The organism is Dyadobacter diqingensis (assembly GCF_024220585.1).
Taxonomy (GTDB): domain Bacteria; phylum Bacteroidota; class Bacteroidia; order Cytophagales; family Spirosomataceae; genus Dyadobacter; species Dyadobacter diqingensis.
The window spans coordinates 1-115,343 of sequence record NZ_JAMXKF010000013.1 but is presented as its reverse complement, the minus strand read 5'-3'; the positions used below and the strand labels follow the sequence as shown (position 1 = coordinate 115,343).

The following is a 115,343-nucleotide window of genomic DNA, read 5'->3' as shown; positions in this document are numbered from 1 at the left end:
TTTTTATATGCACCCGGAAAACGTTTCGGATTTTTCCCGGGTGTATCTGCCGGATGGCGTATTTCTGAGGAAGATTTCTTCAAAGGAAAACTGGAAAATGTTTTCAGTAACTTAAAAATCAGAGCTTCTTATGGCCGCACCGGTAGCGACCGCCTGACGCACCTGCCTAACGATCCTTTTGTTGTCGACCCGTTCAGTTATTTGTCTGGATATAATTTCTTACAGGGAAGCGCGATTTTTAACGGAACCTACAACATTGGTGTTCGTCCACGTGGATTACCCGTTACAACGTTATCCTGGATCACAAACGTTTCGACTAACATCGGTATTGATTTCGGCTTAATTGGCGGAAAACTTACCGGACAGGTCGATCTTTTCCAACGTAAACGCGAGGGACTGCCTGCCGCCCGTTATGACGTTTTACTTCCTTCCGAGGTGGGTTATTCCTTACCTAACGAAAACCTGAACTCGGATGTGAACAAAGGTATCGAAGCCGTATTGACTTATAAAAGCTCGGTTGGTCAGGTTGATTACACTTTCAGCGCCAACGCTACTTTATCACGTCGTAAGGATCTTGATTTTTACAAACCGCGTTTCGGAAACTCTTACAACGAATACCGCGATTCCTTTGTTGACCGTTGGGGAAATATCAACTGGGGATATCAGGTTGAAGGCCAGTTCCAGTCGCAGCAACAAATTGAAAACCATAAAATCGATAACGACGGACAAGGTAACAGAACACAATTGCCTGGTGACTTTATTTACAAGGATATCAACGGTGACGGAGTTATCAACAATTTGGATGAAAGACCGATCGGTTTTGCAGAAGGTGCAAACCCTTATATGAGTTTTGCCTTCAACGGAAGTTTGGCTTACAAAGGCTTTTCGCTGTTTTTCGATTTTGCAGGCGCTTCATTGCAGAGTTTCCAGCGTAACTGGGAGTTGAAAATCCCATATCAGAACAACGGAACCTCACCACACTTTATGTTGGAAGACCGCTGGCATCGTGAAGATCCGTTCGATCCGAACAGCAAATGGATTTCCGGAACTTACCCTGCTCTGAGAAAAGATAACACGAGCCACGTCAATTTCCGTAAAAGTGATTTCTGGATCACCAACGTACGTTATATCCGTCTTCGTAACATCGAACTTGGCTACAATTTTGATCCGAAACTTTCCAAAAAAATCGGATTGTCAGCGCTTCGGGTTTATGTGAATGCGACCAATTTGTTCTCCATCGACAACGTGAAGAAATATGAAATCGACCCGGAAATTTCCTCGGGAAATGCTTTGGTATACCCACAGCAGCGCCTGTTGAATATCGGTTTCAATCTTACCTTTTAATCTGAATTCCTATGCAACGATTATCAAAACATATCCTTTTTGTTCTTGTGCTGTTATTCCTTTCGGGATGTGCAGAGAACTGGCTGGACAGACAGCCGCAGAACCTAATTCTGGAAGAACAGGTCTGGAACGATCCGAAAATGATCACGGGTTTGCTCGCAAACTATTACGATCGCTTACCGGCCCACACTTCCCTGACAACCGGTTGGGCTGACTTTGCCAACTACGATGAAGCCATGTGGTCGAATAATGATGACGCGAGAAACAACATTGTCTCATACCAGTTCTCTCTCTGGCAGTACTGGGATTATGGCCTGGTCCGTGACATAAACCTTGCGATCGAAAATATTGAGAAATTTGGCACATCGCTATCTGCTACGCAAAAAAGCCAGTTTTCAGCCGAACTTCGTTTTGTGAGAGCATTTGTCTACTTCGATCTTGTGAAAAGAATGGGCGGTGTACCAATCGTGACCAAACAATTGATCTATGATTTTAACGGAGATCCGTCGTATTTACAGCAGCCACGCAACAAGGAAGAAGAAGTATATGACTTCATCGGCGCTGAATTGGATGCAGTCAAAGAACTATTGGGAAATGCAGGAAGCAACACCCGCGCCAATAAATTTACGGCGATGGCACTGAAAAGCCGTGCGATGCTTTATGCTGCATCTATCGCAAAATACAACGGAAAAATGGCTTCACCGATCTCAACACCGGGTGGCGAAGTTGGAATTCCAGCGGCACGCGCGAACGACTACTATGCAAAAGCCCTGGCCGCATCGGAAGAAGTTATCAACAGCGGCAACTACCGGCTTTATAAAACAAACCCAAATCTGGGTGAAAACTTCTATGACGCGATCACGAAAAAATCGGCGAATCAGGAAATCATTCTTGCGCAGGATTTCCTCGTAAGCAAGGACAAAAGACACGGTTTTACCTATGATAATATTGCCCGGAACGTGCGAGAAGATAACCTTTCGTCGTCGTCTATCACGCCTTCTTTAAATCTGGTAGAAGATTATGAATATCTGGACGGAACTTCCGGCGAACTTCGTACAAAAAATACTGGTGGTTCTGATTACGTTTATTATGACAACCCACAGGATATTTTTGCGAACAAAGACGCCCGTCTTTACGGCACCATTATTTATCCGGGAACATCATTCAGAGGAACGCCTGTGCAAATTCAGGCTGGTGTGAAATTATGGAATGCAACCACCAACAGTTTCCAGAATGTTGAATCCAATACCCTTGGCTCAACTTATGACGACGGTGGTTTGTTAACCGGTTCATCCGGCCCTCAGCGTTCTCAGACGGAAGTAACCAACTCTGGTTTTTATCTAAGAAAATACGTCGATCAGACTGCTATGTCCAGTACGCGTGGTATCCGCAGTGATATGTGGTGGGTACGCTTCCGTTTGGGTGAAATTTATTTGAACGCCAGTGAAGCAGCCCTGGAACTTGGAAAAACGGCCGATGCGATAAAATACGTGAATGTTGTACGTGAAAGAGCAGGTTTCGGTGTAAGCAGCCTGAAAACCCTCACGCTGGAAAAACTTCAGAACGAACGCCGTGTTGAGCTGGCTTTTGAAGATCACCGCGTTTGGGATTTGAAAAGATGGAGAATCGCCCATGAAGTATGGAATGGAAACGCATCAAATCCTGATGCGATGATTTACGCATTATATCCATACCGCGTCGTGCGTCCCGGACATGCAACGCATGGCAAATATGTTTTTGACAAGATCGTCGCACCGCGTTTCCGCGCACCACGGTTCTTCCAGATGGGAAATTATTATTCTGCCATCGCCCAGTCCGTTATCGACAACAATCCAAAAATCGTCCGTAATCCATTCCATTGATACGATATGAAAACTAAAATATTAGCTTTTTTAGTACTGGCCAGCTGGGTCATGCTAACCGGCTGCGAAAAAGACAACTATCAGCAGCCCAAATCCGTTTTGAAAGGTCGAATTGTCCACGACGGGCAGATTATCGGACTAAGATCCAATGGTGTACAGCTGGAATTGTGGCAGCATGGTTATCAGTTATTTACCAAAATCCCGGTTTACATTCAACAGGACGGTACTTTTTCTGCAAGTCTTTTTGACGGAAATTACAAACTGGTAAGACTCAGAGGAAACGGGCCATGGATCGACAATTCCGACTCAATCGATATCCAGCTTAAAGGATCCATGGAACTGGACGTCCCTGTAACCCCCTATTTTGTTTTCAAAAATGATACCTATCAAAAAGGAGAAAAGGCAGTTTCGGCTACCTTCAATTTGCAGCAGGTGAATACTTCCCGCCAGATTGAACGGGTAAATTTATATGTAGGCACCACCACCATTGTTGACGCAAACAACAATGCAGGAAATGTGCAAAAGATAGCAGCAGACCTGACGGACCTGACGAAACCTGTTACACTCACTGCTCCGCTTTCAGCAGCCCTCGCGAGCCGGGAATATGTCTTTGTCAGACTGGGTGTAAAAACGGCCGGTGTAGGAGAGATGCTTTTCGGAGCACCGCAAAAAATCCAATTGAAATAAAATATGAAAAAGCATATCGCTTTTTTCTTCATGCTGATCCTGAGCGCCGGTATTTGCGGTGCTCAGGATTCCTTGCAACAGGACATTCCTGTACATGATCCCGTCATGACACGGCAAGACGGGATTTACTACCTTTTTGCCACCGGAAATGGAATCAGTTGCTGGTCTTCCAAAGACATGAAAAACTGGAAAAAGGAAAAACCGGTATTCAGTGCTCCGCCCGCTTGGGCGGTTCAGGCTGTTCCGGGATTTAAGGGGCACATCTGGGCTCCCGATATTTTCTATTTTAACGGGTTATACCATCTCTATTATTCAATTTCAACGTTTGGAAAAAACCGGTCCTGTATCGGACTGGCGACCAATAAGACCTTACACCCCGCAAGTCCTGATTATCAATGGACAGATCATGGCAAAATTATTGAATCCGTGCCGGGAAGAGATGAATGGAATGCCATTGACCCAAACCTGGTCCTGGATGAAAATCAGCAGCCCTGGCTCACTTTCGGTTCGTTCTGGAATGGACTGAAACTGGTAAAATTATCGGATAACGCACAGGAAATTGCTCAGTATCCGCAGCGCTGGTACACCATCGCCAGTGCTCCCCAGCATCAGCCGGGCGATGAACCAGCCGCTACGAACAAAGCCATTGAAGCACCCTTTATCTTCAAAAAAGGAAATTACTATTACCTTTTCGCATCGTATGATTATTGTTGTAAAGCAGAAAAAAGTACTTACAAAATGCGTGTGGGACGTTCGGAACAACTCACCGGCCCCTATCTGGACAAGGATCAGAAACCCATGACAAAAGGTGGCGGTTCGCTGATTTTGGAAGGTGATACCCAATGGTATGGGGTTGGACATAACGCTGTCTGCACTTTTGACGGGAAAGATTTTTTGATTTTCCACGGATACGATGCCAGCGACAAGGGACGTTCTAAACTACGGATTGAGGAGCTGACCTGGGACACAAGTAACTGGCCAAGTGTAAAAAGTAAGTAGTATCCCAACCATCAGAAATGGCATATCAGCCTTAATTGAAATAAAACATTTTGTGACAGGACATTTCATTGCTTCTCACATAAAAAACCTGTCTTTAAGAAAACCATGTCCGACCATTTGCTAAATTTACCTTCGACACCGAGATAATCCCACCTGCATGAAAGTAGTACAGTTCACCATTCCCGTTGCAAAAGAAAGTACCATTGTGGTTCAGGATAATATTATTCCACATTTTTACAATCACCTGCACAGGCACCCTGAAATTCAGATTACCTGGATCAAGGAAGGTGAAGGTATGCTCATTGCTGGGAATTACATGCAGCGTTTCAAAGCGGGGGATGTTTACATTATCGGCGCAAACCAATCACATGTTTTTAAAAGTGACGAGGTTTATTACGATCCGGAGCAGAATAAGGACGTTCACGAAATTTCTTTTTTCTTTAATCCTGACCACCTTTTTCAGAACATCTTACGGCTGCCAGAAATGGGTGTTATCCGAAAATTTGTCGAGGGAGTACATAACGGTTTGCAGCTTCCTGAAAGCTCTTATGACATGATCAAAAAGATTATGACGGAGATCATGAGCAGTGCGGATAGCTTACGGATTGCTTCATTTATCCATTTACTGCATTCGTTTTCAACACTTAAAAACGTCAAACCCTTATCTACAAATAATAACGAACAGATTATTTCTGATGTGGAAGGGATCCGGATGGACCAGATTTTCCAGTACGTTGTGGGCAATTACAAAAATCACATCACATTAACGGAAATCGCCTCGGTAGCCAATCTGACGCCACAGGCTTTTTGCCGCTATTTTAAAAAACATACTGATAAAACGTTTGTCAGTTTCCTCAATGAAGTCCGCGTAAATGAAGCCTGCAAGATTGTCGTTTCAGGTAAGTTCGACAGCTTTTCTGATGTGTCTTATCAGACAGGATTTGATAATGTTACCAATTTTAATCGTGTCTTCAAGAAAACCATTGGCAAATCGCCCCGTGAATACCACCGCGATTTTTTCAAGAAGCTGCTTTAATCTCCTTGTTTTATTATAAATATCTTTACCGATATTCCTGTTTTATACTTTGTCCAAAAGGTCACATCACCGCTAAAAGCCTGTGTTTGTGGCCTTTTTCTTTTCTTACAGAATACACAATCTGAGACATTTAATGAGTAAACGTTAAACTATGTATTATAATTTGCCATTTTATTAAATATTCCATATAATTCACTACATAATACATACATCACAAAATAAACACCAACACCAAGTTAATATCGGTAAATAATTTGGCAATTAACAAGAAGAATTTGCAAACTGCGAGGGGTAATTTTACGATCATTTTTACCTAACGCAACCTAAATGAAACAACCTAACTTAATTTTACCCATGCGCGTCTGTTTAGTTGCGCTCATTGCATTTTTTTGCCTGCCGGCAGATATAGTCAGAGCAGCACCGGTAAAGCAATTTTCAAAAACTGCTGACATTGAAATTTCCGGTACGATTACCTCCAAGGATGATGGCAGTGCGCTGCCGGGTGCTTCTATTTTAGTAAAAGGGAGCTCCAACAATGGTACGACCACTGATGCCGAAGGTAAGTTTCGTCTCAGCGTTCCTGAAAACAGCGTATTGGTCGTAAGTTTTATCGGTTTTACTTCGCAGGAAGTACCGGTAAACGGACGCAAGCTTCTGGACATTACTTTGGTCTCGGATTTGAAACAGCTTAACGAAGTTGTCGTGACGGCCCTGGGTATGACAAGACAGAAAAAATCATTGGGTTATTCCATCCAGGAAGTGAAGGGGAATGACCTGGTTCAGAGCAATGAGCAAAACGTATTGAACTCACTTTCCGGAAAAGTAGCGGGTGTGCAGATCACCTCTGCGAGTGGTGCCGTAGGATCGGGTTCACGTATAGTACTGAGAGGTAATAACTCGTTTGGCAATAATCAGCCTCTGTTCGTTGTAGACGGTGTTCCTGTCAGCAATTTCTCCACAGATGTTGGCTCAGGTGGTTCAGTCGATTATGGTAGTGCCATCTCGGAGATTGACCCGAACAACATCGCCTCGATGTCGGTTTTGAAAGGGGCAAATGCGGCGGCTTTGTACGGTTATCAGGCTGCAAACGGGGTTATTTTGATTACAACAAAAAACGGTAAGGGCTCTGGAAACAAAATGTCCATTTCCTATTCCGGTGGTTTTTCAACTGAAAAACCTTATATCCTGCCTAAATATCAGAACTCATACGGCCAGGGAAAATACGGCGAAGAATACATGTGGAAACAATATCAATCGGGGGCGATCAGCCTGAGCGATATCGGCGCCGATGAATCTTTGAAGCCGGGCAGTTATCAGGACTGGGCACAGCAGATTGGTTTTTCTTACAAAGACGGACTTGGAAACGGTGTCAACGACGGTGTGGACGAAAGCTGGGGACCACGTTTGGACGCCGGCCTGAACATCCCACAATACAACAGCCCGCTTGATGCCAATGGAAACCGCATCGCGACACCATGGGTATCACATCCAAATAACGTAAAAGACTTTTTCAGAACGGGTTATACCATCGATAACTCCATTGCAGTTACCAACGCGACCGATCATGGCGATACACGTCTGTCTTTCAGCAATCAGAAACAGGTTGGGACTATACCAAACACGGATCAGAAAAGATATACCATCCAGTTAAACACGACGCAGCAATTAACAAAACGACTAAAAACCAACGCGTTGATCAACTACGTTCGTACAGAAAATGACAACCTGGTTGGACAAGGTTATAACAGCAATAACCCGATGCAGTCGATCGGTGGCTGGTTTGGCCGTCAGGTTGATATGAACGATCTGAAAGCAAACTATGAAAAAACATTTGCGAACGGGATGCCTTACAACTGGAACAACAACTTCCACGACAACCCGTTTTTTAACGTAAACAAGAGTACGCACTCCCGTAAAAAAGACAGGATGTATGGCAATGTAAGCGCGACTTACAAGTTCCATGACTGGCTGACAGCGATGGTACGTGTTGGGCAGGATTGGTCCAGCGAGCGTCGTAAGGAGTTAACGTACAACAAATCGAATTCGACACTTACCAGCATGGCCGACAAAACCTGGGGTGGTGGAAAATTCAAGGAATGGCAATACAGTCTGAGCGAATTTAACGCCGACCTTATTTTAACCGGTGGCGGTAACCTGACCAAAGACCTGTCTTTACACTATACAGCCGGTGCCAACTATCGCAACAACCAACAGATTAACAGCTCTCTGGGCGCCGACCAGCTTACCGTGCCGAATCTTTTCACAATCAGCAACACCAAAGGTTCTATCGTTTCGAGTATGAAAACGACGGAATTACGCTCAAACAGTATCTTCGGACAAGCTTCACTTGGCTACAAAGAATCACTTTTCCTAGATCTGACCGCACGTAACGACTGGAATTCAACATTACCGAGCGACAACTGGTCTTACTTCTATCCATCCGCCAGTGCGAGCTGGGTATTCACCAACATGCTTGACATCAACCCGTCGATCCTGCGTTTTGGTAAATTGAGAGCAAGCTGGGCAAGTGTAGGAAATGGCGGAAGCCCGTATTTGTTACAAGCTCCCTATGTAGCCAACGCTTCCGGATTTAACGGAACAACACTATACAGTATTTCAAGCACATTACCTCCGCTGAACCTGAAACCTGAAAAGGCAAACAGCACGGAAATCGGAACGGAATTGCAGTTCTTAAACGGCCGTCTTGGATTGGATGCGACTTATTACAAAAAAGTAACGACCAACCAGATTATGCAGGTTAACATTTCGAACTCAACAGGATTTGAAAAATTGCAACTGAACGCCGGTGAAATTGAAAACAAAGGTGTGGAGATTCAGCTGAACCTGGGCATCATCCGCAAGCCTGAAGGCTTCAACTGGGATATGAACGTGAACTGGGCAAAAAACAGCAGCAAGGTTAATAAACTATACGAAGATCCGGTTACGAAGCAAAAACTGGAAGCCTACAACATCACAAGTGCATGGAGCTTAACTGTGGATGCTATTCCCGGACAGGCTTATGGCGTAATGCGTGGCAATGCGTTTTTACGTGACGAAGCCACCAATGCGATCATCATCGGAAGTGACGGTTTGCCAAAATATACCTCAGCACCGAAAGTGGTTGGCAATGTAATGCCTGACTGGGTTGGTGGTATTACCAACAGTTTTTCTTACAAAAACGTAAGACTAAGCTTCTTGCTCGACATGCGTAAAGGTGGTGATGTTTTCAGTGTGACACAGTGGTTCGGCCTCCAGTCGGGTGTATTGGAACCAACGGTGGCAGGTGGCATTCGTGAAAACGGACTTGTCGTTGGACAGGATGTTTTGAAAGGTGAGAAAGTAATGCTTGAAAATGGCGAGCCTAACAACATTCGTGTTGGCGCAAGAGATTATTTCCAGAGCCTTTGGGGCGGTAAAGAAACTGGTATCATCGACGGGAGCTTCATTAAACTCCGCCAGATTGAACTTGGTTACACGTTGCCTTCATCATTGACAAACAAAGTGACCTGGTTAAAAGGAGCAGGTGTTTCGTTTTTCGCACATAACGTGGCTTTGCTTTACACCCACAAAAGTAATGTGGCTCACATTGATCCTGAAACAGGGTTCGGTGTTGGTAATGATGGATTGGGTATTGAACAATATCAGATTCCTTCCAACAGAAGCATCGGTGTAAAACTTAATGTTAAATTCTAATAGCGACATGAAAAAAATAACATCCTATATATTGTGCATCGGACTTTTGGGTTTTTCTGCCCAGTCGTGCACCAACGAGTTTGAGGATATCAATACAAACCCAAACAGCCCTGTTGAAGCACCGATCACCAACGTATTGGCGTATGTTCTTCAGGATTTTGCAGCGAATTATTTTGATGCATGGGGCAACATGAACGAACCCGAAACATACAGCGGTCATCTTGGAAAAATTCAATATGTGGACGAAGCCAGATACATGTATCGCAGCGGCACCATCAGCGACCTTTGGAAAAAAGCATATCGTGACCTGAAAAATGCACAGGCTATTATTGCTCAGGCCGACAAAACACAGGCGACCAATATGAAGGCGACCGCCATGACGATCCAGGCTTACATTGGACAGATCGCAACGGATCGCTGGAGAGATATGCCTTACTCGGAAGCGATCAAAGGTGATGAAGGATTTATCACACCAAAATATGACAAGCAGGAAGATATTTATCCTTTGCTGATCAACCAGTTGAAAACAGCGGCTGATCTTTTCGCCGCAGGCGGGACCGATCCGCTTGGAGAAGGTGATTTGTTGTATGCCGGAAAAGTGGCGAAATGGCAAAAATTCTGTAATTCATTACGTCTTCGGGTGGCTATCCGTATCTCTGGTGTCAATCCGGCTTTGTCGAAATCGATTATCGAAGAAATTGCAGCGAATCCGGCAAAATATCCTGTTTTCAGCAGCAATGAAGATAATGCGTTTTTCAACTGGGTTGGCACAAGTCCCTACATCGAACCATGGAACAGCGACTTCCGCTCACGTGACGACCACGGACCAAGTGCACCGTTAGTTAATACTTTGACACAGTTGAATGACCCACGTTTGCCTGTTTATGCTAAACCTGCTCCAAGCGACGGTGTATACAGAGGTGTTGAAATTGGCCCGATAAGTTCACCAACGATTTCTCAGTTTTCAAGAATCGGTGTAAGGTTCCGTGAAAACGCGGCAGGATTTTCTCCGTTCATGCGTTATTCAGAAGTTCTTTTCATCCTGTCCGAAGCAGCCTTAAAAGGCTGGAATGTAGGTAGCCTAACTGCCGAAAAACTTTATGAAAATGCAATCACTGCCTCGTTGCAGGAAAATGGGATCACCGACGCCGCCGTAATTACCAAATATCTGAGCGGCACTGGTGTAAAATGGGATGGCGCAACGACAAAGTTGTACACACAAAAATGGCTTTCCTTGTTTAAAGATGGTCATGAAGCCTGGGCCGAGTCGAGAAGAACGGACGTTCCTTTACTTCCGGCGGCGAGTGGTTCTCCTTTCCCTGGCCACACGCGCCCACCGTTCCGTTACCCATATCCGGCGGAAGAAACTACTCTTAACGGTGCAAACAGCGCCGCTTCCATAGCCGATGTAAAAGACAATTTGTGGGGCAAGAAAATGTGGTGGGATACGAGAACGGGAGTTAATTAATTGTTAAGGCCGGGTCGCCGGTGCGATTAATTATTGAGACAAAAAAGGCGCGTGCATCGGATCGATGCACGCGCTTTTTTTGTCAGCTTGTCAATTACTAACTTTTTATCTGCCCCAGTCTTTCAGGATTGCTGCCTGTAATTTATCCGGGTTAGCCACCGGTTTTATGTCAAACGACCTTTCCGATTTCGTTCCCAGCACAACGGGAATGGATATTTTCGTATCATTTTTGATGAGATTCAAGTGCAATTTATCGCCGGCTTTCTTTTCTGCAAACAGGTAGGAAATATTTTGGTTACTCGCCGTTACCCCGTCAACATCCAGCACAACATTTCCTCTGCGAACGCCCGCCTTCCAGGCCGGCGAGTCCCAGTCAACACTGGTAACAATCAAACTGTCATTTTGCAGCTTTGTCTTTACGCCCAGATAAGCTCCCGAAACCTGTTTTGGTTTCACATCAATATCAAGTCCGGCGTAGTTAAAATATTTTACATAATCCAATTCCTTAGTAGTATATACGTAATGAAAAATTTCATCCAGTGAAGTCCCTGCTATTTTTTCACAAACCTTCCGAAACTCCGCTTCGGTAAATCCGCGCTGCTGCTTTTGATAAAACTCCTCGTATAACGTCCGCATGACATCATCCAGCGATTTCTTGTTTTTCGTTTCATGCCTGATCTTAAAATCAAGGAACAAACCCACAATTGGACCTTTAATGTAGTAAGAAATCGTTTTATTAAATTCGTCATTAACCCTTCCGCTCGGTCCGTCTGACCAGGTTTCCGCACTGGCCTGTGCCAGAGACTGGTACAATCTGCCGGGCTGCGTTTCCAAAGATAAAATGAGAGATTTAAAAGCGGTCAGCATTTCCGCCTCCGTCATAAGTCCTGCACGATCCAGAATCGGATATTCATAATAAACTGTCAAACCCTCTGATACCCAAAGCAAATTGGTTTTACTCCCACGGTCATAATTAAAAGGTCCGAGCTCAACCGGACGGATCCGTTTCACATTATAATGATGAAAATATTCATGGGTCAAAAAACTTAACAGTCTGATTTTACCCGCCGGATCTCCCAGTTCAGCGCCTCCAAAACTTACCGCTGTTGAGTTAAGATGTTCAATACCACCTCTCCCCGGCCCTATCGCCAGAAATGTATAATGTTTGTAAGGAATGTCACCGATAACAGCAGAAGCTTCTTCCACCATTTTTTTCAGATCCTGCATGAACCCAACCCGGTCAAAATCGCCCATTTTATAACCAATGAAACGATGTGGAATCCCCTTCACTTCAAAAGCAGGCAATTCTTCCAGATTCCCGATCAGTATGGGGCTGTCGTACAGAATATCAAAATCCGGGGCGGTATACGTAAAATCTTTCCCCGGAATCAAATCAAGACCTGTTGCCACATTTTTCCAATTATCAATTGGTTTTATCGCGATTTCTGCCGGTCTTTTAATCTCATTTTCAGGGTAAAGGCACACACTCGCCGGAATAATATAACCATGTTCCGCATCCAGAAAACTGGTTCCCACAAATTCACGGGAGGTTATTACATCATATGCTACTTTCACAACCTTGGCCTTACCTTTTTCGATCTGCCAGGCATTTTTACCTTTTTTCTTAAATTCAAGTGTTTTTCCTTCCTCATCTTTGGCAACGAAATTGGCAACACCGTCTGCAAAATCCATGATCTGGTAATATCCCGGCGACCATGCCGGCATTTTCAATATAGATGTTTCATGTGGCCCGGTTTTATATTCCATGACAACATGAAAGGTGTGATTCCCGGGATTGGCCATCGTCACAGAAAATCTGACAGGATCCTGGGTTTGTCCAAAACTTACGACCGATTTAAATAAAAGGATAGCAATGAAAAGCCAGTAAAAAGGAGCGTTTCTCTTCATGATTGTAGTAAAAGGGTGATAATAAATTCAACGGCGAAAAGCGAAAAAATACAATTGTTAAGATAGCAATAAAAAACAAAAAGCTCCGTAAGGAGCCTTGATTTTTTCAGGTGTGTATAAAATAATTTTACTTTAAAGTCTTCTGCACATCAAGCACAAAATTCTCTTTAACATTTGCGAAGTTGGCTATTTCCGCAACAGTAAATCTTTCGGCAGAAAGCAGGTTTTTAACAACCTCTATTTTACCTTGTTCCAATCCTTCCTTTCTAGCCAAATCAAGTACCAATTCTCTGATCCCCATACTCTTTCGTTTCTCGGTTAATTTTTCAATTTCCTTATCAAATTTAAGATTATATCTATTCCCTTGAATGGTTTTATGCAAAATACCGTGTAATTTGGTAATCATTATTTTGCGCTAAACCAATCATTTTGAATACTTCAAAAACGCCAGTCTGGAAAATCAGTATTGATACCGGCGGTACATTTACCGACTGCCTTGCCATTAGCCCGGCAGGAACAAAAACCAGAATTAAAGTTCTAAGTTCCTCTCGTTTAAGAGGCAGAATCAATCGAAAAGTCACTGACAACACGTATAAATTTTCGTCTCCGTGGGAATATGCTGCGCACTTACTCGAAGGTTATACACTCAGGATTGGCAATACAGAAAAAACAGGCCGGGTTGTTTCCTTAAATCATACAGCCCGAACACTTCTGCTGGATACCGATCTGTCAATACCCGACAATACGGATTTTGAATTATTCAGTGGCGAGGAGGCTCCCATTCTGGCAGCCCGGTTACTTACAGAAACCGCTTTAAAAGACCCGTTACCTCCTATTGACATGCGGCTGGGAACAACCAGAGGCACCAATGCGCTATTGGAAAGAAAGGGGGCAAAAACACTACTTGTCGTCACCAAAGGCTTTAAAGATTTGCTCTACATCGGCAATCAGCAGCGTCCGTCTCTTTTTCAGCTTAACATTCCCGAACCTGATTTACTGTATTCGGATGTGATTGAGCTGCATGAACGGATCGATGCGGAAGGCAATATAATCAAGGAGTTGAACAGTACCGATTTTAGCCTTTTTCCGGGAATGCATTTTGAATCTATCGCCATTTCTCTGCTCCATTCTTATCAAAATGACGAGCATGAAAAGGCCATAACTGCGGCTTTTGAACAGAACGGCGCAAATTACGTTTCGGCATCATCGGCACTTTTCCCTTTTTCACATTACCTGAGACGCACCCAGACGGCCGTCGTCAATGCATACCTTGCTCCCGTTCTGGATCAGTATCTTTCCAGTATTAAAAACGCCCTCAACGAAGGAAGTCTGAAAATCATGACCAGTACCGGCAGCCTTTCCGAACTGAACGGTTTCCGGGCTAAGGACAGTTTGTTGAGCGGCCCCGCGGGCGGTATGGTCGCTGCTACCAACGCAGCCCAACAAATGGGTTTCCCCAAAGTGCTGACATTTGATATGGGTGGTACCAGCACGGATGTCGCAAGGATTGACGGACTTCCCGAACTAAAATATATCACAGAAATTGACGGAATCGAGTTCCATAATCCTACGCTGGCGATTGAGACCGTTGCGGCGGGTGGCGGTTCTGTGTGCTGGTTTGACGGTTTCACATTGCAGGTCGGCCCGGAAAGTGCAGGCGCTTCCCCAGGTCCGGCATGTTATGGAGCAGGCGGACCGCTAACAATCACGGACGTAAATTTACTCCTGGGAAAACTCGATCCTGCCAAATTCGGAATTCCAATCAGGCAGGAAGCGGCGCGGGCTGCTATTGATAAGCTGCGTGAAACTATTTTTGAACGGAATGGAAATACGCTTTCCAATGCGGAAATTTTAACCGGACTGGAACGTATTGCCAACGAAAAAATGGCTGATGCAATCCGGAAAATTTCCGTTGAAAAAGGTATCAGTCCCGCAGATTATGCGCTGATGACCTTTGGCGGCGCGGGCGGACTGCATAGCTGCCAATTGGCCGATCTTTTGGAAATTGAAAACGTTATTATCCCATATGATGCCGGACTTTTCAGCGCAGTCGGGATTGGCGAAGCCCTGATCAGCACCATCGTTTCAAAACAGATACTACTACCCTGGGAAACGGCCGAAGCAAAAATCGATTTCTGGAAAAACGAGCTTTTGAGCAAAGCGGGGATTGAGTTAAAAGTACAGGGAGTAAATGCTTTCGATGTATCTTTCTGTTCGGTTTTTCTCCGTTTCGCCGGACAGGAAAATACGATTGAAGTTCCACTGGACGACCATAACACGATTGACAATTTTCAAAAAATATACATCGCGCAATTTGGCTATTATCCCGAAAACATCACGGTTGAACTCGAAAGTATCAAACTGAAAGTGCAGGAAAAAACCGAGCCTGCCGTAGCCAAAACCGTTCAAAAAGATGGTAAATACGCGGCTCCTTTACGGGAAGTTTCTTCATTATTTAACACACAAAACACATTTACCGGTCTTTACGAATGGGATTTACTAAAAGCAGGTGATGAAATTTCAGGTCCTGCGATTCTGCTCAATCGTACTTCGACAGCCTATATTCCCAAAAGCTGGAAACTGGTCATTCAGGAAAATAAAGATGCGGTTGCCTTCAAAACGGCTGGCGAAAATATTACGTCGGAGGCTCATAGTGAAGAAGTTGCCTTGCAGCTTTTTACCAACCGTTTCAAAGCCATCGCCGAAGAAATGGGGGTCCAGCTTCAACGTACAGCATTTTCAGTAAATGTTAAAGAACGGCTGGATTTCTCTTGTGCCCTTCTTGATCCCGATGGCGATCTACTTGTTAATGCCCAACATATTCCCGTGCATCTGGGCAGTATGGGAATTTGCGGCAGGCTGGTAAGGGATGCGGTAAAAATTGGCCCCGGCGATGTGATTATTACCAATCATCCCCGATACGGCGGCTCACATTTGCCTGATATCACGTTGTTAGCCGGCGTCTTTACAGATGCCGGAGAGTGTCTAGGTTATGTGATCAACCGGGCACACCATGCCGAGATCGGTGGAAAAACACCTGGTTCTATGCCTCCTGATGCCACCTGTCTCATGGAAGAAGGTGTCGTTATTTTCCCTCAATATCTGGTAAAGAATGGTGTATTTCAATGGGATACCATACATGAACTTTTCACAGCCTGCGAGTATCCGACACGCAATTTCCTGTCTAACGAAGCTGATATTGCCGCTGCTTTGTCAGCCCTTCGAAAAGGAAGTCAGCAACTGCTTAAACTGGTTGAAATCCACGGTGTTGCAACGGTCAGGAAATACATGAATTTGCTGAAAGAAAGTGCCATTTTGCAATTAAAAAATGCCTTACAGCCTCTTGAAGGCAATACATTTGTAGCCACAGAATATCTCGATGACGACCATCGCATCCAGGTTTCCGTTTCAATATCAGCAGAAAAACAAATTTTTGACTTCACGGGTACTTCTGACGTACATCCAAACAATCTGAACGCCAATATCTCTATTCTTTACAGCGCGATTCTGTACGTTTTAAGGTTGCTGGTCAACAAAGAAATTCCTTTGAATGATGGTTTGATGAAAAATGTTGACATCATTTTACCTGAAAACAGCTTCCTCAATCCTGACTTTTCCGATGATCCTTTCCAGTGTCCAGCGGTTGTTGGAGGCAACACGGAGGTAAGCCAGCGGTTGGTTGATACGTTGTTGAAAGCATTTGGTCTTGCCGCGTGCAGCCAGGGTACGATGAACAACTTTTTATTCGGAAACGAAAAATTCGGGTACTATGAAACCATCGGCGGCGGCGTTGGAGCCGGTCCGGGATTTAAGGGGAGAGCAGCTGTGCATCAGCACATGACCAATACCCGGATCACCGATCCTGAGCAACTCGAAAGGAAATACCCTGTCCGTCTACTCGAATTTGGCATTCGTAAAAATTCCGGCGGCGACGGGAAATTTGATGGCGGCGACGGCATTGTCAGGAAGGTCGAATTCCTTGAATCCTTGCAGGTTACCATACTCGGGCAGCACCGTAAGTATGCACCGTATGGATTAAATGGCGGCCAGGATGGAAAACCCGGCGAACATACCTTAACCACGGCCAGTCATGTTGTCACCAAATTACCCGGAATATGTAGTTTCGAAGTTCATAAAGGTGATATATTGACCATCGAAACCCCTGGCGGCGGCGGATATGGCGTCATGGAGTAATTTGATTTGTTTAAATTACATAGAGGTTCACAGAGCGGACGCCGCGCTGTGGTTCTCTGTGCAACCTTCTTTTTCACGCCAATAAATTAGAAATAAATGGCTTCGAATAAATCGTCCAAAGCACTGCTTGGTGCTGCATTTTTAATGGCAACATCAGCCGTCGGCCCCGGTTTTTTGACCCAGACCACGGTTTTTACGCAGCAGCTCGCCACCAGCTTTGGCTTTATCATTTTAATCTCGGTTGTCATAGATCTTTGCGTTCAGTTTAACATCTGGCAGATCGTAACTGTTTCCGGGAAACATGCACAGGATCTCGCCAATGAGCTTTTTCCAGGACTGGGTTATTTGCTGGCATTGCTGATCGTCATTGGCGGACTTGCATTTAACATTGGAAACGTGGCAGGTGCAGGATTGGGTATCGAAGCCATGACGGGTATTCCGGTGGCAACCGGTGCCGTAATCAGTGCAGCGATGGCGATTGGCATTTTCCTTTTTAAAGAAGCCGGAAAAGCCATGGACAGTTTTTCTAAAATACTGGGATTGATTATGATCGGGCTGATACTCTACATCGCCTTCACATCTAATCCACCGTTTGCAGAGGCAATTCACCATACTTTTATTCCTGAAAAGTTCGATCCGGTTTCAACCCTGACGCTCGTTGGCGGGACTGTTGGCGGCTATATTTCATTTGCGGGTGCACACCGTCTGCTCGATTCCGGATTTAAAGGAGAAACTGCCTTACCACAGGTCAACCGTGGTGCTGCCACGGGTATTTTGTTAACGGCAGTTATCCGTTATTTTTTATTCCTGGCCACTTTAGGAATCATTCTGACAGGCGCACAAATCAATCCTGAAAACCCCACGGCATCGGTTTTCGAAAACGCAGGCGGGCAACTCGGCCGGCAAATGTTTGGACTGATGATCTGGTCGGCGGCAATAACTTCGGTCGTCGGAGCAGCTTACACATCGATATCATTCCTAAAATCTTTTCATCCGTTGCTGGAAAAATATCAGACCTATCTCACCATTCTGTTCATTCTCATATCAACAAGTATTTTCCTGCTCGTCGGCAAGCCTGTAAAAGTGCTGATTTTTGTCGGGACTTTAAACGGATTTGTTTTACCGGTTGCGTTAATCATTTTATTAATCGCAAGCCGGAAATCCCGCTTAATGGGGAGTTATAAACATCCGCTTTTACTGCAAATTGCAGGCTGGCTGGTCGTGCTGGTTTTATTCGGATTGAGCGTGAAGTTATTTTGAAAAACCGGCTTAAAACAACTTCCGCTCACAACTCGTTTTTTTCAGTTTAACAAGATAAAATAACGGAGCGTGGTAAATGGCCTCAATGTTGTCAGCAGGAACAAACCCTTTCAACAACTCAGGATCATCACCCAGAATATAATCGTAGCAGAAATCTTTTTGGGCATTTTTCAGCACCATAAATTCCTTCTTGTAATAGATATATTCCATCATGCCCGGATTTTTTTTACGGGTCGCGAGCGCACTCCAGTAATTATAAAAACCGAGTTCCTTTCTGAACAAAATTCCCACATTCTTGCCCTCTCCTTCGACATGATCCAGCAGAGGTTTAACACTATAATAGTTATCCAGATGACTTAAAAAGTATCCTTTTTCACGATCGGTTGTAAATACTGTGGACGATTTATCATCGTCGTAATAACCCAGATTTTCCAAAACCCCGAAAATTTCAGCCCGTTGTCCGTAAGCAGGCCAGTTTTTTATCGGATGGCAACGGTCCTTGCCCGGAAATACATAATACGCCGACAGTGCCTTTTTAAAAACTTCTTCCTGCACGCTGTCTGCCGCACAAATGGCAACAGGAATATGCCCCAATGCCTTTTTGGTAAAATATCCCAGCGGAATTAACGACTTATTGGGGTTACCATACACAAAAACGGAAGAAACCAGCAACAGCGGGATGATCAGGTAAGGGATTTTCCACCTCAAAACCTCGCAATAAATGTAAGCGACCAATATTCCTCCCATCGCGAAAAACGGCATATGCGTCCTTGAACTCCATAACTGGAACTTCATCATGGTACAAAAAAGGATAAAACCCGTCAAAGCACAAATCCAGAGCCACTTCACTTTCCATCGGTTTTTAAGGAAAAACAAAGGCAAACAGGCCAGTGCGATCAGCCACAGGTGTATTGTATTGGGCATCATATCTTCATGTACCGAATACCGGACAGAAAACGGATCCAGCCTTAACCTGAGGTCGTTCACGTCAACACCGAGCCAGTCATGGAAATTCCGGATTTTAGTATCAAGAAACTGATTAAATCCATTGTTCGGAAGTCCAAGATGCAATCCAACATTTTTGACAATGCCAGATGCCGCAAAGGCAAGGGAATGTTCATCAATGGGTATTTTTTCAGAGAAAAAACGGGAGTCCTGAGGCGGGCTCATCACTTTGCCAAATAATTCATAGTTCCGGTAAAAAAACGGCCCGAAAGTTACGACCATAAATACCAGCGCCAGTGTCAAAACTTTTGCGGAATAAACAATGCCATACTGCGCCAGAATGCGAACGGCGAAGTAAATCGTAAAAGGAATGCCGAAAATAAAGACTGTATACTTTGAAGATCCGCCAAAGGAAAGCGATAACAAAAATGCTACCAGCGTAACGGCCGATCTTTCCCCAAGCAGTTCAAAACCGAAATACACGTAAGAAATAAAGAAAAAGCAGGCAACATAATCAACCTGGGCACTCGTACTTTCAAAAATCCCGATGGGCAAAGTCAGGAGAAAAGCAGCGGCTAATAACTGCCCGTCAGCCCTCATACCGACTTTTTTTGCCAGTAAACTGATCCCGGCCAGAGAGCCGATAAATGCACCAAACTGCACCAATCCCGCGTAGGCATCAGAGCCCGATAACAGTACGCTATGCAGCACAAGGTATTCGGCGAATACATTCAGATAAAGCTGCTGAATATGCTGGGTAGGAAAATGATCCAGATTACCGTTGCTTACCCAAAAGAGAATTCTGTTGAGGTGATAACTGTGGGCATCGAAATTGTTAGGAGGCGGATAAACAGCCAAAAATAAAAGCGGTAAGACAAAAAATATCAAAGCAATAAAGATCATCGTTTTATTGCTTTTGCTCAGACCTTTGAGTTGAACGACATCTGTTAAGTCGTTATTCAGCCTCACAAACGAAATTCTTCCGGTTGTGTTCCAATACACCAACAAGCCTGATAAACCGATCACTTCCACCAGCCAAAATAGCAAAGCAGATGTTGAATTAATCGCGTTGAAGTAAGAAAACGACTCGTTATAAATAAACACCACAATACCGTTGGCAATGAGCGAAAGTATAAATGATGTACGAATGTCAGAGAATAAACCTTTCCGTGGGGAGGTAAGAAAAAAGAGAACAAAAAATAAAAAAACAGAAATCAGGGGTAGAAAAAAGTTCATGAATTACCGGTTGTATCTGTTGGTTTTAATTACGCTTTTTCAAGTTCGGTGTGTGAAAGTTACCTAAAAAACGTACAAATCTTACAAAAAAAGCACATTCGGTATATATATCAGTCAGGTCAGTACCCGGTTTTTATCGTAAAGTTATTTTCCGGCAAGATTTGAGACACAAGAATTTATTCTATTACATTCAAGATTTTCAACCCGTTATCACAAAAAAAGACAGGATTGACGATAGCGAGGCTTTTGCTATTGTCAATCCTGTCAGGATCTTCCTTGTTAACTAAATTAGTTATCCGCAGTTACAATTTCCTTTTTCGCGATCAGGTAGTAAACCGGAATACCCAATAACACGATGATCAGTCCGGGCCAGGTATATTCAGGTTTAAAAATGATGAGCAACACGCAAAACGCGATTCCCATAACGATGTAAATAATCGGTAAAAATGGATAACCGAAGGCTTTGTAAGGTCTGTCTGCATCGGGTCTCTTTTTGCGTAATATAAAAATTCCGATGATCGTGAGCATATAAAACACTACGACAACAAACGAAATCATATCCAGAAGATTTCCATATTTCCCGCTCAAACTCCAAAGCGAGGCAATGATACACTGGATCCAAAGACCAAATTCCGGTACAGAATTTTTGTTGAGCTGTCCCACTTTTTTGAAGAACAAACCATCCTTGGCCATGGAATAATAAACACGGGCACCGGACATAATCAACCCATTGTTGCAGCCAAAGGTCGAAACCATGATCATAATGGCGATGATGATTGTTCCTGAATTTCCAAAAATTACGTGAGATGCTGCTACCGCCACACGGTCTTTATCGGCTGATGCAATTTCAGGTAATGACAAAACACCTGTATACATCACGTTTGTCATCACATAGATGACCGTAACAATGATTGTTCCCAACGCCAGACTTAATCCGATATTACGCTGTGGATTTTTAATTTCCCCTGCGATAAAAGTTACATTATTCCAGGAATCACTGCTAAAAATCGAACCCACCATCGAAGCGGCAATCGCACCGAACGCAGCAAATGTTGTGTAAGATTCTATACTTCCGTCGATACTAAGTTTATGCAAATCCCACATCGACGCAGCATCCCAATTGACGCTCCATATTTCCGGCTTCATGAAAAGCAAGCCAAAAACGATAAGTCCAAGCAAACTTAACAGTTTTGCAAGTGTGAAAGTCGTCTGAATGATTTTACCACTATTGACACCACGTGTATTGATAAACGTCAGAAAAACAATGATGACAATAGAGAGCAACTGCGCCGGCGTTATCTGAAGAAATCCGAGGTCAATCGCGACAAGATCTTCACTGAAAACAGGCAACAGATAGGCCGTAAACTTCGCAAACGCCACGGCAACTGCCGCAATGGTGGCTGTCTGAATTACCGTAAAAAAGCTCCATCCGTATAAAAAGCTGATCAGTGGGTTATAAGCCTCTTTCAGATAAACATATTGTCCGCCTGCCTTTGGAAACATCGCACTGAGCTCACCATAACTTAATGCAGCCGTCAGGGTCATGAACCCTGTAATAAGCCATACAAACATCAGCCAGCCCACACTTCCGGTGTTTCGGGTTATGTCCGCGCTGACAATAAAAATCCCTGAGCCGATCATACTACCAGCTACTAACATGGTGGCATCTACAAGGCCCAGGGAAGGTTTAAAAGAAGTATTTTCCGACGTACTTTCTTGTGACATATAAGGGTTAGATTTACTTAGGCATGTTTAACAGGTGAAAGCTACAATATTATTTCAGAACTTTAAAACTTCAATTTCTTTTAAAAAGCGCCACGACCGGTATTAATAAAATTCTAACTATTAATTTTTATCAGAATAATGTTTCAATTAACACCCATTTCATGAAACTTTCCGCAAGTATCTTTCTATTGTACAATAAGTAACCCTAAAAGACAAATGAGTTATTAACACACTTTTAGAGTTACCCTATTGCCGTTAGTTATAACGCTGCGGATCATAAATCGAGATGTCCACCGAAGTGTTGCTTCGGTCAGCCAGCTCCGCGACAATTTTACCTGTGGCAGGCCCAAGACTTACGCCCATCATACCATGTCCACCAGCCACGATCAGGTTTTTTAGTTTTTGGCTGTAACCCAGATAAGGCAGTCCATCCGGCGAGCAGGGCCTGAACCCGTACCAGATATCCTTCACTTTTGGCAGCGCAGTTTTTAAATCAGAATAATATTCAGGTATTGAATTTACAATCCCCTCCACACGGTTCATGTTAACTTTGTCATTTACCGGCGCAATCTCCATGGTTCCGCCAAAGCGCACCTGCCCGTTCATTGGCGTTACGGCCACCCTTGCCTCAATCAGCAGGGAAGGATGGATGATTTTATGTGTATCGTTCGGCTCCATAAATGAATAACCTTTTCCGGGCATCACCGGAATGGTCAGCCCGGCCAGCTTCGCAAGCTCAGGAAGCCAGGTTCCCCCGGTCATTACCACAAGATCGCCTTGTACATCACCGGTTGATGTTTTAACGGCCTTAACCTCCCCGTTCTGGATATCAAAACCGGTTACGCCGCTATTGGTTTTAATCTCACCGCCATTTTTTTGGATATATCTGATCAGCTGCGGGATCAATGCATTAGGATATAAATGTGCATCACAACGATAATGTACCGCTCCGATCACATCAAGATTCGCATGCGGTTCCAGTGCCTGAACTTGTTCCTTATCAAGAATATCGACATCCAGCCCCAATTTCTGCGCATCACGTCCCACATGGATTTCTTCTTCTCCGGCTTTTTCCGTTTTGTAAAGCATCAGGATCCCTTTGGTTTCCAGGCCAAAATCAAAACCAGGATCTTGCGCCAGATCCTGGTACAGCTGCCGGCTGAACAAATGATAGTCGCGAAGGTATGGGGCCGAGTGTTCCACATGACTGGCAGTGGCACTTTTCATGAATTTCAAACCCCAGGAAATCAACGAGAAATCCAGTGAGGGTTTTACATAAAACGGGCTGCGGCTGTTGAACATCCATTTGATTCCTTTCGAAATCATACCCGGAGCCGCCAGGGGAATAAAGTGACTGGGAACAATCATTCCGGCGTTTCCGTAAGAACAGTTGTTTGTCATATCACCCTTATCCAAAACCGTCACTTTCCACCCGCTCTTCAAAAGATAATAGGCGGAGGCCAATCCCATAATACCTCCACCGATGATTACAACTTTTCCTTTTTGTTTGTCCATAGCGTTTAGCTAATAGCCGTTAGCATCACGCTTTGGCTACCGGTTTAATTGTTAATGGTTGGTTGTTAATTATTAATTGTACAGTTATTGTTGTAAAGTGAATCGGATGATTACGAAAGCTAAAACCCAACAACTAACAGCCAAAAAGCTTCCTAAATTACCTGGAAGCCGTACGCATACGGATCCTCGTCATCGATGATGATGGTGTTATATCCTGTCACCATCGCCCAGCCTTCAATGCCCGGGATAATTGCCGGCTTATCGCCAATCGAAACTTCGTCTTCGACCGTGCCGATAAACTTGGATCCGATGATACTTTCGTGAATAAACTGATCGCCTTTTTTGAGCTTACCTTGGGCATGCCATTGCGCCATCCGCGCCGAAGTTCCTGTTCCGCATGGTGAACGGTCAATCGCCTTATCACCATAAAAAACGGCATTTCTGGCGGTGGATGTTGGATCTAACACAGCGCCGGCCCATAAGAAATGGCTTAATCCGTTGATATGCTCGTTTTCAGGATGAACAAAAGTGTATTGCTCATTCATACGTTTCCGGCAAACACGGCTCCAACTGATCAGCTGGTCTGCGGTGTAATGTTCCAGCCCTTTGAAGTTTTCCTGTGGATCCACAATCGCATAGAAATTTCCACCGTAAGATACATCCACCGTCAAGGTTCCCAAGTCAGGACATTCAACCGTCAGTTTTTCAGCAGCTAAAAATGATTTTATATTAACCAGTTTTACCGATTTTACCTTTTTGCCTTCCTGCACATATTCGACCAGCACCAATCCTGCCGGTGTTTCCAGCCTCAGTTTTCCGGGAATTTTCGGTGTAACCAGCCCTTCTTCGATGGCAATGGTTACGGTTCCAATCGTTCCATGTCCGCACATCGGAAGGCAGCCGCTTGTTTCGATGTACAAAACGCCGATGTCATTTTCCGGATCAACGGGTGGATAAAGGATACTCCCGCTCATCATGTCATGTCCGCGTGGTTCGAACATGAGCCCTTTTCTGATCCAGTCAAATTCCTTTAAAAAATGAAGCCTGCGCTCCATCATACTGTTACCTTGCAATAACGGCCCGCCTCCGGCAACCACTCTGACCGGGTTGCCGCATGTATGGGCATCTATACAGAAAAAAGTCTTACGCATATAGTATTGGCTTTCGGCCGTCGGCAATCAGCTGTCGGCTTGGTGCCTCCGGCTTTAATATTTTTAAATACTTTAAAATGCTGGTGAAAAACACGTGAACCGATGGCCTAGAGCTGATCACCGACGGCCCCCTTCGTTTTTTCGTTATTCACCGTCCGCCAGATATTTAACGGATTGGCATTTTTCAATTCATCTGGTAAAAACGCATCAGGCCAGTTCTGAAAACTCAGCGGTCTTACAAAACGCTTGATAGCATCCGCACCAACAGAAGTATAAGCTCCATTGCTGGATGACGGGAACGGGCCTCCATGATGCATGGATTTGGCAACTTCAACGCCAGTCGGGAAATTGTTAAATAATATCCTTCCACATTTGGTTTGTACCAGTGAAACGATTTCTTCGTGCGCAGCGAGATCTTCGTTTGTTGCAAAAAGTGAAATCGTCAGCTGTCCTTCCAGTTTTTCAGTCACGGCCAGCACTTCGGACGCATCCTTGCATTGAACGATCAACGCAAACGGTCCGAATACCTCATGCAATAACGCCGGATTAACAAGCAATTCGACACCTGCTACCGAAGCAACAGTTGGCAAACCCTGCCCCTGACCAGCCTCCGTCGCAGAAACTGCCAACACTTCCACGCCCGACTGCCCGATTACTTTTTCACGGCTTTCCGCATAACCTGCTGCAATTTTTTCATTCAGCATGGAGCCGGGAGCGATTTTAACAATCTCTTCTTTTAAAGCTTCAATGAACTTATTCAGTTCATCGCCGGCAATACCGATGACCAATCCCGGATTAGTACAAAACTGTCCAACACCCAGGGTCAGGGATCCTGCATATTGTTTGGCCAGTTCCTGAGGGGCGCTGACCAGCTTTTTTGGCAACAAGAACAACGGATTCACACTACCCATTTCAGCAAATACCGGTATCGGTTCTGCACGTTCATTGGCCAGATCAACCAGCGCTTTTCCACCGCGGTAAGAGCCCGTAAAACCAACCGCTTTCACCAATGGATGACTGACAAGCTGCTGTCCGGTTTCATAACCCGAACTATATACGTGTGCGAAGGTGCCCTCTGGCATACCGCTTTTCACCACGGCACGACTTATTGCGTCCGCCATAATTCCCGAGGTTTTCGGATGGCCTTCGTGTGCCTTTACAATAACCGGACAACCCGCAGCAATGGCACTGGCCGTGTCACCACCGGCTGTTGAAAATGCAAAAGGGAAATTGCTCGCCCCAAAAACGGCAACCGGCCCCAGGGGAACGGATGTTTTTCTCAAATCAGGTTTGGGAGGAGTGCGCTCTGCATTGGCTGTATCAATGCTGGCATCCAGCGAATCGCCTCGCTCAACAGCATCGGCATAACTTCTCCATTGGAAAATCGTTCTGCCTTTTTCCCCGATCAAACGGGCTTCAGGTAAATGAGATTCCGCCTGGCCCGTTTCGATCAGTTCCGGACCAAGCGCCTCAATTTCGTCAGCAACGGTTCGCATGAAAGCGATTCGTCTGGCAAGCGGTAAATTTTTAATGATCAAAAAAGCCTCCTGTGCTTTCTCTACCAGATTATCTAATTCTTCTTTTGAAACATTCATATTTTGCAGCTTTTAGTGGTTAGCTATCAGCAATTAAAGAATTATTTTTCAGTCTGTTTATTCTAAATTTCATTAAGGCCGTTCCCAGCCTTCTGTTTACAGAAAATCACAACGTTAAATTTCACGTTCGACTCCACCAATATCTCCCAGAAAGGGATACTTTGATGGAGTCAGAAATTCACTTTTGGCCTGTTACTCATGAACAGGTTTTATCTGTAGTGATTCAACGGGTTATGCAACCGACGAATCAACGATAAGATTCAAATAATCAGGCAAAACAGGCTGTGTTTCGATTGCTTTGTTGATAACGGCCAAAACGCTTTCTCTTTCTGCACCTTCCAGTAGCAAACGTGGCGCTCTTACAAACTCCGACCCGATGCCCATCAGCGTGGCGGCAAGTTTAATGTTCTGGACCAGTTTCGGATGAATATCCAGTTCCAGAAGCGGCAGATACCACCTGTAAATAGCCAGTGCTTCCTGATAACGTCCTGCATTAACCAGGTTAAAAATAGCAACCGTTTCTTTCGGGAAAGCATCCACCAAGCCGCCAACTACACCGTCAGCACCCAGCATAACCTCTTCCATGATCAACGTATCTACTCCGCAGAAAACCTTGAAGCGATCTCCAAAGCGGTTGAAAATACGTGTCACATTGCTGACATCCCGTGTCGATTCCTTGATCGCCTGAATGTTCGGATATGCCGACAATTGCTCGAACATGTCAAGCGTTACTTCAATTTTATAATCAACCGGATTGTTATAAATCATCAGCGGCAACGAGGTATTCTTGGCGATCGTTGAAAAATAAACAACCGTTTCGTTGTCGTCAGCTTTGTAACGCATCGGAGGTAATACCATCAATCCGTCCGCACCGATCGACTCGGCCTCTTTTGCGATGCTAACCGCTTCCGCAGTAGATTGCTCGGCAATACACAAAACAACAGGAAGACTTTTATCCAATGTTTTTCTTGCGAATTTTACCAGTTCATTTTTCTCAGCTCTTGTCAAAGTACTTGCTTCGCCAAGTGAACCTGCTACAATAACCCCTGTGATCCCGGCTTCCACCTGAGCCAGCAGGTTCTTTTCAAAAAGATCAAAGTCGATTGTATCGTCCGCAGTAAATGGTGTTACGAGCGCAGGAAATATACCCTGCCATGATGCCTTGTCCATAATATATGTATTGATAAAATAAATGAATCTGATTTTCAACAAAGGTAAATGCTGAATTCCCCCGAAACATTTCAGGTATTAATCAATAATAAACAGATTTTAACATAAATGCAGCTGACCCACCATCCGAAAACAATGAATCAACTGCAAAAGCTCTTTTCGGTAAATATATATTCGTTTTTTTTAACCAAATACAATAAATGATTCCGGTTAAATCCGGATTCTTATCACAACAGCGGTCTACATTTTGTTTTCAACAAAAACAACCTGCGCACGGTCAGCCTTTCTGATCTTTTTGACAAAATCGATCCATTTCGGATAGTCGGCTGCGGGGAAGCGACCGCCTTTCATTGATAATTTTCGGGTGTAAAAAAGGGTGTTGTTTTCGTAAACCGTTTTTACACTGTAAGAACCAAAAACGGATTCCACCTGAAAGGACGGAAGAGATGATTCCTGCTTCATTTCCTTGGGAATGTCAAAAGTTACACTGTCGGAATCTGTCAGGTTAAAATTTGTAAGCGGTAAATAAAAATCCTCTTTTCTTTCCTCTGTGTTGGTGGGAAGCTCAATCGATCGGGTCAATAAATTCGGCTTAACAAACAGTCTGGTACCTGTTCGTGTTGCACAGTTACGAACCTTCAAATCAATCTTTTCCGAAATTACCGGGACATTATCTTTCCCTTTTTCATATTCAAACTTTTCCAGTTCCATATCCGGCAATTCAAGATGGCTCAACAGCCATTTCCGCTGTTCCTCATGGTTGTAGTTATGCAAAAGGTTTTCGCGGGTTTCCTGCTGCAAGCCTCCATAAACCGTTTTGACCTGCAAATACCCATTTCCACTGGCCTCCATTTTCACTTTAATGTTACGATTCCGGATATTCTGAGGCGAATCATAATAATGGGTTTTTACCAATTTTCCACCTTCCGGCATAACAAGTAACGCTTGCCGATTACCGGTGAAAGAGCCCATAAAATTGGCCGCAGTCGTCTGACTTGTGCATTCAAGCCACATGGTATCTTTTTGAAGCACCACACAAGCTATCACGTGGTTGAACTGACTGCTCGGAAAGTCAAGATTCATTTCAGGTTCGTCCCCGGCCCTGATCAATGCTGCATGAGCTGTTATCCCCGCCTGTTTCAGAGACGCGATCATAAAATTGGTGAGTGCTTTGCAATCGCCATAACCTTTATTCGCTACGGTGGTTGCGTCAATGGTCTGCCATCCGCCAATACCAAGCTGAATACTCACATAACGGCTTCTTGACTGCATCCATTTATAGAGCAATAATACTTTTTCACGATCTGACTTCGCGTCCTTGATAATTGATTTGATCTCGGCAATCGTGGCGGCCGGTAAAGCATCGCGGTCCTTGTTCAGGGTGTAATAAAACTTACTCAAATCTTCCCACCGGTTAAAATTCCCGGTATATTCCTGAATCTCAAAATCGGAAGGAGCCGTCAGAACCATGGGTAAAAATTCATTATCCGGCAACGGGTAAGACACAGCTGAAACAACAGGTTGGTTTTTAAGCGTCCACTGGTATATCGGTGAGCCATCCGTATCAGCCGACTTCACAACTGTTGGCACTCCGTTGTATTCTTTGTATCTAAAAGTAAAACCGACCGGCGTCTTGATTTTGTACGAGGAGTACTCAACGGAGGCATTTTCCTTCGCCCGGGGTTTCCATTTCGGGTAAAACATCATATTCCGGTCGCGGATATCATAACTGAACTCGATGGTGTACGGATATGCGTAACTTTTCTTGCCAAAATTTGCGATCTTGATCCGTGCATCAGAAATATCGTCACCAGCCGCACCATACCCGAAATCCTGAATATCCGATCCTTTCAACTTTTTCACCTGCTTGCCTGAAGCGTCATAAATCGCACCGGACATATCGGTTATTTTCGTGAATTTGTCATAACCCACATACATTTCATTGTGCTCGTCCTCCCCTTTTTCATTAAGGATCGTAACCACAAAATGGTGATGCGACTTGGCTTCACTTTTCGAAAGGATTTCAAAATAATCCTCATCAACCCTGATCACCACATTGGCGTCTGTTAAAAGCACAGGGTTAATCCTGCCAAAACTGAAATCATTTTGCGCGCGTACCTGACTGGCAAAAATGGAAAATAACAAAAACGGACAAACCAACCGTTTTAAAACACTACTGATCATAATTAATTCGATTATTTCTTTTTCTTAATCACCAGTGTCTGCGTATGTTTCTGCACAATCCGGTCATAAAATTCACGAAGAATATCATACTCTTCGGCAGCAAATTTTGCTCTGTTGACCATGATCATACTGTTGACTTTAATTTCATTGTCAACCTGTTTTACCTGATAGGTAAATTTCCCGGCTTTTTCCGGTAAGGTAATAATTTCAATTTTAGGCACTTCTTCCAGATAATAACCCTCAGGTAGTTTATAATTTCCGATAAAGGATGTTGAATACCCGCTTGTAAAATCAATCGGATAAATGCGGGTGATGGCTTTAAAAGGATTTTCACCTACTCTTCCCACCAGCAAGGGGTTGAAGTAAAGAATATCAGGAGAAGAACTTTCGTTGTCAACTTCGAACGCACAATGCACTTCAACAGCCTCGCGTAATTTTTCCTTTTTGTTCACAATCTTCACACCGTTAATTTCCCACTCCGAAAATTGCTTTTTCAATTGATCCGGATAGGCATTTTCAGCTTCTGAAAGGTATTTCTCACGCCATCTCAGCGCCTCATACCCCGCCAAAGAAATCATGTAGCTACCTTTCAGTGTACCATCTGCGGGCGACAGCTCTGCATCGATCATTTCCAGTCTTGAAAGCGTCGTTTTTGTGCTCAGGTCCACGAAATATCCATTTCCTTTGTCGGGTACAACACGGCCTATTCCATTCAGTGCATGCTCTGGCAATATTCCCGGATAGCCATACCGCTGCGTCGCATCCAGCAAATATGCCTTCTCTCCGATTTTCGCTTGGCAAACAACATAGTTAAAACCTTCCAGCAAAGGTATAGCCTCATTAATCTGGCCATGAGAACGTGTGCTTAACGCCACCGGATCGCAGTCCAGGTCAAGCTCTCTCAGCAGACAGGTCAGCATCAGATTTATATCGCTTGCATTTCCTTTTTTATTTTCAAAAGCCTTTTTTACACCGTCCTTTGATACCACACCTCCATTTTCGTCCCATTTTATGTTTTGCTGGATATAAGCATAAGCCATTTCCAGTTTTTCGGCAGGATCAGAAGTCTTCCTGCTGATTTCTTCCTTGATCTCTTTTATAAAAGAATATCTTTTTAACTGTCCGCCAAAACCAGAACTCATCAAAAGAGTTTTATCGACATCTTCCCATTTGTGAGAATAAGTTTGGACAATTTCTCCGGGTATGCGCACGCTCGATAACTCGAAACTGATCTTCGACAGATAATCCGAAGGTGTTGTTATAAACGATTCACGGGAGAACGCGGGCGCATCCTTCATCACAAAACGATACGACATTCCATGGCCATCCAGTTTAGACAGTCCCATACTTACCGCCACTTCTTCCTTATCGGTGATGTAAAGCGGCACATAACCATTCATCGTAATTTTGTAGTACAGCGAATAAGGAATCGTGATTTTATACTCGCTCCACTTAAAAGGAATACTTCCCTGAAAACTCCAGGCATCCGGTTTGTCCTGATATTTAAGCGGCGTTGTTTTGGTGTAACAATACTCGATGATGGAGCCTTTCCTGACGTTCTGAAGATTAAATTTGTAGTTCCAGACTTTATCAGAAACCTTTTCTCTGACTACCGATTTTCTAGGCAGCTGAATCGTCTCGATATTGTTGCCAACCAGATTGTAGGTATATCCTGAAATGTCGGTGATGGATTCCTCAACATCATAACTGCCGCCGTCACCACATGGAATGGAAACAGAGGCACGGCTCAGTGCCGATTCTTTAAGGATTTTTATCCGGGTCCAGTATTTCATGGTCATTACAAGACCAACACGTTCCGAATAACTGAAATGTACTTCGCCGTAATCATAAAGCGAGACCGCCTCGGCAGTACTATCGCCCGAGTCAGCCGTCATATCCAGTGCAGCACGTTCAACGACACCAAGTTTGGGCTTAAAATCGACCCGGCCAGTCGCAGCAGCTTTCTGAGCGTGGACCCTGGTACCGCTAAAAAAAAAGTTTTGTACTAGAAAAATGCATAAGAGCACCTTAGCTCCCATGGTAATGGGAAAAATCAACTTCTTACTATAATAAAACATCTGAAAGAGGGAGTAATTTTGATGCAGTATGCAACCTTTAGTTCATTTAAAAAAACGTTTAGTCTAATTTTTCTATACTTTATTCACAAACCCAACAAAACACACTCACTTGTCTGAATCAGCATTTTTTCCCTAAACGGATTTAAATCGCTAATTTTGGCGTTCATATTCCTAATCAACCCAATTCCATTAAACATTAACATTTCGTATGTCTGCTTCAGTTAATGAAAATCCATTGCGCGTCCTTGTTGTCGGCTGTGGTAATATGGGTGCATCCCATGCAATTGCTTACCAGTTATCCGACGGTTTCGAAATTTGCGGTATCGTCTCAACAGGAAAAAGTAAAGAAGTTTTAAATGAAAAACTTGGTGGCGGTTATGCACTTTTCAGTGATTACGAAACTGCATTGAAAGAAACAAAACCTGATGCTGTCTGCATTTCCACTTATCCGGATACGCACGAAACATTTGCCATTCAGGCTTTGCAGCAGGGCGCCCATGTATTCATAGAAAAACCATTGGCGGCTTCGGTTGAGGGTGCCAGACGAGTTGTGGCTGCTGCCAAAGAGGCTGGCAAAAAAGTGGTAGTGGGTTATATTCTTCGCCATCATCCATCGTGGGAACGTTTTGTGCAGGAAGCGCAAAATATCGGAAAACCTCTCGTGATGCGTATGAACCTGAACCAGCAAAGCCACGGCTACATGTGGACGGTTCACCGTAACCTCATGAAAAGCCTTAGCCCGATTGTGGACTGCGGCGTACATTATATTGATGTCATGTGCCAGATGACGCGTTCGAAACCAATCCGTGTTAATGCGATTGGTGCGCGCCTGACCGACGCTATCCCGGCTGATAACTATAACTACGGACAGCTTCAGATCTGGTTTGAAGATGGGTCTGTGGGCTGGTACGAAGCTGGCTGGGGACCGATGATCAGTGAAACTGCATTTTTTGTAAAAGATGTGATCGGACCGAAAGGCTCCGTTTCCATTGTTGCGAAAGATGCTGGTGGAGCCGGAAAATCGTCTTCTGTGGAAGCACATACCAAAACAGAATCAATTCGTGTGCACCATGCGGCTTTGAATGAAAACGACGAGTTTGTTCAGGAAGATTCATGGATTAACCTGGAAGATGAGCCAGACCATCAGGAACTTTGCAACCGCGAGCAGGCCTATTTCCTGAAAGCGGTTAAAGAGGATATCGATCTTACCGATCACCTTCAGGATGCTGTAACGAGTTTACAAATTGCTTTTGCCTGTGACGAATCTGTTCGCAGCGGCGGAAGAGTAATTGACCTTGACTAAGAAATCTCCGGATGATTTTCCGGTATAAACTTTAAAAGGAACAAAAAACGGGTGTTCAGTAATGAGCACCCGTTTTTTGTTTACTAGTTATTGACCACAATTTTGTGCGTTATTATCTCTCCGTCCGCTTTGGTTACTTTCACGGCGTAAAGTCCGTTTTGAAATTTGTTCACCAAAATCGGATCGTCAGACTTCAATTCAGAATAATATACATTCTGACCATTGGCATTTACAATCTGAATATTTTTGATTTGTTCTCCGCCTTTGGTTTTGATCGTCAGTTGCCCCATTACCGGATTAGGATAAAAAGATATATCCGAATTGCCGGCAAACCGCACATTACGAATCCCGCTGAAAGCATAGGTCTGATCCTTATCAATCATTTTCAGGCGGTAATAATTGTTGCCTGAAAGCGGTTTTTCATCCTGAAAAGAATAGTCACGAACGCTGCTGCTTTCACCCGAGGCTGCGATCTGCCCGATTTTAGTCCAGTCTTTGGCATTCTGACTGCGCTGTATTTCAAAAAAACTGCTATTGATCTCAGAAGTTGTTTTCCATTTCAGCGCGACCAGGTTTTCCGTATTTTCAGCTGCAAAACTGATCAATGTTACTGGTAATGTGGATAATGTTTTGAAAGACTGTTCTGTCGAAAAAGGAGAACCTGAAAATCCCGGATCAATAGCCTGTACGCTCCAATAATAAGTTTTGTCGGGCGTCAATCCTGTCAAATCTGCTACAAGGGTTTGCTCTGCACCCGCTTTGACAATCTTTCTGAAGCCGTTGCTCTGGTCAGCCATCGGCCCGACGACATTCTGCCCGCCAGGTGTATCACTTACATACAAGTTATAGCTTAATCCTGATATCGTCTGGGTATCGAATGCCAGTTGCCAGTTTAATTTGGCACTTACATCAGTCACAGTAGCGAATAAGCCAGTCGGAGCGTCAGGAGGAGTATTTGCCAATAGACTCTGATTATTGTAAAGCTTGCTGTCCTGCCCTAAACTGCCTAAACCACCTGCCGTAAATAAATCCAGTTTCCCGTCGTTGTCAAAGTCAACCCAGGACGGTATAAAATCGGTTAATGTTGCCAAATAGGAAGGTAGTTCCGGTTTGCTAACAAAACCTGTGATTTCGTTACCGTATAAGGTGCTCACAGATGTGCTCGATCCAACCAGTAAAAGATCGCTGCGACCATCGTTATTATAGTCTCCCCAAAGTGCTTTGGTATAAGCCTGCCCGGTTACGTTCGGGATTAATTCGTTTGTCACATCAACAAAACCGGCAGTTGTATTGTGATAAAGCGCCGTAAAACCTTCTGCATTCTCGTTCTGCCCGGTGGCAATAAGATCCAGCCTGCCGTCATTATCATAATCTCCCCAGGCCACCGATGCTACATTAAGTCCGGGAAGGCCGGGTAACAGACTGGTGACTTCGACAAATCCAGCATCGCCATTTTGAAAAAGTTTGCTAAAAGGCCCTGTCGTATTTGTGTTACCGGTTATGATTAGGTCCTGACGACCGTCATTATCAAAATCACCCCAGGCTGTTGCGGTATATTGCAATGCTGTAAGAGTTGGAAGTTTACTAAATTCATCTACAAAACCTGTCGGGGTATTGCGGTATAATTTATTGACCTGCAAAGGAAGTCCAAAACCTGTCAGCATCAGATCCAGCCGTCCGTCGTTATCATAATCTACCCAGTCGATCGTGCCAAATGCCAATCCCGGCAAATCCGGCAAGATTGCCGACTCATCAACAAAGCCCCCGGGTGTGTTCCGATACAGCTTGCTTACAAACCCTGAAACATCGGCTCCGGTAAGCATCAGATCGAGCAGACCATCATTATCATAATCTCCCCAGGCCACCGAACCAAATTGTACATTCGGTAAATTGGTGAATAAGGTCGACTGATCAACAAAACCTTCCGGTGTATTGCGGTAAAGGATACTTTTCGTTCCCAAATCAGTACTTCCGGTCACCATCAGATCCAGCCGGCCATCGTTGTCATAATCACCCCAGGCCGTTGCGTTGAAAGTGAAACCCGGCAAATTTTCAAACCGGTCAGCTGTCACGTCCGTGAAACCCTGACCGTAACTCTTTCCCGCAATCAGCACAATTGCAGCCAGCAGAAATATCGAACAGGAATTTTTAAAATTTAAGAAGAGCCTACGTTTAACATGAGTAACAGAATCGACAACACGTTTCATAAATGAGGGTTAAAGTTGATAAATCATAAGTTGAGTTTTAGATCTGCACCAATCTGTTTTGATACCAAACCGGCTGATTCAAAAAAATAATTACAAAACCTGTAAAAATAAATACGACCGTTTTTCTCCTTTTTTAGTCAGAATGAAAAACAGCATTTAAAGCAGTATCAGCATTTTGTAGCCGATAACAAACATACGGTATAATTCATTAAAATTTTCTTTCCCAAAAAGCTTACCTTTTGAATATCAATAATATAATATTCAGGTATCTTATCCAAAGTTACAGAAGAGATTACTATGTGTTTTTGAGTTACTTACAAAAACAAAATCAGATAACGGTTACTAAAAGGCTGGCTGATTTTTTTTGCAAACGTTTGCATTGCCGTTTTAATCTTAAAATTAAAATACTATTTAAATATTCTATTTATTTATTATAATATTGCCATGCGGAATAAAACTTGGACGCCCGCGTGTTAAAGTTTTGTTGCCCTATCCTGACTAACAACTGTAAAATCTATGAGCACAAATAGGATTCAGTTTATGGAATTTAATGACGAGGAATTGTTCTCCGAAATTAAACTGGATAACCACCTTGCCTTCGAAGAACTGTACCGCCGGTATTTTTACAGGGTTCTTAATGATGCCTACAAAAGACTTCGTGACCGTGATCAATCGGAAGAATTAGTGCAGGAGCTTTTTGTGGCTATATGGCTAAAAAGACATCAAATTACAGTTGCTAAAACGTTTGATGCGTACATTCACACGTCTTTGCGCAATGCCGTGATCTCGTTTTTCCGCAAGAATAATAAGGTGGCCGAATATCCGGCAGACTATGCTGAAAAAGAAGCCGGCCATGCGACTTACGAAGAGATTGCTTACAACGACCTGAAAACTGCTTATGAGCAGAGCGTATCTGACCTGCCTGAGAAATGCCGGAACGTTTATGAGTTATTCGAAAGCGGATTATCCATCCAGCAAATTGCCAATGAAACCAACGTTTCGCCCAAGACGATCGAAAGTCATCTTTTAAAAGCACGGAATACGATCCGTCACCAGCTTCGCGATTATTCTATTTCCTGTATTTCCTTTTTTCTGACAGCCTTCGAGGAATATATTGACCTGATTTAACGGACCCAATATTATCAAATAAAAAAATTTAATCTTTTTTTATAATTCAACTAAGGTGTTGACCCCTCTCGCACGTCCTTGTACAAAAGCCCATATTTTGTACTAAATCAATTTATTATTATCCAAAACAAATTCATCTATGAAAAGAACTTCTATTTCATCTGACGTATTGGATAAATATCTGAATGGCACCTGCACACCGGAGGAGCGTGAGGAAGTTGAAAAATGGTACCAGTCATTTGAGAATACCCCAGATCTTGATACGGTTTTCCCCGAAACAAAAACGGGAAATTATTCGCGCTCAGTTTTTGAAAAGATCAAGTCCCAGATAAAACTGAGTGAAAGCGAAAGCAAGCGAAGCTGGAACATCAATATCTTCCGCCAGTGGCATTGGTACGTGGCAGCAACGGTAATGCTGGGCCTCGGAATCTCTTTTTTCTTTCGTAATAACCCATTATCAGAAAAACCTCAGCAAGCACCACTTGCCGAAAACACGACAAAATATCTCGAAAATAAAACAGACCAGATTTTGCTCCGGCGGCTACCCGACAGCAGCAAAGTATGGCTAAATCCGGGATCCCGGGTTTCTTACACCATCAGCTACGGCGAGAAGATCCGCGAAATAGTCCTCGACGGGGAAGCTTTTTTCGACGTTACCAGAAATACTGCCAAACCTTTTATAATCCACACAGGAAAAATGACGACAGAAGTTTTGGGAACAAGCTTCAACGTTCAGGCAAAAAAAGGCAGCAAACACTTCGAAGTATCAGTTGTCAGTGGAACTGTTGCCGTGAGCGGACCGGAAGAGAAACGGATTATCAAAGCAAAACAACAGGTTGAGTTTGATTGTCTGTCAGGAAAGTTAAATGAATTCAAACGCGCTTCAACTGCTCCATTCCAGATTTGGGAACCCGTTACAATCAATTTCGACTGGGCCTCTGTCAAGCAGGTTACGAGCACACTCGAAGAAATGTTTGCCATTCAGGTCGAATTCGAGAATGAAGCCATGCAAAACTGCTTCCTCCGCGCAGATTTCACCAACCTGAGATTACCCGTCATCATGGATCTTTTGTGCCAATCTACTGGTGCAACCTATACCATCAGCAATGGAACCATCCGCCTTTCCGGAGCAGGCTGTGAATAAAAAGCTTACCCTATAACTAATTACCGTCTTTTATTAACCTCTAAATCTAACGTATGACCAAAATCCCTACCTGTACTATTTGCTCCTGCCACAAGCAGGTTTTCGCCCTGGCTCATCTCCACTAATTAATGTGCATTGGATTGAGTAACAACATTTTCATAATTAAAGCAACCAACCGTATGAAAAGTAACAATACCAGAAAAAGCACGTCTCCGATCGGAACGATGCAAAAAACCTTACTAATGCTTCTAGCGTTATTGTGTTCCTTTGGAACCTACGCCAAGGACAGCCTTGAACAAAATCTGTTAAGTCAGAAAACAGAACTTGCACTTAAAGACGCAACGTTGAGAAGTGCATTGTTGCAACTGGAAACAACCACAAAAGTGCGTTTCATTTTCAGCAGCAAAGTGGTAAAGAACGAAATGAAAGTGACTATTAATGCCAAAGCAAAAGCGTTGTCAGAAGTTTTGGACGAAATGCTTGCGCCGCACGGCATTCTGTACAAAGTGATGGAAAACCAGGTTGTGTTATATCAGGGCAACAAAGTTGGTATGAACACAATTTTGGCAGAAAAGATAAACATTAATGCGCTGGCAGCCAGAAATGCTGACAGAACCGTAAAAGGAAAAGTTACAGACAAGGAAAAAGGTGAAGGCCTTCCTGGTGTAAACGTGGTTGTGAAAGGAACAAGCACTGGTACTACAACTGACGGAAGCGGTAACTACACCCTGTCTGTACCTGAAAGCGGAGCTGTTCTTGTATTCAGCTTTGTGGGATACGTTAGTCAGGAAATGGCGGTAGGAAACCGTTCAGTACTTGATATTTCCATCGAATCTGATACAAAAGCATTGAGCGAAGTGGTTGTTATCGGTTACGGTACTGCCAAGAAATCAGATTTAACAGGTTCAGTTGGTTCTGTAAAAGAAGAGCAATTGAAAGAACGCCCTTCTCCATCGCTTAACCAGGCATTATCAGGAAAAGTATCAGGGGTTCAGGTAAACGTGAACTCAGGTCGTCCGGGTGGTAGAAGTAATGTACGTATCCGTGGTTTCAGTTCTATCAACTCTTCAAACAACCCATTGTATGTTGTTGACGGAGTTATGCTACCACAAGGAACACAAAACCAGTACAGCTCTGCAATTGACTACATCAACCCAAACGATATCGTATCGGTTGAAGTTTTGAAAGATGCATCGTCAACTGCAATTTATGGAGCAAGAGGTGCTAACGGTGTAATTTTGGTTACAACGAAAAAAGGAAGATCAGGAGAAGGCATCGTGACCTATAACGTAGATATCAGTATTCCTACGATTGGTCCAAAAAGACCTCACGTTTTAAACGCGAAAGAATATCTTGCTGTTGAAGATCTTGCCTATAAGAACATTGCAAAATACGATCCTGCCGGATGGGCTGCTGGTAAATACACCAACCTTAACCCTGTAACCCGCAGAACAAAACTAAGAAATGAGCATCCGGATGTTTTTGATGCAAACTTAAACCCGATGTATGACACAGACTGGTTTAAAGAGGCAACTCAAAACAAAATCTCTCAAAACCATCAGTTAGGTTTCAGCGGTGGTAATAATAAAACAACCTACTCGCTTTCTCTTAATTATCGTGACGATTTAGGTTTGATCCAGAAATCATTCCTGAAACGTTATGCAACACGTTTCAGCATAGACGATCAGGTGAAAAGCTGGCTAAAAGTTGGTGCAACACTTAGCTACAACAACCAGGCTGAAAACATCGTAGATATCAACGATGCTGTGGCACGCCAGATGGTAGAGGATTTCCCTTTCCTGCCTGTTAAATACCCTGACGGAAAATTCGCTAACAACCGTGACTACGATCAGGCTGAAGGTTCTTTTAGCTCAATTCACAGATTGAACGGTCGCAGATACAACGTTAACACACAAACTACACTTGGAAGTTTGTACGGTAACCTTACACTTGCAAAAGGACTTGAATTGCGTTCTATTCTGGGTATCAACATCGTTAACCAGGAAGTTAATCAGTCGCAGACACGTACACTGGCTATTTCAGAATCAGGTACTGCAAGCAAGGATAACAGAAAAGAAACTTTCTGGTCATGGGAAAACTACCTGACTTACAACAAAACGTTTAACGGTATCCATGCAATTAACGCACTTGCCGGTATTTCATGGCAGGAAACGAACGTAAACACTTCAGGTGCAAGTGTTCGTAATTTTGCAACGGATTATTTCAGTTATGAAAACCTTGGTGCTGGCGCAACTTTACCAGGTGTTGGATCTGGCGCATCACGTTTTGCATTTAACTCGTACTTCGGTCGTGTTAACTATACATTGAAAGAAAAATACCTGTTTACCGTAACAGGACGTGCGGATGGTTCTTCTAAATTCGGGAAAAACCACAAGTTTGCATTCTTCCCATCAGCTGCCTTGGCTTGGAAAGTATCTGACGAAGAATTCCTGAAAGCGAATCCGATCATTTCTAACCTGAAAATCCGTACCAGTTATGGTTTGACAGGTAACTCGGAAATCCCGCCATATTCTTCTCTTTCGCTGCTAAGCTCTACTTATGCTACTGTTTACAACGATGCAAAGGTGAGTGGAACGGGTATCAACAGATTGGCTAACCCTGATTTGAAATGGGAAAAAACAGCCCAAACCGATGCAGGTGTTGAAATCAGCTTCCTGAAAGGCAGAATTTCTGTTGAAGCAGATTATTATTACAGAAAAACAACCGACATGCTTTTGGATGCACCAGTACCTCGTACCAGTGGTTACGCTGTAATCAGAAAGAACATTGGTTCTATGCAAAACAAAGGGTTTGAATTCACTCTTAATACAACCAACATTGAGAGAAATGACTTCACATGGACAACCAGCTTCAATATTTCTTTAAACAGAAATAAAGTGCTTTCTTTGGCAACACCATCGGATATCTTCGGAGTAGGTGGTCCTAACTTTACAAACCAGACAGGTATCATCCGTATCGGACAGCCGGTAGGTTCTTTCTGGGGATTGACACGTTTGGGTACATGGAGCGAAGCGGAAAGAGATCAGGCTGCTAAATTTACCAGCTATCGTAACAACCTTACCATGCTTCCTGGTGATATCAAATACAAAGATGTTAACGGAGACGGCGCCATTACAGATGCTGACCGGAGCATTATCGGAAATGGTAGTCCAAAAGGATGGGGTTCATTCTCGAACACAGTTCGTTTCAAAAGCTTTGATTTGACTGTTGACCTTGCTTACTCTTACGGAAACGATGTATTGGATATGACGCTTCACCCAAGTGAAGACCGCGTTTCTATCGCAAATAGTTATACAACCGTATTGAACGCCTGGACACCAACAAACCAAAATACACCGGTTGCTGAAATTCGTGAAACAAGAGCAGGTTATGTTACAAACGTAGATTCGCACTGGGTTTTTGACGGATCATTCCTAAGAGGTAGAAACCTTCTTTTGGGCTACAATTTCCCATCAGATGTGATTAGCAAATTGAAACTTAGCAAACTTAGACTTTATCTTTCTGCTCAGAACTTCTTCTTGCTGACAAAATACCCACACGGCGATCCTGAGGTTACTCCAACAAACGGTGACCAAAACAGTAACGTGTTTTCACAAGGTATGATCTGGCATGGCTATCCAAAACCAACTACTTACATGGCTGGTTTGCAGATTGCATTTTAACAAGCGGATTAATTTATTAAATCAAAACAACATTGATTATGAAGTTATATAATTTAAAAAATGTAGCCAAGATACTTCTTTGTGGATCCATTTTGCTTGGCCCTACGAGTTGCTCTGACTTCCTTGACGAATCCGATCCGTCAAACTTAACGCCGGAAAGTTTCTACACGATTCCTGATCACGCAGAGGCGGCAGTTGCTTCAATCTATGCAGGGATGCGTTTCTATGGTGACGGAGCTGGTATTTTCTCGGCTAACTGGCAGATGCTGGAAGCTGTTACAGGAACAGCTACGACGGAAACAGGACAGAATTCAGATTTGAATAACCTGTATTCATTGACGTACGATGGAAACACGGCACATATCGTAAACTGGTGGAACGGATTGTACAGAATGATCGCCAATGCAAACCTTGCCTTGGAAAAAATCCCAACCATCCCGTTCCTTGCTCCGGCTACGGATGCACAGAAAACAAAACTTATCGGCGAAGCTCGTTTCTTACGTGCGTGGGCTTATTTTAATGCGGTAAGACTTTGGGGTGATGTTCCTTTGGTAACAAAACCTCAGACTGCAACCTCAGAAGATTTCAGCCCAACACGTACATCTCAGGAAGAAGTTTACAAACTGATTGTTGAAGATTTGCTTGCAGCAGAAGCTGCCGGTTTGCCTCTTAATGAAACAAGCGGACGCGCTACCCAAATTGCAGTGAAATCTTTGTTGTCAAAAGTATACCTGACAATGGCTGGTTTCCCGCTTAAAAAAGGAGCAACGCATTACAAGCTTGCTGCCGATAAAGCACAGGAAGTTATCACTTACGCGACTGCCAATCCAACGCTTGTAAATCTGTTTACAACATACAAGCAAGTGCATCAGGAAAACCTGAAAAACCGCATGGAGCATATCTTCCAGATCCAGTACAATATCGCAGTAGCTGGTAACCCGCTGGGAGATTACTATCCGAACTTTAAACCTGTTACTTTCTCAGGACCAGGTGGAACGGGCAGCACGGTACCAACGCGCACATTTTATGATTCTTATGAAACAGGTGACTTGCGTGCAAAAGATCAGGAAGGATATTTCTACACGTCTTACTTTACAAACGGAGATGGTGCTCCTTTCCAACTTGGCGCTCCTTACGTTTTCAAACATTTCAACCAGACTGCAAATGGCTCACAAGGCGTGCCAGGTACTAAAAACAATAACCTGAACGTGCCTTTGATTCGTTACGCAGAGGTGTTACTTATTTTTGCAGAAGCTCAGAACGAATTAGGCGCACCAACGCAGGCTGCTTACGATGCTTACAAAAAGGTACGTGACAGATCTACTTTGACAACACCTGGTTTGGGAACATTTACCCAGGCTTCATTCCGCGATGCGGTATTGAGAGAACGCTGGTACGAATTCTGCTATGAAGGAATCACCTGGTTTGACATGGTTCGCTTACGCAAAGTGTTCAATGAAAAAACAAAAGGATTTGATGATTTCGTAGGTCACCTTAACCTGAACGTAGGATCCGGTGTGGCTTTGAAAGAAAAACACTTGTTATTCCCTCTTGGAATCCAGGAGATGCTTAATAACCCGAACCTGAAACCTCAGAACCCTGGTTATTAATATTTAAATCAAAAACACCGGTAGGAGTCAGCTCCTGCCGGTTACGTAAAAAGAGCTGCTCCGAATCAAATCAGAGCAGCTCTTTTGCTTATATCAGTGGTGATGTTAGATCAACCCTACTGGCCTTCAAACAAACTTCCCAGACCGCCGATGACCGAACCGCTTTCTTTTCGTGAGTTAGGTCCGCCCACAGCCAGTCGCTGAATCAATTTAGAGATCGGCATGGATTGTATCCACACACGTCCGGTTCCGCGAAGCGTTGCCAAAAACATACCTTCACCACCAAAAACCATCGATTTCAGACTACCTGAACGTTGGATATCGAAACTCAGCGACTGTTCAAACGCAACGACACAACCCGTATCCACGCGAAGTGTTTCATTGTTAAGCTGACGCTCAATAACCACACCGCCAGCGTGAACGAAAGCCATCCCATCGCCTTTGAGTTTTTGAAGAATAAATCCTTCACCACCAAAAAGACCCGAGCCAAAACGCTGGTTAAAGTGAATCTTCATGCTTGTGCCCAATGCTGCACACAAAAATCCGTCTTTTTGCACGATCAGTTCATTACCATAAATTTTAGAAAGATCAATCGGCATGACCGTTCCCGGATATGGCGCTGAGAAAGCAACCTTTTTCTTGCCTACACCACGGTTCGTAAAATGCGTCATGAAAAGAGATTCACCGGTAAGAACGCGGGTTCCTGCCTGAAAAATCTTACCCATAATACTTTGATTGGCCTCAGATCCATCCCCCATCTTGGTTTCAAACTGAATACCATCTTCCATAAAAAGCATCGCACCGGCTTCGGCGATCACGGTTTCATTTGGATCGAGTTCTATTTCCACGATTTGGATATCGTCGCCGATAATCTTGTAATCAATTTCGTGTGAGATCATTTAGCTTTAAAAGTTTATATGTTGTAAGTAAATCACGCAGGTATGCCGTAAACAACCATTACTTCCCTATTCCTCTTCTTCCTCCTCCTCGGTTTTCTTAGCCTTGGATTTTTTCGTTTTCCTTCCCGGAATATCCTCCCGGTCACGAAGTTTCTTATCATCCACATTTTTATTCAAAAACTGGTTGATACGATCCATATCGAAACTGGTCGTGATCTCACCAAATGAATTGATTTGGATATCGAAACCGTCCAGATCTTTGTGCACGCGAGGTTTCTCGTTTGCAGGCTTCGCAGCGTCAGGTTGTTTCTTTTTGGCCATAATTTTTATTGGCTATCGGCCCTTCCTTTCGGTTTCAGGGCCAGTAAAATAAATTACTGTTACGAAATTATATCACCGCATATCGATTGCCAAAGCAAATTGATCGAACGGTTATTTTACAGTTATGCCAGGCGAATTTGGGCAGGCAAACGGTCTAGTGCCTGGGTTAGCCTGCCTATAACTTCCTCTTTGCCCAAAATCTCCATGATCACCATCAGATCAGGGCCAGCCCCTGCACCGGTTACGGCAAGGCGCAACGCCTGCATGATTTTCCCCATCTTAATCCCTGATGCCTCCATTTTATCGGCAAGCACATGTTTGATATGATCTGCAAGAAAATCACCTTCAAATCCTTCAAGAGCATCTTTGAAACCGGAAATTGCGTTAACAGCTTCCTCATTCCATTTTTTCACAGCTACATCCTGATCATAAACTTCCGGTGCACTGAAAAGGAACACCGATTCTGCCACAATCTCTTTGGTAAAATGTACGCGGTCTTTCAGCAAATGCACAATCTGAAGCACCTGCTCATCACTCACAGCAATACCCTTTGCAGCATAAAGCGGTTTGATTTCAGCAACAATCGAAGCATCGTCTTTTTGTTTCAGATATTGCTGGTTAAACCAGTTTGCTTTCTGGATATCAAATCTTGCACCCGCCTTGTGAACACGCTCAAAACTAAAAGATTTGATCAGTTCATCCATACTGAAAATTTCCTGTTCAGTTCCAGCATTCCAGCCCAAGAGCGCAAGGAAATTGGCGGTTGCCTCAGGTGAATACCCCTCTTCACGGAATCCTTTCGCGATATCACCCGTTACCGGATCCGTCCATTGCAATGGAAAAATCGGGAAACCGCCAAGATCTGCATCACGTTTTGAAAGTTTTCCATTTCCGTCAGGTTTCAATAGCAACGGCAAGTGTGCAAACTGCGGCATCGTACTTTCCCAGCCCAAATATCTGTAAAGCAAAACGTGCAGGGGAGCAGACGGAAGCCATTCTTCCCCGCGGATTACATGCGTGATTCCCATCAGATGGTCATCGACAATATTGGCCAGGTGATACGTCGGCATCCCATCCGATTTAAGCAACACCTTATCATCAATCTGCGACGAATGAACCACAACCCAACCACGGATCAGGTCATTGAAACGGATATCTTCCTTTGGCATGATCTTCATCCGGATCACGTAAGGATCACCGCTTTCAAGACGTGCCTTCGTTTCTTCCGGAGAAAGCGTCAGAGAATTTTTCATTTCCAGACGCGTAATTGCATTGTACTGGATCGCCGCCACTTTCGCTTCTTCCAGGCGCTTGCGCATGGCGTCAAGTTCTTCGGGGGTATCAAATGCATAATAAGCCTTGCCGTCAGCAATCAGCTTTTCTGCATATTCAAGGTACATTGGTTTTCTTTCCGACTGGCGGTAAGGTGCATGCGGCCCTCCTGTCTGAGGTCCTTCATCAATCTCGATGCCAAGCCATGCGAGTGCCTCCAAAATATATGCTTCCGCACCCGGCACATAACGGGTTTGGTCTGTATCTTCAATACGAAGCAACATCTGACCACCTTGCTGGCGGGCAAACAGATAATTATATAATGCCGTGCGGACACCTCCGGCGTGGAGCGGGCCTGTTGGGCTTGGGGCGAATCTCACCCGAACTGGTAACTTAGTCATTATTTCAACATTAACTTAAAAATATATCGGTCGTGAACTGGTCATTCATTGCCATTCGTCGTCATTTATTGTCAGCAAAACCTGACAAACCTTAACTACTCCTGACTACCTTTTTGATAATTCCCCGACCACAATTGATTACAACTCTACTGCAATCACCGAGATTTCAACATTCACATCTTTTGGCAAACGTGCAACCTGAACTGTTTCGCGGGCAGGAGGATCACTGGTAAAAAACTGGCCGTATACTTCGTTCACTACCGTAAAGTCGTTCATATCTTTTAAAAAGATATTCGATTTCACAACGTTCTCGTAACCAAAGCCGGCTGCTTTAAGAATGTGTCCGATGTTTTCCATCACTTTCCCCGTTTCTACTTTGATACTTCCCGACTGAGAAGCTTCAAAAGCGATTTGTCCTGAAACATATAAAGTGTTGTTCACTTTTACAGCCTGGCTGTACGGGCCGATTGGAGCCGGAGCTTTGTCCGAAAAAATAATCTCTTTTGCCATATTATGATAAAGAATGAGAGCTTTTTGAAAAATAATTCTCTTTTAAGCGCTTTGTAAAGTCGCAGCTGATACCCGGACTTTTTACCAACAACTGCCGGTTGCTTAAGATTTGGCAAAATTACCAAAAAAAGATCGGTTATGGCTTTTCTTCCCCTAATTCAAATAATGCTTTTAGCTCGGTAGCATCGGCGGGCTTCATACGACCTGCCAAAACAAGCCTCAACTGGCGGCGACGCAAAGCACTGACGAACAATTCTTCATCTTCCTTAGACTCCGGCAAAAGCGGCGGCACTTCGATCGGCCGGCCGTTTTGATCAACCGCAACAAATGTGTAAAAGGCGCGGTTTGTACTCACACGTAGCCCGGCAGGGATATCTTCCGCCCACACTTCCAGATACACTTCCATCGAAGAGTTAAAAGCGCGGGTAACACGGGCGTGCATCGTCACAATATTCCCTAAACGAATGGGTTCCGTAAACGAAACATTGTCCACAGAAGCCGTTACCACGATACGGTTTGAATGTTTTTGAGCCGAGATGGCCGCACAAATATCCATCCAGTGAAGCAAGCGCCCTCCCATCAGATTATTGAGCGTATTGGTATCGTTGGGAAGAACCATTTCTGTCATGGTTACCTCCGATTGCTGAGGGGTCTTGGCTTTTAACATCAGATTTATTTTCAAAAATACATTTTATTTAAGTCGTGGCGTACGGACATTCCTGCGCTCGTGGGCCTCCTTTTTTGTGCCAATCAGATAATTGACGCGAAGCTGTAAAAACAAATATTTATCATTGTTACCCGGATTGCCGCGATGCCATCCTGCTTCCTGCCTGGGCGCTCCAATTTCCGAAGAACGGTCCGAAAGTCGTCGTGCGATATCACTTGACAAAGTTGCCGGATCTGGATAAACTGTGCTGACATCATCCAGATAATCAGAATTTACGAAATTGTTACACAACTCTCCTCCGATACTCCACCGGTCCGCAACCTGCATGGAAATCCCTATTCCGGCCATAAAAACCAGTGGTAACCGGTTATATTTTACGCCCTCTGTACGCAAAGGGGCAAGACTTCCTCTTCGGCCATCAAGCTTGGCTGTCGGTGTCATGTAGGTAACACCTACGCCTCCAAAAAGATAAGGATTGATCTTCGCGTGCTGGTTATACTCAAACAGGTCTGCCTGAAATCCTATATTCAAATCAGGGTTAGTGGCTTTGAACGAAAGATTTTGCTGGTATTTGGGTGTATATTTCTGGTCGGCAGAAACCTGGTAAAACCTAAGCTCTCCCCGGGCGCTGAAATGTTCGGTTAATCTGTATAAGGCTCCGATCGAAACAGACGGCCCCAGTCCCAAATGCCGGTTGATCTTACCGCCTCGTAAATCGCCCATGTAATATGCAATACCAGCTCCGCCAGTCACGCTGAAAACGCCAAATGGCGGCATATAACGTTTAACGGATTGCGCCTTGACTGACCCGGCAAAAAACAAGGGAAGAAAAATCAAACAAAGTAACGCACGTCTCATCGAATATAGATAACTCATCATCAAAGTTAAAAATTGTGAAATGCCTGGATGTAAAACATCAGGCGGACAATTTTTCTAAATATTTTAAATCAGGCTGCTAAGTTAAGCATGTCCATAAATATATTCCTATCAATTTGTTGCTCCTGATTTTCATTAAGGCTATAAAACAGAATAAGCCGGACGAGGCCGGCTTATTCTGTTTACTTGACAACAAATATTTTTCTCAATCCCTCTTCACAGAACTGGCTCCTGAGGTATTGGAATGAATATCCTTCACACTTCCGCCATAACGGATTCTGCTGGCACCGCTTGCATCGGCATGGATGGATGAATTTGCCATTACATAGGCACTGCTCGCTCCCGAAGCATCGATATTAACTTCTTTGGCAGGGAAATTTTCTCCTTTGAAAGAAGAAGCGCCTGAAACTTCGCCGTTTAAAATATCAGTCTTACCAACAATCGTCAGTGAAGATGCACCCGACAATTCGAAAGAGACCTTTGGAGCAGAAAAATTCATGTTTACACTTGACGCTCCGGAAACTTCAATCGCCATAGTCTTCGAATCCGGGAAATTCCCTACCTGCGCTTTTGAAGCGCCAGAAAAATCGACCGCTTCAAGCGTTGGCATCGTGATATTGATGTTGACTGTTTTACGGTTTTTGTTCCAGTTATTTCCGCGATATCCAATTTTCAGAACACCCGAAACAACTTTTGCTTCCAGCTCTTTTACATCATCGCTTTGTCCGGAGGCGGTTACGCTAAACTGATTCCCCTGTTTTACATCGATTTTAAATGAGCTTCCCATGGCCAGTTTATTAAAACCGGAAAGATTGAAAGTCCGGTTTTCCTGGGCAAAAGCTATTGCTGTTGATAATAAACATGCGATTCCAAACAAAAATAATTTTTTCATGACCTCTATTCGTTTATGTTTTGGTTAATGTGAATGAATGATGCTAAATCTGTTTCAGAGGTTGCATCCATCGTTACATTATTGCTGAACATTCACTTCACTTGCACCGCTAAGATCTTTTTTGATATTAGCCACCCTTCCAAAATCTGCCTTTGAAGCTCCCGAGGCATGTATATCCACATTCTGAATGTTCATGCCCGTACCCTCAACCTTGCAGGCACCTGATAAATCTGCCTCTACTGACTTTGCGGTTCCCTTTAAAGTGGCTTTGGATGCTCCTGAAAGTCCCAGTGTCAACTCATTCGTTTCAACATCAATCTCAGTTTTGGAAGCACCGGAAACATCCACATCAAGTTTCGAAAGTCCTGTAAAACCTGATATCCGCGTTTTATTGGCCCCCGACAAGGAAACTCCTTCAATGGTTGGCATGGTGATCACGATTCCTATTCTTTTCCAGTCGTTGTTGAAAAGGCGGAAGGGAGAACTGCGTTTTACTCTTAAAACACCACCTTCTTCATAAATTTTCAGATCGTCCACATCTTTTTCTTCACCATCGGCTGACACATTAAACTCCGCGCCCTGCTTCACAATGACCGAATAAGCACCGCCAATGTCTATTTTCTTGAAATCTTTAACCGGGAATTGTTTGATATAAGTACCACGCTCGCCAAGATCCAGATCGCTGTTCTCATCATCGTAAGAATAGGAATTGTTGTTATTATTCTCGTCTTCCTTGCGTATATATTTTTCAGGAATATTGATACAAACCAATCCCGAATCACGTTTGATCGTCCAACGCAGCTGATCCCAGTTCACATTATCGTCATTGAAATCATATTTATCCAAATGATGGTTGTTGCCATACCAGTGCGAAATAGAATACCATAAACCACGGGTGATGATAAACTGCTTGCCGTACGGAATATTCAGGGTCAGATCAATTTGCTGATCACGGAACGGGCCATCTTTGGTTATAGACGGGCCTTCATGGAAAAGCACCACCGAATCTTTAATCGTCAGGTCATAATTGATCTCCGACGCAAGCTGCCGCGCAATTTCCTTTGTCCGGCCTCTCGACATCATCTTTTTGTCAAGCTTCAGGCTATCGGCACCGTTATAACCGGCCAGTCTGATGTCTATATCGATATTTTCATCTTCGTCGTAATCCGTTTCGTCCAGTGTAAGTGTCCCGGCTGGCATTGCGTAATAAACGGATTGAGAAAATTCACCGCGTCTGGCAAAGTTCTGCTGATAAGCTACACCCTGAACCGTCGCCACGACAATACCTACAATCCATAATCCTAACAAAGTGAGCCAGACAGTGCTGCCAACTATTTTCTTGTTTGACAAAAGTGTTAATCCCAATAAAAGGAAGGTGATCAACGGGATTGCCGACACCAATAACCCGGACAGAACAAGACTGGAAGGAATTTCTCTAAAAATACGGAATGGCAATGGCATACCATCAAACGTGGATACGGTCGTGAACCCAAACAATGCAGCCCCGCAAACTACCAGGGCAAACAATGAAAGTACTGCAATAGCAACCAAAAGCACACCGATCATGATCCTAAGCACCGGCCCAAGACCTTGTAACAACTTCCCCAACGCCCCGATGATCAACGCGATCGCACGGAAAGGGAAAAGTAAAATTTTAGTCACGGGATTTTCTTCGCCTCCCTTATCATCCAGATTAAGACTTTGCTTAATGTTGGATTCGATATTGGAAAGCGTGATAGGCTCCCCCTGCATTTCCATCTTTTCGGTAAGCGTATTGGCCGCCGGAGCTATGATCCACAATACGATATAGATCAAAACCCCTGTTCCAAAAAGAAATATGGAAAGTACCCAAAGAAAACGCACCACACCCAGATCCACACCGAAATAAGAAGCTACACCGGAAGCTACACCACCTACAACCTTACGGTCGGGGTTACGGTAAAATTTCTTGATTTTCGTATCCTCTTCCAGCGTGGTTGATCCCGGAAATGCAATCCACATCGCGATGTAAACCACGACCATAAATCCGGATAACGGACCAAGTTCGTCTTCTAGGTTAAGATCCATCATACCCGAACCGGCAGGCAAACCAATCACGGCGAACAAAAACGCCAGCCTTACCCAAAGCGGATCGATTGTGAAATAATGGCCTAACCCTGCTGCAACACCGCCCACAAGTTTGCGGCGAAGATCTCTGTATAATTTTCTCGGATTTACTGATGTTTTGTTTTCAGCTTTCGGAGCCCCCGAAGCTGCTGTATAAGTTTCCTGTTTTGGGCTCTCTGTTTTTGGCTGAGCGGTTTCAAGCGGATCGGCGAAGATATCTTCCGACTGCTCGATCGCTTCAAAGTCTGCAACAGTACCCATCGCAGCGATCAGTTCATCTACATCTGCAAGGGAAATAACCTGTTTGTTTTCCGCTTTTTGTTTGTTTAAAAAACGCTCTGCAATCCGTCCCTCAATATCCGAAAGAATTTCTTTGCTGTCAGCGAAGGCAGAAAAGTACTTCTGTATGGAATTAAGATAGCTTTTCAGCTTTTCGTATCCGTCCTCCTCGATGTGGAAGATGACACCGCCTATATTAATACTGATTGTCTTTTTCATGATTGAAATAATCGAAGGTCTTTAAATGATCAGTTAGATTAGGAAGATTTTGACGTATCGCCCTTACTTAATTCTTCGGTGCGATGAATGACTGTCTGCACCGAATCGGCCAGTTCAAACCACGTTTCCTGCATTGCATCCAGGAATATCTTCCCCTCTTCTGTCAAAACATAGTATTTCCTCGGCGGGCCCGAAGATGACTCCACCCACTTATAATCCAGCCAGCCTGAATTTTTCAGTCGTGTCAAAAGCGGATAAAGGGTACCTTCCACCACCATCATCCGGGCGGAAGTCAGTTCATCCAGCATATCCGAGGCATATACTTCCCCCCGGGATATGATGTGCAGGATACAGAACTCCAAAATTCCTTTCCGCATCTGCACTTGGGCATTTTCGATATTCATATCGGTTTCATGTTTTACTTAATGAAATGTATTTCATGGCTAACAGACAGGATTTGCACCTTCCATAATAACAAAGGTATGCACAGGTACTTTGCTATGCAAGGTACTATGTGAAAATTTTTTCATGCATTTGATGAGTGGTAAGATTCCGGTTTGATCGGTAAAAAAGTACCCTGTTTTTTTGGGTTTGATTTTTATAGACGTATTTTGAAAATATTTATCTTAAAAATCCAATACGTTTGTCATACCAACCGCACTTATATATCATTGCCGCCATGAGCGAAAACCATGTCATTGGACAAGACAACCGGCTGCCCTGGCATCTTCCTGATGAATGGAAACATTTTAGAAAAGTAACCGATCGCAAAGCATTTCTGACAGGCCGCAAAAGCTTCGAAGCGCCCGATGCGCTGCATTCATCCTATCGGAATGTGGTATTGACAAGAAACAAAAATCTTGACAAATCAGCTGATACTGAACTTGCTGATGATTTACATGAAGGTATTGCGTTACTTAAAGACGAAAACGAAGTATTTGTGTTAGGAGGCGCTTCCGTTTTTGAACAGGCTCTGCCTTTGGTTGAAAGACTCTACCTGACCATCGTCCATACGACGGTTGACGGAGATGCCTTTTTCCCAAACGTAAACTGGGACGAATGGGAGCTGATTTCTTCCGATTATCACGAAACGGATGAACATCACGCGTACGCATTTTCGATGAATCTTTATGTCAGAAAGGATACATTGAAAAAATAACCAGTGGTGCGCTTCCTGATTTTTCTGTTGGAAAAATGGATAAATGTACCACACACTATTTCGGTAAAATCGTCCTGCTGCTCCTGCTGTCGACGACCTGTGCTTTTGCACAAAAAAAGTATGGCAACGAATGGATTGATACCGCCCAAACCTATCTGCGAATTCCGGTAGCCCATACCGGTTTTTACAAGATCACTTCCAACGACCTTCGGAAAGCGGGATTTCCGATTGATCCGGCTGCATTTAGCTCACTGCAATTATTTAGAAGAGGGAAAGAAGTAGCGATTGAAGTAAATAGCAAAGACGAAAAATCCGGTCCGGAAATTGATATCTGCTTTTATGGAGAAAGAAATGACGGCGCCCTGGATTCGTTACTTTATGTAACGCCTGAGGCTATGCCGCATCCTTATTACAGCCTTTATTCTGATACAGCTGCCTATTTTCTGACCTATCAAAAAGACGGGAACGCTGGCAAAAGAATACAAATTTCTGATTCAAAAACTTCGAACGATTTCATATCCTATCATTTCCATAAAGTTTTACAGCTGCTAACCGACGAATATCCTGCCGGTAATTTATATCCGATGGGAAGCAATTACGACAATGGCACAGCCCTCACCACCTATGATACAGGAGAAGGATGGACAGGGAAAGCGTTGTTCAATAATCAGTCAGAAACATTAAGGCTTAACCTCGAAAATCCGGATGCCCGAAAATTTGAACAAGCCGAAGTAACATTATTACTGGTGGGACGCTCCGCGGGAGAGCACCGGGTCACTATTTTTATCGGTGATCCAAAAACAAGCGGCAGAAAACCTGATACCCTGATGTTATCGGATTATCAGTCGGATTTGTTCAAAATACCATTAAGCCCAAAAGATATTTCGACCGATGGAAAACTGACCATAACCGTCACCCCCATTAGCAATACCGGGTCAATTTCAGTTTCCTATGCTCAATGGCGTTATCCTCAGCAAATTTCATTGCCGGCAACGGGCTCTCAAAAAATATTTTCCTTTGATAAAACGCCGTCCACACAAACTGCAATCATTAAAAATGGACAAAACTGGCAGTTTTATGATTGCTCCGATTCATATAATCTGAAAAAAATCCCTCTCAGGGACACCCTACTCCCACTGAACGGAGCAAGCCAGGTTATTGCCAATAAAGACTTCCTCCCGATTCCCGCTCTTCGCCTGGTTCAGTTCAAGCCGGTTAACCCAAAAACCAATTATCTGATCATAAGCCATCCGTTGGTTCGAGCTGCCATTAATGGTAGCTCGGATCCTGTCCATGATTATGCTGATTACCGTGCTTCGACAGCCGGCGGGCGTTTTCACCCAGTGATTTTTAACAGCGAAGAAATTTTCGACCAGTTCAACTATGGCGAACCCGGCCCGTTAGGCATCCGAAATGCAATAGCCTTTTTGCACAAAAACGCAGCTTTGCAGTTTGTCCTTTTACTCGGAAAATCCATTGACCCACAAACCGCCCGTCACCAGTCCAAAGCCCGGCAAAATGATATGATTCCAAATGCTGGCTGGCCCGGTTCCGATGTTGCGCTCTCGATGGGACTGGAAGACTCCTCCGTTTACATCCCGCTCGTGCCTGTCGGACGCGTTAACGCCGCTACCGCACAAAACGTGTTTGATTATTTACAAAAAGTAAAAGTTTTTGAAGCACAATCCAGTGTAGCCGAATGGCGAAAAAACATACTTCACCTGAGTGGCGGTCATAGCATTGCAGAGCGAGAGGTTTTCCGTGAATATGTGGAGTCTTTTGAAAAAAAGATCAGGTTATCATCATTGGGTGCTCATGTCAGCACCCTATCAAAGACAACAGGTGAGCTTGTTGAGTTATTTCCCATTGACACGATTGTCAATCAAGGGATAGCGCTTATCACGCTGTACGGGCATTCCGGCCTGACAGCCAATGATATCGACATTGGCACACCTTCCGGCAAAAACCGGAATTATAAAAATGCTCCATTTTACCCGGCGATTCTCGTCAATGGCTGCGCGATGGGCAATATTTATTATGCAACACCAGCCATCAGCAACGACTGGATTCTTGCTCCTGATAAAGGTGCTATTCTCTTTTTGGCGCATACCCACAATGGCATCACCTCTTCACTCAAACATTATTCCGATGCATTTTATGACGTGCTTGCCGACAGTCTTTTTGTAAGTGAACCCTTTGGCGTTATTCAGCGGGAAGCCATTCGGAGAAATATGACAAAATATCCTACGCTGTCGGATGGCATAACTGCCCAGCAAATGAACCTGCTTGGTGATCCCGCCATTCGCATTTTCCCGGCGCGGTTGCCGGATTATACCTGGAACCAGAATTTCTTACAATTTTCCGACCCAACCGGGAAGGCCCTTACCACGCAAAGTGATTCTGTAACCATCAAAATCGGCATCCGGAATCTGGGAAGATTCAGGGATGAAAAATATAAAATTTCCGTCCGGCGGGTTAATGATAACAGGACTTATGAATATACATTTCTCCGCCCGGCAACTTCCTACCGCGATACCTTGGTAATGACTTTACCAAATTCAGGTTTGAAACCAGGAACAGAACAATGGCTTTTCAATATCGATCCAGATCAACTGTCAAAGGAAGAAAACAAAGAGAATAACACTTTAAAAACAGAATTCATCTTACCCGAAAGCAATGATTCCGAACCGGCACAAATCACCGATGCCGGTGTTTCTCCCAATCCATCAAATCACCAATTTCGTTTTTTCCTGAATATCGACGGATTGATTCTCCCTGACCAATGGACCGTTTCTGTCTTTAATAACCAGGGAACAATGGTGTATCAGCAAAAAATCCGGTCTCATTTGGGCAGAAATGAGCACATCTGGCTACCTGTGACGATACCATCCGGACTTTACGTTTATCGGATCGAACCGGATAAAAAATTTAAAACATCGTCACAGGATGTTCAAAACAGATTGCGTGGAAAAATAATCTGGATACATTAACATGGGTAATTCAGCCAAAATCTCCCGCTATTTTCCAGCACTGATCTGGCTTCTCCATAGCAGCCTGGTCGTAATGCTGGTATGTATTAACCCAAATCATTATACCACGACCGATTCGCACTACTATCTTGAATCAGCACATAATATTTTATCTGGCAATGGTTATTCTGTTTTCCAAAACAAACAACATATCTGGAATAGCACCTTTCCTCCCGCCTATCCGCTGGCGATTGTTATGGTTTCATTTCTTACCCAAACAAACGTTCTGATTGCTTCCAAACTGGTCAACATTATTTCATTGGCGACCTGGATCATCTGTCTGAAACGGTGGTTTGGAAATATTCGAACAACACTCCTCGCATCCACATTATTGACAGGATCATTTTTAAAATTATGGTCACATAGCTGGTCGGAGCCCTTATTTATCATCACACTATTTTGCTGGACTTATCATTTCTGCCAGTTATATACGGGCGAAAATCTATCGAAAAGCAGAGTTTTTAAAATTTTCAGCCTTGGATTATTGCTGATTTTTACCCGCTACGCAGGCATTTTCATCGTCCCGTTTACTTTCCTTTACGGCTTAATCTGTTTTTTGAAAAAAGAAAAATCAAGAGCGCTAACCTTCGCAGCTCTTGCCTCCGGCTGGGCAGGTTTCTTTGCAGGTTATTTATGGATTAACATGAAGCTGAGCGGTGAATGGTTTGGCGGAGAGCGTTTTGGAACAACAATTAACTTCACTGAAAACCTGATCGTTTTTGTTAAAGGGTTACTGAACGAACTATTGATGATCAGGGATACCAATTTCCTGAGTATTGATATGCTATTTTTGTCGGGTTTGATAATTCAGGGCCTGTTATTTATTTTCATAATAAAACAGGTTATCAGGCACCGCACATACCCGAAACAGCCAGCCAGCATTACTTCTCATTTTCTAATCATCGGCATTACTTACCTTTTTTTCCTTTTCACGGTGCGTATTTTCAGTCCTTTTGACGAACCGGGTTATCGCCTGCTTGCGCCATTTTCTTTCCTGATTTTAAATGGCCTTCTTTTATCAATACGTACAGAAAAAATGACGAGTCTGTTAAAATACCTCTTGGCGGTGCTGATTATATTCTCCTGGGTTGACCTTCTTCCGCATCGGGATTTTAAAATTGAGATTCTAAAACAGTCGTTTACCATAAAAATATGCCGCTTTTGATCGTCTATTGACAATTCATCTAAAATGATAACACGTATAATTTGTGACGTTTTACTGACGAATCCCGGTCAGTTGTTCGTTAAGTACAGGAGTAAGATACTGCGTCGTTATTTCGGATTTGAAGCGCTAAGTCGTGATATATTTCGTAATTCCTGTGTTTATTTGATGATTTACGATTTTTCAATCCCGACTTCTATTTACACCGACCTTTACTTTCCATAAAAACTTCTTATTTTTGTCATCTAAAAATCTTCGAAGCTCTTGAAAGAATACGGTAGCAACGTACAAAAACTTGCCGACCACATCGTAAAGATGGAGGATAAGGCAAAACGCAATCTCTACGCGCACATATTGGTTGAACTCATGCGTCAGATCCATCCGAACATGAGGGATAATCAGGACTATACAAACAAACTCTGGGATGATCTTTACATCATGTCCGGATTTAAACTTGATGTTGATAGCCCGTATCCGCCTCCGTCTCCGGAGTCTCTTGGTAAAAAACCGCTTAAAGTTGGCTATAATCAGCATAACCTGATGTACCGTCACTATGGCCGGAACATTGACCTTTTGATTCAGAAAGCCGTGCAGACTGAAAATTCAGAAGATCGTCTGGCTTTTGTGTCTTACGTTTTCAGACTGATGCGCTCGTTTTTCAATACCTGGAACAAGGATAATCCTGAGGATCACGTACTGATCGGCCAGCTTGAACTTTTGACAAAGGGGCAACTGAAAGAAGAAATCGATTATATCCGTAAAAACGGACCGGTTGATGCTGCGCCAAAAGATCGTAACAGTAATCAGGAGCGTAACCGCGGAAATCATTCCGGAGGTTTCAAGGCACAGCCTAATCAGGATCGTCAGGGACCTAACAATCAGAACAACAATAACAACCGGAACAGGCCTAATAATAAATTCGCAGGCAGGAATAACAACAACAATAATAACAATCGTAATAACAACAATAATAATCGCAAAAAGCCTGGAATCTGATATCCGGCTATTTTTCTCAACCGGTTTAACTTCCATACTACCGCCTGCAACTACATATGGCTTCATTTAAAATAACAGGAGACAGACGCCTGAAAGGTGAAATAGTACCTCAGGGTGCCAAAAACGAAGCATTGCAAATTATTTGTGCCGTACTTCTTACAAGCGAACCGGTTACTATACATAACATTCCAAACATCCGCGACGTCAACCAGCTTATCGATCTTTTGGGAGATCTGGGCGTTCGCAGAACCCGTTTAAGTGAATCATCCATTCGTTTTGAAGCGAATGATATCAATCTGGATTATCTTGAATCTGATTCGTTCCGTCAAAAAGCGGCTGCCTTACGTGGCTCGGTGATGTTGCTTGGGCCGATGCTGGCGCGTTTCCGTAAAGGAAGAATTCCTCGTCCGGGTGGTGATAAAATCGGAAGAAGACGACTGGATACGCACTTTATCGGTTTTGAAAAACTGGGTGCTACATTCAGCTATGACGAAGAAGACGGAGGATTTTACCGTGTTGACGCAGCGAACCTGAAAGGCGCTTACATGCTTTTGGATGAAGCTTCGGTAACAGGAACTGCAAATATTTTGATGGCTGCCGTTATGGCGGAAGGAACGACAACACTTTACAATGCCGCCTGCGAACCTTATTTGCAGCAGCTTTGTAAAATGCTGAACCGCATGGGTGCCAAAATCTCGGGTATATCTTCCAACTTACTAATTATCGAAGGTGTTAGCGAGTTAACCGGTACTGAACATACCATGCTGCCTGATATGATTGAAATCGGTAGCTTTATCGGTTTGGCGGCGATGACACAGTCGGAAATTACGATCAAAAACTGTCAGATTCCGCAATTGGGAATCATTCCTGAGGTTTTCCAGAAACTGGGTATTCAAATGGAATTCCGTGGAGACGATATTTTCATCCCTGCACAGGAAAAATACCGGATGGAAAACTATCTTGACGGCTCCACCTTATCTGTTGCGGATGCTCCGTGGCCAGGTTTCACACCTGACTTGCTAAGCATTGTGCTCGTAACGGCTACGCAGGCACAGGGAACGGTTCTTATTCATCAGAAGATGTTTGAAAGCCGCTTGTTCTTTGTGGATAAACTGATCGAAATGGGTGCCCAGATTATTCTTTGTGATCCGCACCGTGCTACCGTTATCGGCCATAACCGCGAAACGCAGCTGAGAGGTATCCGCATGACTTCACCGGATATTCGTGCAGGTGTTGCATTGCTTATCGCTGCTATGTCTGCAAAAGGTGTGAGTATCATCGACAATATCGAACAAATCGACCGCGGATATCAGAATATCGATACGCGTCTGAATGCAATCGGAGCAGAAATTGTAAGATTGTAATTCAATAAAAACATATTCATAACGAAGGAAGGCGCCCATTCAGGCGCCTTCCTTCGTTTCCAACAAATCGGAAGTTATTTGCTCTTCTTATAAGTACAAGCCGAGTTGTCCGATTTTACATAATACGACTTATAATTTGTTGCCTTTGGATCCGTGCAGCCTTTCAGGTTCAAAATTTCAACCTTTCTGAATTCAACCGGATGGCTTTCGCTCTGTAAAGAAATAGATCCGTGATCAAGCAATTTGCCATTGATCATCAACGCTGCGTCATTTCCGCTTACATTTCCACCACCGATCTGAGGCTTATTGTATTCCAGAACTTTCTCGCCGTTCGCAAAATGCTGAATCAGTGAATCACCCAAAACAAGTACTTCCGCGCGAACCCACTGATCGCCGTCAAAAGTTTTCGAAGTAGAATTGACACAGTGCTGCGTAACCAGTTTACCATTCATTTCCACGTTGGTTCCAGGCGTACATAAGTTGCAGGTCGTACGTTTTTTTCCATCACCTCCAAGCAACTGCACTTCAATGGAAATCGGAAAATCCTGATCTTTCCCCATCGTCGCCGCTGGCTGCCCCTGCACCATAATACCACTGTTTCTCCACGCCCAGCCCTCACCCTTCGGAGCCTGCTCGCCTACAAAACGATATTCCACGGCAACGCGGTAATAGGAGAAATCTTCTTTGTAAAAAATATGTCCGTATTTTTGCTTGAAATCATCATACTTGTCGTAACGGACAACCATCTTTCCGTCTTCCACACGAAATGTATTTCCAAAATTGTCGTTCAAATCATTACCACGGATTTTAATATCCCAACCGTCAAGATTTTTTCCGTTAAAAAGTTGTTTCCATTCTTCTTTTGCAGAGCCTTTTTGTCCAAAAGCAATCAGACTGAAAAAAGTGAATAAAATACTTAGCTGTAATTTCATACTTAGTTGATTAAATAAAGTTTATAAAGAGTTAATGGTCAGGCAAAAACAAGATATACTACACGGATTCGAATTATCCTTTCAATAATCCTGTTGTTTTAAAGCGGGATACGGATTGCTACTTCGTGGTCTCTGTTCCGTAAATATACTATGAGAACTAAAAATATAAAGCGTAAAGGACATTCGGAAGATTTTTTTGGTGAATACCGTGACTTTTGGTGGAATGAAGGATTCCTGAATTTACTGGCCAAAAGGCTGCAACTGCATACCCATTTTAGTTTGCTGGATGTTGGCTGTGGACAGTGTCACTGGAGCCGGCTACTGGTGGATTATCTTGGTGCGCCGGCTAAGGTTTGCGGAATAGATAACGACCGGAAGTGGGCAAAGGGAGAGGGAGAATTACACCAGTATTTTGAGTCCAAAGGTGTTGAATTTGACTTAAAAAAGGGCGATGCCCATAAGTTGCCTTATGACGACGAATCATTTGATATCGTAACCTGCCAAACATTACTGATACACGTCCAGCATCCCAAGGTTGTTATCGATGAAATGAAACGGGTTTTAAAACCGGGAGGCACAATTCTTTGTGTGGAACCCAATAATCTGGTTCAAAGTCTTACACAAAGTTCGGTTTCAATGAATGATCCGATTGACGAGGTTCTCGACCATGTAAAATACGCGCTGCTTTTCGAAAAAGGGAAGAAAAAGCTTGGACTGGGGGATAATTCACTGGGCGATCTTGTACCCGGTTTTTTGGTGCAGGCCGGGTTTAACCAGGTTGAAGTAAGGCTTTCAGATAAGGCCATTGCGATGTACCCCCCCTACACCACCGACGAACAGATTGCCACAATGCGGCAGTGGCAAAACGGTAATACCTGGAGCAATGAAGAATTTTCAGATTATGACTATTTCAGAGCGATGGGACAGGAAAATCTTGATTTTTTTGAAAAATATAAAAGGAAATATGCGCATCTTGGCGAACGGATGCTCCGTAATATTGATGCCAACAAATACCATTCGGCGGGTGGTGCCATGATGTACGTCATTTCGGCGACCAAACCGTTATAGATATCCATAATCAATCCTGAGTCTTTGTTTAAATATATGAAAAAGGAGAAAATAGCAGTCTTTTGGTTTCGCAGGGATTTACGCCTTCACGACAATGCCGGTTTGTACTACGCATTGAAATCCGGCCTGCCAGTGCTTCCTCTTTTCATATTTGACAAAACCATTCTTGATCAGCTTGACAATAAAGAAGATCAGCGGGTAACCTTTATTTATCAGGCTATATCCGGTTTAAAGAAAGAACTTCAAAATCTTGGCTCCGATATAGCGGTGCATTACGGATCACCGGCTGATGTATGGAAAGATCTGCTGGAACAATATGATATTGCTGAGGTATTTACCAACCATGATTACGAACCTTACGCAAGCGAACGGGATGGAGAAATTAAGTCTCTTTTACAAAAGCAGGATATCGTTTTCAGAACTTACAAGGATCAGGTTATTTTTGAAAAACAGGAGGTATTAACCGGTCAAAACACGGTCTACACCGTATTTACACCGTATAGCAAAGCCTGGAAAGCAAAATGTAATACGTTCTTTTTGTCTTCTTATCCGAACGAAAAGTATTTTTCCGGCTTTTTGAAAACCAAAACAACCAGTCTGCTCACCTATAAAGAAATAGGCTTTGTCGAAACCAAACCGGAGTTCCCGGCAGATCATGTAAAATCTGAGCTAATCGAAAACTACGATGAAACCAGAAATTACCCGGCCATTCACGGTACCACACGTCTTGGTATTCACCTTCGTTTTGGAACGGTAAGTATCCGTGATCTGGCAAGAACAGCATTAGAAAAAAGTGACACATGGCTGAACGAATTAATCTGGCGGGACTTTTACCATCAGATTCTCTGGAATTTCCCGCATGTGGGCAAAGGCAAAGCTTTTCGTCCGGCGTATGATAATATCCGCTGGCGTAATAACGAAAATGAATTTGCGCTTTGGTGCCAGGGTAAAACGGGATATCCGCTGGTAGATGCGGGGATGCATGAGCTAAACGAAACCGGCTTTATGCACAACCGCGTGAGGATGGTAACGGCCAGCTTTCTCACGAAACACCTATTAATCGACTGGCGCTGGGGAGAGGCTTACTTTGCCGAAAAATTGCTTGATTACGATCTGGCGGCCAATAACGGCGGCTGGCAATGGGCGGCAGGATCCGGTACCGATGCAGCGCCTTATTTCCGAATTTTCAACCCGACAGCACAGGCTGAAAAGTTTGATCCGAAAGGCGTATATATAAAAAAATGGGTCCCGGAACTCAATAGTCTGAATTACCCGGCACCCATTGTTGATCATAAATTCGCGCGCGAACGTTGTTTGAAAGTATATAAAGAAGCTTTGAATAATGATTAACAATTATTTGCCTCCTACTACCACTTCAACCATTTCCTCAGGATTCAGGTAAGTTGCCGCCATTAACCGGATATCCTCCGATGTGGTTGCATGTATCTGATCGATATAACGACTAAAAAAGTCCGCCGGCAACTGATCCAGTAATAATATTTTCTGGCGGTCTGCAACCTCAAAAGCCGTGTTCAATGAACCTGCAAATTCCCCGGCCATAAAATTCTTGACCGTCTGAAGTTCATCATCTTCCACAAGCTCGGTTTGCAGACGGTGAATTTCCTTTTTGATCTCATCGATCGTCTGTTGTGTAAATTCCTTTTTCACATCTGTTCCGATCATGAAATAGCCTTCACGGCCAAGCGTAACCATATGCGAAGAAATACCATAGGTTAGCCCCTTCTCTTCACGAATATTTTTCATGAGCCGTGATCCAAAATAACCTCCAAGAATCTCATTCGTCACCAGCATCTTGAAATAATCAGGATGTTGTCTCGTAAATAACCTTCTGCCGATCCGGATTGTCGACTGCACGCTATCCGCTTTCTCTACGATTACTTCCTTACCCAGATAGTCTGTGTTAACCACACGGGTAATTTCATCAAGCTCCCGGCCGTAATTTCCTTGTCCAAAATAGTCATTAACAAGACTGACGTCCGTGTCACTGATCTGACCTGCAAGAATAATTTTCCGTTGACCGTTTTTTATGTGCTGCTCAAAATGCGCGCGGATTTCAGCCAGAGGAAGTTCCTGGATATTCTTTTCTTCCTGGCTTTGACCATAGGGATGATCACTTCCAAAAAGCTGTCTGCGAAATTCGGTTGTCGCCAGATAAGCCGTTTTCTCTTTATTGACCCTAAGGTTTTGCAGGGTGATATTCCTTAATTCGTCCAGCTCTTTTTCAGGAAAAGCAGGATCTTCCAGCAGGTCTTTTACCAGCGTTAATACTTCCGGCAAAAATCTCGATAGGCAATACACGACAATTCCCGAACGATCCGACGAATGCGACATATCGATAAAAGCACCGACCTTGTCAAACGCCTCACTGATTTCCGAAGAAGTTAACGATGTTGTCCCTTCGGGAAGCATCTTCACAGCAAAAAAGGACGCACCTGTATGTTTTTCATGCCAGTTACCCGATTCAAAAATACATTCAAACCTAACCACAGGCTGTTCGCCGATGTTGATTACATGTAGCGGAATCCCGTTATCCAAAGTAGTAGAGGTGGGTTCCGGCAAATGAATGGTATTAATGATCTTATAAGCTGGTGCTTCCGTACGGTCGAGTGTCATAGTCATATTGATAAAAAAGCGAATGATGTTCTTACAAACATCATTCGCTTTTCATTAAATTATATTATTGAAACGATTAGTTTTCAGTATCGCCAACATCAAGTTTTTCTGCTTTGTTCAGGCTCAAACCAAGTGTGATACGTAATGTTTGTGCCAATGGACTTCCCTGTGTTGTTGGGAACATGTAGGCAAAGTCAACATTGTAACGTTCCAGGAACTTGGCACCTACACCGGCTGTGAAAAATCTGCGGTCGCCTTTGTTTTTGTTTTCTCCAAAATATCCGGCACGAAGTGCGAAGATATCATTGTACCAGTATTCAGCACCCACTGCGATAGCCACTTCCTGAATTTCTTCTTTGAAACCATCCGGTGCATCAGAGAAAGAGCCAAATGCACCTTTCAAAGAACCATAACCATTGATCTTTTGCTGAGCCGCCGCCGTTGCACCTGGCGTTGGCACCATCAGTTTGCTTGCATCAACAATAAAGTTGAAACGGTTTCTTCCGTCAGCAGTAAAAGAAAGACCACCACCCAATTTCAAATTCGTTGGAATGAAGCTTTCCGTATCCGTATTAGAACCGTAATTGATCTTACCTCCAAGGTTAGATAAAACAGCACCAAGAGACCAGGTAAGCTCGCTGCCTGTATCTTCATTTTTAACCTGCTTTCTATAAAACGCACTGATGTCACCGGCTACTGTACGCGCTGGCTTAAGTGATACGTTGTTGATAACGGCATTTCCGGCCAGGTTAGACGAAACATATTTAAGCGTCAAACCCATCGAGAAATTTTTACCAAGTTGTTGAGAATAGGTACCGCTGATCGCCAGTTCTCTTGAATTGAAAAATCCTGTATGTGTTCCTACCGCATCACGCAAATCCAACTCTCCGTTATTGAAAAAGTTAATAGAAGCAGCAACTGCCTGCCCTTTACCAATTTTCTTGTAAGCAGTAAGATAACCTAACCACATATCGTCAACCAAATTACGTAACCATGGCGTGTAGGAAGCCGAAACTCCAAAATCCTTTTGGTTATAAGGAAGTTTTGCCGCATTCCAATACGTTGAGTTAGCATCGGGGCTTAGCGCAACACCCGCTTCACCCATACCTGCACTACGTGCATCAGGTGCAAAAGTCAAGAAAGATAGAGGGGAACTTGGTATTCTGCGGATAGTGTCTAATGCCGTGGATTGAGCAAACAAACTACTCGTTGACAAAATGAATAATGAAGATAAACTTACAAAAAATAGTCTCATATTTATTGGATTTGCGATAGGAAGTGGTGTTAGTCGACTTCTTTTAAAGGGTCAAAAATACAATGAAAGATATTTAATACTATAATAAAATTACAAGATTTATTATTCGTTAACGCAAACGCAGAAGTTTCCCCGAGCGTGTATCAACAGAATTGTCTTTTAGTGAACGAATTTTCATCACATATAAATATGAATTAACTCCGGAAGTGAATCCGCTCAAACGTATTGGTGGAATTGTTTCCCTGATAATAGACTGACTATTATAATATTGCCACTGAAAAGTACCCAATTTTTGTCCGGAGCTCAGCAATATACTAAAAACAATTTCCACATCATCATCGGCTCTGTTATGATTCACTTCAAACGAAAGGTCCTGATCAAAAGGGTTTGGAAAAACAGTCAAGCTGCCAAGCTTTATGCCCGTAGGCAAACCTACTTGAAATCCGAACGATATTTCCGAGGAGTTAGTATACGTATCCCATACTTTAATACGTGCTACATAGTTTCCGGCAGGTAAATTTTCAAACGGATAAGCTACAACTCCCTTCCGATAGTCAGTCTCGGCGGTGTAATAATCGTTTAAAACAATCGTCAGCGTATCGTTCAGTGTCAGCGTTATATCATGACCAATTCCGGATTTGGACACGTTAATACCATTTTCGTCACTTAAATTTAAAAATAAAACCGAAGAACCGTCAACTTTATCTCCATCTCTGAAATCAGGGGTATTAAGATAGGCTGTGATTTTTGGCGGGATTTTGTCTTCCGCAGGCGTTGCGCTCCCGCCGACCAGTACATTCAATTGCCCGGAAGCGTCCGATAAACTGTCCTGGCTTAAAACATATACACTGGCACGCCCCAATCCGGTCCGGTAATCAATATCCTTGGGCATTACAAACTCACAGGTAAACTGCCCATCCTTCACCTGTACAATGCCGTCAAAAAGTTTATTTCTAAATTCATTATAAGTCTGGATTGTTCCCTCATTTCCCAGTGTACGAAAAGTGGTCTGTTTGTCATAAATCGTAATCCTGCCTGTCCCCTGAAATTGTTTATCAGCATTGCCTCCGTCCAAAACTTCGCCAAACAGGCTCACTCTTTGTAAAGCACGCAACGTGTCGGGCCTGATACGCCATCTCACCTCTTTTTCTGCCCGCGCCAGCCGCATCGAAGGATCTCCGAGAAATGTAAAATTCCGGTTAAGGCTGCCCGCCAGACTTTTATTTTTTGTCAGACGGAACACATCACCCATTTTTGCATCTTTCCCCAGCTGGATCAGCGACTCATAAAATGCCTTGTTGATTGCAAAATTCGTACTGGAATAAACCGGCCTTGTGGTACTGACGGCACCAATAGCCGCGCCGCGCGGACTTAAAACCATCAGTTCGGCACCGGATACAAGTCCCGGATCATCATATCGCCCGAAATCGCAGGTTGCAGTAATCAGCAGCGGAAGGTTATTGTAACCCCGGGCCGTCTGCATTTCCGTTAATGTAAGAATTTGTTCTTCCGCCCAGCCGCTCGTTCCTCCGTGACCGGTATAATTCAAAATCAGTGTCCCGTCGTTGATGCTTTTTTTAATGGCAGCATTCACCGCGGGTGCTTTCTGCCCCAGACTGGTTGTTGTCTGCTGATATGCGTCGACAAATATCCGGCTGGACAAAAATTCCGTTTGTGTTATTCTTGCCAATGAGTCTGCATGTTCCTGGTGTACCGTTCCGTCACCATCATCAGCAACAAAACTGATCGTATTTTGCCAGCGTCCACGGGATTTGGGAGAGGAAGCATAATGAATCAGCTTGTCTACAATAATCTGCGCATCTGAAACCGATTTAACGGGAAGCCGTCCCACCCCGATTTCCATGGAATAATCTCCCGCGGCATTTTCAATCCATTCCCCTTCCCCATCTTCAAGAAATCCGAAATAATCATCCGAGGAATAGGTATAAACCGGATCGAGAGACTCCCTGCTTTCATACACAGGAACCCAGCTATTTCTTTGACTGAGTGACTGACTTTGCAAAAGATTCCTGTAATCGTAGGTCGCGTCCCCAAACAACAGCAGGTATTTTAATTTCCCCGGATTATTCTGAGACAACTGTCTGACAAAATCACGGACTGCCGAAACGTCGGGTTTTCCGCCCGAGAATTCGTTGTATATCTGGTTTGCTGTTACAATTAAAGTTTCCAGGTTATCATGCTCCTCCCGAAAAGCCGCCAATCTTTTGGCTTGCGCTTCATAAGGACTTGCCGTCACGATTAACAGATCCGGCGTAGTCGATTTTTGCAAATTCTGATTGGATACCTTTTGCCAGGAAACCGGAGCAATTGCCTGTGCAGGAGTAAAACCGATGTACTGCCTTAGCGACTTTCCACGATTATCCGTAAAGTTATAAGTATTATTTCCACTGGTTTTTAATGACGCCGCAGTGATTCCGGCAGGATCAGAAATATTCCACCAGAGCCAGTCTGCCGGGACATTTTGCAGTTGAAAAGTTGTAATATCTGTTGTTCCCGGTGCAAATCTGTAAATCTGCTGTTTATCAAATGCTTTAAGATTTCGTCTGGTTTGTAATCCTGCATAATCCAGATATGCCTGCGCCGAACTCTGGCCATTTTTATTATAACTCACACCGACCGTATAAACAGTTGGAGGACTCCCCGCTGCTTTCAGGACAAATCTACTTTCCGATTTCCGAGCCTTTACATCATATTGCCCTGCACCGACAACGCCAATGGATGCATTACCGGCCGCCTGCCCGTTCAGCTGCCATTGAAAACTGGTTGGAACCTGGGCCGAACCAATTGCAGAAGTACGCAAAATGATGTCAGAAGAGGGCACAACATCGGAGATTGCAGCCTGTACATTAAATACACCGGCGTTGCCAATGTATTCTCCCCACCAGTCACGCCCCGACCTTAATAAATTAACGGATTCCTGCTCGTGAAACCAGTAGTCATCAAATTGATTGATAACCGTTTCGGAAGGATTCAGGCTTGCCTTATTACCAATTCTCAAACCCTTATCACCTGCCAGGCGCAGGAAATAATAACTGGTATCTGTGTAAAAATTGATCTGATGAAAAAAGCTAGCTTTAAGAGAATCATAACTAATCTGATGCGGGCCATCAGCATAGAAATAAATGGCGTCTCCGTTATCGAAACGGCCATCCTCTTCCCCTCTTACCATAATGGCGTTTTGCTTAAGATCTCTCGTGCGGCCGGCACCCAGGTTTTGCGGCAGCATGGCGCCACCGTTTCCATATATTTTTATCTGTGACGGAGTTATTGAAGCGATATCAACGCCCATTTCTTTTAGCAGCGCAGCGTCTATTTTATGGACCCCGCTTTGTATCACGCCAAGTTTCAGCCAGTTTCCGGAGGCCAATACCGAAGATTCCTGGCCCCATGATGACAGGGGCAACAAGAGAAAAATCCAGCGTAAGAATACCGGATAGAATAAAAATTTTACATTTTTAACACGCTTCAACCAGTGCATGAGCAGGGATAGTATAACGACGCTGCGAGATTTTATCCGTACAAAGAACACGTGTACGCCTTAAAGTACCTCTAACAAACTGTCTGTTATGGAAAACGAAATTGCTGCCTTCCATTAGATGGACCAGGGCAACTTTATTAGCATTTAACGATTGGTCATCGTATTTCTTGATTGCATTATACAGGATCTGGTCACCGCTGGTGGATGCTTTCGGATTTTTTGCGTACTTCAAAAGAGGTATCAGAATGTCCTCAGGAAAAATCTGTTCATTCATTACCGGTGCCAGCAAAATGCCAAATTCTCTTTTCCATTCTACTCCATGCGGCGCAACCCGCTTTCTTAATCTGTTTTTTGTCTGCGTGTACACCACGCAATGGGCCACCTCGTGCAGGTAGGTAATCAGAAAGTTATAGGGATTAAGATTCCTGTTTACCGTGATCCGCGGAACAAACCCCGGTTTTATAGTAAAATCGCCCAGACGGGTATTCCGTGGGCGCGAAAGGAAAAAATCAAATTTATAAGTTTTGTGCAGTTGATCGCAATACGCGTATGCCAGCTCAGGAACGTAGTCTTCCAGGGATATTTTCTTTTCCATACCCTAAATAAAAAAAGAAAAGCCTTATAAATAAGGCTTTTCAGTAATTTTCAACAAGAGCTCAATGATTATTTCACTGAATCAGCTTTAACTGAATCTGTTGCAACAGAATCAACAGCAACAGTATCAACGATTGGAGTCTCAACAGTTACAGCAGTAGAATCAGCTGCTTCTTCTTTTGGCTTGCTTGTACAAGAAGCGAAAGCTACCATTCCGGCAACAAACGCAAATGCTACGAATTTTTTCATTTCTTGGGTGTAATTAAGGTTCGCTACAAAGATAGCATGATAAGTTTCAATTATCCCAACATTTTGGATTGTATTTTTCCAAGAACTTAAAATTTCCTTAGAAAATAATGAAACCCCTTTCTTTAGTACAATATATTATCCCCTAAGTCTAGTAAACCTTTTCCAATTGGAGGTTAAACATTTTTACAGAGGCTGCAACCTCGGGAAGCAGATTTTGGTTTTGTTCTATTCCATTACCTACTACGATCACATCCGCACCGGCCTGCATAGCAAGCAAGGCTTTCTCACTCGAATCAATACCTCCGCCTACAATAATCGGGGTATCAACGGCTGCGCGAACAGCCGCGATCATTTCTGCTGAAACGGGTATTTGCGCACCGCTTCCTGCATCCAGAAATATATTTCGAAGACCTAACATTTCACCGGCCATTGCTGTACAAGCGGCAATAGCGGCTTTATCGTGGGGAATCGGGGTGGTATTGCTGATGTAGGATACCGTAGTAAGTTTACCGCTTTCAACGAGCATATACCCCGTTGGCAACACTTCAATACCACTTTTCTTTAACATGGGCGCAGCAATCACATGCTGGCCGATCAGAAAATCAGGGTTTCTTCCCGAAATGAGAGACAATAATAAAATGGCGTCCGCAGAAGGGTCAATATGCAGACTGTTTCCCGGAAAAAGTATCGTTGGAATATTGGTTTGTTCCTGAATAGCTGATATCAGCTGATCAATGGCATAGTTTGTAATCAGGCTGCCACCTACGAAAAAAAAGTCAACCTCATTTTCAACTGCCCGGCTGAGAAACTCCGGAAAAGTATTAAAGTCCACTTTATCAGGATCCAGTAAGACAGCGAAAGATTTCCTTTTCTCTTCTTTTCTGGCTGTAAGTAGGTCTGCTATTTTATGATTCGATATTTTCATCCGCTTCTTGATCATCTGCAATAAAATTCTTTAGCTTTTGGCGCGCCCATCCCACTGCCAATGTCCATACTAAGCTCTGCACGACTTCGCCTATCGCAAAATTACTTTTCTTTTCGCGAACTGCACGTTGCACCTCCGGCTTTTCAGGCTCAATTATTCCTTTTTCTTTCTTTTTGGCATCCGGAAGCACCGCTTCCATCACCAGATAAGTGGTTGCGATCACACCGCCAATGATCAAAGCCTGCTTGCCGTAGTCGGTTGCATCCTTTTTAAGGTCGTCCCATTGCAGTTCAAGCTTGTCACGATAAAGATGTGCCTCCTTCAGCAAATCTTCTTTTTCAGCATCCGTATCGGATGAGAATGGTTTAGACAACTTTACAGATAAATCTATCGGAGAACTACTCATATCATTAATCTATATTAAAGTATTGTTCACAAGTAACCATCAAGATACCCAAAAATAGTAATTCCCGGGGAAACTATCTTTTCCGCGGGTAACCTTCCCTGGCTTAATCCTCTTTTATCTGAACAAAACGAATGATTATATTACGAATAAAACCTACCAGTTGTTTTCTGAAACTGATTGTCAGGATTAACTTGATTATAAAAATACCCAATAATATCAGGTAACCCAGATAATCGCTTTTCAGCCATTTGTTCAAAAAAGTCCCCAGTAAAATGACGATCAGGATAAAAACGACAAGGCCGACGCTCAGCACGAGCAAAGCGTACACGGCCATTACAACCATGCGTTCTATTTTATCTCTTGTCTCAATTTTAAACAGATCTATCCGTGTTTCGAAATATTTAAAAAGAGTATCCTTAATTTCTTCAAGTTGGCTAAACATAGGCGTGTAGTTTGCAATGCATGTGGTTTGATCTGAAATTAGTATTAAAACAAAATACTAATCTAAAAACATACCAAGGACGGCAGAAACTACTGAAACTACTAAACCAAAAATAAGGGCTGATATAAATCCGCTCACGGCGAAACCGTCAACAAGATAAGTAGCCAGATAAATAATGAATACGTTGATTACAAAATAGAAAATCCCAAGCGTCAGAATGGTGATGGGCAGTGCAAGAATTTGAAGCACCGGCTTAAGAAATGTATTGAGAATCCCCAAAACAATGGCAACGACTGCGGCGGTAGTCCAGCTATCCACGAAAACTCCCGGAACGACCTTGGACGCAACAACAATTGCCAATGTACTGATTAGAAGGCGTATTAATAAATTCATATGGCTTTGGTTTTTATGAGTGACGGCTACGAAGTACGCTAATTACCTCGTCTAAGTCAATGTTTTTTTGTTCCAAAAGCACCAGAAGGTGAAAAAGCAAGTCGCTCACTTCTCCTTTAAAGAGCCCGTCGTCGTTATCTTTTGCTTCAATAACAACCTCAACGGCTTCTTCCCCTACTTTCTGTGCAATTTTATTCACACCTCTTTTAAACAAACTGCTTGTGTAAGAGTCGTCGGAAGGATTAAGTTTTCGGTCGCGGATAATGTCTTTCTGAAGATAATTAAGGAACGCAGCTTCCCCGATCCGGGTATTGCGGTTATTTTTTTCCCCAAAACAGGTATCATCGCCGGTATGGCAGGTTGGTCCTGCAGGTTCAGCTTTGATCAGGATGGTATCTCCGTCACAATCAGCCAGTATTTCCTTTACGAATAGAAAATTATCCGATGTCTCGCCTTTCGTCCAGAGACGTTGCTTGCTGCGGCTGAAAAAGGTTACTTTACCTTCTGCCTGTGTTTTTTCAAAAGCCTCTTTGTTCATGTACCCCAGCATCAGGACAACGGAGGTATTGGCATCCTGGACAACAGTCGGCACGAGTCCGTCGGACGACTTGGTAAAATCTATGGTTGAAAGTTCGTTACTCATTGTATAAGGTTGTAAGTAAAATTTGGGCCGTCATCAACGACAGTGAATTTATTTTGTCATGCGCATCGGAAGCGCTTTATTTTGTAAATATTGCTTCAAATCAGGAATATCTATTTCACGGAAGTGAAAAATACTCGCTGCCAGTCCCGCATCTGCCTTGCCTTCGGTGAACACATCATAAAAATGCTCCATATTTCCTGCACCTCCCGACGCGATGACGGGAATATTGGCATTGGCCGAAATCGTCGAAGTCAGTTCAAGAGCAAAACCGTTTTTAGTGCCGTCCGTATCCATCGATGTCAGCAAAAGCTCGCCTGCGCCACGTTCTTCTACTTCTTTCGCCCAGGGAATTGTCCGGAGCTCAGTGGGTTTTCTTCCACCGTGCGTATGAACGATATGCTCAAAAACACCTGCGCTGGTTTCCACGTATCTGGTATCGATGGCAACCACGATGCACTGGCTTCCAAATTCGAGTGCCAGTTCGTTGATCAGGTCCGGATTACGCACTGCCGAAGAGTTGATAGAAACCTTATCGGCGCCTGCATGCAACAATGCCGACACATCAGCGATCGAGGAAATCCCACCACCGACAGTAAAAGGAATATTAATGGTGTGTGCTACCCGCCGAACCAGATCAATAAAAGTTGACCGGCCTTCAACTGTCGCTGCGATATCGAGATAAACGAGTTCATCCGCTCCCTGTGCCGCATAAAGCGCTCCAAGTTCTACGGCATCACCGGCATCACGAAGGTTTACAAAGTTGACTCCTTTAACGGTTCGTCCGTCTTTTACATCCAGACAAGGTATAATGCGTTTTGTCAGCATAATTTTAGGCTAAAAATCGTTGTAAATCGGCCAGACTGATCCGGTTTTCGTAGATCGCTTTGCCTATAATAACACCGTAAATATTCATCTCAGCAAGTTTTTCCACATCTTCCAGGCCGCTGATGCCACCGCTGGCAATGATATGCAGATCAGGACATTTATCCTGCAAGTTTTTATAAAGATCAAAAGAAGGGCCTTGTAAAAGTCCGTCTTTGGCAACGTCGGTGCTAATCGTGTATTTCACACCCTTGTCTACATATTCTTCCACAAAATCGTAAACCCAAAGTTCGGTTCCTTCTTCCCAGCCACTTACCGCAACTTTTTCGTTTTTGGCGTCAGCTCCTAAGATGATTTTATCCCCGCCATATACTTCCAGCCAGTTTTTAAACAATGCGGGTTGTTTCACTGCCACACTTCCTCCGGTTACCTGTTTTGCTCCGCTTTCAAACACTACGCGAATATCTTCTTCGGATTGCACGCCACCGCCAAAATCAATATGCAGTGAGGTTTGGGTTGCTATTTTTTCAAGTACTTTCCAATTGACGACTTTTTTCGCTTTCGCTCCGTCAAGGTCTACCAAATGTAATCGGGTTAAGCCTGCATCCTGGAATTCAAGGGCTACTTCCAGAGGGTTTTCATTGTATATGGTTTTTTTACCGTAATCTCCCTGAGTCAGACGGACACACTTTCCGTCGATCATGTCTATGGCTGGAATTATCTGGATCATATTGGTTTTCATATGGTATCGTATCCCGGCGCCCCAGGCCGCTGGCCCGGGTTGAGATACATCGGCCTTTCAGGCCTGGTTCGTTAAAGTTTCAGGAAATTTTCTAATATTTTTTGTCCAACGTCACCACTGATTTCGCAGTGGAACTGGGCTGCGTGGAAATTATCTTTATGCAGCATCGCACTAAATGGATTTATGTAGTCGCAGGTGGCAACCGTGTATTCACACACTGGCGCAGCATAACTGTGAACAAAATAAACGTAAGCGTTGTCGATCAGGTCTTTTGTCAGGTCCGACTTGTAGTTGGTGATATTATTCCAGCCCATATGCGGCACCTTGATTCCCGGCGTGGCAGGAAAACGTTTTACATCCACATCAAAAATACCCATACAGGTCGTGTTATTTTCTTCTGAAAAACGACACATCAGCTGCATCCCGACACAGGTGCCCAATACCGGCTGTTTCAGGGAAGGGATAATTTTGTCCAGTCCTTTTTCCCGCAGATAACTCATGGTGGTACTCGCTTCACCTACTCCCGGAAAAATCACTTTATCCGCAGAACGTATTTCTGCTTCGTCATCTGTGTATAAATAATCAACGCCAATTCGGTCGAGCGCATACATCACCGACTGCACATTTCCCGCATTGTACTTGATAATAACGGTTTTCATTCGTTTCGGATTTAGATTTTAGCCGGAAGACTGTTAAAATTTTAAAATATGAGAACTGATAAAGCTAAAATCTGATACACCAGAAAAAACAAAGCCCGATTCGTTTACGGAATCGGGCTTCTGGGATACTATGTATTCAACCTTATTACAACACTACTTGCAAAAACACATCACCCAAGACGCCCGGAAACCAAATGGTTTTGATGAAAATGATGATATGTTTCAGCTCTTAACATGCGGCAAAGATAAGAAAACTTTGTTAGAGAATGGAACAATTTTTGCAAATAATCTGCATTAAACATGAAGAAATTGTACGACCGGTTTTCCCGAATGTGTTTACATTTGTTTCAACAATACAAAATATTTTTTCAACTGCCTGATATATTTAATTTTACAGGTTTGCCCAATCCTGATTCATGAATTTGAAAACTGCTTTCGAAAATAATCTGTATACTTCTTATCCGCTTTTCAGGGAAGCTTCCTTGACGAAAAGACGCTTTAAACAAGATTCCGTAAATGATTTGATTGATCAAAGAAGGGGAAATCCCGTTTATGAAATCAAACAGATCGGAGAATCATTTGAGGGCCGGCCTATTCATTACATAAAAACAGGTACCGGTAAGCGCAAGATTTTGCTGTGGACACAAATGCACGGCGATGAGGCCACTGCTACCATGGCCAGCTTCGACATTCTTAATTTTCTCGAAGGAGAAAATGATGGTTTTGATGAAGCCAGAAAGCTGATCTTGTCAGAAACGACGCTCTATTTCGTGCCTATGTTAAATCCCGATGGCGCCCATCGTTTCCAGAGAAGAAATGCCCAGAATATTGATATAAACCGTGATGCTTTGCATTTACAGGCTCCTGAGTCCAGGATTCTCAAAACATTACAACAGACATTGCAGCCTGAGTTTGGTTTTAATTTACACGATAAAAACCCACGTTACTCGGTTGGCAGCACATCAAAACTGGCAACAATTTCATTCCTGGCGACTGCCTATGATCAGGAAAGAAACGTAAATGCGGTGCGTGAAAAGGCGATCCAGGTGATTGCGGGAATGAACCGGATGCTGCAAAATTATATCCCAAATCAGGTTGGCCGCTGGAACGAAGATTTTGAACCAAGAGCTTTCGGAGATAACATTCAAAAATGGGGAACGACGCTCATCCTGATCGAATCCGGCGGCTATGTCGGCGACACTGAAAAACAATACATCCGGAAGCTGAATTTCATGTCAATTCTGTCGGGCTTATACTCCATTGCTGAAAATTCATATGTAAAGGAGGGCCGGGAAGACTATTATGCACTAATGGAAAACAGCCGTTACATCTATGATCTGCTGATCAAAAATGCGACCATAACGCAGGACGAAAAAACATTTCAGGCCGATCTGGGTATTGACCGAAGCGAGGTGAACACTGAGAACGCCACGAATTTTTTCTATCACAGCAAGATCGAGGAGTATGGAGATCTTTCTATCTTTTTTGGCAGCGAAGAATTTGACGCCACAGGGTATACCATCGAAAAAGGAAAAGTTCTGGCTGTTTCTTATCAGGATGTAAGCGACCTTGATAAAGTGGATCCGTGGGCGTTGCTTAAAGAAGGTTATACCTTTATAAAAATGGAACCCGATACCTCGTTATCAGGAGTTTCAGCCTCCGAGCTTCCTCTTCATATATTGAGAAATAAGCCTGAACCCGTTGCTGCACCCACTTTTGAAGACACAGCCACTTTTATTCTGACTAAAAACGGAGAAGTGAAATTTGCCGTGGTGAACGGATTTATATATGACCTATCATCCGAAGAGCCTGCTTTCCATAACGGTATTGTGGAATAAAATCCTTTAAATTGTGAATCTTACTATGCTTTGTGTAAACCTTTTTTGCTTTGCGTGAAAAAACTACGGCATTATGAAATATCTGTCCATACTATTTATCAGCCTTTTCCTTTCTTCTCAGACCTTCTCCCAATCGACCGATCTCGCAGAAAAACTGATGAAATCGCACGACAAATACAGGGAAACGACACTGACGAACCGGCGTTTTAAGCATAAAGATATTCAGCCGCTGATCACCAGAAGAGGCAGCAACAAAACCTATGAAATTTCCAAAGTAGCAGAATCCTTTGAAGGGCGCAGTATTACGATGATCAAAGTGGGAAATGGCCCGCGCAAGATCATGGCCTGGTCGCAGATGCACGGTGACGAGCCGACCGCAACCATGGCGATTTTTGATATTTTCAACTTTCTGGATGCCAAAAACGACGGTTTTGAAGAACTGAGAAAAACCATTCTCGACAGCACCACGATTTATTTTGTTCCGATGCTCAATCCCGATGGCGCCGAAAAATACCAGCGTAGAAACGCCCAGGGCTTTGATTTGAACCGGGATGCCGTATTTCTTCAGGCGCCGGAAGCAAAAATCCTGAAAGCACTGCAAAACACGATAAAGCCGGAATTTGGTTTTAATCTCCACGACCAAAGCCCAAGATATTCTGCTGGCCGGTCAGCGAAAAAAGCAACCGTTTCCTTTCTGGCTACGGCTTATGATTATCCAAGATCTATTAATACCGTCAGAGAGAAATCGATGCAGCTGATCGTTGGAATGAACCGCAACCTGCAAAAATTTATTTCGGGACAAGTTGGCAGATACGCCGACGACCACGAGCCCCGTGCATTTGGCGACAATTTTCAAAAATGGGGAACGACCCTGATACTGATTGAGTCTGGCGGGTATGCCGGTGATCCGGAAAAACAATACATCCGGAAACTGAATTTCATGTCATTGTTAACAGCTTTCGAAGCCATTGCGGAGCGGAGTTATGCGAGGGAGAACAAAGACAATTACGAAGCCATTCCTGAAAACGGGAGGTCGCTGTATGACCTGATCGTACGTGGTGTCACGGTCAACAAGGACGGGAAAAGTTATCTTTCTGATCTGGGTATGAACCGGAATGAAGTTAACTATGCCAACGCCACCCGATTCTTTTACTCAGCCAAAGTTGAAGAATACGGCGACTTATCGACCGTTTTTGGAACGGAAGAGATCAATGCTTCTGGGCTGGTTATTGAAAACGGCAAGGTTTACCCGACAGCTATATCCAGCGCTCAGGAGCTGAAAAAGCTCAATGCGAAAGACCTGATGAAGCAGGGATATACCTACATAAAATTCAACTCTTCGGAAAATGACCCACAATCGCTGTCCATCGTTTATGAACAGCCGTTTCACCTTTTAAAGAACGGCAAAACACCGTCGGTAAGCACGCCAGAGCTGGGAAGCCCGGGTACGTTTTTATTAAAGAAAAACAATTTTGTGAAATATGCCGTGATCAACGGCTGTGTTTATGATCTTGAAAATTTCAAAACAAGCAAAGGAAACGGCATAGCCGAATGAGCCAGTCGCGCGACAAAAGCGGTCTGTTCTGCTAAACGCATTACATTTTGTCGAATAAATACCACACACATTGTAATTTATTGATTTACAGCAACAATCGCTAATCTTAAATAACCAAGCCATAATATTGAGTTAACACTGAGGTAATATTGGGAGTCTACTTTTGCTGTCGAAAATTTGACACCTTAATATGAAAACCAAACTATTTACCCTCTGTTTATTTTTCTTCGCTGTATCAACAGCCTTTGCCGGTCCCGGTTCGATCCGTGGTGTTGTTAAAGACGCCAAATCAAAAGAAGCCCTTATTGGTGCAACCATCATGATTGAAGGAACGCAGCTTGGCGCGGCCGCAGAAGTAGACGGAAGCTTTACCATCGCAAATGTTCCTGCGGGAAGTCACAAAATCATTATTTCCTTTGTTTCTTACAAAACCAAAGAAATTCCAAACGTTCGTGTTGAGTCCGGAAATACCACGGTTATTGACACAGAAATGGATGAAGAAGGAACTGCACTACAAGAGGTTGTAATCCGCGGCGCCAAAGCTACCAATACAGAAGTAGCCGTAATCAGCGAAATCAAGCAACTTAAACCTATCGCGGTAGGTATCTCAGCACAGCAAATTCAAAAATCACAGGACCGTGATGCAGCAGCAGCCATCCGTCGCGTTCCAGGCGTAAGTATTGTCGATAACCGCTTCGTGATGATCCGTGGTTTAGGTTCACGATACAATGCTGTTTTGATCAATGATGTGATCACACCTTCATCAGAAGTTGATACGCGTTCGTTTTCATTTGACCTTGTTCCAAGTAATATCATCGACCGGATGATTGTTTACAAATCCGGTTCTGCTGAGTCTCCAGGGGATTTCGCAGGCGGTATTATCAAAATTTACACAAAACGTCGTCCGGATCAGAACTTCACCGACGCAGCTGTAACAATCGGATACCGTGGAAATACAACTTTCCAGAAAGTTCAAACACATGAGCGCAGCGGCCTAAACTTCCTTGGTCTTTGGAACAAAGATCAGACTTTATCAAGCAGTTTCCCGAAGCGTTCAGCAGATTTTAACACACTTAGTTCTCAGGAAAGAGCCGGATATGCTAATCTGCTTCCAAATTCATGGGCGCTGAAAGATCACACGATCAACCCTGACATGCGTTTCGCATTGAACATGGGAAGACGTTTTGAGATTGGAAACGTAGATGTAAGTAATATCACAAACATCAATTATTCGTTGACAAACCAATATTCAGAAATCGGTCTTAAACTATACCAAAACGGTTTAACAGCGAACGATCTTTTTGAAAAATATAACGACTCTAATTATTCACGCCAGTCACGTATCGGCTTACTTCATAACTGGACTTTCCGCTTCTCTCCCGTTTTCAATTTAGAATGGAAGACTTTGTTCAACCAGATGGGAAACACGGAAACAGTCATTCGTGATGGTCAAAAAGTTGTCGATGGCTATGACGTTCGTAACTATTCACAACGTTTTGAAAATCGCAGCATTGTTACAACACAAGTTTCAGGGGACCACAAATTAGGCGATCTGACAAAACTTAACTGGATTACAGGTTTTGGATATACGGGTCGTTGGGAGCCGGATTGGAAGCGTATCAGTTATCAGCGTGTGACCGGAGCAACAGGTGCAGACGGACAGTTGGTTCCGTTCCAGGCAATCGCCCCGGTAGATCCAAATCCACTTAACCTTGGCCGTTTCTATTCTAAACTTAATGAGCGCGTATTAACACTGGCTGTAAATGGTGAGCATGCTTTCGGAAACCCTACGGACCGTGAACCTAACAAGATCAGGTTCGGTATTTATGGAGAACGCAAAGACCGCGACTATTCAGCACGTTTTTATGGATATACCAATATTGGTAATGCTTCCAACATATTGCAAGGTAGTATCGGATCAATTTTCACTCCTCAAAATGTAACAGGACTTGATGGCGGATTAACGATCAAAGATGGTACGAAAGACCTGGATTCTTACAACGGTATCAACAATTACTATGCAGCCTATTTAAGCGGTGATGTTAATTTCGGATCAAAAGCAATCCTGACATTAGGTTTCCGTGGGGAATACAACAATCAGCAGCTTCATTCGACCGTTGTGAATGAGAAGAAAGAGTTGGTTAACAACATCGTTTTCATCCCGCTGCCATCCTTGAACTTCACTTACAAAATTTCAGAAAAGCAAAATCTTCGCCTTGCATACTCTTCAACTTTGAACAGAGCCGAGTTCCGTGAAATTGCTCCTTTCTCATATTTTGATTTCAACTTGCTGGCTGATATCCGTGGTAACACTGCACTAAAAACAGCCAAAATTCAAAACCTTGATGCCAAGTGGGAATTTTACCCATCGACAAATGAGCTTATCTCGGTAACTGCTTTCTACAAGCACTTCAAAGATCCTATTGAAACATTCCTTCTTCCAACAGGAAATGGTCTGGCTTATACCTTTATCAATGCTGGTTCTGCTAAGAACTATGGAGTTGAATTGGAGATGCGTAAAGGCTTCCAGGAATCAACAAGTCCGTTTTTCCAAAACCTTACGTTGGTTGCCAATGCTTCTTTTATCAAAAGCAGTGTGAACCTTGGCGAATCAGTAAAAGGTCCTGATTTAAGTGGTGCAACTCAAAATTATGATCTGACAGGTATCGCAGATAAAAAACGCCCAATGCAAAATCAGTCACCTTATCTGGTTAATGCGGGTATCTATTACGCTGAACCTAATTCAGGATGGCAGTGGAATGTCCTTTACAACATCTTTGGTAAGCGGATTTTCGCAGTGGGTAACGTGAATAACCCAACAGTATATGAAATGCCGCGTAACGTAGTTGATTTGAATATCAGCAAAAAATTCAAGAACAATCTTGAAATCCGTCTGGGAATCCAGGATCTGTTAAACCAGAACGTTCGCTTCTCTCAGGATTTCAATCGTGACGGAAAAATCGGAAGCGACGTAACATCACAATCAGCTACTGCCGATCAGGATGTACGTAAATTCAAAAGAGGCAGCTACTTCACACTTACCGCTGCTTACACTTTCGGTAAAAGAGTTGTAATACCATAAATAGCAATTTCAAAAAGCACTTATCAGAATTTTCATTTTATAAGTTAACCATCCATTTGCAAACCAACTTTAATTCGCTATGAGTATTTTGAAAAATCGACTGTATTTTTTACTCCTCCTGCTAGGTCTTTTCGCGGCCGTGTCGGCTTGTAAAAATGATGATGAGCCAGCAGTTACACCAACTCCTGTGTTAACTGTCTCATCATTTGCACCAACTTCCGGTCCGGTGGGTACTAAAATCGTTATTACAGGAACAAAATTTGACCCAACACCAGCTAATAATACAGTTTTATTCAACACAACACCTGCCACAGTAACTGCTGCTACGGCTACTTCTCTTGAAGTTACCGTTCCTGCCGGAGCTACCGCTGGCGTAATCACAGTAACATCAGGTGGTGTAACTGCAAAAAGCACTGCAAGTTTTGCAATATCTGACCGCGTTACAGTTGAAGTGAAAGGCGACATTACAACAAGCACTACCTGGACAAAAGATAAAATTTATCTTATCAAAGGTTTTGTTAACGTAACTTCTGGAAATACTTTGACAATCGAAGCTGGAACACTTATCAAAGGAGCTGGAAAAGATGCAGACCCGACTGCTTCTGGTAAAGGCGGAACTTTGATTATCCTTCCAGGCGCTAAATTAATTGCCATCGGTACTGCTGCTGCACCAATCGTGTTCACATCAGCAAACGATCCTGGAAAACGTAATTACGGTGACTGGGGTGGTGTAGTTCTTATTGGTAAGTCTGTTCATAACCGTCCTGGCAGTACGCCTTTGGAAGGTGGTATCACAGGAACAATGGGTACTGATAATATTGCCGCTGACAATTCAGGAACTTTGCAATATGTAAGAATTGAGTTTGGTGGTATTGCACTTAGTAATGCAGCCAACAGCGAAATTAATGGTTTGACCCTTTATGCTGTCGGATCAGGAACAACAATTGATCACATTCAGGTTTCTTACAGCGGTGACGATTCGTACGAATGGTTTGGTGGAACTGTAAATGCCAAATATCTGGTTGCTTACCGTGGTTTTGATGATGATTTCGATACAGACTGGGGTTTCACAGGAAAAGTACAATACGCACTTTCTCTTCGTGATCCTGAATATGCCGATCAGTCTGGTTCAAACGGTTTCGAATCTGATAACTTTAACTCAGGAGAGCCTGCAACAGGTCCAAACGAGGGACTTCCTTTGACTGCTCCGATCTTTGCTAACGTAAGTCATTTTGTTACTTCTGGAACTCCTTCTTCTATTCAAATTAAAGGAAGTGGTCCTTACCAGTCGGCAATGCACTTGCGCAGAAATACTTCTATCAGCATTTTTAACTCATTACTTGTTGGATATCCTGAAGGACTTCGTTTGGATGGTTCTTTAACCGGTACTTATGCAAATGCTACGAGTGGTGCTTTGGATTTGAAAGGTATCGTTTTTGCTAACAATACAATCCCGGTTCGCGGAGCTGCTGCGATTACAAACGATCAGGCAATTGCTTATTTCAATGCTGCTGCCCGTAAAAATGAAACTAAAGACCTTGCTTCACTTTTGTTGAACACAGCAAACTTTACGTTAACCACCCCTGGCTTCCTTCCTCAGGCTACTTCTCCTTTGTTGACTGGTGCAACATGGGAAGGCAAAGGATCTGATGCTTTCTTTACAAAAGAAACTTTCAGAGGAGCATTCGGAACCACAGACTGGACCAAAACATGGACTAACTGGGATCCACAAAACACGATTTACAAGTAATACGTAATAATAATCTTATATAATTGGTGTCAGAATTTGAAAAGGCCGGGAGCACATGCTTCCGGTCTTTTTTGTTGTTTGCAGACAGTTTCCTTAAAATAAACCTCATTTCTCCTCAAACATTGCTTTCCTTCTCCGAATGGAATATATTCGGAACTTTGTTTTGACAAGTAACCCGTCATCACAAACCTGCTCAACTAACCCACTTCAATTAATTACCTTTTCATGTCCGAATTTCAAGCTTATCTTCAATTGGGTTTCGATCACATTACGGATTCCAATGGTTATGATCACATTCTTTTCATTATAGCGCTTTGTACGATTTACACGCTGATTGATTGGAAAAAAGTAATCATCCTGGTGACTGCCTTTACCATCGGGCACTCCATCACTCTTGCCCTCGCCACGCTGGGAATTGTTTCCGTTAATCCTGATGTCATCGAACTGCTGATTCCGATTACCATCCTGATCACGGCAATTCTCAATTTTTTCCATACAACACCAAAAAGCTCATACATCAGGGAAAAATCTTTCAGTCCTCGCTATCCATTGGCACTTACTTTCGGGTTGATTCACGGATTGGGCTTTTCCAATTACTTACGCGCGTTGCTGGGTAAAGAGGCGGACATTGTCGAACCTTTGTTAGGCTTCAATGTCGGGCTGGAGTTAGGGCAGCTTATCATCGTTTTTGTGGTACTGAGCGTTGCTTTCGCCGCCGTTGAGTTATTCCGGTTATCGAAATTGAGATGGAATGATATTTTGTCGGGAATAATTGTTGGTATGGCAATATCTCTTATCATTAACAATCAGCTTTTTAGAGAAATCTTCGGATTATCTGTAAATTAAAGCCGCGTTTATTGAACAACACTCCCGATTACCTATGAGAAACCTCTTATTACCTTTTTTGCTGCTTTTATCGATGGCTATTAAAGCCCAGCAGCTCCCCACTTCACCGAATTTCAAAGCCAATGACCGCTTTGAGCAGTTAGGAACTGTACTTCCTACACCTAATACCTACCGGACGGCATCCGGCGCTCCCGGCAAGGAGTACTGGCAGATGCGTGCCGACTATGACATCAAAGTAGAACTGGATGACGAAAAACGTCGTATCATCGGTTCTGAAATCATTACCTTTTTTAACAATTCTCCGGATGAACTGAAATACATCTGGCTGCAATTGGAGCAAAACCTTTTCAAAAAAGATGGTATCGGCGCAACAAGCCGTACCGGAACCATCAATGAAAAAGGTATGAGTACTACGCAGCTTCAGGGCCTGAACAACGGTCGTGGCTCAAACCTTGACCCAAAAGTGGAGTACGGTTATGAAATTGCCAAGGTAAAAGACAAAGCAGGTAACCCGTTGCATTATACCGTCAACAACACCATGATGCGTATTGATTTGCCAACGCCTTTGAAACCAGGCACAAGCGTTGTTTTCGGGGTTGACTGGGCTTACAATATCACAGAATATTACGGTCGCAGCGGTTATGAGTTTTTCCCGAAAGATGGTAACTCAAACTATTTCATCGCACATTGGTTCCCTCGCCTGGCGCCTTATGACGACGTAAACGGATGGAACCACAAACAGTTCCTCGGACAAGGTGAATTTGCGCTGATCTTTGGTAACTACAAAGTGGCGATCACCGCACCGGCTGACCATGTTGTTGCCGCTTCGGGCGAATGCCAGAACTATGCACAGGTATTAACCGCCACCCAAAAACAACGCCTGAAACAAGCAGAAACCTCAAAAACGCCGGTGATTATTGTTACACAGGCCGAAGCTGAGAAAGCCGAAAAACGTGAAAACAAATCAGTGGGTAAAAAAACATGGCTATACAAAGCGGATAATGTGCGTGACTTTGCATTTTCAAGCAGCCGTAAATTTATCTGGGATGCGATGCAAAGTGACGTTTACAAAAACGGTCGCAAGATTTGGTGCATGTCATTTTATCCAAAAGAAGGGAACCCGCTTTGGGAGCAGTATTCAACGCGCGCTGTTGCCCATACTTTGAAATCTTATGGTAACCGTACTTTCGAATATCCTTATCCGGTTGCCATTTCCTGCCACGCAACTTCTGGTGGCGGTATGGAATATCCGATGATCAGCTTCAACGGCGGTCGTCCGGAAGAAGACGGAACTTACAGCGAACAGGTGAAATACGGTATGATTGGCGTAATCATTCACGAAGTTGGTCACAACTTTTTCCCGATGATCGTCAATTCTGACGAACGCCAGTGGGCATGGATGGACGAAGGTTTGAATACTTTCTGCCAGTATCTTGCCGAAAAAGAATGGGATTACAACTATCCTACACGCCGCGGAGAACCTATGTTCATCACGGATTATATGTCTTCCGACAAATCGGTATTATCTCCGATCATGTCATCGGCTGAAAATGTAATCGGGCTCGGACCTAATGCTTATGCAAAACCAGCAACAGCCTTGAATATCCTGCGCGAAACCGTGATGGGCCGTGAATTATTCGACCATGCCTTTAAAGAATACGCCACAAGATGGAGATTCAAGAGCCCGACCCCATCCGACTTTTTCCGCACTATGGAAGATGCGTCAGGTGTAGATCTTGACTGGTTCTGGAAAGGCTGGTTCTATGGCGTCGAGCCTGTTGATCAGGATTTGGTAACCGTTAACTGGTTCAGCATTGACACGCAAAATCCTGCGATAGAAAAAGAACTGGCGCGTAAAGAGGCTGCTGCGAAATCAAAAACGATCAGCAAAATCCGTGATGCGGCGGATAAATCTAAAACGGTGGTGGCTGAGGATTCTACCATGGCGGATTTTTACAACACGTATGATCCATACAAAGTTACGGACGCCGACAAACAGAAGTACGAGCAATATCTTGCAAGTTTGTCGCCAGGCGAGAAAGATCTGGTTCAAAATCACACCAACTTCTACACCCTTTCAATAAAAAATAAAGGAGGTTTACCAATGCCTGTCATCATTAAAATGGGCTTCGAAGACGGGACAGACTCGTTGGTAACCTATCCAGCCGAAATCTGGCGTTTCAACGACCAACAGATTTCAAAAGTAGTTTCTACATCAAAAAAAGTGGTTCAGTGGACGTTGGATCCGTACTATCAGATTGCTGATATTGATACCGAGAACAACTCGTATCCACGTGTAGCCAAACCAACGCGTTTCCAGATATTCAAACAATCGCAAATGCGCCGTCCGCAAAATCCAATGCAACAGCAGGGAACAGGTGCAGGAAAAGTAGGCGGCGAACCTAAAAACTAGGTTTAAAACCCAAAAAAGCTATAAAAAAATCCCTCCTGGTACTGATCAAACCGGGAGGGATTTTTTATGTAATTTCAAAATTAAAGTTATGTATTTTCAAAATTGTATCTATGTAATTTCAAAATTGGTAGATTGTAAATCGTTTTTCTGGCAACTATTGCTAAATATTTATCCCTGAACATCTACCCTTTATTCAAGAAAGTCCGTATTTACAATAAGCATTATAACCATTTAACATATGAACATTGTCATCCTCGACGGCTATACCTTAAACCCCGGCGACCAGGACTGGTCTCCTATTCATGCATTGGGAAACGTAACCATTTACGACCGCTCCGCGCCCGAACAGATCGTGGAAAGAGCACGTGACGCCGATGCCGTTCTTGTGAATAAGGTATTACTCAATGAAACCATATTAAGTCAGTTACCCAAACTCAGATACATCGGTGTCTGCGCGACGGGCTATAATAATATCGATACGGTCTCCACCCAAAAACATGGCATTATCGTCACCAATGTAAAAGCTTACGGACCTGCTTCTGTGGCTCAGCACACTTTTGCATTGCTTCTGGCGCTGGTCAACCACATCGAGCTGCACAGCCAGAGTGTGTCAAACGGAGACTGGTCTGCCTCGGCTGATTTTTGCTATTGGAAAACTCCGCTGGTAGAACTGGCGGGAAAAACCATGGGGCTGGTCGGTTTGGGGGACATTGGCTCACAGGTTGCACAAATTGCTTTGGCGTTTGGTATGAAAGTCGTCGCTTACCGAAAAAATACAGGACAGACACAAAACCAGGATATAACCATGGTTTCTTTAGAAGAGTTGTTCAGACAAAGTGACGTCGTGAGCCTGCATTGTCCTTTAACACCAGACACCAAACATCTTATCAACAACGAAAGATTGTCGTGGATGAAACCTACCTCCTACCTCCTGAACACCGGGCGCGGCCCTCTGATTCACGAGGAAGACCTGGCGGAAGCTTTAAAAAACAAAACCATTGCCGGAGCCGGCCTCGACGTACTTTCCTCCGAACCACCCGCAGCAGACAACCCATTACTATCGGCTCCCAACTGTGTGATCACCCCGCATATCGCCTGGGCATCTTTTGAAGCCCGAAAAAGATTGTTACAAATGGTAACCGATAATCTGGGTGCTTTTATCGGAGGAACTCCTACCAATATCGTCAAATAACCGATCGTCTTCAAAGACTAAAAAAATGAGGGATTGCACCGTGAGGCAGTCTCTCATTTTTTATTATAAGACCTTGAATATTAGAAAAGTGACACATAAATAACCTTTAAATAATTACTATAAAAAACAAGCGTAAAAGGAAAAATTCATCCCATAAAAAGTGTAAATTTAGTATGACATTAACCCAGTGAATTCATGCAATTTAACTCTACACGTTTATGGAAACTTTTTTACAACCTCATCAGAGGGCCAAAATGTTTGGTCTTCAGAAAACCACCGCATTAATTCTATTTCTGCTTTTATCCTGTTCCTGCATCGCACAAACGTCCGTCACATCCAATATACCCATATTTATTATTGATCCCGGAGGCCCGGAGATACCCAATGACCCTAAAATACCCGCAACTTTCAGGATTGCCGCAGAAGTGGCCGGATCATACAGTTATACCATCGGAGGAACCAACACGTATCAGTACGATGGTAAAATCGGTATTGAAATCAGAGGAAATACTTCTGCCGAATGGCCGAAAAAATCCTATGGTTTCGAAACTCAGGATCCGGTAACTTCTGCCAGCATCGATGTATCGTTGCTGGGGTTTCCGGCAGAGTCGGACTGGGTACTTAATGCCTGTTATGGCGACAAGTCTTTTATCCGCGAAGTACTCGCCCAGGAAATGTTCAGACAAACGGGCCGGTATGCCTCGCGCACCAAATATGTCGAGTTATTCCTGAACACCGGTGGCTCTCTGCGCTACATGGGTGTGTATATTTTCATGGAAAAAGTCAAACGGGGGAAAGACAGGCTGGATATGAAGAAACTGGGAGAAACCGACACGGATGCTTTAAAAATATCTGGCGGTTATCTTTTACAGGTTGGAGAAAATGAAGATATGAAATGGAATTCCAACATTTCCCCCAACAACAATGCCTCCAATCCCAAGCCGATATTCCACGTAGAATATCCCAAGCTGGAAAAGTACACCAACATCACCAACAGAGATGCTCAGTTTAATTACATCAAAAATTTTGTAAACAATTTTGAAGCGGCCCTGAACGGTGCCAATGCCAACGATCCCTTAATCGGATACCGAAAATACCTTAATGTGGATTCTATGGTTGACTATCTCCTGCTTCAGGAATTTACCAAGAACTCGGATAACTGGCGTGCCAGTACTTTTTTCTACAAACAGCGGGATGATGAAGGCGGACTATTAAACCTTGGCGGCCCCTGGGATTTTGATAAATCCATGGGAAATCAGCAATGGTGTTATGAACCCTCCGTTTTACCGACCGGTACCTGGGCCTGGAAGTTCAACACTTATTGTCCCGACAGACCGCCATTAACCGTTTCGTGGCCGGAAAAAGTGTTAAATGATTGCTATTTCGTACAAAGAGTAATTGCCCGTTATAAACAACTGCGCCTTAATCAGTGGAGCGACGCCAATGTTCTGGCCTTCATCGAAGCACAGAGAACTACGCTAAAAAGCAATAATGCCATTACCAGAAATTTCACCAAATGGAATATCCTCACCACAGGTATTATGTATAACGAGCATTATACGCTGGCTGGCAATACCCACGACAAAGAGGTAGATTACTTAAAAACCTGGATTCAGCAGCACCTAGCCTGGATGGACTCTGACATTGCTACCATCAGCAGCCTCACCTGCGCACCGCTGCCGGTAACTTACAATTCATTTGAAGTAAACAAAAATGATAACAAAGTGCTTGTTTCCTGGTCGACAACCGCTGAGCAAAACAATGGCTATTTTGAAATACAGCGGAGTGGAGATGCTATGAAATTTTCTAAAATTGGCATGATCGAAGGCCGTGGAGAGTCGACCAGTCTGGTAAAATATGAATTCACAGATGACAATCCGTTGTCTGGTATCAACTATTACAGAATCAATCAGGTTGACCGTGATGGGACATCGGAGCTGACAAGAATCAAGGGAATAGAATTCAAGACGAATGAACTGACGCCCGTGTTATATCCAAACCCCGCCGATAACGAGATTCATCTTATGGATTTGATGCCCGGTTCAAAAATCAAAATCGTTGATGTGAAAGGAAGGGTAATTCAGAACATTACAGTAAATGAAAAATACTATAATCTACCACTTCATCAGTTTCATGACCAGATGTATTACTTGTCCGTAGATGATGGTCGAAAAATAAAATCATTTACATTTCTGATCAACCGATAGTTCAATTCCATCTAATCCTGTTTGACGGATATCTCCGGATTTTGTCAGGCGGGATTAGATCATTTCATTTCTACTTTTTGTCGTAAAGGCAGATTCACAACAAACTCGGACCCGACATTTTCCTGGCTATTGGCTGCAATCGTTCCGTTGTGTTTGTCGAGTATTTTTTTGGTAATGGCCAAACCAATACCCGAGCCTTCATATTTATCCTTCGTGTTTAATCTCTGGAATAAAGAGAAAATTTTATCCCCGTACTTTTCATCAAAACCGATCCCGTTATCCTTCACTGAAATCCTGCAATAACCTGGTGCATCGGCAATGGAAACCGATCCGTTGGTCAAATTTTGTATGCTGATAACCGGTTTCTCGTCTGGTTTACAAAATTTCAAGGCGTTTCCGATAAGGTTTTGGAATACCTGTCTCATCTGACCTTTATTGGCTTCAATCGAGGGAAGCTGACCGATGATGAATTCAGCATTTTTCTCTTCAACAAGAATTTCAAAATCTTCCAGCACTTCCCGTATTACCGTGTTCAGATCAGTTAACTCGAAATGATTGTCATGTACAGACAAACCCGAATAAGTAAGAATATCAATGATCATCGTTTTCATCCGGCTCGACGAAGCGATAATTTTTTCAAGATACTGAACACTTTCTTCCGGTAATTCCTTCAAATGCCTGCTTTTCAACAATCCTGAGAAAATAAGAATTTTACGCAACGGCTCCTGCAAATCATGCGAAGCCACGGAAGCAAATTGCTGAAGATCGTGATTACTCATTTCCAGGGCTGAATTTGCCGTTTCAAGTCTTTCATTATTCAGCTTCAGCAGCCGTTGAATTTCTTTTTGATAGGTCAGATCGGTGATAATAATGCTTAAAGAGACACCTTCGTCCAGTTCAAGCGTCGTTACGGAAAGCTGACACGGAATCAGGCTATCGTTGCTGCTGATCGAAATTTCATATTTACCATCCTGCGACCAGCCTCTTTCAAAGATATGTTTAAAGTCTTCAACACAATGAGGAGCTATAAAAGTCTGGAAAGCCAAACCGATCACTTTTGACAACGACATGTTGACCATGGACGCAAACATGGAATTACAATATAAAATAATCCCTTCGGCGTTCAGCGTTACGGCGCCTTCATTCATCTTTTCAATGAAAACCCTGTAAGTCTGATCAGCCGTTTTAAGCGTATATAACTCGTGTCCATTTTCTCCTTTTACTACCAGCGCGTCAATCTGGCCTGTACGTATGGCATGAATGATATCAGTCGCCTCCTCCAATTGCCAGAGTAAGCGCTCATTTTCTTTTACAAGCTGATCGTACGTTTTTGCTGGATTCATCAATATAATTATGAAATTCCTAATCCTTTAAGCACCCTGTTTGTATCCGACATATCGCCGATGAGCCTCCTCTCAGGTAAGGGAAAGCTTTTGATCAACAGCGGTAATGCAATAATCTGTTCTTTTTCAGCGATGGTTTTCTCCTGATAAACGTCGATTATTTCAAGAGAATAATTATCGTGTACGTAAGTTTCACAAATATGCTTCAGGTTGCTGATTGCCCGCACGGAATTAACCGACGCGCCTGTTACAAACAGTCGTAAAACATATCTTTCGTCTTCCTGTATAGTGTCGTCCATATCTGGTGGGCTTAGAAAATTACTCATTCTGTTTTCTTCGCCGGGCGAATATTCAACCCTACGAGCACCTTTTCTTCATTGGAAAGATCTCCGATAATTTTCCGGATAGGTTCAGGCACCTTTTTAACAAGGGTAGGAATAGCCAGGATCTGATCTCCCTCAGCCAGTTGCGGCTGCACCAGAAGATCAATAACCTCGATCACATATTTATCTTTTAAATGCTCCTCGCAATATTTTTTCAGGTTACTAAGCGCCGTAACAGATTTTGTCGTTTTCCCGGCTACGTATAGTCGCAGTTCCCAAATTTCCTCTTCTACTTTCATAAGTGTTGCTTTGGTTCCAGATTAATCGTTATGTCGGTTGCGTGTGAGTTCTTCCCTGTTTTTCTCGATCACTTCTTTGCGCAGGGTATCTTCAATGTAACTTTTATTGAGCTGGTCCTGCATGGATTCGAACTCTTCTTTTAAGCTCGCAATTTTAGATTCCAATACCTTTCTTTTCCTGCCTATTTCCATATCTTTCATCGTCAGCGCATGTTTGCGCAGCACATCACCCGTCTCCTCCTGCAAGCGCTGTGCTTCTCTGGCCGATCCGGTTAGTACTCCTTCCGGTCCCAGATAAACATCTACAAGATTTAAACCTTCGTCAGAAATCACAAATTCACGCACCTGGTTCGAATGTTTCATCCCTCTCGATTTCATTACATACATTCCGCGGTTACGCTCGCCGTTAAATTCAATATCCCTGACCAGAAGCCAGGCATCTACCAGCGAAGAAACCCCTTCATCCGTTTGTTCATTGACAATGTTATTCAACGTCAGTGCCGTAAACATGACGGTAATTTGTTCCGATTGCAGAAAATCAATCAGGCGTATCAGCATGGTTTTAACTTCACTCACCGAGCCTACAGTAATAAGGTTGGTGATCGGATCGAGTATTACTACCTGCGGTTTAAATTCCTGCACAAGTTTATGAATGGCAACCAGGTGCATTTCCAGCCCATTTAAGGTTGGTCTGGAAGCATGGAATTTTAACAAGCCAGAATCGACATATTCCTGCAAATGGATACCGATCGACATCATATTCCTTATAATCTGCTTCGGCGATTCTTCAAATGCGAAGTAAATGCATCGCTTGTTTCCCTTACAGGTTTCATTGGCAAAATACCCTGCAATGCTCGTTTTGCCCGTACCGGCCGTTCCTGAAACCAGCACGCTGCTGCCTTTATAAAAACCTTTACCGCCGAGCATTTTGTCCAGTGATGGAATACCTGATGACACGCGCTCGGTAGAAACATCGTGGTCGAGCGTCAGTGCAGTAACAGGAAGTACAGAAATCCCTTTTTCGTCAATTAAAAATGGATATTCATTGGTACCATGCATAGATCCCCTGTATTTCACAATCCGCAGCAGTCGTGTCGAAATCTGATTCATCACCCTGTGATCAAGTAAAATAACACAGTCCGAAACATATTCTTCCAGCCCATGACGGGTGAAAATACCATCGCCTTTCTCACCGGTAATAATGGTTGTCACCTTTTTCCCTTTAAGCCACTGAAAAAGCCGTCTCAATTCAGCTCTGATAATCGCTTCGTTATTGAGACTTGAAAAAAGATTTTCGATCGTATCCAACACCACTCTTTTTGCACCGATACTATCGATCGCATGCCCGAGCCTAATAAAAATCCCGTCGAGATCGTACTCTCCGGTCTCTTCAATCTCACTTCTTTCTATATAAACGTGATCCAGTTTGACCAGTTTGTCAGCCTGTAATTTTTCAAGATCAAAACCAAGGGATGCCACATTCATGGTAAGTTCGTCGGCTTTTTCCTCAAACGCCATAAACACCCCCGGTTCATTAAATTCCATTGCCCCCCGAACGATGAATTCCATGGAGAACAAAGTTTTTCCACAACCTGCCCCGCCACAGATCAACGTCGGGCGCCCTTCCGGGATTCCTCCCTCAGTTATTTGATCGAGCCCAATGATACCGGTTGGCGATTTCGGCAGCAATTTTAGGGGTTTGTGCGGATTTTGAGAATAATTGATGTGCATTTAAATAAGAGTTTTCAGTCAAGAAAAAGGCTTACGTTTTTTGAAATTATTATTAAATCAGCAGTTTATCAATAATTATGCCAGCACCGAAAAACGAGACTACTTCCCATACCCCATTGAAAGGCAAATACCTCCTGCAAACGCCCAATAACCCGAAAAATCAGCGCAGACACAAAACATATGCACTTTTTTGAGTAGGAATTATCACCAGCACATCTTTATTCCTCAGCACAATGTTATTTGCGCTGTGCCTTGTTTTCCGGAAATTACCTAATCCCAATTTGCATGAGAAAGATTAAGATATCGACCAGCATTGGTTATATTTTATTACTGTTCATTTCCCTATTTTATAAAACAGCTATTGCTCAGAATCAACCCGAAAAAGCTTTTGAGCTGAAAGACGGCGACAGAGTGGTTTTTCTTGGAAATTCTGTTTTCGAGAACGATTTCCAGTACGGTTATCTCGAATTTGCACTGACTACACGATTTCCCGACCGGCATGTGACTTTCCGAAATTTGGGCTGGACAGGCGATAACGTTTTCGGTGATGCGCGAAGCACTTTCACCAATCCGCCAACCGCTTACGAGCACCTTATACAGAATATTATCAAGGCACAGCCGACCGTGGTTTTCCTGGCTTATGGCGGTGTGGAGGCCCAGGAGGGCGAGGAAGGTTTGCCCCGTTTTAAGGCAGGACTAAACAATTTGCTTCATAAAATTGATTCTCTGGGTGCTAAAACCATCCTGCTTTCGCCCATTCCGGTTATTGGCGGTGATTCAACTTCGAACCTTGACAAACGCAACGCAAATATTGAACTTTATGCTTCTGCCATTTCTCAAATCGCATCCGCGCGTGGGAAGCAGTTTATTGATATTTATAAGCCTGTTCAGGAACTCAGCAAGAAGGAGACAATTACGGAAAACGGTATACATCTGAATGAAACGGGTTATTACCGTTTGGCCGGGATTCTGGAAAAAGGTCTGGGCCTGAAATCGGGCATCGAACCCGTAACGATCAGTATTTCAAAACAGGGAATCGATCTTTCCGCAAATGCTAAAAAGCTTGGAAAAGGCACTGATCTCGCTGATCTGAAATTTACAATTCAGGAAGATTATCTGCCGCTTCCGTATCCCAAGCAATACGCCGGCACCTTTAATGACGCTCAGGTTATAAAGGTTACCGGTTTGAAAAAAGGATTTTATACGCTGAAAGCCGACGATTCTGATTTAATAACGGCTTCGGCAAAAGAGTGGGAACAAGGTGTAAGCATCAAACGCGGGGTTTCCACCAATCAGGTGAACCTGCTGCGCCAGATGATTGTGAAGAAAAATGACTTGTTCTTTTTCCAATACCGTCCTATTAACGAGACTTATATCATCGGGTTCAGAGCCTACGAGCAGGGTAAACACGTAAAAGATCTGGATGACCAGAGTATTCTGATCAAATTTCTGGAAAGCCAGATTGCCCTGGAACGTACGCCGAAAGTTCATCAATACCGGCTATCGCAAGTTGGCGGTCCGCAATAACCTCAACGATAACCCGCTCAAACCATAAATTCCAACATTAACCAAGTCGACAGCCGATTGCCGTCCGCTAACCGACTGAAAGCAGATAGCTAAAACATGAACGCATTAAACTATAAAAAGGCATTTTACGGAATCATGATCATTCCCATGGTTCTGCTGATTACATCTTCCGGGCATCCGGACAACAGAAAAGAGAATCAGGACCCGGATGTACAAAAGGAACTGGAGTCGTTTCATGTGGCCGAAGGTTTTGAGGTAACGCTATGGGCCGCTGAACCTTTGGTAGCAAAACCGATCCAGATGAACTGGGATGCAGACGGCCGGTTGTGGGTTGTCAGCAGCACCGCCTATCCGCACCTGAAAACCGGCGAAGAAGCCAATGACAAAATCTTCGTCATTGAGGATACTGATAATGACGGCAAGGCTGATAAAACCACCATTTTTGCAGAAGGGTTACTAACACCGACAGGAATTTTGCCGGGTGACGGCGGTGTCTACGTTGCGAATTCAACAGAAATCCTCCATTTTTCTGATACAGACGGGGACGGAAAAGCCGATAAAAAACGTCGTGTACTTAATGGTTTCGGCACGGGTGATGCGCATCACCTGATCCATACTTTCCGTTGGGGGCCAGAGGGAAAAATGTATTTTAACCAGTCGATATACATTTTCAGCCACGTTGAAACACCGTTTGGCACCAAACGTCTCGAAGCGGGCGGTGTCTGGCAGTTGAATCCTAAAACCCTGGAACTGGATGTCTATGCCCGCGGTGGTATTAACTTCTGGGGGTTGCAGTTTGACCGTTGGGGACAATCATTCCTTACCGATGGTGCCGGTGGCGAGGGTATTAACTATGCTTTTCCGGGTGCAGCCTTTGCCGCTACGCAGGGCGCCGAAAGAATCATCCGGGGTCTGAATCCAGGACAACCGAAACACAGCGGACTTGACGTCATTTCGGGAAGGCATTTACCCGATGCCTGGCAGGGCAGAATGATTACCAATGATTTCCGCGCAAACCGGATCAATAGTTTCAAACTGGAAGAACAGGGCGCAGGGTATGCTTCCAAACAAATGGAAGATCTGATGTGGACGGATAATGTAGCGTTTCGTCCGGTCGATATCAATGTGGGACCCGATGGCGCAATTTATGTGGCCGACTGGTATAACCCGATTATTCAGCATGGCGAAGTGGATTTTTTTGATCCGCGCCGTGATCAGGAACACGGACGTATCTGGCGCGTAGTCGCCAAAAATCGTCCGCTTGTCAAAACACCCAAATTAAACAATGCCTCGATTCCTGAATTACTGGAAGCACTGAAATTACCCGAAGATCTGACCCGTTCCAATGCGAAACAGGTTTTGAAAGAACGTGGCGCCAGGGAAGTAATTCCAGTACTGCAAAAATGGGTCAGTGCTTTGGATAAAAAAGATGCAAACTATGAGCATCATTTACTGGAAGCACTTTGGGTTTTCCAGGCTCTTGATACGGTAAATGAACCGCTTTTGCTAAGCCTTATCAACGCAGAAAGTCATAACGCACGGTCGTCTGCGTTAAGGGCGCTGGAATTCTGGCACACCAAAATAGCCAATGTGCCGGCAATTCTTGCCAAGGCAGTTACCGACAAACATGCACAGGTGCGGATGGAAGCGGTTATCGCGCTTAGAAAAACCAAAACGGCCGAAGCCGCCAAGACCGCATTGAATGCATTGGATTTTCAAATGGACGAATTCCTGGATTATGCCCTCTGGCAAACTACCCGCGAATTGCAGCCTTTGTGGATGGCAAGTTTGAAAACAGACGCCAACTACTTTGGAGACGCCAAGAAAACGGTTTTCGCCTTGAAATCCGTCAGTACGCCGGAAGCCGTTTCCCAACTTATAAAAATTTACGAAAAAGGACAGGTTCCGGAAGAATATCAGAAAGACGTACTGAGCGCCATCGCTAAATCAGGACAGGTGACCGACCTGAACACGCTGCTGGATCTGGCTATTGAAAACAAGGGAAAAACACTTATTCCACAGCTTAACGCGCTCGAAGATGCGGCACGTCAGCGGAAAATGAAACCTGCCAAAAATCCGGAACGTATTGCCGGTTTTATCGGCAACGAGGATGAGACAATCAACCTGACCGCCATCAGGCTCGTAGGCTTATGGAAACTCGAACAACTAAGTGACCGGCTCACAACGCTGATCAAAACCGGAACGCCGGCAACTAAAAAAGCGGCGTTGGGAGCCCTGGCATCCATTGATAAAGACAAGGCCATTGCTTTAATGGCCGATATGACGGGTCCGAAAAATACTGCCGAAGTACGTGTAATATCCACGGCTCAGCTGGCAGCGTTTAATCCTGTTGAAGCAGCACGTATTGGCACAGACCTGATGCGGACATTACCCGCCGGCACAGATATGTCCGATATTTTCCTGGCACTGATTTCCAACAAGCCGGGTACTGTCGCATTGACGGACGCCATTACCGCTAAAAAAATACCGGAAGCCATTGCCAAAACCGGCAGACAGCTTGTACAAACCCGGGTGATGTGGACGCGACAAAGACAAACCGACGTGCTTGCCCTGAAAGCTGCACTGGAAGAATCGGGAGGAAAAATGCCTGCCGAAAAAATGGCTCAGGAGCTTAATGACAAAGACATCGCAGGTTTGGCCAAGGTTATCGCCGACAAAGCTGATCCTGAAAAAGGCGAACTGATTTTCCGCAGGGCGGATGTGAACTGCACGACCTGCCATGCCATAGGTGGCGCGGGCGGGCGTATCGGACCCGATTTGAGTAGTCTGGGTACGAGCTCCCCGGCTGAAACCATTATCCGTTCTGTACTTTATCCCAACCTGTCCATTAAGGAAGGTTACGACCTGAAACGTGTGGTAAAAAAGGATGGCAGCGAACTCATGGGATATCTGGCCAGCGACGGCGCTTCTGAAATTGTTATCCGGGATGTTACCGGGAAAGAAGTGGCCATTCCTAAAAATCAGCTCGAACTGCTGGAAAAAGTACCCGGCTCGCTGATGCCTCCGGGATTGACGGCGAGTCTGGACAAGGAAGAGTTTATCAACCTGATTGGTTTCTTGTCGAAACTGGGCGAATCCGGTAAGTTCCGGGTGCCTACCGCCCGATTTGTGCGTCGCTGGAACACGGTAACTTCCAGCAAAGATCTTATCAAAAAGATTCTCGCAGACGGACCGGGATACGTGGCACGGGATAATGCCAAAGTATCGTTTGAACCGATTTACAGCAAAGTTGCAGGAGATCTTCCTTTGGCTGAGCTTCCGGTTATTGAACTCAATCCAGGCAAACGGTACAGTTTTATCCGTTTTGAAATTGAAGTCGTGACAAAAGGAAATGTCAATCTTTCCCTGAACACCACAACGGGACTTACCGCCTGGGTAAACGGGAAACCCGGAAAACTAACAGAGCATAACCTGGCCGCTGATCTTGCACAGGGCATCCACACGATAACACTCGCTGTTGACCGTGATGCATTCAAAAATCCGGCGCTGAATATCCAGTTGCTCGACGGTGAAAATGGCGGCGCACAAACAAGGCTTGTAATGGGCAAATAATCCGGCGAAGAAAAAAATTAAATGCAGCGTAAACGAGGTTAAGCGCAGAGTTTCCAGAGGTTTTTTTAATTTCGGGAAAGGAGTTAAACATCCGAGGGTATCTTAATTTCAAATCATTGATATTAAGCACTTTTAAACAACCGTAAAACTCAGTGTATAAACGGGCGGAGGCCGCTCCCTTTACTCAGCGTTTAATTACAAACCGAAAATAATACTTTTAAATCCCGAATATTAAAACACAATTTAATTTCAAATTCCAATGCTAAAAAAATCGCTAGCCCTGCTTCTTGTGATCATGAGTGCGGCTTTTGCCAACGCGCAGCAATTCAAAGTTTTGCTGTTTACAAAAACAGCCGGTTTTCACCACCAGTCCATTCACGAAGGTGTTGATGGCCTGAGACACCTTGCTGCAAGACACAATTTCACGGTGGACTGGCAGGAAAACGCATCTGTTTTTAATGAAAAACAATTGAAAGATTACGCGGCAGTCATTTTCCTGAACACAACCGGCGATGTACTGAACGATGAGCAGCAAGCTGCCTTTGAAAAATACATCCAGTCGGGTAAAGGATGGGTGGGTATCCACGCCGCTGCCGATACCGAATACGAATGGCCATGGTATACCAAAATGGTGGGTATGATGTTCAAAATTCACCCTGCACAACAGACGGCCTATCTGGATGTTGTGGACAGCAATTTCCCGGGATTGGAGCGTTTTCCTAAAAGAATGTTATGGACTGATGAGTGGTACGAATACCAGAAACCATACAAATCGAACGATCTGAAATTTTTGATCGGTATTGACGAAAAAAGCTACGACCCAAAAACCAAATGGGGAGATAACGAAGGCAAAGGTATGGGAGATTTTCACCCGATCGCCTGGTACCACAAATATGACGGCGGCCGTGCATTTTACACAGGCCTGGGCCACATCGGATTGGTTTACTCGGATCAGTCGTTTTTAGATCACCTTTACGGAGGAATTTACTGGGCTGCTACCGGGAAGGGGGTTAAATAATCATTTTAGCCATCTTCTGGTATAAATAAACTTTAAAATGAAATGGCCGAACCTATTCTGTCTTCGCAATGCAGAATAAGTTTGGTCATTTTTGATAATATTCCGTCTTATGTCACGAACCCCCCTTCTCCTTATCACCTTCCTAAGTCTCACGATCAGCCTTTCCGCCCAAACTGTTTCTACCCTCACCAACGACGGGGCCTGGTGCTGGTTTAGCGATCCGCGTGCGATTTACACCCATGATAAAAACGGATCGGTTATCACCGGCTGGGTGACCAAATCGGGTGATATTGTAGCTGCCTCGCTGGACCTGAAATCAGGGAAGGTTGCTCAAAAAAGACTATACACCAAACTCGAAATTGATGATCACGACAATCCTGCATTTTTGCAGTTGCCCGATCAGCGGATCCTTACCCAATACACCTGGCATGGCGGGACTAAAAACGGGATGGGGGTTATTCAAAATACCACGTCAAAATCCATTGACATCAGCACTTTTTCAGATTCGCTTGTTTTCAAACCACAGACGCCCGCGCTTTTGGAGAAGTTTAAACGTGAAACCTATACCTATGCCAACCCGTTTATCCTGAGCAGTGAGAACAACAAAGTTTACAGCTTCGGCCGTTGGGTCGGTTTTAAACCCAACTTTATTACCTCCACCGACAATGGCAAAACCTGGTCGGATCCGGTAGTGGTGATCACTTCCAAAGAACTGAATACAAATAACCGGCCCTATGTCAAGTATTATTCAGACGGAAAATCGAAAATCCATCTCATTTTCACCGACGGACACCCCAATGCAGAACCGCTGAATTCTGTTTATTACTGTTATTACGAAAAGGGAGCTTTCTGGCGGGTTGACGGCTCCAAAATTGCCAATATCGATCAGCTTCCTTTCCACCCGTCAGATGCGTCGGTCATTTACCAAGCAACGCCGGAGACCGGAAAAGCATGGATATTTGACATCGTTATCGACAAAAAAGGAAGGCCGGTTGTCGCCTATACGCGTTACCCGACCAATGAAAAACATCAGTATCATTACACCGTTTATGACGGCAAAAAGTGGAACGACCATCATCTGATCGATTCAGGGAAGTGGTTTCCGCAAACACCGGAAGGTAAAAAGGAGCGTGAGCAAAACTATTCCGGCGGCCTCACGATCGACCCGCTGGATCCCTCCATCGTTTACTTTTCACATGAAGTTAACAACGTCTTTGAAATCTCCAAAGGTCAGACCAAAGACCTCGGCAAAACCTGGCAAATCACCCCAATTACCCGAAATTCAAAACTGGACAACGTACGCCCGGTGATTCCGAGATACAAAAAGAAAGGAGATCAGAATGTGTTGTTATGGATGCAAAACCGGAAGTATCTGCATTACACGGAGTATGATTGTGGGATTAAGTGGGTGAAATTAGCTGATTAACTTACTATACCAACGCTAATAAAGTAAAATTAAACTATCAGCATACATATGCCTCATATTTCCAGTATTGATTAGTTAATTCAATCACAATAATCCTAAGAATCGCAGTTTTATTTCTTGCTTTTTGCGTCTGTAAAATTCCTTGACTTTACCATCTTTACTAATATTATCCAATCCTCTCACCATGATATACAATCCACCGAACAATTTTATAATGAAATTTGAATCGTATTTTTCAAATGCTACTCTACATGCAAGCAATCCTATAATGACTTCAACAGAACCATAATATATAATCTTTTCCTCTTTGAATATATACATGGAGACAGTCAAGGTAACCCCAATCATAACGTAGATTAACTCATTACTTCTAAAATGATAAAAAATATAATTTTGAAAATCTGTATCAAATAATACAAAATATATTGATACCAATACAATTGTGGAAAAGACTAGACTAGCTATCTCTATTAGTTTATTCTTATTTGCATCATAAAATAACCATCTCTCGACTGGATTTCTTTTTTTGAAGAAAACTCTAATGAGCTCTTGAATTTGAGATTCATTTAAACATCCTAAATAGCTCTCTACAGTATTTCTGCACACATCGTGATCGATTGTTGCAATCTTAACCGACTTATCTGGAATTTTATCAATTTCGCCATAACCAATCTTGAACAGACGTTTATCTGGAAGATCAATAAACGAGAACATATCCTCAGATATCTTATATTTGCTATTATTGCTGTCTACTAATCTAATTCGCTCACTTTTATTAACAAGAGTTAAAATATTATGGAACAACTGAGACTCGAGATTCTGTTCCAACTCAGTCATTACATGAATTGGGATTATAATCATAGTATGTTTTTTTTTGATTCTTAGAATTTCAGGATACTTTGTGAGGGTTACACTATCAACTATTATCTTCTCCATAGTGCATTAATTAAGCCGATTTGATGAGGATAAGGGAAAATGAAATAATTTAATATTTACACGCACCTTTCCAATTGGAAGAATTGTGCAAAGTCTGACTGTTAACCTACTTTTATTATCAGAATTCATGGTTAATGGATCTGAATTATCTCATATTTAAATAAAATGAATTCTACTTGTAATAGCAAAATCTACTGAATTCAAATGCACGATTTAACCCGCCAAAAAAGAATTTCATATTTTTGACGCATATATAAATCCTTGACAAAAATAATGAAGCTCTTAGCCCCCATTCTTGTACTTACTTTTTTCACAACATTAACTTTCGCCCAGAAAAATACTCCTTCCCAGGCAGATCATCCCAAACCATTCGTTCTCGGCGTCATTGACGAAATTCACTCTTCTGTATTATCAGAAAAAAGAATTTTGAACATTTACCTCCCCGAAGGTTACAGTAAAACGGACACGACAAAATATCCGGTTGTATACCTGCTCGACGGTTCGGCGGACGAAGATTTCATTCATGTCACGGGGCTTTTTCAGTTCAACAATTTTTCCTGGATCGACCGGGTTCCCAAATCAATTATTGTAGGGATTGCCAATGTGGACAGGAAGCGGGACTTCACTTACCCAACCACCCTCGAAGCGGACAAAAAAAGATATCCCACCGCAGGCCATTCCGACAAATTCATTAGCTTTCTGGAAACGGAGTTACAGCCGTTTATAGAAAAAAAGTATAAGACAAACTCCGCCAAAATGCTGATCGGACAGTCGCTGGCCGGATTACTGGCGACAGAAATCCTGTTGAAAAAACCGGCGCTGTTTAACAAATACATCATTATCAGTCCAAGCTTATGGTGGGATAACGGCTCGTTACTGAGCTTGTCGCCTGCTAATGTCGACCAGAAAACCGGTATTTATATTGGTGTTGGCAAAGAGGGGCTCACTCCCGGCGACACTCCACGCGTTATGGAGGTCGATGCCAATTTACTGGCCGAGAAGTTAAGAAAAGTGAAAAATTCATCGGTACATTTTGACTATCTGCCAGCAGAAGATCACGCAACCATTACCCATCAGGCTGTTTTTAATGCGTTGCGGTTATTGTATCCTTCGCAGCAAGAGGGAGAAAAATAAATAAAGCTGTCGGCATCCTGGAAAAGAACATGAGAAATCTTCTGAACATTTACCCATGAAAGAGTTCTTATACAAAAACAGAGTATACTATAACCCCGTCGAGTTTGCAATGGCACATATCGGTGGAATATGGAAAATTCCCATTTTGATATGTCTCCGTAATGGCCCGGTAAGATATGGTGATCTAAAAAAATCAATAAACCATATTTCAGATAAAATGCTGATAACTCAATTACGCGAACTGGAAGACAAAAATATGCTAACCCGGCATTCCTTTTTGGAGAAGCCCCCCAGAGTAGAATATCAATTGACCGAAAGAGCTTTAAAAGCGCTTCCTGTTATCGACCAGCTGACAGACTATGGACTTTTTTTAATAGAAGAAGAAGGCCTTAATTAAGAACATACTTGTAAAACTCCTGAATTCAGAAACCAACGATTTTGCCATCGCGATCTTCACACTGCTTTATATACAAAAAAGTATATAAAGATGGCGGTCCAAAGCAAAGTTTTTAGGTTTGCAGCGAACACAATTCAGAAAAAATGACTCAGAGAGCGTGGATTACTATTCCGGTTTTATCCTGTCTGTCGATAGAGAAGACCTTGGATTTTTGGGAGTTGCTTGGATTTAGGGTTACCTACAAACAGACCCGCCCTTACCCCTATGGGGTTGTAGAGCGGGCAGGCTCCCAACTGCACTTTACAGCCGCCAAACAAGGTAAAGAAATGAATCAATCATTTACGGGTTGCCTTGTCACGGTGCCCGATGCGGAAAAAGTATATCAGGAATTTACCCAAAAGTTAAAGGCCGGTTTTGGAAAAATTCCAAATACGGGGATACCCAGGATTTCACGAATGAAACCAGGAACAACCCGGTTCACGCTGACCGACCCGGCCGGCAATTCCATCATATTTATCCATTACGGAGAGAAAGACCAAAAAACCTGGGAAAGGGCGGAAAACAAAAACCAAACCCCGCTGCAAAAGTCGATCGCCGCTGCCGTACGGTTTCGGGATTACAAAAATGATGACAAGGCAGCCGCAGCAATTCTTGACGCAGCCTTGAAGCGTGCTGACAATGAAATCCGAATAGACGTGGCTGAGGCATTGGCCATACTTATAGAGCTCGCTGACTTTATGAACGACTCATTAAAGTCAAGCGAATGCAGTGACTTGCTAAGAAAAATGGATTTATCAGAAGAAGAAATAAATATGGTAAGAAAAAAGCACAGCATCAGATAGCCCTAGCCGATGTTATTCTAAAAAAAGCCAGGAGGTAGATCTTACTTGTCATCGATAATCGTTTTAATATCAGCAAACAACGCAATTATGGGGAACTGACAATAACCTGTCCCGATTTACCCTGAAAATGTCGTTTTATCCCCCCTTGCAATTGATAAAATCTGTCTAAAATTGTATCGTAAATTAATTGTTAAACCTTAGAACGCCTGACAGATGAACAACCAGATTTTCCCATGCATGTGGTTTGACGGCAATGCCAAAGCCGCAGCCGATTTCTATTGCTCCGTTTTCAAGAATTCAAAGATCCTGGATGAAAATCCGATGGTGGTCATGTTCGAACTGAATGGTAACAAAGTAATGGGCCTGAACGGCGGGCCGCATTTTAAATTTAACGAAGCACTGTCTTTTGTCGTCAATTGCGACACGCAGGAAGAGATCGATTATTACTGGGAAAAATTCACTGCCGATGGCGGACAGGAAAGTATGTGTGGCTGGCTGAAAGACAAATTTGGTTTTTCCTGGCAAATCGTCCCTTCCATGATCGGGCAGCTTATGTCAGATCCGGCAAAAGGGCAGAGGGTCATGCAGGCTATTATGGGAATGAAAAAGCTGGACATCGATAAACTTAAAAATGCCTAGGACGAAATAATTTGTTCGACGGTTACTATAATGAATTATTCCGCGACTGATTTTACAATAAACTATCCGGATTGGCACGGTTTTAGGACTTAATATATATTATTGAATAACCTAAAATCTAAACTATGAAATCGCTAATCTTAATAATTTGTGCTGTTTCGTTTTTAACAGCCTGTAACAGTGGCCCGAACAAAGAAGCGGAAGCACTGAAAGCGAAGCAAGTGACGATCGACTCTATGAAGGCAGTTATAGCCAAACAGGCCGTAATTGATTCAATGAATGCCATAGTAGCGGATCGTGAAGCGAAGCTCGCCAACGAACGTGAGGAAAAACTGGCGGCAGAACGTGAGGAAAAAAACAGTCAGGTTGTGGCAAATAACAACATTGCAGCAGCACCAGCCGCTACCCGGAAGAAAAAAGGATGGAGCCATACGGCCAAGGGTGCCGTTGTAGGGGCCGGAACAGGAGCCATAACCGGTGCAATAATTAATAAAAAACACGCTCAGGGCGCTCTCGTTGGAAGCTTGGTCGGCGCTGGTATTGGCGCAGGTACCGGTGCGATTGTTGATCACGCCAAAAAGAAGAAAAATAACGCTAACTGATAAGATATGCTATTGACAAGCAAAAGGGATTCCGGTTGAACCGGAATCCCTTTTGCTTGTATGAACAACACTATTTCGTTTTCTTACCACCGTGGGTCACGTCATGCGCTGCAACTTTCAATTTGGCAGCAAATGCTTCCGGGACTTTATCAGGCCGGAATTGTAGCTTGCCCGGCGACTCATGAAACAAGACTGCATACCACACCAATCCACCCAGATAACAACCCGCTTCATTGGCGTGGTTTGCATCAAAGGCAAGTTTCTGGCTATTGTTGTAATGATAACCTACGTGCAAAGAATTGGTCTGATCCGGTAACGACGGGCTTTGCGCATTGTCCACGTTAAAGCCGGTATCCGGTTTGTAAGCGGTTTTCTGATCTGAATTTATTTTCCAGAAAGCGTCACCAACCGGGAAAAGCGGAATACCAAGTTGGCCGGCAATGGTATGGTACGAAGCTCTCGATTTTTCCCACATTTCCTGGGCACTCGAAGCAAACTGCTTGTCAGCAACCTGCGTAAACTGCTTCGCATCAACCCGGTAAGCCCAGGTCTGCTGCATTACAATCCTGGCCTTCGGCTGAATGGATTTCACAAGATCAACAAGTTTTTTGGCATAGGGAGAATAAGTCGTAACATCACCTGAATTCATGGAATTCTGTTGGATGGTGACTACATCCCAGGTTCCGGCCGACAATAATTCCCGTAGTGACTTCCCGTTATACGCCTTTCCCTTTGGATCTTCGGGATTTTTTTCGGCAGCTTCCGCGATTTCCCAATGACGCTGCAAGGAGCATCCACCCAACTCCGCACGCCCGATTTTTAATGGGTGCCCGCCTTCGGCCGCGAGCTGCGGGAGATATCTTGTGGCATTCTGCGAAAAGCTGTTTCCAATCAAAAACAATCGGAGCGTATCTGTTGCAGCCAAAACACCGGCCTTAGCCGAAATACTGCCCGTCAGAAAAACGAATAATAATATCATCATGCTGCCTATATGCGCAGCACTTTTCGGTCTGAGTTTAGTGATCATCGAAATGTTATTTATTAAAAAAACCGGATTAATAATGCGACGGCTCCTGGTAAAAGCCGATTTGTAAAATTAATCGATGTAACCCGTTTTGGACAATAATTTATGAGATTTAAGCTGTTTCTTTTGGGGACGATAGATTTTGTTGACCATTGACGATCGCCCATTGACAATCGGCCATCGACAGTCCATCATCGTCAACGGTCAATGGTCAATGGTCAATGGTCAGCCATCAATCCTCAACGGTCAACCATCAACACCCCTCCTTTCAGCCTCACCTTTTCAGAGGCATATTGTTTGGCCAGGCAGTGGTAGATGATCAGCTCATAAGCCCTTTGTTTGGATGGAAATATACGATTGACCGTCATGTGTACGAGGCTGCTCAATACAGAAAAAAGTTGCATTTTATCCGTTAAACAGGTTGTCAGCTTTTTAACATAAGCATCCGAATCCGTCTCCGGTTCGCTGATCTGCAACACCTGGTCCATCATCGGCTTGAAAAATCTGTATTTCTCGCTGAGCTGTTTTCGTAAGGCGCTATTCCCATTGAATTCCGCAAAAAAACCTTCTTTTAAACGCTCCAAAAGTTCGTGACGGTCGGTAAAGGAAATGTCGGCACTCGACAACAGTTTATTGATCAACCTGACCGCGAATGCGAAACGCTGGGTTTCGTCACAAGTCTCTCCGGTGTGATGTAAAAAATTGAGTATCGAAAGACTATCATAATGAAAAAGTGTTTCGCATAACTCAATTTGTTCCATGCCATAACGTTCCAGCTCCCGATGATACGTGTCCACCTGAATTTTATGCACGATGCCCGTATGGATATTATGCTGAAGCACATCTTCAATCGCCCGAATAACGTGGTGGTAAAAATCAAGTCGCTGATTGCCACGAAAACGTAATCTCAGATGCGGATCAGGGTCGTTGTAACGGACAAAGAAAAATTTGTTAATAACCTGATCTTCCAGAAGCTGCCGGATGATGGGATATAAACTTTGGATCAGGATTGTATCTGACGACTTTTCGCCGGTATAAATTTTCAGGTATAACCATTCGCTCCCGATCGAAAAACGTCGTTTCGGAATGCTCGCTGAATTTACCGACAGGCCGGGAATCGGAACTACGGAGGTATTTCTGAAAGGAATTACCATCTCACTGGCGTATTTTTTTCCGTCATGTTTTAGTAAACAGTTCTCCGGAGTTGATAAAAATTCTTTGATCCTGACCGTCGTTTCCTTTTGCAATGCCTGCCACAACAACTGCAGCGAATAAGTAATACCAGCATCGACGAACAATTCATTATCCCCGGAAACAATAACAAATTGCCCGGGAATTTCCATATCCTTTAATTTTCCAGCCAGCGATTGTGGATCCATCGTACGGAACTCCGCTGATTGCAACAACCAGCTTGCCCGGCTCAGAATGATATTTTTATACCGGACCTGCGGCAGATAGTGCTGGTCTTTCAATAAATCCCAGTCAAAACGGATATTCAAATACGAATCCTGATGTTGTAAATCGCATAAAAACCGGTAAATGGGCAGGCCGGTCTGGTAGTTATGTGCATTGGAAAGACGTGGAATAATACGTTTGTTCAGCCGTTTGGACCTCAGCACCACATGTCCGGACCGTACCGAAACCATGATATCCTGAATAGGAATCTGGAAGTTTTCCTCAACCGAGGATTTTCCCATGTAGGGAATTTCATACTGATACAGAGATGGCCGCGCCATAATATTACCCGCCCGGGAATCAGGGCAATAAATAATTTCAGCAAAAATGACATCCGGACTATGAAGTTCCTCCTCCCTCGCGCAGCGTTTCAAATGATCGTGCAGTTTTGCACTGCCTTCGTAAAACCGGCTGATGATATTTACTGCGGAAGGACCATTACACGCCAGCAAATTGAAGATAAATTCACCTTTATCGACCGACTCCGGTGAGCCGGAAAGCAAATTTCCAAACGCATAAAAACTGTAAGCCAGGGGCTGTTTACTCTGCGGCTGATTATGGGCAATATTTGCCAGATCCTTGTCTGTCAGCTCAACTACCGGAGATTTATCACGTAAGGTATTGGTGTATTTTTCCAGGACAAATTTTTGCCACCATCCGTCCGATTGCGTTTTATTCGAATATCCCGCAGACGGCAGCGACAGTTCATCAATCATAGGCGTATAACTCGCACCCAACGACGAGAAAGACCCATAACCGATCCCGATTTCCTGATCCAGCGCCATCACCAGCGGCACCTCCTCATCCTCATAGCGGTTCCTGAAACGTTGCCGGAATTCATCCAGATCAGTGCTTGTGTTGTGCTGATTTAATACCATCAGCTTGGTGAGCAGTCGCTGTATGTGCTGGATGCTGTCTTCTTTTAACCGGTTTTGTGTGTAAGGAAAGAAGGTATCTACCTGAATAATGTCCTGTTTAGCTGGCAAAAGTGTCAGTCTTTCCATCGCGCTGCGAAGCTGGCGGTACATATCAATCCGGTTCTCCGTCTGACTTAACATGAGCCGGAATTCTTTTAACCGTTCCGTTATTTCGGACGTTTCGCTTAATGAAGAAAGTCTTGAAATCAGCACATCGAGAAAATCCGGACCGGTAATGACCGTTTCAAGATCAAAAATGAGAATTTTATTGGCAATAAGCTGTTGGATAAAATCCAGTGATTCATCGGGGTCGATACCGTGGCTGACCAGTAAATCGCCCAGATCCCGGACCGTGGCACCCCGGCTGGCGAGATCAAAAATCAGCGACAAATATTCATTGCCTTCGATGGAACTGATAAAATAGTTTCGCTGCGCCTGATTTCGGAACTCCTCAATATAGCGGTAATTATCCCCCACCATATACAGGGAAGTATTGGGGTACAATTGAAGCTGTTCCTGAATAACCGGCTGCTCCACCAGCCATTCCTTGACAGCGATCAGGCATTCAAAATCAATTCTGGTATGCCGGTCGATTTTTTCCGGCGAAGGAATTTCAAATCTGGTTTCAGCGCCTATTTCCCCCAGCGCACAGCCCGAAAACAAACCATAAGGCGTGCTCCTGGTGCTCGTTCTTACCAGATATTTGTATAAAGTAGTCAGTAGTTTCTGTTTTTCAGATAACGTTTCGCCGGATAACCAAAGCTGAAAACGCCCGTACAAAGCCGGCGAGGCTACAAAAATAGATTCCTGCGCGAGCAGATCCTGATAATAGGTTTTTAGTAATAACTCCGGAGATGTTTCCGAAAGCTGGTCATGAAACTCATTTAATTGCTCAATAGACACCGTTGGGCGGCGTAACAAATAGAAATCAGAATGCCGTATCATATTAGGGATGAAGTTTATAACCCCTAAGTAACAGATATATTACTGCTTTCTCATACGATTTGTAGTTAAAATTCTACCGATAACTAACAATAAATTAGACATCGTGACTTATGACCTTTTCAATGGTCAACTGAAAATTGGCCATCGAAAACGGTTCTTTCAAAAAAGAAGCCGGATGTAGCTCATACCCGGAAAAAACATATTCCGGGTATGGGGCTGTAATGATCAAAGCTTCCTGCTTACGAAGTTCCGACAAAATATCCTCAGGGATAATCTGATCAGGGGATGGAAGGCTTGCAAAAACCAGGTCGTAATTTTTTGTCTGAAGCATTTCAAGCGCTTCTTCTGAATATGCCCCGGACCAGGTGAGGTCCAGAAAGCCGGTCCGGTGGATGTAATTTTCTATAAAACTCTCCGCCAGCCACGATCGGTTGATAAGTATGCAGCTATACATGCAAATGGCAGGTTATTTTGTAAATACTTCCTTTTAAAGGGTATTATAAAAACGATGTTGTTACCATCGTGGTAACAGGGGCACCGTTCTGGCCATAACTGTTTGTGCTCAATGTGACAATTCTTTCTTTTTTCAAAACCAGGCGAGAAGAAGTAGTGGCGGAAATTGTAGATTTCGTTTGCATCATTTCTAAAGGTTGAATGTTAAGAAATAAAATATTAATTCACAGAGCCGTTGTTTGCTTTATGATGAAACGAAGGTATCGGAGGAGAAAGCGGTTTGAAATTTATTTAGACAGGCAGGGGAGCGTGTTTCGACGAATGCCAAAATAAGCACGCCGAATCATTCATCGAAAAACGAAGTTAGTCGAGTTTGATGCTGACCATCACTTCATATTCCGTCGCCGTTTGGGTGAAAGTAAGATCGTGGCGGTCAGGATAAATAAGATTTAGGCGTTTTCGCGTGTTGATAAGCCCTATCCCACCGGATTTTTTAATATCGGCGGATGGTATCAGCGGTGTCATTTGTTCGGGCAGGCTATTCTGAACCGTAAAATACAACACACCATTTTCGATGACGGAGGAAACGTGAACGTAGGAAGATTTCCTGCTCAGGTTAACCCCATGTTTAAAAGCATTTTCGACCAGGGAAATCAGCAGCAGCGGTGCGATATTATATCCTTTCATGACACCGTCGGTAGCAAATGAAATATCAACGAGGTTCTGAGAATGTCTGTATTTTTCGAGGTCCAGATAATTGTTGATATATTCCATCTCCTCTTGCAGCGGCACCTTCTCTTCATTGGCGCCATACAAGCTGTAACGCATGAGGTCAGACAGTTTTAAAACCAGGTCAGAGGCTTGTTCGTCCACATCCACGGTACGTGCGTAAATGCTGTTGAGCGTATTAAACAGGAAATGAGGATTGATCTGTGATTTCAAAAAGCCGAGTTCCAGAGACAGGTTATCCCGCTCCAACGCCAGGTTATCGCGTTCCAGGGCAAGTTTGTCGGTTTCTAGCGACATGTTTCTTTTCTGTAACGATAAAATATCCCTGAAATACTTAATGCACAGATAAATTGTCACAATTTCGAAACTGAACCCGAAATTCCAGTAAGCAACTTTCGGATTTGTAAAACATCCAAACCAACCGGCTGTACCAACGAGCAGCTCGTTCATCTTCCTGATCCATATATCCGGCGAACCGTTGGGTTTAGCGGCATCGCTGTACGGAAGTAACTGGTCGATTGAGATATAATTGGTCCAGTAAATAACCAGAAAACTTACCAGTGAATAAAAAACAAAAGTTGGTATTTGCTTCTTGTACAGGTATTTGGGAAAAATAAAGAGGCTAAAAAAGTAATACAGGAATAAGGTCTGAAAAAAAATAAGCAAGCAAAAAAAATTGACAATCAATTCGTTATCCCGCAAGTAAGGCCCAATGGCAACGTACTTGACAATAACCCAGGTCAGGACGACTAACAGAAAATGAGATATATTCTTTTTCAGGTTTGCGTTTTCAGACGACACACCAAGCGTGAAGTTTTTTACTCCCATAAAACAGACGTATGATTGGTTATGATCTCGTTCTTTTCATGACATCCAGCACAGCCTCCCTGTAAGTCACTCCGATATCCACTTTCCTGCCGTCGGTTGTTGTAATCTGGTTGCCGTCAATTTCATTGATGGCATTTATTCTGATGATATACGACCTGTTTACCCGCAAAAAGCGGTTTTCAGGCAGCATACTTTCCATTTTGGCCATGGTATTATGCGTCACGATTGTCCTCCCAACCAGATGGATCTTGATATAATCTTTCATCGCTTCAATGAGCACGATATCGTCCGGCACAACCCGCACCAGTTTTTTATCTTCCTTGATCAAAAGAAAATCGGCTCCGTCATGATTTGTTACTTTCTTATCCTCGGCAGCTTTCCCTTCCGGTTTTGGAGCCGTTGCCGGAGATAGGGAAGCGACAGGATCAGCCTTTCCCGTCACAGGAAATACTTCGATCACCTTGTTGATGGCCCGCATAAACCGCTCGAATGAGGCTGGTTTAAGCAAATAATCGAGCACCTGGTGTTCAAACCCCTCGACCGCGTATTGCGGATAAGCCGTAACCATGATAATTTTTGGACGGTGTCCCTGCAAAGTTCTGATAAATTCAAAACCATTCATTTCAGGCATTTCAACATCCAGGAAAATCAGATCGGGTTTAACATGCTGAACCTGAAAGAGTGCATCCACGGCATTACCAAATTCACCGGCTATTTCAAGAAACGGTACGCGTGCAACAAATTTTTTGATAAGCTCCCGGGCATCCGGTTCGTCGTCAATGATAAAGCACTGTATGGTTTTATTCATGGCTTGATTTTGTGTATTCACCTACAATTTTACCGCTATTGATCGAAAAGAGTTATAAATCAGTCGAAATAGTTTTAGATGCCGCCATTTACAAATTTACTTTGTTGCCATCAAAGTCGGTAAACAACTCAAATTTAAACACTTACTGTTATGAACACTGTCAATTCAATCAATTCGGTTAGTAATTCCAATCTGTTCTCCATGCAGGTTATGGGTACGAAAGTTCGTAAGTTACGTGAGATATATGGATACTCACAAGAGTATGTTGCTTTTCAAATGAATATCAGCCAGGCCGCTTACAGTAAAAAGGAATCGGGCCGCACGGATCTTTCACTCTCCTGTTTAAACAAAATCGCGGAGATCTATCACCTGACTATCATTGATTTAATCAGTGTCAGCACACAGGAGCTGCTTTTGAAAATAATCAAGGCAGATTCAAAACTGATTGCCTGATCTCATTCCGGTCCGACCAATCAGCACTTATTACCAAAAGGAATAGACTATAGTTTTCAATTATTGATGAGAACCTTAAAAGCCTGCAACTTTGTATCGCAGGTTTAAAACCGAACAAAGGGAATAAACGAACTTATGGAAAACGAAAAATCACTCCAGTGTCCCAGTTATATCGCCAAACCAGGCGCTGATTTGTTTGGGATTGTTAACCCGGATGGTAAAGTAGCTTATCTGGACGAACCTGTGAAAATTGATAAAACATTTGTTGACGCTGCCAAAGCCCATGAAGAAGAAACGGGAAAAGCGGCCGAAGAACGCTTCCGGTTTTCCGGCAAATGTATTCAGGGCGGTTGCAGCCAGTGGAGCCATGCACACGCATCGTGCAGTTTGGTAGGACGGGTGATCGAAGCGATGAATAAAAAAGCCGAACGCGAGGATCTGCTGGCACCATGCGCCATCCGGACCAATTGCCGCTGGTACGCTCAACAGGGCGCCTTAGCCTGCGCCAATTGTAACGAAATTGTTCGGAGCGTGGAAAAGGAAAGACTTGAAATCGCCGCCTGATAACCAAACGGAATAAAGTACAACTTTACGTTTTTGATTCTCAGAGGCTTGAAAACGAAATTTGTAAGGAAGTTAAAAGTGAAACGAAGGTACTGAGAAGGAGTAAAAAAGCACCCGCAATCAGTTACCCGGTTTATAACCAAAAGTTAACAATTACAACTTTAAGTTTTTGATACAGAATCGCTTGAAAACGAAATTTGTAAGGAAGTTAAAAACGAAGCGAGGGTACTGAGAAGGAGTAAAAAAGCACCCGCAATCAGTTACCCGGTTTATAACTAAAAGTTAAAGATTACAACTTTAAGTTTTTGATACAGAATCGCTTGAAAACGCAATTTGTAATAACAAAACTGAATGGATCAGGTTAATTTCTAACAAAACAAACCGCATGAAAAATCTAGGGATAAGCGCTCTTTTGGCAATTACCGTGCTGTCATCATGCCAAAAAGAAAACATTGAGCCGGTTGCCATGATCCAAAATTCGAAAGGAATATTAGACGTGCGCACCGCAACCGATACCACTTCCGGTAAACCTTTGGAAGAACAGGATATTCATCTGGTTAACCAGGAACATTTCATTGAAGAGTGACATTTTTTCAACCAAAACAATCATTAAAATGAAACAGCGATTAATTTTTGCGTCCCTGCTGGGCATCGCAATGGTGTCCTGCCAAAAAGAGGACATAAGCCCTGAAACAAAAATTGTTTCCCAACCGGCAAATTTCACAGAAGTCGACACGGACAAACCATTGAAACCAGGTGATCCGACATCTCCCAAGCCCGCTAAGCCGGAAGTCGTAGTATCCTACTAAGCCCATATCACTTCATCAACAAACCATAACGTATACCCAAAACAGTTCACCGCTAACTTTTCATCAAATGACAAACAAAACACAAGAGACGGTATCGGGCCTGAAAGGTTCTGCTACTTCAAAAGAAGATTTCATGCGCAAACTTGCACAAATGGAAACCGGTGAAATCTCCGACGAAGCACTAGCCAAAATTGATGGCGGCATATCCTTTCCCGGCGCAGTTTTCGGGTTGTATATTCCAACCAAAGACATTTTGACGCTGTAACAAGCACTTACAATGGGGGCATTAGCCATGAAAATTCATTCATGAGCTCCCGGGAGACCTTTAAACGAGTAACGCTTACAACACATCTTTATCGAATAAAAAATTACATCTCAAATCATTAAACAAACACTACAATGGAAATCNCAACCAAAGACATTTTGACGCTGTAACAAGCACTTACAATGGGGGCATTAGCCATGAAAATTCATTCATGAGCTCCCGGGAGACCTTTAAACGAGTAACGCTTACAACACATCTTTATCGAATAAAAAATTACATCTCAAATCATTAAACAAACACTACAATGGAAATCACAAACGAAAAAACAACAGAACTGGTTGAATTGAACGCTGCTGAATTGGCAAACGTTGACGGCGGATGGTACGTATCTCTGCTGTGGGGCGCGATCGAATTCGGTTCTTCTCACAACTAATTTTCTAAAAAAACTTTAATCAAACTTATAAACAAACACTACAATGGAAATCGTAAACGACAAAAACACAGAATTGGTTGAATTGAACGCTGCTGAATTGGCAAACGTTGACGGCGGATGGTACGTATCTCTGCTTTGGGGCGCAATCGAATTCGGTTCTTCTCACAACTAATTTCTCTAAGACATCTTTTTTCAAACTTCTAAACAAACACTACAATGGAAATCCAAAACGACAAAACCACAGAACTGGTTGAATTGAACGCTGCTGAATTGGCAAACGTTGACGGCGGATGGTACGTATCTCTGCTTTGGGGCGCAATCGAATTCGGTTCTTCTCACAACTAATTTTCTAAAAAAACTTTAATCAAACTTCTAAACAAACACTACAATGGAAAACGTAAACGACAAAAACACGGAATTGGTTGAATTGAACGCTGCTGAATTGGC

At 43.6% G+C, this 115,343-nt stretch carries 91 protein-coding genes (1 of these 91 running past the window's edge); 46 read left to right on the top strand and 45 right to left on the bottom strand.

Features of this window, described 5'->3' with window-relative positions:
* The 7 genes from M1L62_RS26875 to M1L62_RS26845 form a co-directional block, all read left to right on the top strand.
* Positions 1–1,344, top strand: the final stretch of a protein-coding gene (locus tag M1L62_RS26875) for a SusC/RagA family TonB-linked outer membrane protein (RefSeq protein ID WP_254562751.1). It extends 1,872 nt beyond the left edge of the window; only the last 1,344 of its 3,216 coding nucleotides appear in the window; its start codon lies beyond the left edge, outside the window; it ends in the stop codon at positions 1,342–1,344.
* Positions 1,345–1,355: 11 nt separating this feature from the next.
* On the top strand, positions 1,356–3,206 hold the full coding sequence (locus M1L62_RS26870) for a RagB/SusD family nutrient uptake outer membrane protein (protein ID WP_254562750.1): 1,851 nt from the start codon (positions 1,356–1,358) through the stop codon (positions 3,204–3,206).
* A gap of 6 nt (positions 3,207–3,212) precedes the next feature.
* Positions 3,213–3,893 carry a DUF3823 domain-containing protein gene (locus M1L62_RS26865; protein WP_254562749.1) on the top strand — a complete coding sequence of 227 codons (681 nt, stop codon included), beginning with the start codon at positions 3,213–3,215 and terminating at the stop codon, positions 3,891–3,893.
* A gap of 3 nt (positions 3,894–3,896) precedes the next feature.
* Complete coding sequence (locus M1L62_RS26860) at positions 3,897–4,892, top strand: arabinan endo-1,5-alpha-L-arabinosidase (protein WP_254562748.1); 996 nt, start codon at positions 3,897–3,899, stop codon at positions 4,890–4,892.
* Positions 4,893–5,049: 157 nt separating this feature from the next.
* Positions 5,050–5,928: an AraC family transcriptional regulator gene (locus M1L62_RS26855; RefSeq protein ID WP_254562747.1), complete on the top strand. Its 879-nt coding sequence runs from the start codon at positions 5,050–5,052 to the stop codon at positions 5,926–5,928.
* 354 nt (positions 5,929–6,282) lie between these two features.
* Positions 6,283–9,621, top strand: a complete 3,339-nt coding sequence (locus tag M1L62_RS26850) for a SusC/RagA family TonB-linked outer membrane protein (protein WP_254562746.1) — start codon at positions 6,283–6,285, stop codon at positions 9,619–9,621.
* A 7-nt stretch (positions 9,622–9,628) separates the two neighbouring features.
* The gene (locus M1L62_RS26845; RefSeq protein WP_254562745.1) at positions 9,629–11,089 is read left to right on the top strand and encodes a SusD/RagB family nutrient-binding outer membrane lipoprotein; all 1,461 of its coding nucleotides are present in this window, start codon (positions 9,629–9,631) and stop codon (positions 11,087–11,089) included.
* Positions 11,090–11,194: 105 nt separating this feature from the next.
* Here M1L62_RS26845 and M1L62_RS26840 read toward each other — a convergent pair whose 3' ends face one another.
* Both M1L62_RS26840 and M1L62_RS26835 read right to left on the bottom strand, forming a co-directional pair.
* The gene (locus tag M1L62_RS26840; protein ID WP_254562744.1) at positions 11,195–12,997 is read right to left on the bottom strand and encodes a M61 family metallopeptidase; all 1,803 of its coding nucleotides are present in this window, start codon (positions 12,995–12,997) and stop codon (positions 11,195–11,197) included.
* 127 nt (positions 12,998–13,124) lie between these two features.
* Entirely contained in the window at positions 13,125–13,403 is a 279-nt protein-coding gene (locus tag M1L62_RS26835) for a hypothetical protein (RefSeq protein ID WP_254562743.1), read from the bottom strand.
* Between the two features lie 23 nt (positions 13,404–13,426).
* Here M1L62_RS26835 and M1L62_RS26830 point away from each other — a divergent pair, with 23 nt between their 5' ends.
* Entirely contained in the window at positions 13,427–17,191 is a 3,765-nt protein-coding gene (locus M1L62_RS26830; protein ID WP_254562742.1) for a hydantoinase B/oxoprolinase family protein, read from the top strand.
* Positions 17,192–17,287: 96 nt separating this feature from the next.
* The gene (locus M1L62_RS26825) at positions 17,288–18,451 is read left to right on the top strand and encodes an NRAMP family divalent metal transporter (protein WP_254562741.1); all 1,164 of its coding nucleotides are present in this window, start codon (positions 17,288–17,290) and stop codon (positions 18,449–18,451) included.
* 9 nt (positions 18,452–18,460) lie between these two features.
* On the opposite strand, the gene M1L62_RS26820 is transcribed toward M1L62_RS26825, so the two are convergent.
* The 8 genes from M1L62_RS26820 to M1L62_RS26785 form a co-directional block, all read right to left on the bottom strand.
* The gene (locus M1L62_RS26820) at positions 18,461–20,632 is read right to left on the bottom strand and encodes a hypothetical protein (RefSeq protein WP_254562740.1); all 2,172 of its coding nucleotides are present in this window, start codon (positions 20,630–20,632) and stop codon (positions 18,461–18,463) included.
* A 288-nt stretch (positions 20,633–20,920) separates the two neighbouring features.
* Positions 20,921–22,357, bottom strand: coding sequence for an APC family permease (locus tag M1L62_RS26815; protein ID WP_254562739.1), 1,437 nt, complete (start codon positions 22,355–22,357; stop codon positions 20,921–20,923).
* Between the two features lie 255 nt (positions 22,358–22,612).
* Positions 22,613–23,872 (bottom strand): NAD(P)/FAD-dependent oxidoreductase, encoded by a 1,260-nt coding sequence (locus M1L62_RS26810; protein ID WP_254562738.1) that lies wholly within the window; start codon positions 23,870–23,872, stop codon positions 22,613–22,615.
* 152 nt (positions 23,873–24,024) lie between these two features.
* Positions 24,025–25,023 carry a 4-hydroxyproline epimerase gene (locus M1L62_RS26805; protein WP_254562737.1) on the bottom strand — a complete coding sequence of 333 codons (999 nt, stop codon included), beginning with the start codon at positions 25,021–25,023 and terminating at the stop codon, positions 24,025–24,027.
* 107 nt (positions 25,024–25,130) lie between these two features.
* Positions 25,131–26,618, bottom strand: coding sequence for an aldehyde dehydrogenase (NADP(+)) (locus M1L62_RS26800; RefSeq protein WP_254562736.1), 1,488 nt, complete (start codon positions 26,616–26,618; stop codon positions 25,131–25,133).
* A gap of 231 nt (positions 26,619–26,849) precedes the next feature.
* Positions 26,850–27,788, bottom strand: a complete 939-nt coding sequence (locus M1L62_RS26795) for a dihydrodipicolinate synthase family protein (RefSeq protein ID WP_254562735.1) — start codon at positions 27,786–27,788, stop codon at positions 26,850–26,852.
* Between the two features lie 240 nt (positions 27,789–28,028).
* The gene (locus M1L62_RS26790) at positions 28,029–29,972 is read right to left on the bottom strand and encodes a DUF3857 domain-containing protein (RefSeq protein ID WP_254562734.1); all 1,944 of its coding nucleotides are present in this window, start codon (positions 29,970–29,972) and stop codon (positions 28,029–28,031) included.
* 11 nt (positions 29,973–29,983) lie between these two features.
* The gene (locus M1L62_RS26785) at positions 29,984–32,050 is read right to left on the bottom strand and encodes a transglutaminase family protein (protein ID WP_254562733.1); all 2,067 of its coding nucleotides are present in this window, start codon (positions 32,048–32,050) and stop codon (positions 29,984–29,986) included.
* A 208-nt stretch (positions 32,051–32,258) separates the two neighbouring features.
* Between M1L62_RS26785 and M1L62_RS26780 the strand changes: the two genes are divergently transcribed.
* Positions 32,259–33,353 (top strand): Gfo/Idh/MocA family protein, encoded by a 1,095-nt coding sequence (locus M1L62_RS26780; protein WP_254562732.1) that lies wholly within the window; start codon positions 32,259–32,261, stop codon positions 33,351–33,353.
* 83 nt (positions 33,354–33,436) lie between these two features.
* Here the strand turns inward: M1L62_RS26780 and M1L62_RS26775 are convergent, their stop codons facing one another.
* Positions 33,437–35,560: an FG-GAP-like repeat-containing protein gene (locus M1L62_RS26775; protein WP_254562731.1), complete on the bottom strand. Its 2,124-nt coding sequence runs from the start codon at positions 35,558–35,560 to the stop codon at positions 33,437–33,439.
* 516 nt (positions 35,561–36,076) lie between these two features.
* Here M1L62_RS26775 and M1L62_RS26770 point away from each other — a divergent pair.
* The 4 genes from M1L62_RS26770 to M1L62_RS26755 all read left to right on the top strand — a co-directional run bounded on the left by M1L62_RS26770 (position 36,077) and on the right by M1L62_RS26755 (position 43,125).
* Positions 36,077–36,688, top strand: coding sequence for an RNA polymerase sigma factor (locus tag M1L62_RS26770; RefSeq protein ID WP_254562730.1), 612 nt, complete (start codon positions 36,077–36,079; stop codon positions 36,686–36,688).
* Positions 36,689–36,827: 139 nt separating this feature from the next.
* Positions 36,828–37,832 carry a FecR family protein gene (locus M1L62_RS26765; protein WP_254562729.1) on the top strand — a complete coding sequence of 335 codons (1,005 nt, stop codon included), beginning with the start codon at positions 36,828–36,830 and terminating at the stop codon, positions 37,830–37,832.
* A 179-nt stretch (positions 37,833–38,011) separates the two neighbouring features.
* Positions 38,012–41,515 carry a TonB-dependent receptor gene (locus M1L62_RS26760; protein ID WP_254562728.1) on the top strand — a complete coding sequence of 1,168 codons (3,504 nt, stop codon included), beginning with the start codon at positions 38,012–38,014 and terminating at the stop codon, positions 41,513–41,515.
* A 38-nt stretch (positions 41,516–41,553) separates the two neighbouring features.
* The gene (locus tag M1L62_RS26755; protein ID WP_254562727.1) at positions 41,554–43,125 is read left to right on the top strand and encodes a RagB/SusD family nutrient uptake outer membrane protein; all 1,572 of its coding nucleotides are present in this window, start codon (positions 41,554–41,556) and stop codon (positions 43,123–43,125) included.
* Between the two features lie 116 nt (positions 43,126–43,241).
* Here the strand turns inward: M1L62_RS26755 and M1L62_RS26750 are convergent, their stop codons facing one another.
* The 9 genes from M1L62_RS26750 to M1L62_RS26710 all read right to left on the bottom strand — a co-directional run bounded on the left by M1L62_RS26750 (position 43,242) and on the right by M1L62_RS26710 (position 51,971).
* Positions 43,242–44,024 carry a TIGR00266 family protein gene (locus M1L62_RS26750; RefSeq protein WP_254562726.1) on the bottom strand — a complete coding sequence of 261 codons (783 nt, stop codon included), beginning with the start codon at positions 44,022–44,024 and terminating at the stop codon, positions 43,242–43,244.
* A gap of 66 nt (positions 44,025–44,090) precedes the next feature.
* The gene (locus tag M1L62_RS26745; RefSeq protein WP_254562725.1) at positions 44,091–44,345 is read right to left on the bottom strand and encodes a hypothetical protein; all 255 of its coding nucleotides are present in this window, start codon (positions 44,343–44,345) and stop codon (positions 44,091–44,093) included.
* A gap of 122 nt (positions 44,346–44,467) precedes the next feature.
* A complete protein-coding gene (gene gltX / locus M1L62_RS26740) occupies positions 44,468–46,018 on the bottom strand; it encodes a glutamate--tRNA ligase (protein ID WP_254562724.1) in 1,551 nt (516 codons plus the stop codon).
* Positions 46,019–46,156: 138 nt separating this feature from the next.
* Positions 46,157–46,528, bottom strand: coding sequence for a RidA family protein (locus M1L62_RS26735; RefSeq protein ID WP_254562723.1), 372 nt, complete (start codon positions 46,526–46,528; stop codon positions 46,157–46,159).
* A 136-nt stretch (positions 46,529–46,664) separates the two neighbouring features.
* Positions 46,665–47,195 (bottom strand): acyl-CoA thioesterase, encoded by a 531-nt coding sequence (locus M1L62_RS26730; protein WP_254562722.1) that lies wholly within the window; start codon positions 47,193–47,195, stop codon positions 46,665–46,667.
* Positions 47,196–47,219: 24 nt separating this feature from the next.
* Positions 47,220–48,074, bottom strand: coding sequence for an outer membrane beta-barrel protein (locus M1L62_RS26725; RefSeq protein ID WP_254562721.1), 855 nt, complete (start codon positions 48,072–48,074; stop codon positions 47,220–47,222).
* 202 nt (positions 48,075–48,276) lie between these two features.
* A complete protein-coding gene (locus M1L62_RS26720) occupies positions 48,277–48,963 on the bottom strand; it encodes a head GIN domain-containing protein (RefSeq protein ID WP_254562720.1) in 687 nt (228 codons plus the stop codon).
* Between the two features lie 78 nt (positions 48,964–49,041).
* Positions 49,042–51,567: a PspC domain-containing protein gene (locus M1L62_RS26715; protein ID WP_254562719.1), complete on the bottom strand. Its 2,526-nt coding sequence runs from the start codon at positions 51,565–51,567 to the stop codon at positions 49,042–49,044.
* Positions 51,568–51,605: 38 nt separating this feature from the next.
* On the bottom strand, positions 51,606–51,971 hold the full coding sequence (locus M1L62_RS26710; RefSeq protein ID WP_254562718.1) for a PadR family transcriptional regulator: 366 nt from the start codon (positions 51,969–51,971) through the stop codon (positions 51,606–51,608).
* 239 nt (positions 51,972–52,210) lie between these two features.
* Between M1L62_RS26710 and M1L62_RS26705 the strand changes: the two genes are divergently transcribed.
* From M1L62_RS26705 to murA, 5 genes are all read left to right on the top strand, one after another.
* Positions 52,211–52,726: a dihydrofolate reductase gene (locus tag M1L62_RS26705; protein ID WP_256527778.1), complete on the top strand. Its 516-nt coding sequence runs from the start codon at positions 52,211–52,213 to the stop codon at positions 52,724–52,726.
* Positions 52,727–52,761: 35 nt separating this feature from the next.
* Positions 52,762–55,716, top strand: a complete 2,955-nt coding sequence (gene porU2 / locus M1L62_RS26700; protein ID WP_254562716.1) for a putative type IX secretion system sortase PorU2 — start codon at positions 52,762–52,764, stop codon at positions 55,714–55,716.
* Between the two features lies 1 nt (position 55,717).
* Entirely contained in the window at positions 55,718–56,920 is a 1,203-nt protein-coding gene (locus M1L62_RS26695) for a hypothetical protein (RefSeq protein WP_254562715.1), read from the top strand.
* Positions 56,921–57,181: 261 nt separating this feature from the next.
* Positions 57,182–57,913: a DUF4290 domain-containing protein gene (locus M1L62_RS26690; protein ID WP_254562714.1), complete on the top strand. Its 732-nt coding sequence runs from the start codon at positions 57,182–57,184 to the stop codon at positions 57,911–57,913.
* A gap of 56 nt (positions 57,914–57,969) precedes the next feature.
* Positions 57,970–59,277 (top strand): UDP-N-acetylglucosamine 1-carboxyvinyltransferase, encoded by a 1,308-nt coding sequence (gene murA, locus M1L62_RS26685; protein ID WP_254562713.1) that lies wholly within the window; start codon positions 57,970–57,972, stop codon positions 59,275–59,277.
* Positions 59,278–59,351: 74 nt separating this feature from the next.
* Here the strand turns inward: murA and M1L62_RS26680 are convergent, their stop codons facing one another.
* Positions 59,352–60,209 (bottom strand): 3-keto-disaccharide hydrolase, encoded by an 858-nt coding sequence (locus tag M1L62_RS26680; protein WP_254562712.1) that lies wholly within the window; start codon positions 60,207–60,209, stop codon positions 59,352–59,354.
* Between the two features lie 150 nt (positions 60,210–60,359).
* Here M1L62_RS26680 and M1L62_RS26675 point away from each other — a divergent pair, with 150 nt between their 5' ends.
* On the top strand, positions 60,360–61,277 hold the full coding sequence (locus tag M1L62_RS26675; RefSeq protein ID WP_254562711.1) for a class I SAM-dependent methyltransferase: 918 nt from the start codon (positions 60,360–60,362) through the stop codon (positions 61,275–61,277).
* Positions 61,278–61,313: 36 nt separating this feature from the next.
* Positions 61,314–62,627, top strand: coding sequence for a cryptochrome/photolyase family protein (locus tag M1L62_RS26670; RefSeq protein WP_254562710.1), 1,314 nt, complete (start codon positions 61,314–61,316; stop codon positions 62,625–62,627).
* Between the two features lie 3 nt (positions 62,628–62,630).
* Here the strand turns inward: M1L62_RS26670 and M1L62_RS26665 are convergent, their stop codons facing one another.
* From M1L62_RS26665 to hisH, 13 genes are all read right to left on the bottom strand, one after another.
* Positions 62,631–63,911 (bottom strand): M16 family metallopeptidase, encoded by a 1,281-nt coding sequence (locus M1L62_RS26665; protein ID WP_254562709.1) that lies wholly within the window; start codon positions 63,909–63,911, stop codon positions 62,631–62,633.
* Positions 63,912–63,987: 76 nt separating this feature from the next.
* Positions 63,988–65,166, bottom strand: coding sequence for a type IX secretion system outer membrane channel protein PorV (porV, locus tag M1L62_RS26660; RefSeq protein ID WP_256527777.1), 1,179 nt, complete (start codon positions 65,164–65,166; stop codon positions 63,988–63,990).
* Positions 65,167–65,275: 109 nt separating this feature from the next.
* Positions 65,276–68,665, bottom strand: a complete 3,390-nt coding sequence (gene porU, locus M1L62_RS26655; protein ID WP_254562707.1) for a type IX secretion system sortase PorU — start codon at positions 68,663–68,665, stop codon at positions 65,276–65,278.
* Positions 68,643–69,260: a hypothetical protein gene (locus tag M1L62_RS26650; protein WP_254562706.1), complete on the bottom strand. Its 618-nt coding sequence runs from the start codon at positions 69,258–69,260 to the stop codon at positions 68,643–68,645. Before M1L62_RS26650 ends, porU begins: the two co-directional genes overlap by 23 nt.
* Positions 69,261–69,328: 68 nt before the next feature.
* The gene (locus M1L62_RS26645) at positions 69,329–69,508 is read right to left on the bottom strand and encodes a PG1828 family lipoprotein (protein WP_254562705.1); all 180 of its coding nucleotides are present in this window, start codon (positions 69,506–69,508) and stop codon (positions 69,329–69,331) included.
* Positions 69,509–69,656: 148 nt separating this feature from the next.
* Entirely contained in the window at positions 69,657–70,433 is a 777-nt protein-coding gene (locus M1L62_RS26640) for a phosphoglycerol geranylgeranyltransferase (RefSeq protein WP_254562704.1), read from the bottom strand.
* Positions 70,414–70,839: a hypothetical protein gene (locus M1L62_RS26635; RefSeq protein ID WP_254562703.1), complete on the bottom strand. Its 426-nt coding sequence runs from the start codon at positions 70,837–70,839 to the stop codon at positions 70,414–70,416. The genes M1L62_RS26640 and M1L62_RS26635 overlap by 20 nt, the downstream gene beginning before the upstream one ends.
* A gap of 103 nt (positions 70,840–70,942) precedes the next feature.
* Entirely contained in the window at positions 70,943–71,281 is a 339-nt protein-coding gene (locus tag M1L62_RS26630; protein WP_254562702.1) for a phage holin family protein, read from the bottom strand.
* Positions 71,282–71,338: 57 nt separating this feature from the next.
* The gene (locus M1L62_RS26625) at positions 71,339–71,674 is read right to left on the bottom strand and encodes a phage holin family protein (RefSeq protein WP_254562701.1); all 336 of its coding nucleotides are present in this window, start codon (positions 71,672–71,674) and stop codon (positions 71,339–71,341) included.
* A gap of 13 nt (positions 71,675–71,687) precedes the next feature.
* Positions 71,688–72,317, bottom strand: a complete 630-nt coding sequence (gene hisIE / locus M1L62_RS26620) for a bifunctional phosphoribosyl-AMP cyclohydrolase/phosphoribosyl-ATP diphosphatase HisIE (RefSeq protein ID WP_254562700.1) — start codon at positions 72,315–72,317, stop codon at positions 71,688–71,690.
* A 48-nt stretch (positions 72,318–72,365) separates the two neighbouring features.
* Positions 72,366–73,142 carry an imidazole glycerol phosphate synthase subunit HisF gene (gene hisF / locus M1L62_RS26615; RefSeq protein ID WP_254562699.1) on the bottom strand — a complete coding sequence of 259 codons (777 nt, stop codon included), beginning with the start codon at positions 73,140–73,142 and terminating at the stop codon, positions 72,366–72,368.
* 4 nt (positions 73,143–73,146) lie between these two features.
* Positions 73,147–73,869, bottom strand: coding sequence for a 1-(5-phosphoribosyl)-5-[(5-phosphoribosylamino)methylideneamino]imidazole-4-carboxamide isomerase (gene hisA / locus M1L62_RS26610; protein ID WP_254562698.1), 723 nt, complete (start codon positions 73,867–73,869; stop codon positions 73,147–73,149).
* 83 nt (positions 73,870–73,952) lie between these two features.
* Positions 73,953–74,540, bottom strand: coding sequence for an imidazole glycerol phosphate synthase subunit HisH (hisH, locus tag M1L62_RS26605; RefSeq protein ID WP_254562697.1), 588 nt, complete (start codon positions 74,538–74,540; stop codon positions 73,953–73,955).
* 416 nt (positions 74,541–74,956) lie between these two features.
* Between hisH and M1L62_RS26600 the strand changes: the two genes are divergently transcribed.
* The 8 genes from M1L62_RS26600 to M1L62_RS26565 all read left to right on the top strand — a co-directional run bounded on the left by M1L62_RS26600 (position 74,957) and on the right by M1L62_RS26565 (position 89,423).
* Positions 74,957–76,378: a M14 family zinc carboxypeptidase gene (locus M1L62_RS26600; RefSeq protein WP_254562696.1), complete on the top strand. Its 1,422-nt coding sequence runs from the start codon at positions 74,957–74,959 to the stop codon at positions 76,376–76,378.
* A 73-nt stretch (positions 76,379–76,451) separates the two neighbouring features.
* Entirely contained in the window at positions 76,452–77,933 is a 1,482-nt protein-coding gene (locus tag M1L62_RS26595) for a M14 family zinc carboxypeptidase (protein ID WP_254562695.1), read from the top strand.
* 190 nt (positions 77,934–78,123) lie between these two features.
* Positions 78,124–81,015 (top strand): TonB-dependent receptor, encoded by a 2,892-nt coding sequence (locus M1L62_RS26590; protein ID WP_254562694.1) that lies wholly within the window; start codon positions 78,124–78,126, stop codon positions 81,013–81,015.
* A gap of 79 nt (positions 81,016–81,094) precedes the next feature.
* Complete coding sequence (locus M1L62_RS26585) at positions 81,095–82,765, top strand: IPT/TIG domain-containing protein (RefSeq protein WP_254562693.1); 1,671 nt, start codon at positions 81,095–81,097, stop codon at positions 82,763–82,765.
* Between the two features lie 225 nt (positions 82,766–82,990).
* Entirely contained in the window at positions 82,991–83,611 is a 621-nt protein-coding gene (locus M1L62_RS26580) for a HupE/UreJ family protein (protein ID WP_254562692.1), read from the top strand.
* A gap of 34 nt (positions 83,612–83,645) precedes the next feature.
* Positions 83,646–86,024 carry a M1 family metallopeptidase gene (locus tag M1L62_RS26575; RefSeq protein WP_254562691.1) on the top strand — a complete coding sequence of 793 codons (2,379 nt, stop codon included), beginning with the start codon at positions 83,646–83,648 and terminating at the stop codon, positions 86,022–86,024.
* Positions 86,025–86,262: 238 nt separating this feature from the next.
* Positions 86,263–87,216 carry a D-2-hydroxyacid dehydrogenase gene (locus M1L62_RS26570; protein ID WP_254562690.1) on the top strand — a complete coding sequence of 318 codons (954 nt, stop codon included), beginning with the start codon at positions 86,263–86,265 and terminating at the stop codon, positions 87,214–87,216.
* A gap of 218 nt (positions 87,217–87,434) precedes the next feature.
* Positions 87,435–89,423: a CotH kinase family protein gene (locus tag M1L62_RS26565; protein ID WP_254562689.1), complete on the top strand. Its 1,989-nt coding sequence runs from the start codon at positions 87,435–87,437 to the stop codon at positions 89,421–89,423.
* A gap of 59 nt (positions 89,424–89,482) precedes the next feature.
* On the opposite strand, the gene M1L62_RS26560 is transcribed toward M1L62_RS26565, so the two are convergent.
* The 4 genes from M1L62_RS26560 to kaiC are packed head-to-tail and all read right to left on the bottom strand — an operon-like array spanning position 89,483 to position 93,119.
* On the bottom strand, positions 89,483–90,766 hold the full coding sequence (locus M1L62_RS26560) for a sensor histidine kinase (RefSeq protein WP_254562688.1): 1,284 nt from the start codon (positions 90,764–90,766) through the stop codon (positions 89,483–89,485).
* A gap of 8 nt (positions 90,767–90,774) precedes the next feature.
* A complete protein-coding gene (locus M1L62_RS26555; RefSeq protein ID WP_254562687.1) occupies positions 90,775–91,065 on the bottom strand; it encodes a circadian clock KaiB family protein in 291 nt (96 codons plus the stop codon).
* Between the two features lie 23 nt (positions 91,066–91,088).
* A complete protein-coding gene (locus M1L62_RS26550) occupies positions 91,089–91,388 on the bottom strand; it encodes a circadian clock KaiB family protein (protein WP_254562686.1) in 300 nt (99 codons plus the stop codon).
* A gap of 21 nt (positions 91,389–91,409) precedes the next feature.
* Entirely contained in the window at positions 91,410–93,119 is a 1,710-nt protein-coding gene (gene kaiC, locus M1L62_RS26545; protein WP_254562685.1) for a circadian clock protein KaiC, read from the bottom strand.
* A 285-nt stretch (positions 93,120–93,404) separates the two neighbouring features.
* On the opposite strand from kaiC, the gene M1L62_RS26540 reads away from it, so the two are divergent.
* From M1L62_RS26540 to M1L62_RS26525, 4 genes are all read left to right on the top strand, one after another.
* A complete protein-coding gene (locus M1L62_RS26540) occupies positions 93,405–94,646 on the top strand; it encodes a GDSL-type esterase/lipase family protein (protein ID WP_254562684.1) in 1,242 nt (413 codons plus the stop codon).
* Between the two features lie 96 nt (positions 94,647–94,742).
* Complete coding sequence (locus M1L62_RS26535) at positions 94,743–98,219, top strand: PVC-type heme-binding CxxCH protein (protein WP_254562683.1); 3,477 nt, start codon at positions 94,743–94,745, stop codon at positions 98,217–98,219.
* Positions 98,220–98,478: 259 nt separating this feature from the next.
* Complete coding sequence (locus tag M1L62_RS26530; protein ID WP_254562682.1) at positions 98,479–99,237, top strand: ThuA domain-containing protein; 759 nt, start codon at positions 98,479–98,481, stop codon at positions 99,235–99,237.
* 109 nt (positions 99,238–99,346) lie between these two features.
* Positions 99,347–100,663, top strand: coding sequence for a BNR-4 repeat-containing protein (locus tag M1L62_RS26525; RefSeq protein WP_254562681.1), 1,317 nt, complete (start codon positions 99,347–99,349; stop codon positions 100,661–100,663).
* 84 nt (positions 100,664–100,747) lie between these two features.
* Here M1L62_RS26525 and M1L62_RS26520 read toward each other — a convergent pair whose 3' ends face one another.
* The gene (locus M1L62_RS26520) at positions 100,748–101,599 is read right to left on the bottom strand and encodes a hypothetical protein (protein ID WP_254562680.1); all 852 of its coding nucleotides are present in this window, start codon (positions 101,597–101,599) and stop codon (positions 100,748–100,750) included.
* Positions 101,600–101,872: 273 nt separating this feature from the next.
* Between M1L62_RS26520 and M1L62_RS26515 the strand changes: the two genes are divergently transcribed.
* From M1L62_RS26515 to M1L62_RS26495, 5 genes are all read left to right on the top strand, one after another.
* Entirely contained in the window at positions 101,873–102,733 is an 861-nt protein-coding gene (locus M1L62_RS26515) for an alpha/beta hydrolase (RefSeq protein ID WP_254562679.1), read from the top strand.
* Between the two features lie 55 nt (positions 102,734–102,788).
* Positions 102,789–103,130: a winged helix-turn-helix transcriptional regulator gene (locus tag M1L62_RS26510; protein ID WP_254562678.1), complete on the top strand. Its 342-nt coding sequence runs from the start codon at positions 102,789–102,791 to the stop codon at positions 103,128–103,130.
* 143 nt (positions 103,131–103,273) lie between these two features.
* Positions 103,274–103,972 (top strand): DUF8817 family protein, encoded by a 699-nt coding sequence (locus M1L62_RS26505; RefSeq protein ID WP_254562677.1) that lies wholly within the window; start codon positions 103,274–103,276, stop codon positions 103,970–103,972.
* 213 nt (positions 103,973–104,185) lie between these two features.
* On the top strand, positions 104,186–104,611 hold the full coding sequence (locus M1L62_RS26500; protein ID WP_254562676.1) for a VOC family protein: 426 nt from the start codon (positions 104,186–104,188) through the stop codon (positions 104,609–104,611).
* Positions 104,612–104,736: 125 nt separating this feature from the next.
* Complete coding sequence (locus M1L62_RS26495; protein ID WP_254562675.1) at positions 104,737–105,213, top strand: YMGG-like glycine zipper-containing protein; 477 nt, start codon at positions 104,737–104,739, stop codon at positions 105,211–105,213.
* 70 nt (positions 105,214–105,283) lie between these two features.
* On the opposite strand, the gene M1L62_RS26490 is transcribed toward M1L62_RS26495, so the two are convergent.
* From M1L62_RS26490 to M1L62_RS26465, 6 genes are all read right to left on the bottom strand, one after another.
* A complete protein-coding gene (locus M1L62_RS26490) occupies positions 105,284–106,240 on the bottom strand; it encodes a DUF4886 domain-containing protein (RefSeq protein ID WP_254562674.1) in 957 nt (318 codons plus the stop codon).
* A 236-nt stretch (positions 106,241–106,476) separates the two neighbouring features.
* Positions 106,477–109,554, bottom strand: coding sequence for a lantibiotic dehydratase (locus M1L62_RS26485; RefSeq protein ID WP_254562673.1), 3,078 nt, complete (start codon positions 109,552–109,554; stop codon positions 106,477–106,479).
* Positions 109,555–109,648: 94 nt separating this feature from the next.
* Positions 109,649–110,008, bottom strand: coding sequence for a response regulator (locus M1L62_RS26480; RefSeq protein WP_254562672.1), 360 nt, complete (start codon positions 110,006–110,008; stop codon positions 109,649–109,651).
* A gap of 43 nt (positions 110,009–110,051) precedes the next feature.
* On the bottom strand, positions 110,052–110,195 hold the full coding sequence (locus tag M1L62_RS26475) for a hypothetical protein (protein WP_254562671.1): 144 nt from the start codon (positions 110,193–110,195) through the stop codon (positions 110,052–110,054).
* A 175-nt stretch (positions 110,196–110,370) separates the two neighbouring features.
* Positions 110,371–111,564: a sensor histidine kinase gene (locus M1L62_RS26470; protein WP_254562670.1), complete on the bottom strand. Its 1,194-nt coding sequence runs from the start codon at positions 111,562–111,564 to the stop codon at positions 110,371–110,373.
* 19 nt (positions 111,565–111,583) lie between these two features.
* Positions 111,584–112,372: a LytR/AlgR family response regulator transcription factor gene (locus tag M1L62_RS26465; RefSeq protein ID WP_254562669.1), complete on the bottom strand. Its 789-nt coding sequence runs from the start codon at positions 112,370–112,372 to the stop codon at positions 111,584–111,586.
* Between the two features lie 150 nt (positions 112,373–112,522).
* Between M1L62_RS26465 and M1L62_RS26460 the strand changes: the two genes are divergently transcribed.
* From M1L62_RS26460 to M1L62_RS29470, 8 genes are all read left to right on the top strand, one after another.
* Entirely contained in the window at positions 112,523–112,825 is a 303-nt protein-coding gene (locus tag M1L62_RS26460) for a helix-turn-helix domain-containing protein (protein ID WP_254562668.1), read from the top strand.
* A 135-nt stretch (positions 112,826–112,960) separates the two neighbouring features.
* The gene (locus tag M1L62_RS26455; protein ID WP_254562667.1) at positions 112,961–113,389 is read left to right on the top strand and encodes a hypothetical protein; all 429 of its coding nucleotides are present in this window, start codon (positions 112,961–112,963) and stop codon (positions 113,387–113,389) included.
* Between the two features lie 385 nt (positions 113,390–113,774).
* On the top strand, positions 113,775–113,975 hold the full coding sequence (locus tag M1L62_RS26450) for a hypothetical protein (protein WP_254562666.1): 201 nt from the start codon (positions 113,775–113,777) through the stop codon (positions 113,973–113,975).
* A gap of 28 nt (positions 113,976–114,003) precedes the next feature.
* Positions 114,004–114,198: a hypothetical protein gene (locus tag M1L62_RS26445; protein ID WP_254562665.1), complete on the top strand. Its 195-nt coding sequence runs from the start codon at positions 114,004–114,006 to the stop codon at positions 114,196–114,198.
* A 67-nt stretch (positions 114,199–114,265) separates the two neighbouring features.
* Positions 114,266–114,463, top strand: coding sequence for a hypothetical protein (locus tag M1L62_RS26440; protein WP_254562664.1), 198 nt, complete (start codon positions 114,266–114,268; stop codon positions 114,461–114,463).
* A gap of 304 nt (positions 114,464–114,767) precedes the next feature.
* Positions 114,768–114,896, top strand: coding sequence for a hypothetical protein (locus M1L62_RS29480; RefSeq protein ID WP_256527776.1), 129 nt, complete (start codon positions 114,768–114,770; stop codon positions 114,894–114,896).
* 43 nt (positions 114,897–114,939) lie between these two features.
* The gene (locus tag M1L62_RS29475; protein WP_256527775.1) at positions 114,940–115,068 is read left to right on the top strand and encodes a hypothetical protein; all 129 of its coding nucleotides are present in this window, start codon (positions 114,940–114,942) and stop codon (positions 115,066–115,068) included.
* 44 nt (positions 115,069–115,112) lie between these two features.
* Positions 115,113–115,241: a hypothetical protein gene (locus tag M1L62_RS29470; RefSeq protein WP_256527774.1), complete on the top strand. Its 129-nt coding sequence runs from the start codon at positions 115,113–115,115 to the stop codon at positions 115,239–115,241.
* Positions 115,242–115,343 lie beyond the last annotated feature (102 nt).

Bases quoted from the DNA above. Each gene is read 5' to 3' on its own strand.
- M1L62_RS26870 (WP_254562750.1), top strand. From the start codon at position 1,356: ATGCAACGATTATCAAAACATATCCTTTTTGTTCTTGTGCTGTTATTC.
- M1L62_RS26865 (WP_254562749.1), top strand. From the start codon at position 3,213: ATGAAAACTAAAATATTAGCTTTTTTAGTACTGGCCAGCTGGGTCATG.
- M1L62_RS26860 (WP_254562748.1), top strand. From the start codon at position 3,897: ATGAAAAAGCATATCGCTTTTTTCTTCATGCTGATCCTGAGCGCCGGT.
- M1L62_RS26855 (WP_254562747.1), top strand. From the start codon at position 5,050: ATGAAAGTAGTACAGTTCACCATTCCCGTTGCAAAAGAAAGTACCATT.
- M1L62_RS26850 (WP_254562746.1), top strand. From the start codon at position 6,283: ATGCGCGTCTGTTTAGTTGCGCTCATTGCATTTTTTTGCCTGCCGGCA.
- M1L62_RS26845 (WP_254562745.1), top strand. From the start codon at position 9,629: ATGAAAAAAATAACATCCTATATATTGTGCATCGGACTTTTGGGTTTT.
- M1L62_RS26840 (WP_254562744.1), bottom strand. From the start codon at position 12,997: ATGAAGAGAAACGCTCCTTTTTACTGGCTTTTCATTGCTATCCTTTTA.
- M1L62_RS26835 (WP_254562743.1), bottom strand. From the start codon at position 13,403: ATGATTACCAAATTACACGGTATTTTGCATAAAACCATTCAAGGGAAT.
- M1L62_RS26825 (WP_254562741.1), top strand. From the start codon at position 17,288: ATGGCTTCGAATAAATCGTCCAAAGCACTGCTTGGTGCTGCATTTTTA.
- M1L62_RS26820 (WP_254562740.1), bottom strand. From the start codon at position 20,632: ATGAACTTTTTTCTACCCCTGATTTCTGTTTTTTTATTTTTTGTTCTC.
- M1L62_RS26815 (WP_254562739.1), bottom strand. From the start codon at position 22,357: ATGTCACAAGAAAGTACGTCGGAAAATACTTCTTTTAAACCTTCCCTG.
- M1L62_RS26810 (WP_254562738.1), bottom strand. From the start codon at position 23,872: ATGGACAAACAAAAAGGAAAAGTTGTAATCATCGGTGGAGGTATTATG.
- M1L62_RS26805 (WP_254562737.1), bottom strand. From the start codon at position 25,023: ATGCGTAAGACTTTTTTCTGTATAGATGCCCATACATGCGGCAACCCG.
- M1L62_RS26800 (WP_254562736.1), bottom strand. From the start codon at position 26,618: ATGAATGTTTCAAAAGAAGAATTAGATAATCTGGTAGAGAAAGCACAG.
- M1L62_RS26795 (WP_254562735.1), bottom strand. From the start codon at position 27,788: ATGGACAAGGCATCATGGCAGGGTATATTTCCTGCGCTCGTAACACCA.
- M1L62_RS26790 (WP_254562734.1), bottom strand. From the start codon at position 29,972: ATGATCAGTAGTGTTTTAAAACGGTTGGTTTGTCCGTTTTTGTTATTT.
- M1L62_RS26785 (WP_254562733.1), bottom strand. From the start codon at position 32,050: ATGTTTTATTATAGTAAGAAGTTGATTTTTCCCATTACCATGGGAGCT.
- M1L62_RS26780 (WP_254562732.1), top strand. From the start codon at position 32,259: ATGTCTGCTTCAGTTAATGAAAATCCATTGCGCGTCCTTGTTGTCGGC.
- M1L62_RS26775 (WP_254562731.1), bottom strand. From the start codon at position 35,560: ATGAAACGTGTTGTCGATTCTGTTACTCATGTTAAACGTAGGCTCTTC.
- M1L62_RS26770 (WP_254562730.1), top strand. From the start codon at position 36,077: ATGAGCACAAATAGGATTCAGTTTATGGAATTTAATGACGAGGAATTG.
- M1L62_RS26765 (WP_254562729.1), top strand. From the start codon at position 36,828: ATGAAAAGAACTTCTATTTCATCTGACGTATTGGATAAATATCTGAAT.
- M1L62_RS26760 (WP_254562728.1), top strand. From the start codon at position 38,012: ATGAAAAGTAACAATACCAGAAAAAGCACGTCTCCGATCGGAACGATG.
- M1L62_RS26755 (WP_254562727.1), top strand. From the start codon at position 41,554: ATGAAGTTATATAATTTAAAAAATGTAGCCAAGATACTTCTTTGTGGA.
- M1L62_RS26750 (WP_254562726.1), bottom strand. From the start codon at position 44,024: ATGATCTCACACGAAATTGATTACAAGATTATCGGCGACGATATCCAA.
- M1L62_RS26745 (WP_254562725.1), bottom strand. From the start codon at position 44,345: ATGGCCAAAAAGAAACAACCTGACGCTGCGAAGCCTGCAAACGAGAAA.
- gltX (WP_254562724.1), bottom strand. From the start codon at position 46,018: ATGACTAAGTTACCAGTTCGGGTGAGATTCGCCCCAAGCCCAACAGGC.
- M1L62_RS26735 (WP_254562723.1), bottom strand. From the start codon at position 46,528: ATGGCAAAAGAGATTATTTTTTCGGACAAAGCTCCGGCTCCAATCGGC.
- M1L62_RS26730 (WP_254562722.1), bottom strand. From the start codon at position 47,195: ATGTTAAAAGCCAAGACCCCTCAGCAATCGGAGGTAACCATGACAGAA.
- M1L62_RS26725 (WP_254562721.1), bottom strand. From the start codon at position 48,074: ATGATGAGTTATCTATATTCGATGAGACGTGCGTTACTTTGTTTGATT.
- M1L62_RS26720 (WP_254562720.1), bottom strand. From the start codon at position 48,963: ATGAAAAAATTATTTTTGTTTGGAATCGCATGTTTATTATCAACAGCA.
- M1L62_RS26715 (WP_254562719.1), bottom strand. From the start codon at position 51,567: ATGAAAAAGACAATCAGTATTAATATAGGCGGTGTCATCTTCCACATC.
- M1L62_RS26710 (WP_254562718.1), bottom strand. From the start codon at position 51,971: ATGAATATCGAAAATGCCCAAGTGCAGATGCGGAAAGGAATTTTGGAG.
- porU2 (WP_254562716.1), top strand. From the start codon at position 52,762: ATGGATAAATGTACCACACACTATTTCGGTAAAATCGTCCTGCTGCTC.
- M1L62_RS26695 (WP_254562715.1), top strand. From the start codon at position 55,718: ATGGGTAATTCAGCCAAAATCTCCCGCTATTTTCCAGCACTGATCTGG.
- murA (WP_254562713.1), top strand. From the start codon at position 57,970: ATGGCTTCATTTAAAATAACAGGAGACAGACGCCTGAAAGGTGAAATA.
- M1L62_RS26680 (WP_254562712.1), bottom strand. From the start codon at position 60,209: ATGAAATTACAGCTAAGTATTTTATTCACTTTTTTCAGTCTGATTGCT.
- M1L62_RS26675 (WP_254562711.1), top strand. From the start codon at position 60,360: ATGAGAACTAAAAATATAAAGCGTAAAGGACATTCGGAAGATTTTTTT.
- M1L62_RS26670 (WP_254562710.1), top strand. From the start codon at position 61,314: ATGAAAAAGGAGAAAATAGCAGTCTTTTGGTTTCGCAGGGATTTACGC.
- M1L62_RS26665 (WP_254562709.1), bottom strand. From the start codon at position 63,911: ATGACACTCGACCGTACGGAAGCACCAGCTTATAAGATCATTAATACC.
- porV (WP_256527777.1), bottom strand. From the start codon at position 65,166: ATGAGACTATTTTTTGTAAGTTTATCTTCATTATTCATTTTGTCAACG.
- porU (WP_254562707.1), bottom strand. From the start codon at position 68,665: ATGCACTGGTTGAAGCGTGTTAAAAATGTAAAATTTTTATTCTATCCG.
- M1L62_RS26650 (WP_254562706.1), bottom strand. From the start codon at position 69,260: ATGGAAAAGAAAATATCCCTGGAAGACTACGTTCCTGAGCTGGCATAC.
- M1L62_RS26645 (WP_254562705.1), bottom strand. From the start codon at position 69,508: ATGAAAAAATTCGTAGCATTTGCGTTTGTTGCCGGAATGGTAGCTTTC.
- M1L62_RS26640 (WP_254562704.1), bottom strand. From the start codon at position 70,433: ATGAAAATATCGAATCATAAAATAGCAGACCTACTTACAGCCAGAAAA.
- M1L62_RS26635 (WP_254562703.1), bottom strand. From the start codon at position 70,839: ATGAGTAGTTCTCCGATAGATTTATCTGTAAAGTTGTCTAAACCATTC.
- M1L62_RS26630 (WP_254562702.1), bottom strand. From the start codon at position 71,281: ATGTTTAGCCAACTTGAAGAAATTAAGGATACTCTTTTTAAATATTTC.
- M1L62_RS26625 (WP_254562701.1), bottom strand. From the start codon at position 71,674: ATGAATTTATTAATACGCCTTCTAATCAGTACATTGGCAATTGTTGTT.
- hisIE (WP_254562700.1), bottom strand. From the start codon at position 72,317: ATGAGTAACGAACTTTCAACCATAGATTTTACCAAGTCGTCCGACGGA.
- hisF (WP_254562699.1), bottom strand. From the start codon at position 73,142: ATGCTGACAAAACGCATTATACCTTGTCTGGATGTAAAAGACGGACGA.
- hisA (WP_254562698.1), bottom strand. From the start codon at position 73,869: ATGATCCAGATAATTCCAGCCATAGACATGATCGACGGAAAGTGTGTC.
- hisH (WP_254562697.1), bottom strand. From the start codon at position 74,540: ATGAAAACCGTTATTATCAAGTACAATGCGGGAAATGTGCAGTCGGTG.
- M1L62_RS26600 (WP_254562696.1), top strand. From the start codon at position 74,957: ATGAATTTGAAAACTGCTTTCGAAAATAATCTGTATACTTCTTATCCG.
- M1L62_RS26595 (WP_254562695.1), top strand. From the start codon at position 76,452: ATGAAATATCTGTCCATACTATTTATCAGCCTTTTCCTTTCTTCTCAG.
- M1L62_RS26590 (WP_254562694.1), top strand. From the start codon at position 78,124: ATGAAAACCAAACTATTTACCCTCTGTTTATTTTTCTTCGCTGTATCA.
- M1L62_RS26585 (WP_254562693.1), top strand. From the start codon at position 81,095: ATGAGTATTTTGAAAAATCGACTGTATTTTTTACTCCTCCTGCTAGGT.
- M1L62_RS26580 (WP_254562692.1), top strand. From the start codon at position 82,991: ATGTCCGAATTTCAAGCTTATCTTCAATTGGGTTTCGATCACATTACG.
- M1L62_RS26575 (WP_254562691.1), top strand. From the start codon at position 83,646: ATGAGAAACCTCTTATTACCTTTTTTGCTGCTTTTATCGATGGCTATT.
- M1L62_RS26570 (WP_254562690.1), top strand. From the start codon at position 86,263: ATGAACATTGTCATCCTCGACGGCTATACCTTAAACCCCGGCGACCAG.
- M1L62_RS26565 (WP_254562689.1), top strand. From the start codon at position 87,435: ATGGAAACTTTTTTACAACCTCATCAGAGGGCCAAAATGTTTGGTCTT.
- M1L62_RS26560 (WP_254562688.1), bottom strand. From the start codon at position 90,766: ATGAATCCAGCAAAAACGTACGATCAGCTTGTAAAAGAAAATGAGCGC.
- M1L62_RS26555 (WP_254562687.1), bottom strand. From the start codon at position 91,065: ATGGACGACACTATACAGGAAGACGAAAGATATGTTTTACGACTGTTT.
- M1L62_RS26550 (WP_254562686.1), bottom strand. From the start codon at position 91,388: ATGAAAGTAGAAGAGGAAATTTGGGAACTGCGACTATACGTAGCCGGG.
- kaiC (WP_254562685.1), bottom strand. From the start codon at position 93,119: ATGCACATCAATTATTCTCAAAATCCGCACAAACCCCTAAAATTGCTG.
- M1L62_RS26540 (WP_254562684.1), top strand. From the start codon at position 93,405: ATGAGAAAGATTAAGATATCGACCAGCATTGGTTATATTTTATTACTG.
- M1L62_RS26535 (WP_254562683.1), top strand. From the start codon at position 94,743: ATGAACGCATTAAACTATAAAAAGGCATTTTACGGAATCATGATCATT.
- M1L62_RS26530 (WP_254562682.1), top strand. From the start codon at position 98,479: ATGCTAAAAAAATCGCTAGCCCTGCTTCTTGTGATCATGAGTGCGGCT.
- M1L62_RS26525 (WP_254562681.1), top strand. From the start codon at position 99,347: ATGTCACGAACCCCCCTTCTCCTTATCACCTTCCTAAGTCTCACGATC.
- M1L62_RS26520 (WP_254562680.1), bottom strand. From the start codon at position 101,599: ATGGAGAAGATAATAGTTGATAGTGTAACCCTCACAAAGTATCCTGAA.
- M1L62_RS26515 (WP_254562679.1), top strand. From the start codon at position 101,873: ATGAAGCTCTTAGCCCCCATTCTTGTACTTACTTTTTTCACAACATTA.
- M1L62_RS26510 (WP_254562678.1), top strand. From the start codon at position 102,789: ATGAAAGAGTTCTTATACAAAAACAGAGTATACTATAACCCCGTCGAG.
- M1L62_RS26505 (WP_254562677.1), top strand. From the start codon at position 103,274: ATGACTCAGAGAGCGTGGATTACTATTCCGGTTTTATCCTGTCTGTCG.
- M1L62_RS26500 (WP_254562676.1), top strand. From the start codon at position 104,186: ATGAACAACCAGATTTTCCCATGCATGTGGTTTGACGGCAATGCCAAA.
- M1L62_RS26495 (WP_254562675.1), top strand. From the start codon at position 104,737: ATGAAATCGCTAATCTTAATAATTTGTGCTGTTTCGTTTTTAACAGCC.
- M1L62_RS26490 (WP_254562674.1), bottom strand. From the start codon at position 106,240: ATGATCACTAAACTCAGACCGAAAAGTGCTGCGCATATAGGCAGCATG.
- M1L62_RS26485 (WP_254562673.1), bottom strand. From the start codon at position 109,554: ATGATACGGCATTCTGATTTCTATTTGTTACGCCGCCCAACGGTGTCT.
- M1L62_RS26480 (WP_254562672.1), bottom strand. From the start codon at position 110,008: ATGTATAGCTGCATACTTATCAACCGATCGTGGCTGGCGGAGAGTTTT.
- M1L62_RS26475 (WP_254562671.1), bottom strand. From the start codon at position 110,195: ATGATGCAAACGAAATCTACAATTTCCGCCACTACTTCTTCTCGCCTG.
- M1L62_RS26470 (WP_254562670.1), bottom strand. From the start codon at position 111,564: ATGGGAGTAAAAAACTTCACGCTTGGTGTGTCGTCTGAAAACGCAAAC.
- M1L62_RS26465 (WP_254562669.1), bottom strand. From the start codon at position 112,372: ATGAATAAAACCATACAGTGCTTTATCATTGACGACGAACCGGATGCC.
- M1L62_RS26460 (WP_254562668.1), top strand. From the start codon at position 112,523: ATGAACACTGTCAATTCAATCAATTCGGTTAGTAATTCCAATCTGTTC.
- M1L62_RS26455 (WP_254562667.1), top strand. From the start codon at position 112,961: ATGGAAAACGAAAAATCACTCCAGTGTCCCAGTTATATCGCCAAACCA.
- M1L62_RS26450 (WP_254562666.1), top strand. From the start codon at position 113,775: ATGAAAAATCTAGGGATAAGCGCTCTTTTGGCAATTACCGTGCTGTCA.
- M1L62_RS26445 (WP_254562665.1), top strand. From the start codon at position 114,004: ATGAAACAGCGATTAATTTTTGCGTCCCTGCTGGGCATCGCAATGGTG.
- M1L62_RS26440 (WP_254562664.1), top strand. From the start codon at position 114,266: ATGACAAACAAAACACAAGAGACGGTATCGGGCCTGAAAGGTTCTGCT.
- M1L62_RS29480 (WP_256527776.1), top strand. From the start codon at position 114,768: ATGGAAATCACAAACGAAAAAACAACAGAACTGGTTGAATTGAACGCT.
- M1L62_RS29475 (WP_256527775.1), top strand. From the start codon at position 114,940: ATGGAAATCGTAAACGACAAAAACACAGAATTGGTTGAATTGAACGCT.
- M1L62_RS29470 (WP_256527774.1), top strand. From the start codon at position 115,113: ATGGAAATCCAAAACGACAAAACCACAGAACTGGTTGAATTGAACGCT.